This window comes from Streptomyces sp. NPDC023527 (genome assembly GCF_055560115.1).
In genome coordinates, this window is record NZ_JBVHJJ010000013.1 from 1 (window position 1) to 115,343 (window position 115,343).

At 72.3% G+C, this 115,343-nt stretch carries 83 protein-coding genes; 41 read left to right on the top strand and 42 right to left on the bottom strand.

Annotation, left to right across the window (positions count from 1 at the left end):
- Window positions 1-372: adenylyl-sulfate kinase (locus ACZ303_RS24360; RefSeq protein WP_467342334.1), on the bottom strand; the 372-nt coding region annotated here is incomplete at its 3' end.
- Window positions 369-1,127, bottom strand: a complete 759-nt coding sequence (locus tag ACZ303_RS24365) for a sulfotransferase-like domain-containing protein (protein ID WP_467342336.1) — start codon at window positions 1,125-1,127, stop codon at window positions 369-371. The genes ACZ303_RS24360 and ACZ303_RS24365, both read right to left, overlap by 4 nt.
- A 356-nt stretch (window positions 1,128-1,483) precedes the next feature.
- Here ACZ303_RS24365 and ACZ303_RS24370 point away from each other — a divergent pair, with 356 nt between their 5' ends.
- The 11 genes from ACZ303_RS24370 (at window position 1,484) to ACZ303_RS24420 (ending at window position 13,631) form a co-directional block, all read left to right on the top strand.
- Window positions 1,484-1,648 (top strand): lysine biosynthesis protein LysW, encoded by a 165-nt coding sequence (locus tag ACZ303_RS24370; protein ID WP_087929928.1) that lies wholly within the window; start codon window positions 1,484-1,486, stop codon window positions 1,646-1,648.
- Window positions 1,645-2,532, top strand: a complete 888-nt coding sequence (gene lysX, locus ACZ303_RS24375; RefSeq protein WP_467342341.1) for a lysine biosynthesis protein LysX — start codon at window positions 1,645-1,647, stop codon at window positions 2,530-2,532. The genes ACZ303_RS24370 and lysX overlap by 4 nt, the downstream gene beginning before the upstream one ends.
- Window positions 2,520-3,557 (top strand): N-acetyl-gamma-glutamyl-phosphate reductase, encoded by a 1,038-nt coding sequence (gene argC, locus ACZ303_RS24380; RefSeq protein WP_467342343.1) that lies wholly within the window; start codon window positions 2,520-2,522, stop codon window positions 3,555-3,557. The genes lysX and argC overlap by 13 nt, the downstream gene beginning before the upstream one ends.
- Window positions 3,558-3,602: 45 nt before the next feature.
- Window positions 3,603-4,466 carry a [LysW]-aminoadipate kinase gene (locus tag ACZ303_RS24385; RefSeq protein ID WP_467342345.1) on the top strand — a complete coding sequence of 288 codons (864 nt, stop codon included), beginning with the start codon at window positions 3,603-3,605 and terminating at the stop codon, window positions 4,464-4,466.
- Window positions 4,463-5,620 carry a M20/M25/M40 family metallo-hydrolase gene (locus ACZ303_RS24390; protein WP_467342346.1) on the top strand — a complete coding sequence of 386 codons (1,158 nt, stop codon included), beginning with the start codon at window positions 4,463-4,465 and terminating at the stop codon, window positions 5,618-5,620. The genes ACZ303_RS24385 and ACZ303_RS24390 overlap by 4 nt, the downstream gene beginning before the upstream one ends.
- A complete protein-coding gene (locus ACZ303_RS24395) occupies window positions 5,617-6,465 on the top strand; it encodes a transketolase (protein ID WP_467342348.1) in 849 nt (282 codons plus the stop codon). Before ACZ303_RS24390 ends, ACZ303_RS24395 begins: the two co-directional genes overlap by 4 nt.
- Window positions 6,462-7,448 (top strand): transketolase family protein, encoded by a 987-nt coding sequence (locus ACZ303_RS24400; protein WP_467342349.1) that lies wholly within the window; start codon window positions 6,462-6,464, stop codon window positions 7,446-7,448. Before ACZ303_RS24395 ends, ACZ303_RS24400 begins: the two co-directional genes overlap by 4 nt.
- 111 nt (window positions 7,449-7,559) lie before the next feature.
- A complete protein-coding gene (locus ACZ303_RS24405; protein WP_467342350.1) occupies window positions 7,560-11,975 on the top strand; it encodes a non-ribosomal peptide synthetase in 4,416 nt (1,471 codons plus the stop codon).
- The gene (locus ACZ303_RS24410) at window positions 11,975-12,244 is read left to right on the top strand and encodes an acyl carrier protein (RefSeq protein ID WP_467342352.1); all 270 of its coding nucleotides are present in this window, start codon (window positions 11,975-11,977) and stop codon (window positions 12,242-12,244) included. The genes ACZ303_RS24405 and ACZ303_RS24410 overlap by 1 nt, the downstream gene beginning before the upstream one ends.
- Window positions 12,245-12,252: 8 nt before the next feature.
- Complete coding sequence (locus ACZ303_RS24415) at window positions 12,253-13,023, top strand: thioesterase II family protein (RefSeq protein WP_467342354.1); 771 nt, start codon at window positions 12,253-12,255, stop codon at window positions 13,021-13,023.
- Complete coding sequence (locus ACZ303_RS24420) at window positions 13,017-13,631, top strand: LysE family translocator (protein ID WP_467342356.1); 615 nt, start codon at window positions 13,017-13,019, stop codon at window positions 13,629-13,631. Before ACZ303_RS24415 ends, ACZ303_RS24420 begins: the two co-directional genes overlap by 7 nt.
- A 69-nt stretch (window positions 13,632-13,700) precedes the next feature.
- Here the strand turns inward: ACZ303_RS24420 and ACZ303_RS24425 are convergent, their stop codons facing one another.
- From ACZ303_RS24425 to ACZ303_RS24510, 18 genes are all read right to left on the bottom strand, one after another.
- The gene (locus ACZ303_RS24425; RefSeq protein ID WP_467342358.1) at window positions 13,701-14,051 is read right to left on the bottom strand and encodes a VOC family protein; all 351 of its coding nucleotides are present in this window, start codon (window positions 14,049-14,051) and stop codon (window positions 13,701-13,703) included.
- 127 nt (window positions 14,052-14,178) lie between these two features.
- Entirely contained in the window at window positions 14,179-15,513 is a 1,335-nt protein-coding gene (locus ACZ303_RS24430) for an MFS transporter (RefSeq protein WP_467342360.1), read from the bottom strand.
- Window positions 15,514-15,526: 13 nt separating this feature from the next.
- Window positions 15,527-22,771, bottom strand: coding sequence for an amino acid adenylation domain-containing protein (locus tag ACZ303_RS24435; protein ID WP_467342362.1), 7,245 nt, complete (start codon window positions 22,769-22,771; stop codon window positions 15,527-15,529).
- Window positions 22,771-26,124 (bottom strand): non-ribosomal peptide synthetase, encoded by a 3,354-nt coding sequence (locus ACZ303_RS24440; protein WP_467342364.1) that lies wholly within the window; start codon window positions 26,122-26,124, stop codon window positions 22,771-22,773. The genes ACZ303_RS24435 and ACZ303_RS24440 overlap by 1 nt, the downstream gene beginning before the upstream one ends.
- Window positions 26,125-26,391: 267 nt before the next feature.
- Complete coding sequence (locus ACZ303_RS24445; RefSeq protein WP_467342366.1) at window positions 26,392-26,679, bottom strand: DUF1876 domain-containing protein; 288 nt, start codon at window positions 26,677-26,679, stop codon at window positions 26,392-26,394.
- A gap of 185 nt (window positions 26,680-26,864) precedes the next feature.
- Complete coding sequence (locus ACZ303_RS24450; RefSeq protein WP_467342368.1) at window positions 26,865-28,109, bottom strand: ATP-grasp domain-containing protein; 1,245 nt, start codon at window positions 28,107-28,109, stop codon at window positions 26,865-26,867.
- Complete coding sequence (locus ACZ303_RS24455; RefSeq protein ID WP_467342370.1) at window positions 28,102-28,422, bottom strand: acyl carrier protein; 321 nt, start codon at window positions 28,420-28,422, stop codon at window positions 28,102-28,104. The genes ACZ303_RS24450 and ACZ303_RS24455 overlap by 8 nt, the downstream gene beginning before the upstream one ends.
- Window positions 28,419-29,825 (bottom strand): DegT/DnrJ/EryC1/StrS family aminotransferase, encoded by a 1,407-nt coding sequence (locus ACZ303_RS24460; RefSeq protein WP_467342372.1) that lies wholly within the window; start codon window positions 29,823-29,825, stop codon window positions 28,419-28,421. The genes ACZ303_RS24455 and ACZ303_RS24460 overlap by 4 nt, the downstream gene beginning before the upstream one ends.
- Window positions 29,822-30,847, bottom strand: coding sequence for a BtrH N-terminal domain-containing protein (locus ACZ303_RS24465; protein ID WP_467342374.1), 1,026 nt, complete (start codon window positions 30,845-30,847; stop codon window positions 29,822-29,824). The genes ACZ303_RS24460 and ACZ303_RS24465 overlap by 4 nt, the downstream gene beginning before the upstream one ends.
- Window positions 30,844-31,452, bottom strand: coding sequence for a hypothetical protein (locus tag ACZ303_RS24470; protein ID WP_467342376.1), 609 nt, complete (start codon window positions 31,450-31,452; stop codon window positions 30,844-30,846). Before ACZ303_RS24470 ends, ACZ303_RS24465 begins: the two co-directional genes overlap by 4 nt.
- Complete coding sequence (locus tag ACZ303_RS24475; protein ID WP_467342377.1) at window positions 31,452-32,357, bottom strand: GNAT family N-acetyltransferase; 906 nt, start codon at window positions 32,355-32,357, stop codon at window positions 31,452-31,454. The genes ACZ303_RS24470 and ACZ303_RS24475 overlap by 1 nt, the downstream gene beginning before the upstream one ends.
- A complete protein-coding gene (locus tag ACZ303_RS24480; RefSeq protein ID WP_467342379.1) occupies window positions 32,350-33,690 on the bottom strand; it encodes a M20/M25/M40 family metallo-hydrolase in 1,341 nt (446 codons plus the stop codon). The genes ACZ303_RS24475 and ACZ303_RS24480 overlap by 8 nt, the downstream gene beginning before the upstream one ends.
- Window positions 33,687-34,976: a cytochrome P450 gene (locus ACZ303_RS24485; RefSeq protein WP_467342380.1), complete on the bottom strand. Its 1,290-nt coding sequence runs from the start codon at window positions 34,974-34,976 to the stop codon at window positions 33,687-33,689. Before ACZ303_RS24485 ends, ACZ303_RS24480 begins: the two co-directional genes overlap by 4 nt.
- Entirely contained in the window at window positions 34,973-36,766 is a 1,794-nt protein-coding gene (locus tag ACZ303_RS24490; RefSeq protein ID WP_467342382.1) for an amino acid adenylation domain-containing protein, read from the bottom strand. The genes ACZ303_RS24485 and ACZ303_RS24490 overlap by 4 nt, the downstream gene beginning before the upstream one ends.
- A 50-nt stretch (window positions 36,767-36,816) precedes the next feature.
- The gene (locus tag ACZ303_RS24495) at window positions 36,817-37,032 is read right to left on the bottom strand and encodes an MbtH family protein (RefSeq protein WP_467342383.1); all 216 of its coding nucleotides are present in this window, start codon (window positions 37,030-37,032) and stop codon (window positions 36,817-36,819) included.
- 114 nt (window positions 37,033-37,146) lie between these two features.
- Window positions 37,147-37,920: a hypothetical protein gene (locus tag ACZ303_RS24500; protein WP_467342385.1), complete on the bottom strand. Its 774-nt coding sequence runs from the start codon at window positions 37,918-37,920 to the stop codon at window positions 37,147-37,149.
- Between the two features lie 33 nt (window positions 37,921-37,953).
- Window positions 37,954-38,625 carry a LuxR C-terminal-related transcriptional regulator gene (locus ACZ303_RS24505; protein ID WP_467342387.1) on the bottom strand — a complete coding sequence of 224 codons (672 nt, stop codon included), beginning with the start codon at window positions 38,623-38,625 and terminating at the stop codon, window positions 37,954-37,956.
- Window positions 38,626-38,989: 364 nt separating this feature from the next.
- On the bottom strand, window positions 38,990-39,202 hold the full coding sequence (locus ACZ303_RS24510; protein ID WP_467342388.1) for a hypothetical protein: 213 nt from the start codon (window positions 39,200-39,202) through the stop codon (window positions 38,990-38,992).
- 359 nt (window positions 39,203-39,561) lie between these two features.
- Between ACZ303_RS24510 and ACZ303_RS24515 the strand changes: the two genes are divergently transcribed.
- A complete protein-coding gene (locus tag ACZ303_RS24515; RefSeq protein WP_467342390.1) occupies window positions 39,562-40,836 on the top strand; it encodes a helix-turn-helix domain-containing protein in 1,275 nt (424 codons plus the stop codon).
- Between the two features lie 4 nt (window positions 40,837-40,840).
- On the opposite strand, the gene ACZ303_RS24520 is transcribed toward ACZ303_RS24515, so the two are convergent.
- Window positions 40,841-42,385 carry an alpha/beta hydrolase gene (locus ACZ303_RS24520; protein WP_467342392.1) on the bottom strand — a complete coding sequence of 515 codons (1,545 nt, stop codon included), beginning with the start codon at window positions 42,383-42,385 and terminating at the stop codon, window positions 40,841-40,843.
- A gap of 448 nt (window positions 42,386-42,833) precedes the next feature.
- On the opposite strand from ACZ303_RS24520, the gene ACZ303_RS24525 reads away from it, so the two are divergent.
- Entirely contained in the window at window positions 42,834-43,979 is a 1,146-nt protein-coding gene (locus ACZ303_RS24525; RefSeq protein ID WP_467342394.1) for a L,D-transpeptidase family protein, read from the top strand.
- Window positions 43,980-44,038: 59 nt separating this feature from the next.
- Here the strand turns inward: ACZ303_RS24525 and ACZ303_RS24530 are convergent, their stop codons facing one another.
- Window positions 44,039-46,279: a HelD family protein gene (locus ACZ303_RS24530; RefSeq protein WP_467342396.1), complete on the bottom strand. Its 2,241-nt coding sequence runs from the start codon at window positions 46,277-46,279 to the stop codon at window positions 44,039-44,041.
- 312 nt (window positions 46,280-46,591) lie between these two features.
- Here ACZ303_RS24530 and ACZ303_RS24535 point away from each other — a divergent pair, with 312 nt between their 5' ends.
- The gene (locus tag ACZ303_RS24535; RefSeq protein ID WP_467342398.1) at window positions 46,592-47,467 is read left to right on the top strand and encodes a universal stress protein; all 876 of its coding nucleotides are present in this window, start codon (window positions 46,592-46,594) and stop codon (window positions 47,465-47,467) included.
- Window positions 47,468-47,486: 19 nt separating this feature from the next.
- Here the strand turns inward: ACZ303_RS24535 and ACZ303_RS24540 are convergent, their stop codons facing one another.
- Window positions 47,487-48,164, bottom strand: a complete 678-nt coding sequence (locus tag ACZ303_RS24540) for a CBS domain-containing protein (RefSeq protein WP_467342400.1) — start codon at window positions 48,162-48,164, stop codon at window positions 47,487-47,489.
- 173 nt (window positions 48,165-48,337) lie between these two features.
- Between ACZ303_RS24540 and ACZ303_RS24545 the strand changes: the two genes are divergently transcribed.
- Window positions 48,338-50,749: a glycoside hydrolase family 65 protein gene (locus ACZ303_RS24545; protein ID WP_467342402.1), complete on the top strand. Its 2,412-nt coding sequence runs from the start codon at window positions 48,338-48,340 to the stop codon at window positions 50,747-50,749.
- A 309-nt stretch (window positions 50,750-51,058) separates the two neighbouring features.
- Window positions 51,059-51,805, top strand: a complete 747-nt coding sequence (locus ACZ303_RS24550) for a lysophospholipid acyltransferase family protein (protein ID WP_467342404.1) — start codon at window positions 51,059-51,061, stop codon at window positions 51,803-51,805.
- A gap of 156 nt (window positions 51,806-51,961) precedes the next feature.
- On the opposite strand, the gene ACZ303_RS24555 is transcribed toward ACZ303_RS24550, so the two are convergent.
- On the bottom strand, window positions 51,962-52,411 hold the full coding sequence (locus tag ACZ303_RS24555) for a hypothetical protein (protein ID WP_467342406.1): 450 nt from the start codon (window positions 52,409-52,411) through the stop codon (window positions 51,962-51,964).
- A gap of 325 nt (window positions 52,412-52,736) precedes the next feature.
- On the opposite strand from ACZ303_RS24555, the gene ACZ303_RS24560 reads away from it, so the two are divergent.
- The 9 genes from ACZ303_RS24560 to ACZ303_RS24600 all read left to right on the top strand — a co-directional run bounded on the left by ACZ303_RS24560 (window position 52,737) and on the right by ACZ303_RS24600 (window position 63,944).
- The gene (locus ACZ303_RS24560; RefSeq protein ID WP_467342408.1) at window positions 52,737-54,149 is read left to right on the top strand and encodes an MFS transporter; all 1,413 of its coding nucleotides are present in this window, start codon (window positions 52,737-52,739) and stop codon (window positions 54,147-54,149) included.
- 35 nt (window positions 54,150-54,184) lie between these two features.
- Entirely contained in the window at window positions 54,185-55,384 is a 1,200-nt protein-coding gene (locus ACZ303_RS24565; protein WP_467342409.1) for a ferritin family protein, read from the top strand.
- Window positions 55,385-55,568: 184 nt separating this feature from the next.
- Window positions 55,569-56,066, top strand: a complete 498-nt coding sequence (locus ACZ303_RS24570) for a PaaI family thioesterase (protein WP_467342410.1) — start codon at window positions 55,569-55,571, stop codon at window positions 56,064-56,066.
- 6 nt (window positions 56,067-56,072) lie between these two features.
- Complete coding sequence (locus ACZ303_RS24575) at window positions 56,073-56,321, top strand: acyl carrier protein (protein ID WP_467342412.1); 249 nt, start codon at window positions 56,073-56,075, stop codon at window positions 56,319-56,321.
- Window positions 56,318-58,030, top strand: coding sequence for an AMP-binding protein (locus tag ACZ303_RS24580; protein WP_467342413.1), 1,713 nt, complete (start codon window positions 56,318-56,320; stop codon window positions 58,028-58,030). The genes ACZ303_RS24575 and ACZ303_RS24580 overlap by 4 nt, the downstream gene beginning before the upstream one ends.
- Before the next feature lie 4 nt (window positions 58,031-58,034).
- Window positions 58,035-58,562: a DUF6125 family protein gene (locus tag ACZ303_RS24585; protein WP_467342414.1), complete on the top strand. Its 528-nt coding sequence runs from the start codon at window positions 58,035-58,037 to the stop codon at window positions 58,560-58,562.
- Window positions 58,563-58,665: 103 nt separating this feature from the next.
- Window positions 58,666-59,904 carry a cytochrome P450 family protein gene (locus tag ACZ303_RS24590; RefSeq protein WP_467342415.1) on the top strand — a complete coding sequence of 413 codons (1,239 nt, stop codon included), beginning with the start codon at window positions 58,666-58,668 and terminating at the stop codon, window positions 59,902-59,904.
- 339 nt (window positions 59,905-60,243) lie between these two features.
- Entirely contained in the window at window positions 60,244-63,153 is a 2,910-nt protein-coding gene (locus ACZ303_RS24595; RefSeq protein WP_467342416.1) for an nSTAND1 domain-containing NTPase, read from the top strand.
- A 257-nt stretch (window positions 63,154-63,410) separates the two neighbouring features.
- Window positions 63,411-63,944 (top strand): GNAT family N-acetyltransferase, encoded by a 534-nt coding sequence (locus tag ACZ303_RS24600; protein ID WP_467342418.1) that lies wholly within the window; start codon window positions 63,411-63,413, stop codon window positions 63,942-63,944.
- A gap of 33 nt (window positions 63,945-63,977) precedes the next feature.
- Here ACZ303_RS24600 and ACZ303_RS24605 read toward each other — a convergent pair whose 3' ends face one another.
- Together ACZ303_RS24605 and ACZ303_RS24610 are read right to left on the bottom strand one after the other, a co-directional pair.
- Window positions 63,978-66,434, bottom strand: coding sequence for a SpoIIE family protein phosphatase (locus ACZ303_RS24605; RefSeq protein ID WP_467342673.1), 2,457 nt, complete (start codon window positions 66,432-66,434; stop codon window positions 63,978-63,980).
- Window positions 66,435-66,575: 141 nt separating this feature from the next.
- Window positions 66,576-66,809, bottom strand: coding sequence for a hypothetical protein (locus tag ACZ303_RS24610; RefSeq protein WP_467342419.1), 234 nt, complete (start codon window positions 66,807-66,809; stop codon window positions 66,576-66,578).
- Window positions 66,810-67,209: 400 nt separating this feature from the next.
- Between ACZ303_RS24610 and ACZ303_RS24615 the strand changes: the two genes are divergently transcribed.
- The 3 genes from ACZ303_RS24615 to ACZ303_RS24625 are packed head-to-tail and all read left to right on the top strand — an operon-like array spanning window position 67,210 to window position 68,380.
- On the top strand, window positions 67,210-67,356 hold the full coding sequence (locus tag ACZ303_RS24615) for a hypothetical protein (protein ID WP_467342421.1): 147 nt from the start codon (window positions 67,210-67,212) through the stop codon (window positions 67,354-67,356).
- Complete coding sequence (locus tag ACZ303_RS24620; RefSeq protein WP_467342423.1) at window positions 67,353-67,955, top strand: PRC-barrel domain-containing protein; 603 nt, start codon at window positions 67,353-67,355, stop codon at window positions 67,953-67,955. Before ACZ303_RS24615 ends, ACZ303_RS24620 begins: the two co-directional genes overlap by 4 nt.
- The gene (locus ACZ303_RS24625) at window positions 67,949-68,380 is read left to right on the top strand and encodes a PRC-barrel domain-containing protein (RefSeq protein WP_467342425.1); all 432 of its coding nucleotides are present in this window, start codon (window positions 67,949-67,951) and stop codon (window positions 68,378-68,380) included. The genes ACZ303_RS24620 and ACZ303_RS24625 overlap by 7 nt, the downstream gene beginning before the upstream one ends.
- A 57-nt stretch (window positions 68,381-68,437) precedes the next feature.
- Here the strand turns inward: ACZ303_RS24625 and ACZ303_RS24630 are convergent, their stop codons facing one another.
- The gene (locus ACZ303_RS24630) at window positions 68,438-69,004 is read right to left on the bottom strand and encodes a nucleoside deaminase (protein ID WP_467342427.1); all 567 of its coding nucleotides are present in this window, start codon (window positions 69,002-69,004) and stop codon (window positions 68,438-68,440) included.
- A gap of 190 nt (window positions 69,005-69,194) precedes the next feature.
- Between ACZ303_RS24630 and ACZ303_RS24635 the strand changes: the two genes are divergently transcribed.
- Together ACZ303_RS24635 and ACZ303_RS24640 are read left to right on the top strand one after the other, a co-directional pair.
- Window positions 69,195-70,124: an antibiotic biosynthesis monooxygenase gene (locus ACZ303_RS24635; protein ID WP_467342429.1), complete on the top strand. Its 930-nt coding sequence runs from the start codon at window positions 69,195-69,197 to the stop codon at window positions 70,122-70,124.
- A gap of 48 nt (window positions 70,125-70,172) precedes the next feature.
- Window positions 70,173-71,552 carry an FAD-binding oxidoreductase gene (locus tag ACZ303_RS24640; protein ID WP_467342431.1) on the top strand — a complete coding sequence of 460 codons (1,380 nt, stop codon included), beginning with the start codon at window positions 70,173-70,175 and terminating at the stop codon, window positions 71,550-71,552.
- A 72-nt stretch (window positions 71,553-71,624) separates the two neighbouring features.
- Here the strand turns inward: ACZ303_RS24640 and ACZ303_RS24645 are convergent, their stop codons facing one another.
- Window positions 71,625-73,229, bottom strand: a complete 1,605-nt coding sequence (locus ACZ303_RS24645; RefSeq protein ID WP_467342433.1) for a trypsin-like peptidase domain-containing protein — start codon at window positions 73,227-73,229, stop codon at window positions 71,625-71,627.
- Window positions 73,230-73,694: 465 nt separating this feature from the next.
- On the opposite strand from ACZ303_RS24645, the gene ACZ303_RS24650 reads away from it, so the two are divergent.
- Entirely contained in the window at window positions 73,695-74,633 is a 939-nt protein-coding gene (locus ACZ303_RS24650) for a hypothetical protein (protein WP_467342435.1), read from the top strand.
- An 84-nt stretch (window positions 74,634-74,717) separates the two neighbouring features.
- Entirely contained in the window at window positions 74,718-75,173 is a 456-nt protein-coding gene (locus tag ACZ303_RS24655) for a peptidase inhibitor family I36 protein (protein WP_467342437.1), read from the top strand.
- A 144-nt stretch (window positions 75,174-75,317) separates the two neighbouring features.
- On the opposite strand, the gene ACZ303_RS24660 is transcribed toward ACZ303_RS24655, so the two are convergent.
- The 4 genes from ACZ303_RS24660 to ACZ303_RS24675 form a co-directional block, all read right to left on the bottom strand.
- Window positions 75,318-76,304, bottom strand: a complete 987-nt coding sequence (locus tag ACZ303_RS24660) for a lytic polysaccharide monooxygenase (RefSeq protein WP_467342439.1) — start codon at window positions 76,302-76,304, stop codon at window positions 75,318-75,320.
- A gap of 113 nt (window positions 76,305-76,417) precedes the next feature.
- Entirely contained in the window at window positions 76,418-77,854 is a 1,437-nt protein-coding gene (locus ACZ303_RS24665) for a glycoside hydrolase family 18 protein (RefSeq protein ID WP_467342441.1), read from the bottom strand.
- A 184-nt stretch (window positions 77,855-78,038) separates the two neighbouring features.
- A complete protein-coding gene (locus tag ACZ303_RS24670) occupies window positions 78,039-79,463 on the bottom strand; it encodes a sensor histidine kinase (protein ID WP_467342443.1) in 1,425 nt (474 codons plus the stop codon).
- Window positions 79,460-80,200, bottom strand: coding sequence for a response regulator transcription factor (locus ACZ303_RS24675; protein ID WP_467342444.1), 741 nt, complete (start codon window positions 80,198-80,200; stop codon window positions 79,460-79,462). Before ACZ303_RS24675 ends, ACZ303_RS24670 begins: the two co-directional genes overlap by 4 nt.
- Before the next feature lie 33 nt (window positions 80,201-80,233).
- On the opposite strand from ACZ303_RS24675, the gene ACZ303_RS24680 reads away from it, so the two are divergent.
- Window positions 80,234-80,752 carry a hypothetical protein gene (locus ACZ303_RS24680; RefSeq protein WP_467342445.1) on the top strand — a complete coding sequence of 173 codons (519 nt, stop codon included), beginning with the start codon at window positions 80,234-80,236 and terminating at the stop codon, window positions 80,750-80,752.
- Window positions 80,753-80,782: 30 nt separating this feature from the next.
- On the opposite strand, the gene ACZ303_RS24685 is transcribed toward ACZ303_RS24680, so the two are convergent.
- Entirely contained in the window at window positions 80,783-81,274 is a 492-nt protein-coding gene (locus ACZ303_RS24685) for a hypothetical protein (protein ID WP_467342447.1), read from the bottom strand.
- 172 nt (window positions 81,275-81,446) lie between these two features.
- Here ACZ303_RS24685 and ACZ303_RS24690 point away from each other — a divergent pair, with 172 nt between their 5' ends.
- Complete coding sequence (locus ACZ303_RS24690; protein ID WP_467342449.1) at window positions 81,447-84,464, top strand: AfsR/SARP family transcriptional regulator; 3,018 nt, start codon at window positions 81,447-81,449, stop codon at window positions 84,462-84,464.
- A gap of 35 nt (window positions 84,465-84,499) precedes the next feature.
- Here ACZ303_RS24690 and ACZ303_RS24695 read toward each other — a convergent pair whose 3' ends face one another.
- From ACZ303_RS24695 to ACZ303_RS24720, 6 genes are all read right to left on the bottom strand, one after another.
- Window positions 84,500-92,227, bottom strand: a complete 7,728-nt coding sequence (locus tag ACZ303_RS24695; protein WP_467342452.1) for an amino acid adenylation domain-containing protein — start codon at window positions 92,225-92,227, stop codon at window positions 84,500-84,502.
- 28 nt (window positions 92,228-92,255) lie between these two features.
- The gene (locus ACZ303_RS24700; protein WP_467342454.1) at window positions 92,256-92,456 is read right to left on the bottom strand and encodes an MbtH family protein; all 201 of its coding nucleotides are present in this window, start codon (window positions 92,454-92,456) and stop codon (window positions 92,256-92,258) included.
- Window positions 92,457-92,512: 56 nt separating this feature from the next.
- On the bottom strand, window positions 92,513-93,289 hold the full coding sequence (locus ACZ303_RS24705) for a thioesterase II family protein (protein ID WP_467342455.1): 777 nt from the start codon (window positions 93,287-93,289) through the stop codon (window positions 92,513-92,515).
- A 114-nt stretch (window positions 93,290-93,403) separates the two neighbouring features.
- Window positions 93,404-95,290 carry a non-ribosomal peptide synthetase gene (locus ACZ303_RS24710; RefSeq protein ID WP_467342456.1) on the bottom strand — a complete coding sequence of 629 codons (1,887 nt, stop codon included), beginning with the start codon at window positions 95,288-95,290 and terminating at the stop codon, window positions 93,404-93,406.
- Window positions 95,287-96,321, bottom strand: a complete 1,035-nt coding sequence (locus ACZ303_RS24715) for a TauD/TfdA family dioxygenase (protein WP_467342458.1) — start codon at window positions 96,319-96,321, stop codon at window positions 95,287-95,289. The genes ACZ303_RS24710 and ACZ303_RS24715 overlap by 4 nt, the downstream gene beginning before the upstream one ends.
- 370 nt (window positions 96,322-96,691) lie before the next feature.
- Window positions 96,692-97,963, bottom strand: coding sequence for an MFS transporter (locus ACZ303_RS24720; protein ID WP_467342674.1), 1,272 nt, complete (start codon window positions 97,961-97,963; stop codon window positions 96,692-96,694).
- Window positions 97,964-98,120: 157 nt separating this feature from the next.
- Between ACZ303_RS24720 and ACZ303_RS24725 the strand changes: the two genes are divergently transcribed.
- The gene (locus ACZ303_RS24725; RefSeq protein WP_467342460.1) at window positions 98,121-99,215 is read left to right on the top strand and encodes a LuxR family transcriptional regulator; all 1,095 of its coding nucleotides are present in this window, start codon (window positions 98,121-98,123) and stop codon (window positions 99,213-99,215) included.
- Here ACZ303_RS24725 and ACZ303_RS24730 read toward each other — a convergent pair.
- Complete coding sequence (locus tag ACZ303_RS24730) at window positions 99,157-100,455, bottom strand: condensation domain-containing protein (protein WP_467342462.1); 1,299 nt, start codon at window positions 100,453-100,455, stop codon at window positions 99,157-99,159. The two genes, ACZ303_RS24725 and ACZ303_RS24730, sit on opposite strands and share 59 nt — an antisense overlap.
- A 302-nt stretch (window positions 100,456-100,757) precedes the next feature.
- Between ACZ303_RS24730 and ACZ303_RS24735 the strand changes: the two genes are divergently transcribed.
- The gene (locus ACZ303_RS24735) at window positions 100,758-108,365 is read left to right on the top strand and encodes an SDR family NAD(P)-dependent oxidoreductase (protein WP_467342464.1); all 7,608 of its coding nucleotides are present in this window, start codon (window positions 100,758-100,760) and stop codon (window positions 108,363-108,365) included.
- Here ACZ303_RS24735 and ACZ303_RS24740 read toward each other — a convergent pair.
- On the bottom strand, window positions 108,301-110,541 hold the full coding sequence (locus tag ACZ303_RS24740; protein WP_467342465.1) for an MMPL family transporter: 2,241 nt from the start codon (window positions 110,539-110,541) through the stop codon (window positions 108,301-108,303). The two genes, ACZ303_RS24735 and ACZ303_RS24740, sit on opposite strands and share 65 nt — an antisense overlap.
- 287 nt (window positions 110,542-110,828) lie before the next feature.
- Between ACZ303_RS24740 and ACZ303_RS24745 the strand changes: the two genes are divergently transcribed.
- The 5 genes from ACZ303_RS24745 (at window position 110,829) to ACZ303_RS24765 (ending at window position 114,928) form a co-directional block, all read left to right on the top strand.
- Window positions 110,829-111,455, top strand: coding sequence for a hypothetical protein (locus ACZ303_RS24745; RefSeq protein WP_467342467.1), 627 nt, complete (start codon window positions 110,829-110,831; stop codon window positions 111,453-111,455).
- 353 nt (window positions 111,456-111,808) lie between these two features.
- Window positions 111,809-112,513: an ArsR/SmtB family transcription factor gene (locus ACZ303_RS24750; RefSeq protein WP_467342468.1), complete on the top strand. Its 705-nt coding sequence runs from the start codon at window positions 111,809-111,811 to the stop codon at window positions 112,511-112,513.
- Between the two features lie 118 nt (window positions 112,514-112,631).
- Complete coding sequence (locus ACZ303_RS24755; RefSeq protein WP_467342470.1) at window positions 112,632-113,066, top strand: peptidase inhibitor family I36 protein; 435 nt, start codon at window positions 112,632-112,634, stop codon at window positions 113,064-113,066.
- A gap of 78 nt (window positions 113,067-113,144) precedes the next feature.
- On the top strand, window positions 113,145-114,122 hold the full coding sequence (locus tag ACZ303_RS24760) for a hypothetical protein (RefSeq protein ID WP_467342472.1): 978 nt from the start codon (window positions 113,145-113,147) through the stop codon (window positions 114,120-114,122).
- 38 nt (window positions 114,123-114,160) lie between these two features.
- Window positions 114,161-114,928 (top strand): hypothetical protein, encoded by a 768-nt coding sequence (locus ACZ303_RS24765; RefSeq protein WP_467342473.1) that lies wholly within the window; start codon window positions 114,161-114,163, stop codon window positions 114,926-114,928.
- A 46-nt stretch (window positions 114,929-114,974) separates the two neighbouring features.
- On the opposite strand, the gene ACZ303_RS24770 is transcribed toward ACZ303_RS24765, so the two are convergent.
- The gene (locus ACZ303_RS24770; RefSeq protein WP_467342475.1) at window positions 114,975-115,292 is read right to left on the bottom strand and encodes a hypothetical protein; all 318 of its coding nucleotides are present in this window, start codon (window positions 115,290-115,292) and stop codon (window positions 114,975-114,977) included.
- Window positions 115,293-115,343 lie beyond the last annotated feature (51 nt).

Below are 115,343 nucleotides of genomic sequence, written 5' to 3' on the forward strand. Positions count from 1 at the left end.
CACATCCCGCACCGAGCACACCTCCACCGGCGTCGCCACATGCACCTCCACATATCCGGTGCCGTGCTGCTGATGGCGCTTGCGCACCGCCTCCCGGGCGTCCGCGTAGGGGGCGATGACGGGGACGAGGACCTTCACTCCGTGCGAGGCCAGCAGTTGGGCGACGAAGCCGATCCGCTGCACGTTCACCGAGCGGTCCTCGCGGGAGAAGCCGAGCCCGGCGGAGAGGAACTCCCGGATCTCGTCCCCGTCGAGCACCTCCACCCGGTGCCCCTCGCCGCGCAGCCGCTCCGCGAGCGCCCGCGCGATCGTCGTCTTGCCGGCGCTGGGCAGGCCGGTGAGCCAAACAGTCGCACCGCTCACCGTGTTCACACGGCCAGCCTGTGGGCGTGGAGCTTCTCGTAGAACGGCAGGTGGTGCTCCAGGTAGCCGCCGAGGACGGGGTGCGTCGCCACGTCCACGCCGTGCTTACGCCGTTCGGCGGAGAAGCCGCTGCTGGTGCTCACGTCGGAGTGCCAGCGCTCGCTGGGCTGCCATTCCTTTCGCGATTCCGGCTGCCAGTTGAGGGCGTTCTCCAGGTAGGGGATGGAGACGGCCCGCGCATACGCCTCGACGACGGCCTGCGGCTTCTCGATGAGGTCGTTCCCGTCGATGACCACCGGCATTCGGCCGGTCGCCTCCCAGGCCGCCTGGAAGATCTCGTACTGGGCCTCGAAGCCGATCTGGTGGCGTCGCACGTCGGGGTTGATGGCGTGGTAGGAGGCGATGGTCTCGGCCGGGTGCCGGATGATGAAGGTGTGCGTGGCGTCCTCGGTGAGGAAGCGCCGGTCGTCGAGTACGCCGGCGTAGCGCTCGTCGGTGGTGTCCTTGAAGAACAGCGGCGACCGTTCGGCCATGTCGCGCATGGCCGCGAGGAGTTCGGGCTCCGTGCGGAGGGTCTCGCCCTCGACCTCGACCTGACCGAATTCGGCGAGGTAGGAGAACGGCTCGTGCAGCACCTGGAAGTCACCGCGCTCGCACATCATGCGGAAGAAGGCGGTGGACCGGCTGCGCGGCGCGCTCCACAGCGCCAGGATCTTCGGCCGGTCTCCGGGCCGGCCCCCAGGTCGGGCTCCGAGGTCGCTCACAAGAATTCCCTCCACAGACTCCACGGATTCCATCGGGCTCCGCAGCTCTCCACGGGCCGGCTCGCGACCGATGGGCCGCTGCGGGGCCAAGCAACGCACGGTCCGCCGATCGGTGTAAAGGCTGGGGCGGCCCGGCGCGGCAAAGAGCGACGGGGTGTCGACGTGGCGTCGATCCGGCGGGGACGCGTGTCGACACAGGATGTGCTCGACGACGGGGGCCGTCAACGGAGTTCGGGAGGGCATTCATCACCGCGATGGACGCAGCCCCGGTGGTCGGGCGGATCTACTGTCCAGCGATCCGGTGGAGGCCGGAGCCCGGGCGACAGGTCCGGGCGGTCTCGGAAAGGAACAGCGGAATGGTCATCTGCCCCGAGTGCGAGAGCTCCGTGGCTCTCGCCGAACCCCCCAAGGTCAATGAGATCATCGAGTGCGGGGACTGCTCCAGCGAGCTGGAGGTCCTCACGGTCGATCCTCTCCAGGTCGCTCTCGCCCCCGACGTCGAAGAGGACTGGGGCGAGTGACCGCCGCCACGCGCCCGGCGCCCGCGGCGCCGTTCGCCGTCGTCGCCTCGCGGCTGCGCGCCGATGAGAAGCGCGTTCTGGAGGCCCTCGAACGCCGCGGGCTGCCGTATGAGTTCGTCGACAGCCGGGCGTTGTGGCGGGTGCTCCAGCAGTCGGGCACGCCCTGGCCGTTCGTGCTGAACCGCGAGATAGGTCAGGCGCGTGCTCTGTACGCGGCCCGGGCGCTGGAGGCGGCCGGCGCGACCGTGGTCAACTCGGCCCGGGCGATCGATGTGTGCGGTGACAAGTACCGCACGTCGGTGGCGCTGCGCGACGCGGGACTCCCCACGCCCCGCACCGCGCTCGCGCTCACCCCCGAGGCCGCTCTGGACGCCCTGGACGCCATCGGCTACCCGGCCGTGGTGAAGCCGCTGACCGGCTCCTGGGGCCGGCTGGTGTCGAAGCTGCCGGACCGGGAGACGGCGGAGACGGTGATGGAGTACATCGCCGCGCTGCCGTCGCCGGTGTCGCACATCGTCTACGTCCAGGAGCTCATCCCCAAGCCGGACCGGGACATCCGGGTCGTCGTCGTGGGTGACGAGGCGCTCGGCGCCACGTACCGGCGCAGCGCCGACTGGCGCACCAATGTGGCCCGCGGGGCCGAGACACAGCGCTGCCCGCTCACGCCCGAGCTGGCCAAGCTGGCGGTCTCGGCCGCTCAGTGTGTGCACGCCGAGATCGCCGGGGTGGACCTGGTGGAGGACACCGACGGTGCCCTCCTCGTCCTGGAGGTCAACCACGGCGTGGAGTTCTCGGGTTTCCAGCGTGCCGTCGGGCCGGACGTTCCGGTGGCCGACCGCATCGTCGATCATCTTTTTGCGAGGTCGCAGTCATGCTTCGAGTAGCGGTCGCGGGTGCTTCGGGATACATCGGCGGTGAGCTGCTGCGCCTGCTGATCGGCCACCCCCGTGTCGAGGTCGTCCTGGCCTCGTCCAACACCTTCGCCGGGCGCCGGGTGGACGGCCCGCATCCGAACCTGCGCGGCCGTACGGACCTGTCGTTCGTCGCCCACGACCGCTTGGCGGAGCGCTCCGGTTCGTACGACGTGCTGTTCCTGGCCATGCCGCACAAGCAGACCATGGGGCGGATGGCGGAGTACCTGGAGCTGGCCGGCACGGTCATCGACCTGTCCGGCGACTTCCGGCTGCGTGATGCCGAGGTCTTCGCCGACTACTACGAGACCGCGCACTCCGCGCCCGGTCTCCTGGACTCCTTCACCACCGGGCTGCCCGAGTGGCACCGCGACGAGCTGCGTACCAGTGACCGGATCTCGGTGCCCGGGTGCATGGCGGCCGCGGGGATCCTGACGGTGCGGCCGCTGGCCGAGGCGGGGCTGATCGACGGGTCGGTGGACATCGACGCGCGGACCGGCTCCAGCGGTTCGGGGGTGTCGGCGGGCTCGTCGAACCTGCACGCCGAGCGCAGTGGCGCGATGCGGCTCTTCGCGCCGACCCGGCACCGGCACGAGGCGGAGATCGCCCAGGCGACGGGGTTGCCGGTGCGGATGACGGCGACCGGTGTGGAAGCGGTGCGCGGCGTGCAGGTGCTGTGCCGGGTGCGGCTGGCCGAGGGCGCGCGGGAGGCGGACCTGCGGTCGGCCTACCGCAAGGCGTACGCGGACGAGCCGTTCGTACGGATCGTGGCGCACAAGCGCGGGGCGTACCGGCTGCCCGAGCCGAAGATCCTCGCCGGTTCGAACTTCTGTGACGTGGGGTTCGCGGTGGACGGCGACGGTACGCGCGCCTCCCTGGTCGGAGCGCTGGACAACCTGGTCAAGGGCGGTTCGGGCAACGCCGTGCAGTGCCTGAACGTGCGCTTCGGGTGGCCCGAGGAGACGGGCCTGGAATTCCTGGGCCTGCACCCGAACTGACCACCCGGACCGATTGGTCGAGACCGAGCGAGGCAGGGGACGAGAATGCGAGAGACCATCGTGGTCAAGTGCGGTGGCAATGCCGCCGTCGACCCGCTGGCGGTGTGCGAGGACATCGCGGGGCTGACGCGCGAACGGCGTCCCGTGGTGCTGGTCCACGGCGGTTCGGCCGACATCGAGGCGCTGGCCGCCCGGATGGGTGTGGTGCCGCGCCGCCTCACCGCCCCCGACGGGGTGTCGGCCCGGTACACCGACGAGGAGACCCTCCAGGTGGTGCACCTGGCGCTGGCCGGGCTGGCGAAGCCCCGGCTGCTGACCGCGCTGGCCTCGGCCGGGGTGTCCGCCGTGGGCCTGACGGGTCTGGACGGCGGGCTGCTGCGGGCGCGGCGCAAGACCGCGCACCGGGCGGTCGTGGACGGGCGCAGGATCGTGATCCGGGACGACCACAGCGGGCGCATCACCGAGGTGAACGCCGCGCTGCTGCGGACCCTGCTGGCCGGCGGCCATGTGCCGGTGGTCTCGCCGCCCGCGATGGCCGAGGACGGCCGCCCGGTGAACACCGACGCGGACCGGGCCGCCGCCGCTGTCGCGGGGGGTCTGGGCGCGGGCACGCTGATCCTGCTCACCGGTGCGCCCGGGGTCCTCGCGGACCCGGCGGACGAGGGTTCGGTGCTGCCGGTGTGCGCGGTGGCGCCCTCGGGGACGCCGCCGTTCACGGGCGGCGGCATGGGGCTGAAGCTCGTGGCCGCGCGGGAAGCGCTGCAGGGCGGGGTGGGCCGGGTGCTGATCGCCGACGGGCGGCGCCGTGACCCGGTGCGGGCCGCGCTCGACGGGCGGGCCACCGAGGTGGTCCTGGACGACGCGCCGGCCGCCCCCGCGCCGGACGCCGCGATCGGAGCCGGGCGATGACGACGGACACTTCCCACGAGAACGCCGGGTGCTCGGGCGCCCGTTCGGAGCCGTACGCGATCGGGCTGCTGCGCAGCATGCTCCAGATCCCCTCGCCGTCCTACGGGGAGGGGAAGCTCGCCGCCCATCTGGTCGGGGTGATGCGGGAGATGGGGTTCTCGGCGTACGTGGACGAGGCGGGCAACGCGGTCGGGGAGATCGTGCGGGGGCCCGGCCCGACGGTGATGCTGCTGGGGCACATGGACACCGTGCCCGGCGACATTCCCGTGCGCATCGACTGCAACCGCCTCTACGGCAGGGGCGCGGTGGACGCCAAGGGACCGCTGGCGGCGATGATCTGCGCGGCCGCCGACGCGGTGGACTTCCGCGGCCGGATCGTGGTGGTCGGGGCGGTGGAGGAGGAGACTCCGCTGTCGCGGGGCGCGGTGCACATCCGCCGTACGCATGCCCGCCCGGACGCGCTGATCATCGGTGAGCCCAGCGGCTGGCAGACGGCCGTGATCGGCTACAAGGGCAAGCTGGACCTGCGCTATCGGGTCGAGTGCGCCTCGACGCACCCGAGCAACCCGGTGCCCAAGGCGTCCGAGCTGGCCTGTGCGGCGTGGCCGGTGCTGCTGGAGCTGCTGGGCCCCGAGGCGGGGCACGGCGGGTTCGACGTGCCGGGGGCCACGCTGGTGTCGATCCGGGGTGATATGACCGAGGCGGAGGCGGAGTTCGACATCCGTACGCCGCCGGGTTACGACGCCCCGGCGCTGGTGGCGCGCCTGGGCGAGCGGCTCCCGGGCCACTTGGAGGTCATCAACTCGGTGGCGGCGTGCCGGGTGAGCCGTACGGACCCGGTGGTGCGGGCGCTGTCCGCCGCCATCCGGGCGCAGCAGGCCCGCCCGGTGATGAAGGTGAAGACCGGCACCTCGGACATGAACACCCTGGCGGCGGAGTGGGACATCCCGATGGCCACCTACGGCCCCGGGGACAGCCGGCTCGATCACGCCGACGACGAGCACATCGCGCTCAGCGACTTCCTGCGCGGCATCGATGTGCTCACCCACGCGCTGCTGGAGCTGGGCGAGCGCCTGGGCCCCCGGCATCAGCTCTCGCTGGTGCCGTCCCTTCCGGGCCGGCCGGCCCCTCGTACGGACGGTAATTCGAGATGACAGCGACGTCGGACGGACGTACGCTCCCCGAACATGCGCGGAGAGTACGGGAATTGATCGTGGACATGTGCGCCAATCCGGAGGGCGGCCACCTCGGCGGCTCGATGTCGGCGGCGGACATTCTCGTGACGCTCTATCACTCGGTGCTGCGGATCGATCCGGAGCGGCCGGAGGCGCCCGACCGGGATCTGCTGGTGCTCAGCAAGGGCCATGGCGCGATCGGGCTCTACGCGGCGCTGGCCGAGCGCGGTTTCTTCCCCGAGGAGCGGCTCGCGACGTACGGCGTGCCGGACAGCGTGCTGACGGCGCACCCGAACCCGGCGGTGCCCGGGGTGGAGATGCCGACGGGTTCGCTGGGGCACGGCCTGTCGCTGGGGGTGGGCTTCGCGCTCGACTTCCGGCTGTCGGGCAGCGACCGGCGGTGCTTCGTGGTGCTGGGCGACGGCGAGCTCCAGGAGGGTTCGGTGTGGGAGGCGGCGATGGCGGCCGCCGCGCACCGGCTGGACCGGCTGGTGGCGGTCGTGGACCGCAACGGCCTGCAGATCACCGGCTCCACCGAGGACGCGGTGGGCCTGGAGCCACTGGTCGACCGTTGGCGGGCCTTCGGCTGGACGGTGCTGGAGGTCGACGGGCACGACACGGAGCAGCTGCGGGTGGCCCTGAGCGGCGCCCCGCAGGTGCCCGGGCGGCCCACGGTCGTCCTGGCGAGCACGGTCAAGGGCAAGGGCCTGCCGTACGTCGAGGGCCAGGCCCGCAGTCATTACGCCCGGCTGGCCGGACGCCAGCACAAGCGCGCGCTCGCGGTGTTGCGGGCCCAGGGCAGGAGAACGGAGACGACCGCATGACGGTGACGATCACCGAGCCGGGGACACCGGCCGCGCCGGCCGAGGCCGCGCCGCGGCCGAACCGGGAGGTCTACCGCGACGTCCTGGCCGGGCTGATGGCCGAGGACGAGCGGCTGGTCTGCCTGGACAGCGACACGGGCCTGTTCTCGGGAGTGGACTGGGGCACCGCGGCCGACCGCTACATCAACCTCGGGATCGCCGAGCAGAACCTGATGGGCGCGGCCGCGGGGCTGGCCCGGTCGGGGCGGGTCCCCTTCGTCAACACGATGGCGACCTTCGCCTCCACCCGGGCGGTGGAGGCGGTGAAGCTGGACATCGCGCTGAACAATCTCCCGGTGCGGATCGCCGCCACGCACGGCGGGCTGTCGGCCGGGCACCTGGGCTCGACGCATCACTCGCTGGAGGACCTGGCGGTGATGCGGATGCTGCCCAACATGACGGTGCTGGTGCCGGCGGACGCGGCGTCCGCCGAGGAGCTCGTACGGGCGTGCGCCGGCATCCCGGGCCCGGTGTACCTGCGGCTGGGCCGCGGGGCGACCGAGGACCTCCCGGCGGGCGGGGAGCCGCTGCGCGTCGGGCGGGCCCAGCGGCTGCGCGAGGGCGGCGACGTCACCCTGGTCGCCACCGGCCCCTATCCGGTGCTCGCGGCCCTGGCGGCCGCCGAGGAGCTGGCCGGGGAGGGCATCGAGGCGGCGGTGCTCAACATGCACACCGTCAAGCCGCTGGACACCGAGGCCGTGACGGTGGCGGCGCGGACGACCCGCGCCGTGGTCACGGTCGAGGAGCACTGGGCCGCCGGCGGTCTCGGCTCGGCCGTCGCCGAGGTGGTCGCCGAGCTGGGCACGGGCTGCCCGGTGCTGCGGGTGGCGGTGGGTGACACCTTCGCCGCCGGTACGGGCGGGCAACGGCACCTGCTGGAGCGCAACGGCATCACCGCCGAGGCGGTGGCCGACCGGGCGCGGCGGGCGCTGAGACGCCGCTGAGGCCGCAGAGGCCGCAGAGGCCGCAGAGTAAGGGCGCGTCGCCGAGCGCGCCGGAGACCGAACACCACGTCGTGGACGGCGTACAGGTCGTAGACGGCGTACAGAGAGAAAATGAAAGAGGAATCCGTGACGGATACCGCGCACGAGGCAGGGCCCTCGGCAGCACGTTTCCAGGAGTTCCCGCTGACGGAGATCCAGTACGCCTATTGGGTGGGCCGGGGTTCCAACTTCGTTCTGGGAAATGTCGCTCCGCACGCCTATTTCGAGTTGGAGGGGCGCCGGGTCGATCCCGACCGGCTGTCGAGCGCCTGGCGCCGGCTGATCGAGCGCCACGACATGCTGCGGGCCGTGGTGGGTCAGGACGGGCAACAGCGGGTGCTGGCCACCGTGCCCGATTTCCACATCCGATGTACCGATGTGCGTTCCGCGTCCGAGGACGAGAGGGAGCGCACGCTGCTGGGCATCCGGGAGGAGATGTCGCACCACGTCTACACGGCCGCCGACTGGCCGCTGTTCGACATCCGCATGACCCGGCTTCCCGAGCACGACCGGATCCACATCAGCCTCGACCTGCTGATGGTGGACCTGGCCAGCATCACCCTGCTGTTCAGCGAGTGGAGCGCGCTGTGCCAGGACCCGGACCTGGAGCTGCCGCCGGTCGACGTGACCTTCCGCGACTACGCGCTGGCGCTGGAGCGGGGCTCCGAGGCGCCGCGGCACAAGAAGGCGCTGGAGTACTGGACGTCCCGGGCCGAGACGCTCGCGCCGCCGCCCGACCTGCCGCTCGCCAAGTCCCCGGTGAGCGTGTACAAACCCCGCTTCACGCACCGCGAGTTCCACCTGCCGGAGGCCGAGTGGAAGCGGCTCCAGGAGCGCTGCGAGGAGCGCGGCCTGACGCCCACCGCGGTGCTGGCGACGGTCTTCTCCGAGGTGCTGGCCGCGTGGAGCGGCACGCGGCGCTTCACGCTCAACCTGACGCTGTTCAACCGGCTGCCGCTGCTGCTGACCGAGGACGGCGCGGGTCACCGGTCGGTCCATCCGCATCTGCGCCGGGTGGTCGGTGACTTCACCTCCATCTGTCTGCTGGAGGTGGACGCGGCCGGTGGCCGGCCGCTCCTGGAGCGGGTCGAGACGACGCAGCTCCAGCTCCAGCGCGACCTGCGCCACCGCCACGTCAGCGCCCTCCAGACGCTGCGCGAGCGCCGCCGCCGGGGTCTGCAGAGCGGCTTCGAGACGATGCCGGTGGTCTTCACCAGCGGTCTGGGCACCGCGTCCGACGTGTCGGGCGCCATGAGCTACTTCGGTGACATCTCCTACCGGGTCAGCCAGACCCCGCAGGTCTGGCTCGACCACCAGGTCGTCGACATCACCGGGTCGCTGGACCTGACCTGGGACTGTGTGGAGGAGCTGTTCCCCGAGGGCCTGCTGGACGACATGTTCGCCACGTACTGCGGCATGGTCCAACAGCTGGCCTCGGACGACGCCATGTGGGGCGAGGAGCTGAGCGTCGCCCTGCCCACGCACCAGCTGACCGGCCGCGAGCAGGCCAACGACACCACCGGCACCCTGCCCGCCGGTCTGCTGCACGAGCCGTTCCTGGACATGGCCGCCCGGCACCCGGACCGGACCGCCGTGGTGACCAGCACGGACAGCGTGACTTACGGCGAGCTCGCCGATCACGCCCGGGCCGTCGCCGGCCTCGTCGGTGAGCACACCGGCGCCGGTGCGAAGGACCGGCTGGTGGGCATCACCCTGCACAAGAGCCCGGCCCAGGTCGCGGCCGCCTACGGCGTCATGATGGCCGGTGGCGCCTACCTGCCCGTCAACGCCGGGCTCCCGGCGCAGCGGCGGGAGCGGATCCTGGCGGACGGCGAGGCGCTGGCCGTCGTCACCGACCGCGAGCTGGACGCCGGCCTGGAGTGGCCGCACGGCGTGCCGCGCGTCCTCGCCGACCGGGAGCGGGAGTCGGCGAGCGGCGTCCGGCACCCCTCCGGCCCGTCGGCGCCCGAGGACCTGGCGTACGTCATCTACACCTCGGGCTCGACCGGCGCCCCCAAGGGCGTGATGATCGAGCACCGGGCGGCGCTCAACACCGTCGTCGACATCAACGAGCGGTTCGCCGTCGGCCCGCAGGACCGTGTGTTCGGCCTCGCCGACCTGGGCTTCGACCTGTCCGTCTACGACCTGTTCGGCACCTTCGCCGCGGGCGCGACGCTGGTGCTGCCCGATCCGGACATGCGCTCGGAGCCCTCGCACTGGGCCAAGATGATGGGCCAGTGCGGGGTGACGGTGTGGAACTCCGTACCGGCGCAGATGCAGATGCTGGTGGAGCACCTGGAGGCCGGTGGCGAGATACCCGAGGCGCTGCGGCTGGTGATGCTCAGCGGCGACTGGATCCCGGTCGACCTGCCCGACCGGATCCGTGCCCTGTGGCCGGAGGCGGAGGTCATCAGCCTGGGCGGTGCCACGGAGGCGTCGATCTGGTCGATCTCCCACACGGTGGGCGAGGTCCCGGCGGGCGCCAAGAGCCTGCCGTACGGCACTCCGCTGCGCAATCAGACGTTCCACGTCCTGGACTCCCGCCTCGACCCGTGCCCGGTGTGGACCGCCGGCGAGCTGCACATCGGCGGCGTGGGGCTGGCCCGGGGCTACTGGGCGGACGAGGAGCGCACGGCCGCGAGCTTCTTCACGCACCCGCGCACCGGCGAGCGGCTCTACCGCACCGGTGACTTCGGCCGCTACCTGCCGGACGGCTCCATCGAGTTCCTGGGCCGGCGGGACGGACAGGTCAAGATCAATGGCCATCGGGTCGAGCTGGGCGAGATCGAGTCCACCCTCGCCCGCCACCCGGGTGTCGACAGCGCGGTGGTGGTGAAGTCCTCCGACGACCGCGGTGCCGCCCGCCTGCTGGGCTATGTGGTGCCGGCGAAGGAGGACGACACGCTCTTCGTGACCGAGCGGGCCGACTCCGAGGTGAGCGGGGGCCAGTGGCGCGCGCTGTGCGGCACGGCCGGCCGGCCCGCGGCGGGTCCGGGCCCCGAGGAGCTGCGGACCGCCTGGGACATGCTCAACGAGGTGTACCTCACCGCAGCGGCCACCGCGTTCCGTTCGTTCGGGCTGCCGCACTCCCCCGGTGAGCCGTTCGACCCGGCGGCCCTGCGCGGCGCCGGTGTCGCGCCCCGCTACGAGCGCTGGCTCGCGCGGGCCGTGGCCGCCCTGGAGAGCGGCGGGTACCTGCGGCGCGTGGAGCCCACGGGCCTGGAGGTGGCGCGCGAGCTGCCCGCGGCGCTCCCCGCCGAGCTGGCGGAGCGCGCCCGCACGGTGCTGCGGGAGGTCCTGGAGATCCCCGAGGACGTCAGCGACTGGATGCTGTCCCTCGCCGGTGACCTGGCCGGGGTGCTCACCCAGAGCATCCACTCCGCCGAGCTGTACGCCTCGGACCGCACCCCCGGCGTCTACGCGCGGCTGTTCGGCCCGACGTACGAGGCCGCCACCGCCGCCGTACGCGCCATGGCGGAGCAGTGGCCGGCCGACCGGCCGCTGAACGTGCTGGAGGTCGGCTCCGGGTACGGTTCGCTGACCCAGCACCTGCTTCCGCTGCTGCCGGCCGAGCGCACCGAGTACGTCTTCACGGACATCTCCCGCTACTTCACCGACCGGGCCCAGACCGCCTTCGCCGACCACCCCTTCGTACGGTACGAGCTGTTCGACCTCGATCTGCCGCCGGAGACCCAGGGGTTCGAGAACCACTCGGCGGACCTGGTGATCGCGGCGAGCGTGCTGCACGACATGCGGCAGATCCGGCGCACCCTGAACAGCCTGCGCTCGGTGCTGGCGCCCGGCGGGGTGCTGCTGCTGGTCGAACAGACCACCTTCCACCCGTGGTTCGACCTGGTCATGGGCCTTCAGCAGGGCTTCGACAACTTCGAGGACACCGATCTGCGCACCGGGCACTGCCTGCTGGACCGCGAGCAGTGGCAGCGGGAGCTCGCGGCCGCCGGGTTCACCGAGGCGGAGGTGCTCACCACCTCCGGCGGGCCGGCCTCGGTGGGCTTCGACGTGATCGTCGCCCAGGGCCCGTCCGTACGCCGCCGGTTCGCGCCCGACGAGCTGCGCTCGTTCGCCGCGCAGCACCTGGCCAAGCACATGCTGCCCGCCCAGCTCTTCGCGCTGGAGGAGATGCCGCTGAGCGGCACCGGCAAGGTGGACCGCGCGGCGCTGGCCAAGGCGGGGGCGCGCAGCTCCATGCGCGGTCGGCCCGCGAAGCCGCCGCGCACCGACCGGCAGCACAAGCTGGTCGAGCTGTGGCGGGAGGTGCTGGGCCTGAACAAGGTCGACCTGGCGGACGACTTCCTGGAGGCGGGCGGCGACTCCCTGCTCGCCGCGCGCCTGGTGGCGGGACTCCAGTCGGCGTTCGGTGTCGCCGTGCCGGTCGGTACGGTCCTTCAGTACACGACCGTGGAAGCGCTCGACGGATACCTGGAGCAACTTCTCGGCCCGTCCGAGCTCATGCCGGAGGACAAGTGATGAACAACGTGATATCCCCGCTGACCCATCAGCGGGTCGTCGACTGGCTCGTGGAGTTCCTGGCGGAGATCCTCGACATCGCCCCGCAGGAGATCGACCCGACGGTCCCCCTGGACCACCTGGGCGTCGACTCGGCGACCACGCTGGTGATCTGCGCACGGCTCCGCGAGGACCTGGGCGTCCAGGCGCGCCCCAAGGACGTCCTGGAGCACTTCACGGCCGACGCGCTGGCCCGGCACCTGACCGGCGCGCTCCCGGCAGGGGTGTGAGGCACCCCATGCACACTGTCACGTCGCCCCGCTGGCTCGTCAGCGGGGCGCCGCGGCCTGCCGCCCCCAAGCTCTACTGCTTCGCGCACGGGGGCGGCTCGGCAGCGGAATATCTGCGTTGGGCCCGCCAGTTGGCGGGCGCCGAGTTCCACGCCGTGCAGCTGCCCGGGCGGGGGGCGCGGGCCGCCGAGCCGCCGTTCACGTCGATGGACGCGCTGGTCGAGGCGTTCCTCGCCGAGGTGCCGCTCGGCGGCGCCCCCTTCGCCTTCTTCGGGCACAGCCTCGGCGCCCTCGTCTCGTACGAGATCACCCGGGGGCTGCGCGCGGCGGGCCGCCCGCTGCCGGCGCGGCTGGTCGTCTCGGGCTTCCCCGCACCTCATCTCCCACGGCGGGTCGAACCGTTGCACCAGCTGCCGGACGACGAGCTCATCGACGCGGTGGCGCGGATCCACGGCGGCATCCCGGAAGAGGTGCTGGTCTCGGCGGAGCTGCGGGCGCTGACGGCCACCGCGCTGCGCGCCGACTACCAGGTGCTGGAGACCTACGCCTGGCGGTCCGAGGAGCCCCTGGACGTGCCGGTCACGGTCTTCGGCGGGCGGGACGACCACGTCACGGCCGAGCAGCTGGAGGCGTGGCGGGAGTTGACCACGGCGGAGGTGAGCGTGCGGCAGTTCCCCGGCGGTCACTTCTATCTGCGCGAGCAGCCCGCCGTCGCGCTGCGGGCGCTGGCCGGGGCGCTCAGGCCGGTCCGTACCGGGGACGGGGGTGTGCCGTGCTGACCTTCGCCGCGGCCTCCCTGGTCCTGATCATGATTCCCGGCCCGGACCAGGCCCTGATCACCCGCAACGCGCTCTCCGGCGGACGGGCGGCCGGGCTGCTCACCATGGTGGGCGGGGTGCTGGGGCTGAGCGTGCACGTCGCGGCCGCGTCGCTGGGCATCTCGGCGCTGCTGATCGCCTCGGCCACGGCGTTCACGGTGCTGAAGATCGTCGGCGCCGGGTATCTGGTGTGGATGGGCATCGCGACGCTCCGCAGCGCCCGGCAGACCCGGTTGCGGGCGGCGGAGGACGGCGAGGAGGAGTCGGCGGTGGACCGCAAGTACCTGCGGCACGGCTTCCTCTCCAACTCGCTCAACCCCAAGGTCGCCCTGTTCTTCGTGACGTTCCTGCCGCAGTTCCTGCCGGCCGGGGAGAGCGTGCTGCCCAACGCCCTGCTGCTGTCGCTGGTGTTCGCGGTGATCTATCTGCTCTGGTTCAGCGCCTACGTGATCCTCGTCGACCGGCTCGGCAAGGTGCTGCGGCGCCCGCGGGTCCGCGCCCGCATCGAGCAGGTCACGGGGCTGCTGCTGATCGGCTTCGCGGCGCGGCTGGCGCTCCAGTCGCCCTGATCGGGCCCGTACGGACACGAAGGGGCCCGGCCGCTCGGCGGCCGGGCCCCTTTTCGTACGCGGCCGGCGTCAGTCGCGTTCGCCCGTCACACAGAATTCGTTGCCCTCCGGGTCCGCGAGCACGGTGTGGCTCTCGTGCTCGGACACCACGCGCGCGCCCAGGCCGGCCAGCCGCTGGATCTCCCGGCTCGCCGAACCGCCGTCGGTGGGGCCGACGTCGAGGTGGACGCGGTTCTTGCCCGCCTTCTCCTCGGGGACGCGCATGAAGTAGAGGTGCGGGCCGCCGTCGGGGTTGCGGACCACGGCCTCCTCCGTACTGGACCAGTCGGCCGCTTCCCATCCGGTGGCCGCCGCCCAGAATCCGGCGAGCTTGCCGGCGTCGGCCGCGTCGATCACGACGTTCTGGAGCTGGATACCCATGGTGTTCCGTTCTCTCGGATTGCCTGCGGCTTCGTCCCCGGGCGCGAACCCCGGGGCCGGGCCGGATATTACGCGCGTGCCGCCCGGCATCTCCCTACCCGGCGCCGCGTCCTTCCCGGTGTCGTTCTCAGTGGGACTCCCCCGCCTCGACCGCGGGTGTCGGGGCCACGGTCCCGGTGTCCTCGCGCCGCCCGTCGTCCGGCACCACCTCGGACAGGTCCCGCAGCCGCGGCAGCGGGGAGCGGGCGAGGAAGAGCAGTGCGGTGAGCGTGCCGAGGCCGACCACGACCAGGGTGGCCCGCAGACCGATGAGGCCGCCGAGCCAGCCGCCGAGCAGCGCGCCGAGGGCGGCGGTGCCGGTGACGAGGAAGCGGTAGCCGGCGTTCGCCCGGCCCAGGATCTCGGACGGCACGACGGTCTGCCGCAGGCTCATCACCTGGATGTTGCTGATGACCACGCCCATGCCGTTGATCATCAGGGCGAGTCCGACGATCACCGCGCTGAGGACCTTGCCGCCGCCCGCCGCCGGGATGAGCAGCGGCGCGGCACAGGCGATCACCATCGTCACCATGATGGTGGGGCCGATGCCGAACCGGCGCCCCAGCCGCCCGGCGACCAGGCTGCCGAGGAACGCGCCGATGCCGGTCATCGCCATCACCACGCCCAGGGTGACCGGGGAGAAGTGCAGCTCACGCGTCAAGTACAGGATGAGGACGGCCCACAGCCCCTGGTTGAACAGGTTGTACGTGGCGGCCTCGCCCGCGATGGCCCGCAGGTACTGGTTGCTGCCGACCAGGCGCAGGCCGGTGGCGATGCGGGAGACCACCGAGCCCTCGGCGGCCGTCGACGCGGGCGCTTCCTCGGCGCGCCGGATGAACAGCAGGGATATCGCGGAGACGAGGTAGGTGCAGGCGTTGATGAGGACCGCGGCGGGCGCGGTGACCAGGCCCACGAGCACACCGCCCAGGCCGGGCCCGCTCGCCTGGGCGAGCGAACGGCTGCCCTCCAGCTTGCCGTTGCCCTCGATCAGGTGGTCCCGGCCGACCAGTGACGGGATGTACGCCTGGTAGGCGAGGTCGAACAGGACGGTGAGGGTGGCGGCGACGAAGACGATGACGCTCAGCAGCCCCACCCCCATCACGTCCAGCGCGGTGAGGAGGGGGATGAGCCCGAGGATCACCGCCCGGCCGAAGTTGGCGCCGATCATGATGGGCCGCCGTCTGCTCTGGTCGATCCACACCCCGGCGAGCAGGGTGAACAGCATGTAGGGGGCGAACTGCGCGGCGTTGATGACGCCCATCTCGAACGGTGTCGCGCTCAGGGTGGTGGCGGCCAGCAGCGGGATCGCCAGCAGTGAGATCTGCGCGCCGAACATCGACAGACTCTCCGCCGACCAGAACTTCAGGAAGTCCGCGTCCCGCCACAGTCCCAGCGGCCGTTTCCCGGCCTGTGCTTCGCCCATGTCGTCCGTGTCCTCACTTCTCGTGGTCCAGGCACCGCCGCAGCGTGCGCGCCAGCGTCGGCAGGTGCGGGTGCTGGAGCATGGTGTGGTGGGTTCCCGGCACCACGTGGTGGTCCAGGCCCCCGCCGGCGAAGGCCCGCCACCGGTCGACCTGATCATCCAGCTCCGCCCCGGCGCTCAGCAAGGTGATGCGACCGTCGTACGGGGTGGGCCGATGCGCGTGGAAGGCCCGGGAGTTGGCGAGGAAGACCGCGACGCGGGCACGGACCTCGTCGCGCATCCCGGCCGGGATCAGCCCGGTGCGCTCCAGGACCGGCAGCAGCGCCTCGATCCGCTCGCCGACCGGGAGACCGGGCCGCGGCGCCGGGTCGAGTACGGGCGGCTCGGCTCCCCTGAGACCGGCCAGGTCGTGGACGAAGGCCGTGAGGAGCTCTTCGTCGCCGGGCGCGGTGGCCGTCTGCGGCGGGAAGCCGGTGTCGAGCAGCGCCACCATGGCCACGTCCTCGCCCGCGGCCCGCAACCGGGCGGCCATCTCCAGGGCCACGGCACCACCCAGCGACCAACCCCCCAAGTAGTACGGGCCGTTGGGCCGCGCCTCCCGCACGGCGGCCAGGTAGGTGTCGGCGAGCGCACCCAGGTCGGGTGCCGTGCCAGGGTCGTCGCCGTTGAGGCCGGGGTGCTCCAGGCCGTACACCGGTGTCCCGGCGTCGAGGAGGCGGGCGAGCGGCACGTAGGGCACGACTGCGCCGCCCACGGCGTGCACGAGGAAGAGCGGCGGCCGGTTGCCGGTGGCTCGCAGGGGCACCAGGGGCGAGGTGGCGGCGGAGGGGGAGGCCACGGCGTGCTCGTCGACAGCTCGCGCCATCGCCTCGACGGTGGGCGCCGCGTACAGCGCCCGTACGTCGAGCAGGACCCCGAAGGACTCGCGGACCGCGAACCGCAGCCTGATCAGGTCCAGGGAGCTGCCGCCCAGGTCGAAGAAGCCGTCGAGCGCGCCGACCCGGGCGGCGCCCAGGGTGCGCGCCCAGAGGGCCGCGAGGGCCCGCTCGGTGGTGGTGCGGGGCGTCACGAACGAGGCCGCGCCGGTGAGTTCGGGGGCCGGCAGCGCCTTGCGGTCGACCTTGCCGTTGACCGTCAGCGGAACGCGCTCCAGGGGCACCACCACCGCCGGGACCATGTAGTCCGGCAGCGCCGTGCCCAGGTGGGCGCGGAGCCTGGCGGGCAGGTCGGGGCCGGCCCCGGGGGCGGGTACGACGTAGCCGACCAGCCGCCGCCCGTCGTCGCTGCCGTGCACGGCGGTGTGCGCGTCGGCGACCTCCGGGTGGGCGGCCAGCGCCGTGTCGATCTCACCGAGTTCGATGCGGAAGCCCCGGATCTTCACCTGGTGGTCGATCCGGCCCAGGTACTCCAGGGTGCCGTCGGGCAGCCACCGGGCCAGGTCGCCGGAGCGGTAGAGGCGGCCCGTACCGCCCGAGAACGGGTCGGGCACGAAGCGCTCGGCGGTCAGGTCGGGGCGGCCGAGATAGCCCCAGGCCACGCCGGGTCCCCCCACCCACATCTCGCCGGGCACACCGGTCGGCGCGGGCTGCCCCGCCCGGTCGACGACCCATACCGACAGGTCGCGGATCGGCACGCCGATCGGGCCGGGCGAGCGGGTGAGGAGTTCCCGGCTGAGCGGGCAGTAGGTGACGTGCACCGTCGTCTCGGTGATCCCGTACATGTTGACCAGCCGGGGCGCGTCCTCGCCGTGCCGGTCGAACCAGCGCAGCACCGAGTCCGTGTCCAGCGCGTCACCGCCGAAGACGACCGTCCGCAGCGCCAGGTCGGCGCCGCGTTCCTCGTCCACGGCGACCAGTTGCCGGAAGGCCGCGGGCGTCTGGTTGAGGACCGTCACCCGCTCCCGGTCCAGCAGGTCGTAGAAGCCCTCGGGCGATCGGCTCTCCCAGTACGGGACGACGACGAGCCTGCCGCCGTGGGCGAGGGCGCCCCACAGTTCCCAGACCGAGAAGTCGAAGGCGAAGGAGTGGAAGAGCGTCCACACGTCGCTCTCGTCGAAGCCGAACCACTCGTGGGTCGAGCGCAGCAGGCGGACGACGTTCCCGTGCGGGATCATCACCGCCTTGGGGCGGCCCGTGGAGCCCGAGGTGTAGATGAGGTAGGCCAGGTCGTCGCCGCCGACCGGCACCGGATCCGGGTCACGGTCCTGGTCGGGGGTGCCCGGGCTCCCGGCATCGAGCGGGACGCGCTCGTACGGGCCGTCCGGCAGTTCCACCCCGTCCTGGGCGAGCACCACGCGGATCCCGGAGTCCTCGACCATGTACGCCAGCCGCTCGGCCGGGTAGCCGGGGTCGAGCGGCACGTACGCGCCGCCCGCCCGCAGGATGGCGAGGATGCCGGCGACGAGGTCGGCGGAGCGCTCGCCGCTCAGACCGACGAGGTCACCGCGGCCGACGCCGCGCGCCCGCAGCCGGGCGGCCAGGCGCCCGGCGCGTACGCGCAGTTCGCGGTAGGTGAGCCGGGTGTCGCCGTCGACGACGGCGACCGCGTCGGGGCGCAGCCGGGCCTGCTCCTCGAAGAGCGCGTAGAGGGAGCCGTCGGCGGCGTACGTGCCTTGTGCCGCGGACCAGGCCGCGACCTCGGCCCTCTCCGGTCCGGTGAGGAGGGTCAGGGTGCCGACGCGCGCGTCGGGGGCCAGTACGGCCTGTTCCAGGACCGTGCGGAAGTGGTCGACCAGCCGCTCCACACGGTCGTGGTCGAACAGTTCGGTGGCGTACTCCAGTTGCAGCGCGATCCCACCGTCCGCCGTCTCGCTCGCGCTGATCGCCAGGTCGAAGCGGGCCCGGGTGCCGGCGGCGGTCTCGACGTACTCGCCGCGCGTGGAGCCGAGCCGGAAGGGCACCTCGGCGACATCGGCGGCCTGGAGGGTGAGGCTGATCTGGAACAGCGGGTTGCGGCCCGGGACACGCTCGGGCTTGAGCGCGTCGACGACCATCGTGAACGGGACGTCCTGGTGATCCAGCGCACCGAGGACCGTCTCCTTGCAGCGCCCCACCAGCTCACGGAACGACGGATCACCGGCCGTACTCGTCCGCAGGACGAGAGTGTTGGCGAAAAGCCCCACAAGGGATTCGACCTCGGAGCGCGTACGACCCGAGAAGACGGACCCCACCGCCAGATCGTCCTGACCCGTATAGCGGGACAGCACCGTCAGCAGACCCGCGTGCAGCACCGCCAGCAACGACGCCTGCTCACCCCGCGCGAGCTCCCGCAGCCCCTCACCCAGGGAGGCGGGGAGCCGGCGGTCGACAAGGGCTCCGGTCTGCCGGGGGGCGGGGGGACGGGGGCGGTCGGTGGGGAAGTCCAGGACCGGCAGATCGGCCAGGGTCCGGCGCCAGTACGCCAGCTGGTTGTCCAGGGCCTCCCCGGTGAGCCGGTCGCGCTGCCACGCCGCGTAGTCGGCGACCTGCACGGGGAGGGCCGTGGGCTCGGCACCCTCGTACAGTGCCGCGAGCTCCTGGCCGATGATCCCGGTCGACCAGCCGTCGGTGACGATGTGGTGGAGGTTCATCAGGAGGACGTGGTCGTCGTCCGCCAGCCGGAGCAGACCCGTCCGCAGTAGGGGCCCGGTGGCCAGGTCGAAGGGGCGTACCGCCTCCGCGTCCGCCAGGTGCCGTGCCCGGGCCTCGCGGTCGGCCTCGGCGAGATGGCGGAGATCGGTCACCGGCAGGGGCCAGCTCTCGGGCGCTTCCGTGACGACGAGGCGCGGTTCCTCGCCCTCGCCCGAGAAACGGGTCCGCAGCGCCTCATGGCGTACGACCAGCCGCCGGAACGCGTCGCTCAGGGCCGCCGCGTCGAGCGGGCCGCGCAGCCGCAGCGCGAACGGCATGTTGTAGACCGGGGACTCGGGGTCGAGCTGGTGCAGGAACCACAGCCCCTCCTGCTGGTAGGAGGGTACGAGCCGCCGTCCGTCGCGGGGAACGGGGACGATGCGGTCGGTGTGGTCCGCCGCGCGGTCCTGGTCGATGCGGGCGGCGAGCTGCCGGAGCACGGGGTGGGTGAAGTAGGTGCGCGGCGAGAGCGTGACGTGGAAGGTGTCGCGTACGCGGGAGGCGAGGCGGGTGGCCTGGAGGGAGTTGCCGCCCAGGTCGAAGAAGCTGTCGTGGATGCCGATGGAGGCCGGGTCCACGTCGAGCAGCCCGTGCCAGATGTCGGCGAGAGCGCGTTCGGTGTCGGTGCTCGGTGGGGTGTGCACCGGCTGGTCCGCGGGCCGTGGTGCGGGGAGCCGGGCCTGGTCGAGCTTGCCGCTGGGGGTCAGGGGCAGCGCGTCGATCACCATCACCTGGGACGGGACCATGTGGAGCGGCAGCCGGTCCATCAGCTCGCCACGGATCCCGTCGGCGTCGGCGGCGCCGGCCCCGGTCGGGACGACGTAGCCGATCAGCCGCGCGGCCGGGGTGCCGGCGTCGCGCACGACGACCGTGCCCTGCCGGACGCCCTCGCAGCCGGCCAGGGCGTGTTCGATCTCGCCGGGTTCGATGCGCAACCCACGGATCTTGATCTGGCGGTCCGCACGCCCCAGGAACTCCAGATTGCCGTCCTCACGCCACCGCACGACGTCACCGGTGCGATACATCCGCTCACCGGAGGCCGAGAACGGGTCCGGGATGAAGCGCTCGGCCGTCAGATCGGGGCGGTTCAGATAACCGCGGGCCAGACCCGCGCCCGCGATGAACAACTCCCCCGGAACACCCACCGGCACAGGCTCGAACGTCCCACCGTCCAGGACATACGCACGGTGATTCGCCATCGCACGACCGATCGGCGGAGACGCGGTCAGACCACCGGGCGGGCACAGGTAGTCCACACAGGCCACCGTCGCCTCGGTCGGACCGTAACCGTTGTGGAACTCCCGCTCCTCATTCGACCACCGGTTGACCAGCTCGGCCGGGAACGCCTCCAAGCCGACGAACAACGCCCGCAGGTCCGTAAGCGGCTCCGGGTCAAGAAGTCGCAACACCGCCGGAGGCACATCCGCCACCGACACCCGCTCATGGGCCATCAGCTCCTGCAACGCATCCGGATCCAGCAACGTCTCCCGGCGCGCACCCACCACCGTGGCACCCGAACCCAACGCACCGTAGAAGTCGAAGATCGACACATCGAAAGCAGGATTGGCGAACTGCAACAGCCGGTCCCCGGGACCGATCCGGAACAGCTCCCGGGCATTGAGGACGAAACTCACCGCCGCCCGGTGCGAGATCATCACACCCTTCGGCGCACCCGTCGAACCAGAGGTGTAGATCAGGTAGGCCAGGTTCTCCGGCCTCGCCGCGCTGTGCGGGCGGGTGTCCGGTGTTCGCGCCAGGCGCTGTACGAGGGCGGGGTCGTCCAGGCACAGTCGCGGCATGTCCGTGGGCAGTGCCGCCGCCAGCGCGCGGGTGGTCACCACCACACGGGCGCCCGCGTCCGTCAATTGGCCGGCCAGGCGGTCGGCCGGGTGCTGGGGATCCAGCGGCAGCCAGGCTCCGCCCGCCTTGAGCACACCCAACTGCGCCACCGGCAGCTCCGCACCACGCTCCAGCAGCACACCGCCCACCACGTCCGGACCGAGCCCGAAGTCCATGACGAGCACATGCGCCAGCCGGTTCGCGGCCGCGTCCAACTCCCCGTACGACAGCTCCGCACCCTCGAACCGCACCGCGGGCGCCGCGGCATCCGACGTCACCCACCGCTCCACCACCTCGTGGAGCAGCAGGTCGCCCTCGTCCCGCGTGACGGGAGCCGGGTTCCACTCCCCCAGCACCTGGTCGCGCTCGCGTGCGTCCAGCAGGTCCAGCGAACCCACCCGCGCGTCCGGCTGCGCCACGGCCTGCTCCAGCACCGTACGGAAGTGACCGACCAACCGCTCCATCCGGCCCCGGTCGAACAGCTCCGTCGAGTACTCGATGACGACGTCCAGCCGGCCCTCCGGCGCCTCGATGACCGTGACGCCGAGGTCGAAGCGGGAGCTGATCTCGTGGGAGGCGAGCGGTTCGGCCTCGACGCCCGGGAGGCCGAAGCCGCGGCCGCTGGTACCGGCGGCCTGGAGGGTGAGGCTGACCTGGAACAGCGGGTTGCGGCCCGGAACACGCTCGGGCTTGAGCGCGTCGACGACCATGGTGAACGGGACGTCCTGGTGATCCAGCGCTCCGAGGACCGTCTCCTTGCAGCGCCCCACCAGCTCACGGAACGTCGGATCACCGGCCGTACTCGTCCGCAGGACGAGAGTGTTGGCGAAAAGCCCCACAAGGGATTCGACCTCGGAGCGCGTACGACCCGAGAAGACAGACCCCACCGCCAGATCGTCCTGACCCGTATAGCGGGACAGCACCGCCAGCAGACCCGCGTGCAGCACCGCCAGCAACGACGCCTGCTCACCCCGCGCGAGCTCCCGCAGCCCCTCACCGAGCGCCGCCGGAAGAGCCGCCTCCAGCGTGGCGCCGGAGGATGTGGGCTCCAGGGGACGCGGGCGGTCGGAGGGGAAGTCCAGGACCGGCAGATCCGCCAGGGTCCGGCGCCAATAGGAGAGCTGACCCTCCAGGGCGTCCCCGGTGAGGCGTTTCCGCTGCCAGGCCGCGAAGTCCGCGGCTTGCAGGTCGAGCGCGGGCAGGTCCCCGCCCCCGTACAGCGTGGCCAGGTCCTGGACGATGATCCCGGTCGACCAGCCGTCGGTGATGATGTGGTGCAGGCTCAGCAGCAGGACGTGGTCGTCGTCCGCCAGCCGCAGCAGGCCCGTCCGCAGCAGGGGTCCGGTGGCCAGGTCGAAGGGGCGTACCGCCTCCTCCTGGGCCATCCGGAGTACGCGCTCCTCCCGTGCTCCGTGCGGCAGCTCCGACAGGTCGGTCACCGGCAGCGGCCAGACGGCGGGCGCGTCGTCGACGACCGCGCGCGGCCCGCCGTCCTCGCCGGGGAAGCGGGTCCGCAGCGCCTCATGGCGTACGACCAGCCGCCGGAACGCCTCGCCCAGAGCCGCCGCGTCGAGCGGGCCGCGCAGCCGCAGCGCGAACGGCACGTTGTAGACCGGGGACTCGGGCTCCAGCTGGTGCAGGAACCACAGCCCCTCCTGCTGGTACGAGGGTGCCGCGGGCCGCCCGTCGCGGGGGGTCGGGGTGACCCGGTCGGCCCCGGCCTCCGCCGCGCGCTTCTGCCGCAGCCGCAGGGCCAGGAGGGCGCGACGCTTCTCCTCGATCGTCGTCTGTCGGGACACGGAGTCGGTCATCAGGCTTCCTCACTCAACAGACGGTCCAGCTCCTCCTCGGACAGCCCGGCGATCTCCGCCTCCAGGTCCGTCTCCTCCGCCGCGGCCGCCGCGAGCTCCTCGTCGATACGGCCGGCGAGGTCCCTGAGCACCGGGTGGACGAAGAGGAGGCGGGGTTCGAGCGTGATGTGGAAGGTGTCGCGGATCCGGGAGATGAGGCGGGTGGCCTGGAGGGAGTTGCCGCCCAGGTCGAAGAAGCTGTCGTGGATGCCGATGGATTCGAGCGGTACGTCCAGCAGTCCGTGCCAGATCGCGGCGAGGTCCCGCTCGGTCGCGTCGCGCGGCGCCACGTGCGTGCGGGCCACTCCCTCCTGGGGTGCGGGGAGCTTGGCGTGGTCGACCTTGCCGCTGGGGGTCAGCGGCAGGGTGTCGAGGGCGATCAGCTGCGCGGGGACCATGTGCTGGGGCAGCCGGTCCATGAGCCCGGTGCGCAACTCATCGGTGTCCAGCGGGCGTCCGGGCTCGGCGACGGCGTAGGCGATGAGCCGGGCCTCGGGGGTGCCGGGGCGGTCGACGGTGACGACGGCCTGGGCGATGCCGGGGCTGGTGGTCAGGGCGTGTTCGATCTCGCCGGGTTCGATGCGCAACCCTCGGATCTTGATCTGGCGATCCGCGCGCCCCAGGAACTCAAGGTTGCCGTCCTCGCGCCACCGCACGACGTCACCGGTGCGATACATCCGCTCACCGGAGGCCGAGAACGGGTCCGGGATGAAGCGCTCGGCCGTCAGATCGGGGCGGTTCAGATAACCGCGGGCCAGACCCGCGCCCGCGATGAACAACTCCCCCGGAACACCCACCGGCACGGGCTCGAACGTGCCACCGTCCAGGACATACGCGCGGTGATTGGCCATCGCACGACCGATCGGCGGGGAAGTGGTCAGACCGCCGGTCGGGCACAGGTAGTCCACACAGGCCACCGTCGCCTCGGTCGGACCGTAACCGTTGTGGAACTCCCGCTTCTCATTCGACCACCGGTTGACCAGCTCGGCCGGGAACGCCTCCAAGCCGACGAACAGGGCTCGTAGATCGGACAGCGGCTCCGGGTCGAGGAGCCGCAGGACCGCCGGAGGCACATCCGCCACCGACACCCGCTCACGGACCAGGAGATCCTGCAACGCATCCGGGTCGAGCAACGTCTCCCGGCGCGCACCCACCACCGTGGCACCCGAACCCAACGCACCGTAGAAGTCGAAGATCGACACATCGAAGGCAGGATTGGCGAACTGCAACAGCCGGTCCCCGGGACCGATGCGGAACAGCTCCCGGGCATTGAGGACGAAACTCACCGCCGCCCGGTGCGAGATCATCACACCCTTCGGCGCACCCGTCGAACCAGAGGTGTAGATGATGTACGCGAGGTCTTCGGGGCGGGTGTCGCTGATCGGCGGGGTGTTCGGGGTGCCGGCCAGACGGTCCCGCAGTTCCGGGTCGTCCAGGCACAGCCGTGGCACCTCCGGCGGCAGTGTCGCCGCCAGGGCACGGGTGGTGACCACCACGCGTGCCCGGGCGTCGGAGAGGTAGGACGCCAGACGTTCGGCCGGGTGCTGGGGATCCAGCGGCAGCCAGGCTCCGCCCGCCTTGAGCACGGCCAACTGCGCCACCGGCAGCTCCGCACCACGCTCCAGCAGTACTCCTGCCACCACGTCCGGGCCGAGACCGGACTCCACGAGCACATGCGCCAGCCGGTTCGCGGCCGCGTCCAACTCCCCGTACGACAGCTCCGCACCCTCGAACCGCACCGCGGGCGCCGCGGCGTCCGACTCGACCCACCGCTTCACCACCTGGTGCAACAGCAGCCCGTCCTCGCCCCGGACCACGGGCGCGGGGTTCCACTCCTCCAGGAGCCGGGCGCGCTCCTCGTCGCGCAGCAGGCCCAGTCGGCCGACCCGCGCGTCCGGCTGCGCCACGGCCTGCTCCAGCACCGTACGGAAGTGACCGACCAACCGCTCCATCCGGCCCCGGTCGAACAGCTCCGTCGAGTACTCGATCCAGACGCGCAGGCGTCCGTCCTCGGCCTCGTTGACCTGGAAGGCGAGGTCGAAGCGGGAGGTGCCGTTCTCGACCGGTACGGGCTCGACGGCGAGGTCGCCGAGGCCGAACTCGCCGACCATGGCGCCGGTGAGCAGGGTGAAGCTGATCTGGAACAGCGGGTTGCGGCCCGGTGTGCGCTCCGGGCGGAGCTCCTCGACGAGGGTGCCGAAGGGGACGTCCTGGTGTTCCATCGCCCCCAGGACGGTTTTCTGGCAGCGGGCGACCAGTTCTCGGAAGGTCGGGTCGCCGGCCGTGCTCGTGCGCAGCACCAGGGTGTTTGCGAAGAAGCCGACCAGCGGCTCGACCTCGCTGCGGGTGCGGCCCGAGAAGACGGAGCCGACCGCCAGGTCGTCCTCGCCGGTGTAGCGGGCCAGCACCGTCAGGAAGGCGGCGTGGAGTACCGCGAGCAGGGAGACCCGTTCGGTCCGTACCCACTCGCGGAGGGCCGTGCCGAGGTCGGCGGGCAGGTCCAGTTCGAGTTCGGCACCCGTCCAGGTGGGACGGGTGGGGCGGGGGCGGTCGGTGGGGAAGTCGATGGCGGGTACGCCGTCAAGGGTGGTGCGCCAGTAGTCGATCTGGGCGCGCAGGCCGTCGCCGGACAGCCTGCGCCGCTGCCAGGCCGCGTGGTCGGCGGGCTGCACGGCCAGTTCGGGCAGGGGCTCGGCTCCGGACCCGTACAGGGCGGCCAGTTCCTGGGTGACGATGCCCACCGACCAGCCGTCGGTGACGATGTGGTGCAGGCAGAGCACGAGGATGTGGTGGTCGGCGGCCAGGCGCAGCAGGTGGGTGCGGAAGAGCGGGCCGGTCTCCAGGTCGAAGGGGGCTCGGGCGTGGTCTTCCACCAGGGCGTGGGCGCGGTCGTCGCGTTCCGCGTGGGGCAGGTCGGCGAGGTCGGTGACCGGCAGGGGCCAGGCGGCGGGCGCGTCGTCGACGATCTGGTAGGGCACGCCGTGTTCGGAGCCGAAACGGGTGCGGAGCGCCTCGTGCCGGGCGACGAGCCCGCGCAGCGCCCCGGCCAGTGCGCCGGTGTCGAGTTCGCCGCGCAGGCGCAGGGCGAAGGGCACGTTGTAGACGGGCTGGTCGGGTGCCAGCTGGTGCAGCAGCCACAGGTGGCGCTGCTGGTCCGAGACCTGGAGTCGGCCCGTGCGGGCGACGGGGGCGATCCGGTTGCGCTCCGCGGCCTCGGCGCGCTGCCGGTTGAGTTTGGCGTCCAGCAGCGCGCGCTTGATGTCGGAAAGACTGGCCGTACCGGTGGTGTTCTCGCCCGGTCCCGTCATGCTCATTCCTCGATCCCTTCGAACCTTGTCCGCCGGATCCTGACGCTAATGAAGTGACCGGTGACGGCGCGTCCACACGGGTGTGGAGGCTGTGTCCCCGCGTGTGGACACCGTGCTGACTGCGGGCTCGGGGGCGATCAGAGCCGAGGAATGACAAGCGTCATCAGCGCACGCTGACGGCTCCTGTCAGTGCGTCGGGCATTCGACGCGCTGACAGGAGCCGTTGAGCTGTGGCGGTACGGGAAAGGTGAGATACAGACGCTGCCGCGCGGGCTAGAGCGGCCATCCGTACATCGTCGACGTCCTGGGCTCCGGGGCGGCGCCCACCGCCTCGACATCGTGTTCCGCGGTGTGTACGAGCTGCTCGCCCAGGTCACGCAGCGCCCTGCCGGCGGCGAGCTCGTCCCCGATCGCCGGGATGTCCTTGTCGTCAGGGGCGCACTTGGCGACGCCCCGGCCGGTGACGGTCGTCTTCCCGGCTTCCAGGGTGGCGTGTGCTTTCGTGGTCCCCTCCTCCTCGGAGAGGTGAAGGCGGACCTGCCAATCCGTGGTGTGCGGCATCGTGTGCTCCCCTCGTGCGCCGAACCGGTGGCTGCCGCTCCTCTTCAGTGTCCGTCACCAGCGCGGTACTCGCCTCCCTCACTGTCCGGGGTCGTTCGCGACCCGCTGTGATTTCCCGGCCTCGCCGGGTGCGCCGTACGGTCCGGGCCCGGGCGCGCGGCGCCGCCACCGGTGAATCGTGGGAGTCAGGCGTCGTACGTGATCCGCAAGGTGTCGTCGAGGGCGGCGAGCGTCTCCGCCAGGGCTTTGTGGTCCGGTGCCTCGCCGTAGACGATGGCGGAGAACGCCTGGGTGCCCTGGCGCCAGTCCACCCGGTCGCCGGGGCGGCGGACGATCTCGACGCGGGCGATGCCGTCGAGGCGGCGGGCTTCCTTGCGGCCGGTCGTGCCGGTCACGGTGGTCGCTCCGACGGGTGGCGGGGCGAACCGCTGGAAGGTGACGCGGGCGGCGGGCGCGTCGGCGCGCTCGGGTACGGGCGTGCCCGTGCCCAGGGCGTTCTCCAGGGCGATGCGGAGCATGCTGACGCCCGTGGCGCGGGCGACGAGGTCGTTGACGAAGCCGCCGAGGCGGCCGTTGACCTCGATGAGCCGTGGGCCATCCGGGGTGAGCTTGAACTCGGTGTGGGCGATGCCGGAGGCGACGCCGAGCGCTCGTAGGGCCTCGTCGGTGCGGGCGAGGACCTCTTCGGCGGTCGGTTCGTCGAGGGTGCTGGGGAAGAACACCCCGCTCTCGCGGAAGGGTTCGACCAGCGGGAGCTTGCCGGTGATGCCGATGTGGGTGATGCGGTCGCCGTCGACCGCGGATTCCACGGAGATGTAGTCGCCCCACCGGGGGCCGGCGACAGCGGGGTCGCCGAGGAGGCGTTCCTCGGCGATGAGCGGCCCGTCGCCGGCCTCCAGCAGGTCCCCGGCGACCCGGCGGAACTCCGGTGCGGAGTCCACCGGGAAGGTGCTGCGGCTGCCCGCGCCCTGCCGGGGCTTGAGGACGGCGGGCAGCCCGACGGCCGCCAGCGCCTCCTCGGTCCCTTCGGTGTCGGACAGTTCGGCGAACCGCACCACCGGTGCCCCGGCCTCGGCCAGCCGCTGCCGCTGGCGCAGTTTGTCGCCCAGCCGGGCGGCGACCTCGGGTGTGTGGAAGCGCAGGCCGAGGGCTTGTGCCAGGGCGGCGGTGAGGTCGAGCCGGGCGTCGGTGAAGGTGGTGATGCCGGTCGTGCCGAGTTCCCGGAGCCGCCGGGCGGTGGCGTCCGGGGGCGTGCCGGGGGTGTGGTGCACCAGGGTGCCGGTCCGCTCCAGTACGGGCAGCGAGGTGATCACCGCCGGCGAGGCCGGGTCCACGACCAGCACGATGTCGCACAGGCCGGTCGCGGCGTGCGCGATCTCCACGGGGCTGACCGCCCCGTTGTCGTAGACGACCGCCAGCAGCTCAGGCATCGCGCGCGGCCCGCTCGTTCTCCTCCTGGAGCATGCGCAGCGCCTCCTCCTCGGACAGCTCGCCGAGGGAGGCGAGCAGCCCCTCCTCGATCAGTTCGACGAGCCGGTCGACACTGCCCTCGGCGAAGACGACGGGCAGCGGGATCTGGACGCCGAAGGACTCCTCGATGCGGGTCATCAGCTGGACGGCCTGGAGGGACGTCCCGCCGGCCTCGAAGAGGCTCTCCTCGCTGTCGAACTCCTCGGCGGGGACGGCGAAGACGTCCAGCCAGATGTCGGTGAGCTCCTGCCGGAGCTGGTCCCCGGTACTCATGCCCGCTCTCCCCCGGCCGCTCCGAACGCGGCGTCCCACTCGGCCTCCGCGGTCTTCGCGGCCTGGTCCCAGGGGTGGGTGTAGGGCAGGGACCGGGCGATCCCGGCGAGCGTGTCGCGGTGCTCCCAGACCTTCTCGAAACCGTCGGCGTACCGCTGGAGCAGCGGGCCGGCCTCCGGGTGCAGGTGGGCCTTCTGGATGGCGAAGGAGTCGTCGATGACGCGGAGGGTGACCGGGAAGTCCTCCTCGCGGTAGGGCCGGTCGGGGACGCCGGGCAGCGCCCAGGGGTACGCGCCGAGGCCGATGCGCTCGCGGAAGACGCGCTGTGCGGGCAGGGGCATGAGCTGGTAGGGCGCGGCGGGGACGCCTTCGGCGCGCAGGGCGCGCTGCACGGTGGCGCGCAGCGGGCCCGCGAGGTCGTCGGGGAGGCCGAAGGCGGCCGGGGCGACGCGGAAGCGCAGGATGTGCCAGGCGTGCGTGCGGTCGTCGGGGACGACGGGCGGCAGGAAGCCGGGCAGGGCGGCGACCCGGTCGAGCAGGGCCCGGACGTTCTCGTCGCGCCGCTTGGACTCCTCGGGCAGGCGCGTCAGCTGGCTGCGGGTGAACGCGGCCTGGAGGGCGCTGGGCTTGTTGTTCCAGCCGAGGAGGTGGGCGACGTAGGAGCGTTCGCCGCGCTCGGGGATGAGCTCGCCGAACTGGCGCAGCATGGTGGCGCGGGTGGCCAGCCGCTCGTCGTCGGTGGTGATCAGGCCGCCTTCGCCGCAGGTGGCGAGGTTCTTGCTGACGTTGAGGCTGAAGGTGTTGATGGCGCCGATGGAGCCGACGCGGCGGCCCCGGTACTCGGCGCCGTGCGCCTGGGCGGCGTCCTCGACGACGGCGATGCCGTGGCGGGCGGCGAGCGCGGTGATCTCGTCCATCTCGGCGGGCAGGCCGTGCAGGTGGACGACGACGATGGCCTTGGTGCGCGGGGTGATCGCCGCTTCGACGGCCGCCGGGGTCATGTTGTACGTGCGGGGGTCGATGTCGACGAAGACCGGTACCGCGAGCAGGTGCAGGGGCGCGGAGGCGGTGGCGATGAAGCTCAGCGCGGGCACGATCACCTCGTCGCCGGGCTCGATGCCCAGGGCGCCGAGGGCGACGGTGATGGCGGCGGTGCCGTTGCTGACGGCGATGGCGTGGCGGGTGCCGGTGTGGCGCGCCCACTCCTCCTCCAGGCCGGGGATCTCCCGTTCGCCGGAGGAGGCGGTGGTGTACCGGCCGGAGGCCAGGGCCAGCCGTACGGCCTCCTCGTCCTGCTCGGTCACCCGCGGCCAGGCGGCGATGCGCAGGTCCTTGGGCACGGCCCGGCCACCGCCGAGCATCGCGAGTCTGCTCGCGGAGTCGGTCGGACGCTGTGCTGTCACAGTTCTGCCCTCTCGTTGTCGAGAGCGGTCAGGACGCTCTCGTGGTCCTTCAGGAGTGCGTGGACGCGGCGGGCCAGGCGTCGGGGGGTGAGCCCGCCGTCCCGGGTGAGCGCCGCCATGATGCGGACGGCCGACCAGTGGTGGGCGACCCGTTCCACCGAGCGGGCCTGCTCCACGAGGCCGGGGAGGTCCAGGGTGCGCCCGGCGAGGGCCAGCCAGTCGGCGTGGACCGCGGTGCAGGCGAGGGTGGCACCGGCGACGACGAACAGTTCGTCGCGGATGTCCTCGCCGGCGTTCAGGCGCTTGACGGCGTCCTCCAGGAACGCCTGCTGGCCGGCGAGGCCGATGTAGGCGTCGCCGTCGGCCGGTGCGGCGAAGTGCGCGAGGTTGAGGTCGAGGATCCGGGCGACCTCTCCCAGGTCCAGGGCGGGGAAGTCCTCGGGGGCGGCGTCGAGTTCGAGGGACAGCCAGCGGTTGTCGATGTGGACGCCGGTGAAGAACATGTCGCGCTCGTGGACCAGCTCGTTGCCCGAGTCGCGGGAGGCGGTGAGCTCGGCGATGGTGATGTCGCCGTGGAAGACGGGCGGCACGGCGTCCAGGACGCGGACGGTGCCGCGCTCCTCGTCGTAGCCGTGGACGATCACCATGTGGTTGGAGTGCACGTCCCGGTAGGCGGGGCGGAACGGCAGGTGGTAGTTGTCGACGGCGACGGCGACGGGGGTGCCCGCGGCGACCGCGTCCCTGACCTGCCGCCAGCCGTCCGCCGCGTCGGCGGGCTCGTGCCAGCGGGAGCGTACGGGGTGGTGGGGGGCGAGCGCGGCCAGCAGCGATTCGCCGCTCGCGCACGGGTAGTAGTACTCCTCGCGGCGGACGCCGCCGGGGAAGTGGCGGAAGGTCCACGCCGCGCCGAGCACGGGGAGCGCGGGGATACCGCGGTGCTCCAGGAGGGTGGCGAGGCAGCCGTGCAGGCAGCCGCCGAGGTCGTGGCGCCAGGGTCGGACCCCGTCCAGCAGGACGCTCATGCCGCCACCTCCAGGGGGGTGGCGGGCAGCAGGGTCATGGCGAACAGGTGGACGGCGGGGTTGTCGGGCAGCCGCAGGGCGCGCAGGTCGCTCTCGCGGGGCACCGGCACCCGGTGGCGCCAGATGACCGGGCCCATCTTGTGCTCGACGTGGCGCGGGTAGTGCAGACGCGTGCAGGTGAAGGCGGGGGTGCCGCCGACCCGGGAGCCGGTCTCCGGCCAGAAGTCGGGGACCCGCAGCCACTCGGGGTCGACCGAGCCGTCGGCGTAGTGCAGCAGCACCTGGTCCTCGGTGCGGCGCTCGGCGGCGGCGAGCAGCTGGATCCAGTCGTAGCGCCCGGTGGGCAGCTCGATGAGCTGGCCGGCGCAGCGTACGTTGTCGGGCCGCCCGGCGGCGACGGCCGGGAACACGAAGGGCACGCCGTCCACGACGACCGGGCCGCCGGCGGGCAGTTCGTCGGCGGGGAAGGTGTTGCCCCAGATGTTGAAGGCGCCCTCGGACAGGGCGTCGGCGCGGGTGATCCCGGTGTTGTCGGCGTGTCCCGCGAGGTCCACCGGGACGGCCTCCGCCTGTCGGCGGTCGGCCCGGGCAGGGAGTCGATCCATCAAGTGCACCTGACTGCGGCAGTAGGGACGGCGGAAAGTGCCCGCAGGGGGAGCTCCGCGCCGGGCCGGAAGCGGCACCGGGCGTGCAGGCGCGGCTCCACGGTGCGGGGCATGAGGTGGGCGCGCGTCGCGAAGCGTGCGGACGGGAAGGCGACGACCGTGTCGCCGACGCGGCGGCCGAGCGCGGCGAGCCGGTCCGTGAGCCCGGCCCGTTCGGCGGCTGTCGCGCCGTGCCACACGTCGACGCCGGCGAGGCGGGCGCCGGGGACGGCGGCCGCGTCGTCGCCGACGACGGCGACGAGGGCGCCCGGCGTCGTCAGCCACAGCACGCACAGGTCGTCCGGTCCCGGCGCCACCCAGGGCCGGGTGTGCGCGGGGACGGGCGCGCCGGGGCGGCGCTCCATGGTGACCTCGGTGAGCGGCTTGTCGCCGCTGGGCCAGTGGCGTACGGGCGTGAAGCCGAGGCGGGCGTAGAGGGAGGGCAGGCAGCGTTCGACCACCGCGTCCAGGCGGAGCACCGGCACGCCGAGCCCGGCGGCGGTGGCCTCGACGGCGCGCAGCAGGGCCCCGGCCACTCCCCGGCCGCCGGCGGCCGGGTCGACGGAGACCCGGCCGATCTCCCAGGCGCCGTCCGGCCGCGCCAGGACGCGCAGCGTCCCGACGGGCTCGCCCGTGGGGTCCTCGGCGAGCCACACGGTGGCGCCCCGGACCACGTCGGCGCGGACCGCCGCCTCGGTCTCCGCGGCCCCGTCGGGGACGGGCAGGCCGGGCAGCGGGTCGGAGTCGCGGTAGGCCGCCCTGGTGAGGGCGGCGACGCGGGCCGCGCGGCCGAGGGCCTCGGCGGTGGTGAGGGCGACGGCGGTCGGGCCGGCCACCGTGGGCGGCCGCAGGGTCCGCTCAGTCATGGCCGATCAGCAATTCGTGGAAGCAGTCCGCCCCGAACTCCAGGGCACCGGCGGCGATCCGCTCGTCCGGGCAGTGCAGCCTGCCCCGGTAGGACGCGTCGAGGTCGTGCAGCAGGGGGAACCACCCGTAGCACTGGATGCCGAGCCGGGGGAAGAGCCGGGCGTCGGTGGACGCGGTGGTCACCATGGGGAACGGGACGCCCTCGGGGTCCTTCGCCTTGAGGATGCCGGCGAGCCGCTCGTAGAAGCCGTCGAGCCGCGGTGCCGGCATCTTGTCGCCCTCGACCAGGACCTCCAGGTCCATGTCGCAGCCGACGCGTTCGCGCAGCTGGGCGAGGAAGTCCTCGCGCCCGAAGTCGCCGGGCAGCAGCCGCCCGTCGAGCTCGACGTCGATGCGGGCGGGCAGGACGTTGGTGGCGGTGCCGCCCTGGATGACGGTGGCGTTGACGGTGTGCTGGACGAGGGACCGCAGGTAGCGGGCGTCGGTCTCGTCGAGCCCGTCGAGCGCGGCGGGGTCGTCGGGGTCGGCCCGGAAGGCGGCGACGCGGCCGCCGAACGGGTCGGGCAGGGCGGCCGACAGGTCGTGGAGCATGCGGTCGACGGCGGGGGTCATGAGGGTGCCGAGGCCGCCGCCGTCGATGGCGGTGAGCAGGCGCTGGAGCTTGTGCGCCGCTCCGGTGGGGCCGGCGGCGCGGGAGGCGTGGCCGGGTATGCCGTGCAGGGTCGCGCGGACCCATACGGCGCGCTTCTCGGCGACCACGATGGGGTGCAGCCGCACCTGTCGGCCCAGACCCAGTTCCGCGCCGCCGTCCTCACCGATGGCGTACCGCACGCCCGCGAACAGCTCGGGGTGCTCCTCCACGAGGAACCGGGCGCCGGTCGCGCTGCCCGCCTCCTCGTCGGCGACGACGGCGAGGATGACGTCCCCGGCCGGCGGGGTGCCGGCGGCGCTCAGCCGCAGGAGGGCGGCCAGCATCATGGCCAGGTGGCCCTTCATGTCGACCGCGCCGCGGCCCCAGAGCTCGCCGTCGACGAGTTCGCCGCCGAAGGGCGGCCTGCTCCACTCCTGTCCGGCCACGGGGACGACGTCCACGTGGGCGTGGAGGAGCAGGGGCGGTACGAGTCCCCGGCCGGGCAGCCGGGCGATCAGGTTGGGCCGGTCGGGGTCCTTGGCGAGCAGCCGGGTGTCGAGGCCGGCGGCGTCGAGCAGGTCGCGTACCCAGTGGACGCAGGCGGCCTCGGCCCCGGGGGGATTGACCGTTTCGAACCGGATGAGCCGCTGGGCGATCGCGACCGGGTCCGAGGGGAAGGTGTCTTTCGGTTGCGTGGTCATGCCTCGACGAGTCCGTCCCGGGCCGCGTCCTTCAGCAGCTCCTCCGCTCCGTCGCGCAGCCGCGCGGTCAGCGGCAGGTGCTTGATGCCGGCCACGAAGTTCGATGTCAGGTGCTCGACCGGGCCCGCGACCTCGAACTCCTCCACGACGCGCACGATCTCCTCGAAGAGCAGGTTGAGGGCGATCTTGGCGAGGGGGGCGCCGATGCAGTAGTGCGGGCCGAAGCCGAACGCCACATGGCGGTTGGGGCGGCGGGTGATGTCGAAGCGGTAGGGGTCGGGGAAGACGTCCTCGTCGCGGTTGGCCGAACCCAGCCAGGTGACGAGCGCGTCGCCCTGCTTGATGGGCACGCCGCGCAGTTCGAGGTCGTGGACGGCGTAGCGCATGAAGTGGTTGGCGGGAGAGGACCAGCGCAGGCCCTCGTCGACCGCGCCGGGCACCAGCGAGGGGTCGGCGAGGAGGCGCCGGTACTCGTCGGGGTGCTCGATCAGGGCGAGGACGGTCGAGGCGATGGCGTGCGGGGTGGTGACATTGGCGCCGAGGAGGAGGCTGTAGCAGTTGTAGACGATCTCGTCGTGGCGCAGCCGCCGGCCGCCGGCCTCCATGCCGATGAGGAAGCCGACGAGGTCGTCGTCCCCGCCGCGGTGCCGTCGGACGAACCGGGAGAAGTAGTCGAAGAGCTCGTGGTGGGCGGCGACCAGGGTGCTGTGGCCGCTGCCCTCCTGGAACTCGGAGTCGGTGGGGGCGACGGCCATGGTGGTGAGCTTGGTCAGCCGCGGCCAGTCGCGTTCGGGCAGGCCCATGAGGGCGCCGGTGAACGCCATCGGGAAGTCGGCGGCCGTGGTGGCGATGTCCCAGACGCCGCCGTCCAGCAGGTGCGCGAGCATGCGCCGGTGCACGATCCGGCGGATCTGCGGCTGCCGGTCCTTCAGGGCCCGGTGGGACATGACCTTCATCAGCGGCTCGCGCATCGCGGTGTGCACGGGCGGGTCGCTGGCGGCCATCATCTTGCCGCCGGCCGGGTCCTGCGAGCCGAGGATGCTGAGCAGGGTGCCCTTGGTGGAGGTGAACCGTGTGTGGTCCCGGAGCACGTCGTTGACGTCGTGGTATTTGGTCACCGACCAGAACGACCGGCCGTCGGGCAGAGTCTGCCGGTGCACGGGCGCCCGGTGCCGCATGGCGTGCCATACGGGATGCGGGTCGCCGGTGGCGTACAGCTGGGGGTCGAAGAGGTCGACGGTGTCCAGGTCGATGTCGGTCCCGTCGGCGGGAACGCTGATTCTCACCGCTTCAGCCCCTCGACGACCTCGGCCAGTTCGGCGACGGTGGGATTCTCGTAGAAGGCGCGCGGCGGGACCTCGACGTCCCACAGCGTGGCGATGTCCGCCGTGATCTGGGTGGCCATCAGGGAGTGGCCGCCCAGCTCGAAGAAGTCGTCGTCGACGCCGATCTCGTCGATCTCCATGAGATCGCCCCACATCAGCGCGAGGGCCCGCTCCACCTCGCTCTCCGGGGCGCGGTAGTCGCTGTCCAGGTCGGGGCGGTCGCGGTTGATGTCCTTGCGGAGCTCGGCGCGGTCCACCTTGCCGTTGACGGTCAGCGGCAGGGCCATGAGCCGGACGAAGGCGGCGGGGACCATGTAGGGCGGCAGCGTCTCGGCCAGGCCGCGGCGCAGCTCGGGGACGGACAGGCCGTGGTCGGCGACGTAGAAGGCGACGAGCCGGCGGCCCATGCGGTCGTGTTCCTGGGTGACCACGGCGGCGTCGCCGATCTCGGGCCGGGCGAGCAGGGCGGCCTCGATCTCGCCCGGTTCGACGCGGAAGCCGCGGATCTTGACCTGGTTGTCGACGCGGCCGAGGAACTCCACGATGCCGTCGGCGCGGCGGCGTACGAGGTCGCCGGTGCGGTAGAGCAGGCCGCCGGCCTCGGGGTCGAACGGGTCGGGGAGGAAGCGCTCGGCGGTCTGCTCGGGGCGGCCGAGGTAACCGAGGGCGACACCGTCGCCGCCCGCGTAGAGCTCGCCGGGCTCCTCGCCGGTGACCGGCCGCCGCCGCTCGTCGAGGATGTGGATCCGGGTGCCGGTGACGGGCACGCCGATCGGCACGGTGTCGGAGTCGAGCTGCTCGGTCATCACGTGGCAGCAGGTGAAGGTGGTGTTCTCGGTGGGCCCGTAGCCGTTGATGATCCGGATGCCGGGGAGCATGGCCAGCGCCTTGTTCACATGGGCGACGGAGAGCACGTCGCCGCCGGCCAGGAGCTGCCGGACGCCGGAGAGCCGGTGCAGGGGGCCTTCGACCATCTGGTGGAACAGACCGGCGGTCAGCCACAGGATGGTGACGCCCTCGCGCTCGACGATCTCGGCGAGCTGGTCGAGGGTCGGCTCGTACGACGGGAAGACCGCGAGGCGAGCGCCGTTGAGGAGCGGGGCCCAGATCTCCAGGGTGGAGGCGTCGAAGGCGACCGGGGCGAACTGCAGGACGGCGTCCTCGGGACCGACGGTGAGGAAGTTGGGCTCCGTGACCAGGCGGAGCACGGCGCGGTGCGGGACCACGACGCCCTTGGGGGTGCCGGTGGAGCCGGAGGTGTAGGCGATGTACGCGGGGCTCTCGGGGTCGCCGGGCAGCCCGGGGTCGGTGGCGGGCAGGTCCTGGAGCCGGGGGTCGGGGCGGTCGAGGAGCACGTGGTGCTCGGCCAGTCCGTCGAGTCCGGGCAGGAGGCGCTCCTGGGTCAGCAGGACGGTGGCGCCGGCGTCGGTGAGGATGGTCCGGTGGCGCTCGTGCGGCTGTTTGGGGTCGAGCGCGACGTAGGCGGCGCCCGCCTTGAGCACGGCGAGCAGCGCGACGATCGTCTCGGGCGACCGCTCGGCGCAGACGGCGACGTTGCCGCCCCGGTCGACGCCGTGCTCGCGCAGGAGGTGGGCGAGGCGGTTGGCCCGGGCGTTGAGTTCGGCGTAGCCGATCCGCTCGGAGCCCGCGCTGACGGCGGTGGCGTCCGGGGTCAGCGCCGCCCGGCGTTCGAAGAGCTCATGGACGGAATGCGCGTTCCCGCTGCGAGCGGGTTCGGCGGTGGTGGTCATCGGGGAATCCTTCTCCGCGGGAATTCGGATACCGGGTGCCGAGTGCCCGGTCAGGCGGCGTCGGCGGACGTCCGGCGCAGGCTCAGGGGACGCATGTCGTGCCAGACCTCGGCGACATGGGCGAGGCATTCGGCCTTGCCGCCCCGGAATCCGGTCGCGCGCCAGCCGGCGGGGACCGGATTTCCGGCGGGCCAAATGGCGTACTGCTCCTCGTCATTGACGACGACGGAACAGGGGGTGGAATCAGCTTCCTCGGCTGCAGTCATCGCGATTCCCTCTCTGCTGCGGGTATCCGCTTTCCACGGCGTCCACGTTTCGCGGAAAAGCTATGCGCCGGGGTGGCGGTCCCGCGTCCACGCGGTGATGGATTCCGGGAGGGTTCAGCTGTGGACGCGCAACGCACCGGGGGTAGTCGTGTCGTTGACGGCGGCCCACACGGCCGAGGCGTGCGCGATCAGCCGCCCGTCCGCGGTGTGGAGGGCGGTGGCGTTGACGGCGGTGCGGCCGGTGCGGCGCTCCCGCCGTCCGACGATGACGTACGGGTGCCCGGTCAGCGGCCGTTCGGCGATCCGCGCGGTCATCCGGCTGAGCACCATGGGCTCCTCGGCGGGGTTCTCCGTCCACCCTCCGGGACAGTCCAGCGCGCCCCAGAGGACGGGGAGTTCGACGATCCCGTCGCCGTCGGTGACGGAGTGGTCCGGGGTCCATACGCAGGCGACGGTCCCGGGCCGGCCGGGCAGCGGTCCGGGCTCCAGGAGCAGCCCGTCCCCTTTCTCCCGGTCGACGCCGCAGACGAAGCAGGTGCGGAAGGGGTGGCCCGCCGCACCTCCGAACCCCCGGGACGCCTCGGCCGCCGCCGCGCGGGAGACCGGTTCGAGGACGGTGAGGCCGCCGGAGGCGGAGGTGACCGTGGCGATCAGGTGGTCACCGTGCCGGATCTGCGAACGGCGCCCCCCGGGGTGGAACTCCAGGGGGGTGTCGAGCGGCGGCGGGGAGAGGAGGGTGACGGCGGCGTCGGACCCGTGCCGCGCCGCGCCCAGCCCGGCGAACAGCCCGCAGGCGTAGCCGCCGTTGGCCGAGTCCGCCGGGCCGTTGAAACGGGAGGGGATGGTGAAGGTGACGACCTCGTCGTCGCCGTCGGGCGGGGCGGGCATGGTCGTGCTCCCTGGGCTGGGTACGGGCGGGGGTCAGGCCGCTTCTCGCATGAGACCCGTCTGGTAGGCGAAGGCGACGAGCTGCGCCCGGTCCTTGAGGTCGAGCTTGTGGCGGATGCGGTGCAGGTGGGTGCGTACGGTGCTGATGCCGATGTACAGCTCCCCCGCCACGTCGTCGATCGACATGCCGCGGCCGATGAGCTGGAGCACCTCGCGCTCACGGCGGGTCAGCCCGCCGACCTCGGGCCGCTCCTCGGCGCGCGGCGCGGTGCCGCGCTCGCGGAACCAGTCGACGAGCCGGTCGACGATCTCGGGGCCGAGCACGGTGCGGCCGCGGGCGGCCGTACGGGTCGCCGCGACCACTTCGTCGCTGGTGGCGTCCCGGTTGACCAGGCCCTTCGCACCGGCGCAGAGCAGGTCGGCGACCATGGCGTCGGTGTAGTCGGAGTGGAAGACCACGGCGTGCGGGGGGTTGTCCCGGAGCCGGTCCTCCGCGCCGAGCCGGCGGATCAGGTCCAGGCCGGGTTCGAGCTCGTCGAAGCCGATCAGCACCACATCGGGGCGGTGGGTGCGGGTCAGCACCACTGTCTGCATGGCGCTGTCGGTCGTCGCCACCACGTCGATGTCGGGAAGGGAGCCGAGCAGGGTGCGCAGTCCGTCGCGCATGAGGGGGAGCTGGTCGCAGATCAGGACTTTGATGGGCACGGGGTTCGATGCTCCTCGCGAATGCCGGCCCGGCTGGGGGCCGGCGAAGAAGGTCAGTCGAAGTCGGGGCAGAAGGACGACGGGCGCGCGCGGCGGGGTCAGTGCCGCTGATGCCGTCGGCGGGGCGGGGTGCCGGCGGGCGAAGGAGCTCGCCCGTCGCCGCACCCCGCCGGTACGGAAGGCCGCGCCCGGGGTCGACTGTCGCGATGGTCCGGCCCCGGAAGGACAGCACGGGACACGGGCGGTACGGGACGGCTCCGCGGGCCGGTCGGATGGACTCGGCCCGCGGAGCCGTCTCGTTCGGGGACCTCTTCCGCCCCGGCCGAGTGGTCAGGTGCGAGGGGCGAAAGGCCGCGGTCGTCGGTCAGCCGGTGACCGGCGGGTGGCTGGCGTGCTGTCCGGAGCCGGCGGCCGGCCAGTCGATGGCGACGGCGGCCCGCTCGGAGACCGGACCCGGAGCCGGCCAGTCGATGCCCGGTCCGACGGGCCCGGTGAGGGCGGCGGCGGCCAGGGCGGCCGCGCCGGCGGCCACGGAGACGGCGACGGACACGCGAGCTTGTCGCAGGAACTTCTTCACTGCTTCCCCCTGAGAATGTGGTGCATCGCGAGGCGACCCCGGGATTGCCAGGCTTCGCCTCCAACCGCCCAGCAAACTAACGGATTCGTTCAGCCGTAGGCAAGATCTTGCCAAGAACTTGGCAAACGTAGTTGAATGCCCCCCACCGCCGACCCGGCGGTCCCCCGCTGGAGCACGCTCCAACCCCCGCGCACACCAGGCGGATCGACCGTTTCGACCGCGCGTCGACCAGGGGTCTAACGCCGCCTCACACCAGGCAACTTTTTGTCAAGTAGTCCACCGTGGGCTAGCCTGCGACCTCAACGATCGCCGTGTGCCGGGGCCGCGGCCGGTCCGGACCACCGCTGGGGATTGATCACATGCTCGAACAGCCGTCCTTCGGACGACGGCTCAGGCGACTGAGAACCGAGCGCGGCCTCTCCCAGGCCGCGCTCGTCGGTGACGGTATGTCCACCGGCTATCTGTCCCGGCTGGAGTCGGGGGCCCGGCAGCCGACCGAACGGGCCGTCGCCTTCCTCGCCGAACGGCTCGGAGTGCAGCCCTCCGACTTCGTGGAGCCCAAGGCCGGCTCCCTGGCCCAGGCGCTCACCGTCGCCACGTCCGCCGAGACGGACGACGCCATCCTCGCGCTGGCCGGCACCCTGGATCACGGCCGGGAGCAGGACCGGGCGCTGCGCTGGCAGGCCCTGTGGCTGCTGGCCAGGACCAAGCGCAAGCACGGCGAACGCGCGGAGGAGCTGGGCCACCTGGAGGAGCTGGTCGAGCTCGGCGACGAGCTCGGCCTCCCCGAACTGCGCGCCCGCGCCTACACCCAGCTCGCCCAGTGCCTCCGCGCCATGGGCGACATCACCCGCGCCGCCGAGGTCGCGGCGTGCGCGTACCGCATCGTGCGCGACAGCGCGCCGTCCGTGCACGACACGGCGGGCGCGCTCCTGGCACTCGTGTCCGTGGAGGCCGAGGCCGGCCGCCTGTCGGACGCCCGCGCCCACGCGGACGAGCTGTGCGCGCTGACGGACGGCCTGCACGGCCCGCTCCCGATCGAGGCCATGTGGTCGGCCTCGACCGTACGCTTCCGGCAGGGTGACCACGCGGCGGCCCGGGAGCTGCTGGAGCGGGCCCTGGAGCGGATGAGCAGCCATGACGGCCTGCTGCTGTGGATGCGGCTGCGGCTGGCCGCCGCCTCCCTCCACCTCCAGCTCACCCCGCCCGCCACCCGGGCCGCCCGCGAGCGGCTGGAGGAGGTCGAGCCCGTCCTCGGCCTGATCGGCACGACCCTGCACTGCCAGGAGCTGACGACGCTCAAGGCGCACCTCGCCTTCCACGAGGGCCGGTTCCAGGACGCTCGCGCCCTGCACGACAGCCTCCTCGGCGACAAGCTGCGGCTGACGTTCCGTGACCAGGTCAGGCTCGATGTCCTCTACAACCGGCTCCTCGCCGAGGAGGGCCGCGTCGACGAGGCGGCCCGCAATCTCCATGAGCTCGGCGACCGGACCCATCTCGGTTCCAACATCGACCTGGCCGCGGAGATCTGGCGCGTCCTGGCCGGAATCCTCTCGGACCACCGGCCGCCGCCCCCGGACACCGCACAGGGGGGCGTCGGCACGCTGACGACCGGATCCGACCAGGGCGCGTAGCGGCTCAGCGCGGTGCCGCGACGGGGCACGTGCGGTCGGTGGCGGGCAGCTTCCCGTCGGCCAGATAGGCGTTGACGGTGTCGTTGACACAGGCGTTGCCGTAGGCGCCGTAGACCGCGTGCCGGAACGACCCCTGGACGGTGATCAGCCGGGAGCTGTGCCACGTGGAGCGCATGGCACGGGCCGTCGCGTAGGGCACCCGGGGGTCGCCGGTGGCGTTGACGAGCAGCGCCGGGACGTCGTTGTCGACGACGGTGGGCCGCTCGCGCGGTGGTGACCAGAAGGCGCACGGAGTGACGTCGTTCAGGAGGGGTCCGAACAGCGGGTGCCGCGCCCGGCCGCGCTCGATGGCCCGCCAGAAGACCTCGAGGTCGCGGGGGCCGGGCGTGTCCGCGCAGAGGTAGGCGGTCTGTGTGCTGCCGTAGGGCGAGCCCTTCCCGGTCAGCAGGTCCGGCAGCAGCTCGGCGAGCAGGTCGTCCGGTTCGGCCCGCCCGGTCTCGGCGGCACCCTTGAGCGTGCGGACCATACCGGCGATGTAGGCGTCGCCTTCGGTGGTGTCGTCGCCGAGGACGGCGAGCATGAGGAGCGGTACGACGTGCTGGTCCAGCCGGTACGCGCCCACGGACAGCGGTCGTTCGGCGGCCGCGGCCCGGATCCGCGCGACGGTGGCCAGCACCGCGTCCGGGGTGGCTCCCAGCCCGTACGTGCCGTCGTGGGCGGCGGCCCAGCCCGCCCAGTCGCGCAGGGCGTCGTCGTGGGCCTGGTCGGTGCCGTACACCGGCCAGGGGGCGAGGCGGCTCGGCTCGTGCACCCCGTCGAGGACGACCCGGTCGGTGCGGCCGGGGAACATCGCGGTGTAGACCTCGCCCAGGTAGGTGCCGTAGGAGATGCCGAGGTACGAGATCCGCCGCTCACCCAGGACGCCGCGGACGATGTCCATGTCGCGGGCCGCGTCGCGGGTCGAGGCGTACGGCAGGAGGTCACCGGCGTGCGCGCGGCAGCGTGCGGCCAGGTCGCGCTCGAAGGCCGTCATGCGGTCGAATCCGGCGCGGTCGGCGCCCGCCGAGCGGAAGTACGCGGCGGTCGTCCAGCCACAGTCCAGCGGTGTGTTGCGGCCGACGAACCGGGGATCGACGCCCACGAGGTCGTAGCGCGCGCCGACGTCCTTCATCGCGGCCCGACGGGCCGGCAGGGAGTCGATCACCGGGTCGGCGGGGCCGCCCTCGTTGACGAGGAGCGCGCCGACGCGGTGGGCGGTGTCCGTGGCCGGGATACGGGCGAGGGCGATGGTCAGGGTGCGGCCGGCGGGGCGGGTGTGGTCCAGCGGGACGGTCACCTCGGCGCAGCGGGCTCCGGCCGCCTCCAGTTCCTTGCCGGGCGCGTCCTCCGGGCCGCGGGCACAACTCGTCCAGCCGGGGCTCTGGTGGTGATAGCGGGCGAGGGCGTCGCCACCGGCGGGTGGCGCGGCGGCTGTGGCCGGCGGGGCGGCCAGGGCCGCGAGAGCGACAAGTGCCGCCGCCCCGGCCCGCGTTCGGAGTGTGATCGCCATGTCACCGAAGGTAGCCCTCGCGTCGGAGGTGCCGCATGGGGGACAGCCCCCGGATCGAAGGTGGGGAACGCCTCCATGGCGCTGCGTCACTTCACGGGAGAATCACCGGAGTGGGGGCGAGAATTCCTACGCCGAACGACCGACCGCCGAACGAGTCGGTGAGCTGACCCGCGGTGCGCGACGGCGCCCCCGGCGGCCCGCCCAGGAACGGGCGCGATCCGCCGGGGGCGTCGGTGCGGCGCGTCCGCGTGCGGCCGGAAAGGATGCAAGCCGCACAAACGTTTCCCTCTTCGCGCAACCGTACAAGCGTGCAGATCATCTCTAGCACTGTGACGGCTTCTTCCGTCGCGTGGAGGGGCGGCAGGGTCGCGGCCCGCCGCTTCTGTTCCGTTTGCTGGAAAGGTCGATGCACGTGTACGTCGGTTCGGGCCGTCGCTCCGTTCTCCTGGTGTCCGCTCTCCTGGGCTCGATGGCCCTCACGTCCTGCGCGGGAGGTTCCGGCGACACCGGCTCCGAAGCCGGGGCCGAGGCGAAGATCACCATCAGCCCGGCCGGCGGCAAGGAGGTCAAGCCCGGCTCGCCGATATCGGTGAAGGCCGACGGCGGGCGGCTCACCGAGGTCGAGGTGAAGGACGACAAGGGGAACAAGGTGACCGGCGCGCTGGCCGGTGACGGTTCCACCTGGACCTCGGACAGCAAGGCCGGCCCGCAGACCACGTACACCGTGCGCTCCACCGCGAAGGGCGGCAAGCAGGGCAAGGGCAAGGTGTCCTCCTCCACCGCCACGTTCAGCACCCAGCAGGTCTCGCAGCTCAACAAGCTCACCAACACCCCGAGCAACGGGCAGACCGTCGGCACGGGCATGCCGGTCTCGATCCTTTTCGACCACCCGGTGGACGCGGGCAAGCGCGCCGAGATAGAGAAGTCCCTGAAGGTCACCTCCCAGCCGCGGGTGGAGGGCGCCTGGGGCTGGGTGAAGGACTGGTCGGGCCAGGACCGCGTCGACTGGCGGCCCAAGGACCCGTGGCCCAGCGGGACCAAGGTCTCCGTCCAGGGCGCGCTGTCCGGCATCGACTCCGGCGAGGGGGGCATGTTCGCGCGGAACTACGCCTTCGGCTTCACCATAGGCGCCGACCACAAGGCCGTCATCGACGTCCCCGCCCACACCCTGACGATGTACGAGAACGGCAAGCCGGTCGGCGACATCAAGGGCTCCGCCGGCTCCCCCGTCGACCCCACCCGCGGCGGAATCCACACCGTGCGCAGCAAGAACGCCGCCGAGACCATGGACTCCGCCACCATCGGTCACGGCAAGGAGTGGATGCTGGACTCGCAGTGGGTCACCCACCTGACCGCCTCCGGCACCTTCCTGCACTCCGCTCCCTGGAACAACTCCCTCGGCGTGGAGAACAACAGCCACGGCTGCTTCGGCATGACCACCAGCGATGCCAAGAAGGTCTACGACTTCCTGCCCATCGGCTCCACGGTGGAGGTCAAGAACACCACCAGCACCAAGCAGACGGACGTCGGCAACGGCCTCGAGGTCTGGCAGGAGAACTGGCAGCAGTGGCAGAAGCGCAGCGCCCTGAAGTGACGCGGTGCCGGCGCTCTTCCCCGGTTCCCGCCTGACGGGGCCGGGGAAGAGCGGGCCGCCTAGGCGCCCCGCGCGGCGGGGGCCGCCGCCGGCAGCGTCTCCAGTCCGGCCGGCAGAGCGCCGGTGTGCACCACACCCAGCCGCTGCGTCGCCCGGGTCAGCGCCACATAGAGGTCGCTCGCCCCGAACTCCGCCGGCTCGGCCACGATCACCGTGTCGAACTCCAGGCCCTTGGCCTGCCGCGGATCCAGCAGCACCACGGGCCCGGTCAGGTCCGGGGCGGGGCCGGCGGAGGCGTCCGGCAGAGCGGCGGCCAGGGCTTCATGGCACCGGCGCGGTGCGATCACGGCGAGCCGGCACTCCGCGTACCGCTCGCGCGCGACGGCCTCGGCGACCGCGCCGGGCAGGTCCGCGGTCCGGTGCGCCCAGGGGCGTACGCCCGTCGAGCGGACCGAGCGCGGCGGTACATGGGAGGGGTCCACGGACCGGAGCACCCGCGCGGCCACCTCCATCAGCTCGGCGGGCGTGCGGTAGTTGACGCCGAGCCTGACGTGGTCCCAGCGGTCGCCGACGTACGGCGCGAGGGCCGTCTCCCACGAGCCGCAGCCGCCCGGCTCGGCGGTCTGCGCCGGGTCGCCGACCAGGGTCATCGAGCGGGTGGGACAGCGGCGCATCAGCAGCCGCCACGCCATCGCGGACAGCTCCTGCGCCTCGTCGACGATGATGTGGCCGAAGGCCCAGGTGCGGTCGGCGGCGGCGCGTTCGGCGGCGCTGCGGTGGTCGGCCTCCTCGTGCCGCTCCGCGAGCCGTTCCGCGTCGACCAGGTCGTGCGCGCCCAGCACCTCCGACTCCTCGTCGTCGCGGTCCTCGAACTCCTGGGTGCGGGAACCGTAGGAGAGGTCGAGCACGCCCTGCGCGTACGCGATCCGCTCCTGGCGCTCGGCCTCGGCGGCGGCGCGGGCCGCCGAGTCGTCCTCGCCGAGGAGTTCGGCGGCCTCGTCGAGCAGCGGAATGTCGGCGGGGGTCCAGTCGCCGCCGATGCGGCGGATGGCGTCCGCGTCGGCGTCGGGCAGGTGGACGGGGTCGGCGAGGAAGTCGGTGACCAGCGCCTCCGGGGTGCGGACCGGCCACAGTTCGTCGATGGCCGCGTGTACGGCGCGGCTGGCCGCGACGGCCTTGGCGAGCTGGGCGATGTCGTCGGGGCCGAGGAAGTTCGGCCCGCCGTACGGGTCCGCGCCGAGCCGGTCGGCCAGTTGCGCGGTCAGCGCGTCGATGACGTGGAACGCGAAGTACGGGCGGGCGAGGTTGTGGGGCAGCGCGGTCTCGCGGGCCCGGCGCCGCGCCTCGTACGCCATGGCGGTGTCCAGCCGCAGCTCGCCGTCCTCGTGGTCGATGGTGATCGCGGGGTCGGGGAGGGTCTGCTGGTCCCGCACGAACCGGGCCAGGGCCTCCGCCATCGTGGCCGCGCCCTTGATCTCGGCCGCCCGCGCGGTGTCGGTTCCGGTCGCGGTCACGCCGGGGAAGAGCTCGCCGGGGGTGGCGAGCAGCACGCCCGTCTCACCGAGCGAGGGCAGCACCTCGGAGATGTAGCCGAGGAAAGCGGGGTTGGGACCGACGATCAGCACGGCGCGGCGGGCCAGTTGTTCGCGGTGCGCGTACAGCAGGTAGGCGGCGCGGTGCAGCGCGACGACGGTCTTCCCGGTGCCGGGGCCGCCCTCGACGACGAGCACGCCGTGGTGCGGGGCGCGGATGACGCGGTCCTGTTCGGCCTGGATCGTCTGCACGATGTCGTGCATCCGGCCGGTGCGCGCCGCGTCGAGCGCGGCGAGCAGCACGGCGTCCGCGTCGGCGCCCTCGTGCCCGGTGCGTTCGGTGTCGGCGAGGTCGAGGATCTCGTCGTGCAGGGCGGTGACCCGTCGGCCGTCGGTGGTGATGTGGCGCCTGCGGCGCAGGCCCATCGGGGTGTGGCCGGTGGCGAGGTAGAACGGGCGCGCGACCTCGGCCCGCCAGTCGATGACCAGCGGGGTGCGGTCGGCGTCGGCGCGCCGGATGCCGATCCGCCCGATGTGGTGGTCACGGCCGTCGCGGAAGGCCAGCCGGCCGAAGCACAGGCCGTTCTCGCCCGCGTCGAAGGCGGCGAGCAGCCCGGACTGCTCGGCGACCAGGACGTCACGCTCCAGCCGTGCCTGGAAAGTGTTCCCGGCCGGCGCCAGGGCCTCCTTCATCGCCGTCTCGGCTCCGGTCCGCAGTTCGGCGAGGCGCTCGTACAGCAGGTCAATGAATTCCTGCTCGTCACGCATTTCCACGTTTGACAATTCAGCTCCCACCCGGGTATTATGGCCTCATAAAGCTTCTCCACGCCTTGAGTTGGACATTCGGGTTGGCAAGACCGAGCTCAAGACATGGAAACCTTCAATATACGCGGATAAACGCCTCGGACGTCAATACGGTCCGGGGTTTTTTCATTTCCGGAGGACGGAGCGCTCCGGACCGCGCCACCCTCCCCTGCTCTCCGGGCGGCACGGGTCCAGACTGGAAGCAGAGCCAGGAAGCAGAGGCCGAAAATCCCTCGCACCCGGAAATCGGCCCCCGAAGGGACGGAGGCGCTGGTCATGGATCCCGTCATCACGGTCGGTCTGGACGGTTCTCCGGAAAGCCGGGCAGCCGCGCTGTGGGCGGCGCAGGAGGCCCGGCTGCGCCGGTGCACGCTGCGGATGCTCCACGCGTGGATCCTGCTCTCCGCCACGGAGAAGGAGGGCACGGCCGAAAGCGACCGTAATTACTGGGCGAAGCGGATCGTCGACGACGCGCAACGCGAGGTCCACCAGCGCTGGCCGGACCTCCCGATCACCGAGGACCTCGTGGCGGAGGACCCCGGGCCGTCACTGCTGGCGGCCGCCGCGGAGTCGGAGATGCTCGTGCTCGGCTCCCGGGGCATGGGCCCCATCAAGGCGTTCTTCCTCGGGGACACCGGTCTGCACGTGGTCGCCCGGGCCGACCGGCCCGTGGTCCTCGTCCGCGCCCTGGAGGACACCGGCGCGGGAGAGGCGCCGCCGGCCGGCGAGGGCCCGGTGGTCCTGTGCCTGGGCCTGCACGGCCCCTGTGAGCGGCTCTTCGCGTTCGCCTTCGACGCCGCCGCGCGGCGCGGTGTCACCCTGCACGCCGTGCACGGCAGGAGCCTTCCCGTGCAGGCGTACGCCCCCTGGGGGGTGGATCCCGACATGGCGGAGGAGCTGGCGGGCGACGCCCGCAAGGAGCTCGCCGACGCCCTGCGTCCATGGCGCGAGAGGTTCCCCGGTGTGGACGTGATGGAGAGCGTCCATCTGGAGAGCCCGCCCCGGGCGATGGCGCAGGCGGCGGCCGGAGCCGGGCTGCTCGTCATCGGCCGCCGGCGCAAGCGGCCCCCTCTGGCGCCGCACATCGGCCCCGTGCTCCAGTCCGCCCTGCATCACGCCCCGTGCCCGGTGGCGGTGGCCCCGCACGAATGAGCACCCGCTGATTGCTCCGTCAACGACCGGGGGCGCCCGGAGCCGGCTGCCCTCCGGTCGCGTCCCGGTTCGTACGGTCGGTGACGGAGACGACGCCGTCGACGGACCGGCACAGACGCAGCACGAGCGGTACGAGCTCGGGCGGCTCGATCGTGCCGCTGAGCACCACCTGCCCCTGCTCCACCTCGACGCCGACCGCGGCGGGACTGACCCCCGTCACGTCGCCGAGGACGTCCTCCACGATCTCGGTGCGGATGGCCTTGTCGTCGCGGAGGAACACCCGCAGCAGGTCGCCGCGGCTGACCATGCCGGCCAGCCGGCCGTCGGCGGCCACCACCGGCAACCGCTTGACGTGGTGGGTGGCCATCAGGCGGGCGGCGGCCACCACGCTCTCGCCGGGCGCGATGCACACGGCCGGGCTGGTCATCAGCTGTCCGGCGGTGACCGCCGCGGGGCCGGTGGACGGCGGCAGGGGGTGGGTGCCGCGCTGGTCGGCCTGAGCGGCCTGGGTGTGGATCAGGTCCGCCTCCGAGACCACCCCGACCGGCCGGTCCTCGCTGTCGACCACCGGGACGGCGGTGATGTCGAACTCGGTCAGCAGGTTGACGATCTCGCGGAAGCCCGTCTCCGGTGCCACGCGGACGACCTCCGGGGTCATCACGTCCCTGACGGCCAGGTGCTGCATGTACGCGCTCATTCCCCGAGGTCACGGCGGCCGGGCGGCCGTCGTCGGTCCCCATCATCGCCGGTCCGGCGCAAGGAGCGCCGCACCGGTCACCCGGCCGGCCGCGGGCGCGGCGGCCCGCGCCGGAGTTCGCCGGCGGCCACTGTCTGATCTCCTGGTACGGAGCGAGGAAGCGAGGCCCCGCCATGTCCGACTGGACCTGGGAGTACTCAGGCTACGACCCGGCCGCCGAGCGGCTGCGGGAAACGCTGTGCACCCTCGGCAACGGCTATTTCGCCACCCGCGGCGCCGCCCCCGAGAGCACGGCGGGGCCGGTGCACTACCCCGGTACGTACGTGGCGGGCTGCTACAACCGTCTGGTGTCCACGGTGGCCGGGCGCGAGGTCCACAACGAGGACATGGTCAATCTGCCGAACTGGCTGCTCCTGCGCTTCCGCCCGCTGTCCGGCGACGGCCGGCCGGGCCCGTGGTTCACGATGGACACCTGTCGGATCCTCGATCACCGGCAGTCCCTGGACCTGCGGGGCGGCACGCTCGGCCGGTGGTCGCGATACCGGATCGCCGACGGCCGGGTACTGCGCGTGGAGCAGCACCGGCTCGTCCATATGGGCGACCCGCACCTCGCCGGGCTGCGGACCGTCTTCACCCCCGAGGGCTGGTCGGGGCGGATCCAGGTGCAGTCCGTCCTCGACGGCCGGGTGCTCAACGGCAATGTGCACCGCTATCGCGAACTGGACCGCACCCACCTGACGCGGGTGGCGACCGGCGTGACGGAGCCGGACACGGTGTGGCTGGGCTGCCGTACGCGCACGTCGGACATCGGCATCGGCATGGCCGCGCGGACGACGGTGTCCGGGCCCGCGCCCGCGTCGTCGCACAGGATCGCCGTCGGCCGGCGCGCCGTCCACCACCTGGAGCTCGTCGTGGCACCGGACCGGCCGACCACCGTGGACAAGGTCGTGGCGCTGCACACGTCCCGCGACCGCGCGATCAGCGACCCGCTGACGGCCGCCCTCGAACGGCTCGCCGTCGCCCCGGACTTCTCCGACCTGCTGCGTTCGCATGTCGGCGCCTGGGAGCGGCTGTGGCGCCGGGCGGACCTGCACGTGCCCGGTGAGGCCGGCCGGATCCTGCGGCTGCACCTCTTCCATGTCCTGCAGACCCTCTCGCCCCACACCGCGGAGCTCGACGCGGGGGCGCCGGCCAGGGGGCTGCACGGCGAGGCGTACCGGGGCCATGTCTTCTGGGACGAGCTGTTCGTCCTGCCGTATCTGAACCTGCATTTCCCCGAGGTCTCGCGGGCCCTGCTGGACTACCGCTACCGGAGGCTGCCGCAAGCGGTGCGCGCCGCTCGCCTGGCGGGCCGGTCGGGGGCGATGTACCCGTGGCAGAGCGGCAGCGACGGGCGCGAGGAGACGCAGCAGATGCACCTCAACCCCCGGTCGGGGCGCTGGCTGCCCGACCATTCACGGCTCCAGCACCATGTGGGCTCGGCCGTGGCGTACAACGTGTGGCAGTACTGCCAGGCCACCGGTGACTCGGAGTACCTGCACACCAGGGGCGCCGAGATGCTCCTCCAGGTCGCCCGCTTCTGGGCGGACCGCGCGGAGTTCGACGCGGTGGAGGGCCGGTACCGGATCCGTGGTGTCGTCGGCCCGGACGAGTACCACGACGCCTATCCGGGTGCGGCGCGGCCGGGCATCGACGACAACACGTACACCAACGTCATGGCCGCGTGGGTGCTGACCCGCGCCCTGGAGCTGACGCGGGAGCTGCCGGCCTGGCGCCGGCAGGAGCTGTTCGAGCGGGTGGGTCCGGACGGCCGGGAGCTGGAGCGGTGGCAGGACGTCTCACGGCGGCTGCGGGTGCCCTTCCACGGGGGTGTCATCAGCCAGTTCGAGGGGTACGGCGAGCTGGCCGAGCTGGACTGGGAGGGCTATCGCGGCCGTTACGGCGACATCCGTCGGCTGGACCGCGTCCTGGAGGCCGAGGGCGACTCCGTCAACCGCTACCAGGCGTCGAAGCAGGCGGATGTGCTGATGCTCGGCCATCTCTTCTCCCCCGCCGAACTCTCCGCCGTCTTCGGGCAGCTGGGCTACGGGCTCACCGACGGGATGTGGCGGCGGACGGTCGACTACTACCTGCGGCGCACCAGCCACGGTTCGACGCTCAGCGGGCTGGTCCACGGCTGGGTGCTGGCCCGGTCGCGGCGGGCCGACGCGTGGCGGTACTGCCAGGAGGCTCTCGAGGGCGATGTCGCCGACATCCAGGGCGGGACGACGGCGGAGGGCATCCACCTCGGGGCGATGGCGGGCACCCTGGATCTCGTACAGCGGGGCCTGACCGGCCTGGAGTGCCGCCGGGACGCGCTGTGGCTGGACCCGGTGGACCTGCCCCAGCTGTCGGAGTTCGGCTTCTCGATCCGCTACCGGGGCCACTGGGGCGTCGGTGTGACGCTGAAGGGCGCGGACCTGACCATCAGCGTCCCGGACTCGGAGGAGTCCGAGATCCGTGTCGTGCTGCCCGGCCACGAGGTCGGTCTCGCGCCGGGCGAGACGAGCACGTTCCGGCTCCGGCGGGGGCGGCGGAAGCGGTGAGATCCTCCGCCGGTGGCCGACCGGCCGGCGGGGCCGGGTCTCGTCGCGGCGTGCGGCGGGGCGGCGCCCACGGGATCCGGCCGCGCCATGGGCGGGCACGCGCCTTGGTCTTGGCGCGCACGGGCCGCTTCCACCGCGGATTCCGCGGCGGGCGGGGGCGATCGACCGAGGAGTGGCGGCACCGCGGCACCGACCGCCCCACCCGGACGGTGATCCTCACGTGGCTCAAGTGGCACTCTCCCGCTGATCGCTTGCGGCGATTAGCGTCCGTCGGCGCGGGGGTCGCTTACGGAGAGAGGGCTCACTGAGTTGTTCTACTACGTGTTCAAGACCGTCGTGATGGTGCCATTGCTGCGGTGCCTCTTCCGGCCGCGGGTCGAGGGGCTGGAGCACGTGCCGACCGAGGGCGCGGCGATCATCGCGGGGAACCATCTGTCGTTCTGCGACAGCTTCCTCATGCCGACGATGGTCAAGCGGCGGATCACCTTCCTGTGCAAGCAGGAGTACTTCACCGGGCGGGGCCTCAAGGGCCGGCTGACCGCGGCGTTCTTCCGGGCCGTCGGAGGGATCCCGGTGGACCGGTCGGGGATGGACGCCGCGCAGGCCGCGGTCAGGGAGGGGCTGTCCGTCCTGGGCAGGAGCGAGCTGCTCGGCATCTACCCCGAGGGGACGCGCTCGCACGACGGCCGGCTGTACAAGGGGAAGATCGGGGTCGCGGCCATGGCGATACGGTCGGGGGCGCCGGTGATCCCGTGCGCGATGATCGGCACCTTCGAGTCCCAGCCCACGGGCCGCCGGCTGCCGCGCGTCATGCCCATCACCATCCGCTTCGGCGAGCCCCTGGACTTCTCCCGCTACGCAGGACTGGACGAACAGCGCGAGGTCCTGCGAGCCGCCACGGACGAGATCATGTACGCGATCCTCAAGCTGTCGGAGCAGGAGTACGTCGACAGGTACGCGGCCGAGGCGAAGGCGGAACAACAGCCGCCGAACCTGTCCGACCGCTCCGTCACCCCCACCGTCACCGCCCTGCCGGTGCGGGACCGGGCGGCGTAGGTCCGTCGCCGGCCGCTCGTGGGGGCGCGGCCATGAGGTGCGGCACGTCGTCCTGCCGGCCGGGACCGGGCAGTGTCCGAAAAGGCGGGGCGGGAGACCACCGGGCACGGCGCGAAGCGCCCCCTCCTGGCCCCGGCCCGCCGAGCGGGCCTTCGCCTACTTCTTCAGCGTGTACTCGCAGAGGCCTTTCCTGCCCTCGTCGTTGTCCGCGACCTGCTTGCCGTCGACCGTGATGACGCACGTGCCGGCCTTGAGCATGCCGTCGGGTCCGCGTACCGATCCGGGCACGATGGACAGCAGGTGACCGACCGTCGGTTGCACTCCTTCGAGGGTGACCTTGGTCGTCTTCTTCCAGGGGAGGGTCACCTGCTCGGCGTGGTTGGTGTCCGAGACGTACATGATCTGCGTCGTTCCGGTGCCCTTCACTTCGAGGGTCACCTCATACGTCGCCTTCCCGCCCTGCGCGGCGGCCGGCGGCTTCGCGGCGGGCCCGGTGGCGTCGTCCTTCTTTCCGCCGCTCTTGTCGTCACCGCCACTGCCGCACCCCGTCAGCAGGGCGGCCAGCACGGCCCCGGCCAGCGGTATTCCGATGACTGACTTACGCATGTTTCCCCTCACGGACCACAACCGGCGCGGGGCCCTTCGCCCCGGCCGACCGCCGATCATAGCCTCGCGGCCGCGCCCGGCACGCGGGAGTCCGGAGGGTAGACGCGCTTCTCCCGGCGCGGGTTGAGCCGATTACCGAGAATTCGGCGCACCCGTACGGCGCGCGGGGGCGTGACGTCCCGGTTCCCCGATTTCCGGAATGCTTCCGGCCGCCCTCTCATGATTTATCGCGGCGGCGGGTGAATATACCCCTCCACGCGTCCCGAAGTGCCGGACGAAATAAAAAAGTTGTGATCTTACCACCCAGTCAACTAGCATCCAAGCCATGCTGACGTCGGGTCAATCCCGCCTCCTTTTATCGATCCTTTCGATCGCCGCGTTCATGGCCGGCCTGGATCTTTTCATCGTCAACGTGGCATTTGATGACATCGGGCGCGACTTCCAGGGCGAGTCGCTGTCGAATCTCTCCTGGATTCTCAACGGATACGCGATCATTTTCGCCGCGTTGCTGGTGCCGCTGGGGCGGCTCGCCGATCGGTACGGGCGCAAGGAGGGGTTCCTGCTCGGCGTCGCGCTCTTCACGATCGCCTCGGGGCTGTGCGCCGCCTCGAACTCCCTGTGGATGCTGGTGGCCTGCCGGGTCCTGCAGGCCGTGGGGGCCGCGGCCCTGACGCCGGCCAGCCTCGGGTTGCTGCTGTCGGTCTTCCCGCCCGAGCGGCGCTCGGGCGCGGTCCGGATCTGGTCGGCCAGCGCGGCGCTCGCCGCGGCCGCGGGCCCGGTCTTCGGCGGTCTGCTGGTCAGCGCGTCATGGCGCTGGGTCTTCCTGGTGAACCTGCCGATCGGCTTGCTGACCCTGCTCGTGGCGGCCCGTCGGCTGCCGTCCTCCCGCGACGAGACGCCGTCGCGGATGCCGGACCTGGCCGGCGCGGGCGTGCTGACCCTCTCCGTGGGGCTGCTGGCACTGGGCCTGGTGAAGATCGACGACTGGCCCGCGGTGCGGGTGGTGCTCGTCGTGGCGGTCGCCGTTCTGGGCGTCGCGGCCTTCTGGCTGCGCTCCAGGCGCCACCCGTCACCGGTGATCGAACCGGCGTTGCTGCGGGTGCCGGTGTTCGCCTGGTCCAACGCGACGGCGATCGTCTTCAGCGCCGCGTTCGCCGCGAACCTGCTGTGCGCGATCCTGTGGATGCAGAACGTCTGGGACTATTCCGCGCTGCGTACGGGTCTGGGCGTCGCCCCCGGCCCGCTCATGGTGCCCCTGGGCGCGATCGTGGCGGGCAAGCTGGCCCACCGGGTCCCGGCCGGGCGGCTCGTCGCCGTGGGCTGCCTGCTGTGCGCCGTCGGGGTGACGATGATGTGGCAGCAGCTGGCCCGGCAGCCCGACTACGCGGCAACCCTCCTGCCCGGCTGGCTCGTCGGCGGGCTGGGCGTCGGGCTCGCTCTTCCGACCATCCTGTCCACGGCCACCTCCGATCTGCCGCAGGAGCGCTTCTCCACCGGCAGCGCGGTGGTCAACATGAGCCGGCAGATCGGCAGCGTCCTGGGCATCAGCCTGCTGGTGGCGCTGCTGGGCACTCCGAGAACGTACGACGAGACCCATCAGGCCTTCGGGCATGCCTGGATCGCCATCGGCGTGTTCATGCTCCTGGGCGCATTGACGGCCATGGGAATGTCTCCCGTTCCGCGCCGGCGGAACGTGCCGTCCCGCACTCCGAACTCCGCACAAGGAAAATCCGCGTAAGGAAAAGCTGTACCAGAGGTCAAGGGGGAAGCCTCATGAACCGTAACTCCACCCGAATAGCCTACGTCGACTGCCTGCCCGGAATCCGGCCGGAGGGACAGCTGTCCCTGGCCAGGTTCGGCGAGATCACTCTCGACCGTCCGCGGCCGGACGCCTTCGAGCGCTATCTGCACGAGCTCGGCGAGGGCGACGTCCTCGCGGCGGTCTTCGTCGGCGGCAGCGGGGCCTCCGCCCCGGACGCCGTACGGAAACTGCGCAATCACCGGGCATTCGCCAAGACACGGGTGTACGTCGTCGGTGAGGGCGCGGGCGGCCGTGTACCCGGCTGGGCCGAGACGCTGGACGTCGAGGACATCCTCGCCCTGTCGGACTTCGACGGCTACGGATTCTCCGACAAGGCCGAGATCGGTATGCGCGCCTACCACTCGCTGGTCCAGGACGAGAACTACACCGACTACTACCTGGACATGACGTACAACAAGATCTTCGACTGGTTCGAGACCACCCGGTGGGACTGGAAGGAGCTCGACCTCGACCGGATGCGGCCGGAGATGCTCGACGAAGAGGAGATCGACTTCCTCACCGAGGCGGCGATCATCGAATTCGGCACCCTGCCCGGTGCCCACAACTTCCTGCGGGAGTGGGAGGGCGAGACCAGCTTCTCCTCCTGGGCGCTGATGTGGGGGGCCGAGGAGGCCCGGCACTCGCTCGTACAGGCCCGCTGCCTCGACCGGCTGGGCGTGAAGGTGCGCTCCAAGCACGCGCTGTACAAGCGGGAGCCGTATCCCATCGGCGACACCCGCGCCGGCACGCTCATGATGAACATCATCTCCGAGTGCCGGGCGGCCGAGCTGTACAAGGCGCTCGCGACCGACACCACCGAGCCGGTCATCAAGCGCGTGTGGAAGCTCCTCGGCCGTGACGAGTCCCGGCACGCCAGGGCGTTCTACGTCTTCACGCAGGAGCTGTGCGACGGCAGCAAGGAGAGCCAGGTCGCGGCCCTGAAGATGGCGTATGTCTGGCTGGCCGACCGCAGCCAGGGCATCAAGCACCCGGCCGGCCACTTCTATCCGCACTCGACCTCCGCCGGCGGCATCCGGCGGATCGAGACGGTCGAGGCGGGCGCGACGGACGCCGCCGACGAGAAGGTCCTGTCGATGGTGCGCCGGCTGGCGGAGGACGACAGCATCGAGTCGTCGACGGACATCAAGAGGAAGCTGCGCACGCTCATCTGACGGCCCCGGCCCGGACGGGGCCGGAGCCGCCGGGGATCCCTCGGCGGCTCCGGTCCGGCGGGCGGGCGCCGATGTGCCGGAAAGGTCCGACGGGGGAAATGAACAGCGGATACCAGTACGTTCCGAGCCGGTTCTTCTCGTCGATCCACAGCACGACCAACGGAACCGACGTGAGGAGCCCGGCGTGCCCGAGCCCATGACAGCAGAGACCGAATCCCATTGCTTCGGATGCGCCCCGAGGAACCCCATCGGGCTGCGCCTGGATTTCGAACGCCACGGTGACGTCTTCACCACGCGCGTCAAACTCGGGGTGGATTACGAGTCGTTCCCCGGGGTCGTCCACGGCGGCATCGTCGCGTCGATCCTGGACGAGACGCTGGCCCAGGCCGTGTACCGCTCGGGCCGCGTCTCCGCCTTCACCACCGGCCTGCGGATCCGTTACGCGCGGCCGATGGAGACCGACACCGAGCACACCGCCTACGCCGAGATCGTCAAACGTGACGAGATCTCGGTGCGGGCCACCGGCCGGGTGGAGACGGGCGACGGACAGACGGTCGCCGTGGCGGACGGCACGTTCTACCTACTGACCGACGACGCGCTCGGGCAGAACTCCGAGCGCATTCCCAGGGAACTCATCAAGGTGCTGCGTGCCGCCAACGGTCCGGCACCACAGGGGGATTGATCACACATGGACACCCGTGCGCGCGTCCGCGCCATCATCAGCAAGCAGTTGTCCGTGCCGGAGTCGGAGCTCACTTCGGACCGGCACTTCCGCGCCCTTCCGAACGTCGACTCGATGCGCATCCTGCAGATCATCCTGGAGACGGAGAAGGCGTTCGACATCGAGATCGACGACGACGCCACCTTCCGGCTGCAGACCGTCGGCGAATTCCAGGACCTGGTCGAGCGGCTGTGCCGGCAGGGAGCCGCCACGTGACCCTGACAGCGGCGCTCAGGGATGTGGCGGAGCGCGGCACCGGGCACGGCATACGCCTGTTCCGCGGGGACCGGGAACGGGAGCGTGTCGGTTTCGACGAGCTCTACGACCAGGCGGGCCGGCTGGCGTGCGGTCTGCTGGAACGCGGGGTCCGGCCGGGTGAACGGGTGGCCATCGCGCTGCCCACCTCGATCGACTTCGCCCGCGCCCTGTTCGGTGTGCTCGCGGCGGGGGCGGTGCCGGTACCGGTGCCGCCCCCGGCCCGGTTCGCGTCACTGGAGATCCACATGCGGCGCATCGTCATCGCGATGCGCCAGTCGAAGGTGCGGGTCGTGCTGTCCGACGCGGCGCTGGGCAGCCTGCTGGGGCCGGTGCTGGACGGTGCGAGCGGGGGTGACGGCGCGGAGTTCCGCGTCCTGGACATCGCGACCGTTCCCGCCTCGGCCGCGGTCCACGCCGAGGTGGCCCCGGACGCGCCGGCGCTGGTGCAGTACACCTCCGGCACCAGCGAGGACCCCAAGGGCGTGGTGCTCAGCCATGCCAATCTGCTGGCGAACGTGGAGGCGATCACCAAGGGGATCGGCCTCACCGACGCGGACGTCGGCTGCTGCTGGCTGCCGCTGTTCCACGACATGGGCCTGATCGGTGCGCTGCTGTCGGCGGTGCTGGCCGGCGCGGACACCCTCCTGATGCCGCCGGAGGACTTCCTGCGCGACCCCGGGCGGTGGCTGCGCGTCATCAGCCGCCACCGGGTGACGCTCAGCGCCGCGCCCAACTCCGGTTATCTCCACGCCCTCCGCAAGGTCCCCGCGGAGGCCGTACGCGAACTCGACCTCTCCTCCTGGCGGCTGACGCTCAACGGCGCCGAACCGGTGGACGCCGAGTTGATGCGGCGGTTCGCCGCGCACTTCGCCCCGGCCGGCTTCCGCCCCACGGCGTTCCTGCCGGTCTACGGGCTCGCGGAGGGCACGCTCGCGGTCACCATCCCGCCCACCGGACGGGAGGTGAGGACCGTCTGGGTGCGGCGCGACATGCTCGGCGAGGGCATCGTGGAGTTCGGCGACCGGGACAGCGGTCTCTGCCGGGAGATCGCCTCGGTGGGGGTGCCGGTCACCGGCACGGAGGTCCGGCTCGTGGGCGAGGGCGGCGGTGTGCTGCACTCGGAGGCCGCGGTGGGCGAGATCCACATCCGCGGCGCCTCGGTGATGCGCGGGTACGAGGCCAATGAGCCGGCCACCCGGGCCACCGTCCACGACGGTGGCTGGGTGTCCACCGGTGACCTCGCCTTCCGGAAGGACGGCGAGTTGTTCATCGCCGGCCGGAAGAAGGAAATGATCATTGTCTTCGGCCAGAACCACTACGCCAGTGACATCGAATCGGTCGTCGGCCGGCTGCCGGGGGTGACGAATCACGGCGTTCTCGCGGCGGGCGTGCCGTTCGCGGACGGTGACGGTCTGGTCGTCATGGTGGAAACCAGGGAAACCGAGCCGTACGCTCGGTCCGAGCTCGTCGCACGCGTACGGTACGCCGTCTCCAGCGAGCTGGGCATCACACCCCGGGAGGTCGTCCTCGTGCGCAAGGGCCGGCTGCCGCGTACGTCGAGCGGGAAGCTGCTGCGGCACGGAGCCCAGGCCCTCTATCAGCAGTGGGCCTCCGCCCCGCCCGGCACGGACCCGCCTTCCACCACCGATCGAGCCACCGTGGAGTAGGACGATGACCGCAGATCCCCATGGCCCGGCCCCGCTGACCGCCACGGAGAGAGAGGAGCTCCTGCGGCGGTCGTGGATGGCCACCGACGGCCTCTGGTACTACCAGACCGCCCAGGCCCGAGGCATCGACGGCGCCAACGAGGCCAATATCCAGGTCGTCCGCGAGTTCGGCCGCCAGGAGATGCGGCGGCTCATGCGCGGCCTCGGCATCACCAAGGTCGAGACCGTCGAGCAGTACCGGACGCTCTTCGCCACCGCCGTGGACCTCTACCTCGGCTCGCTGTTCGAGGCGGAGGAGTCCATCGACGGTGACACGCACACCATGGACGTGAACGTGTGCTTCGCGTACAAGGGCGTGAAGAAGGCCGGCATCGACAAGGTCTACCACTGCGGTCCCGGCGAACGCCTCACCGGCTGGCTGCAGGCCATGGACATGCCCACCGCGCTCGATCCGGCGGTGGGGCTGTGCCAGATGGCCCACACCGGACGCTGCTCGTACCGGCTCAAAGTCGTCCTGCCGTCCGGAGATTGACGTCCGTCCCGGGGTGCGCCGCGGCTACTCGGAGCCGGTCGCGCGGACCCCGGGCGGCCTCCCGGCCGGACCTCGCCCCGACCGGCTCCACCTGGGAGTTCTCATGGGTGAGTCCCGGCACGTATCCGCCCGGCGCGTTCCCGTGCGCCTCTCGCCGGAAGGTATCGACCAGCACGGCGAGAACGCCCGGCTGAGGGCGCTCGGAGCGGCGGTGGAGGTGGAGCTGCCGGACGGCGTCACGGCATGGGCGATCACCCGTCACGAGGAGCTGCAACGCCTCCTGGGCGACCCGCGCGTCGTCAAGGACCTCGGTCACTGGGCCGCGTGGGAGCGCGGCGAGGTGCCCGACAGCTGGCCGATGCTGAGCTTCGTGTCGGTCCGGGCCATGACCGCCACCGACGGTGCGGCCCACCGCCGCCTGCGCGGCCTGGTGTCCCAGGGCTTCACGGCCCGCCGCATCGAAGCGCTGCGGCCGCGCGTCCGGCATATCGTCGGGGAGCTGCTCGACGGCCTCGCCCCGGACGCCCCCGGCCCGGTGGATCTGCGCGAGCGGTTCTCCTATCCCCTGCCGATCGGCGTGATTTGCGAGCTGCTCGGCATACCCGAGGAGCGCCGCGAGGAGCTCCACGCGCTGTCCGCCGTCATGACCGACACCACCATGGACCGGGAAGGGGTCCTGTCGGTGCAGCGCTCGATGTACGCCGGGCTCGGTGCCCTGATAGCCGCCAAGCGCGAGAAGCCGGGCGACGACCTGACGAGTGATCTGATCGCCGCCCGGGAGGCGGGCGACCGGCTCACCGAGGAGGAGCTCGTCGGGACCCTGCTGCTGATGTTCGTCGCGGGCCACAACACCACCCTCAATCTGATCACCAATGCCGTACGCGCCCTGCTCACCCACCCCGACCAGCTGGCCCTGGCCGTCAGCGGCGCGCGGCCGTGGAGCGCGGTGACCGAGGAGACCCTCCGCTGGGACGCCCCGGTGGGCCGGTTCCCGCTCCGCTTCGCCGTGGAGGACATCGAGGTCGACGGCACGGTGATCCCGAAGGGCGACGCCATCCTCGCCGCCTACGGCGCCACCGGACGCGACGAGACCCTGCACGGCCCGGACGCCGGGGAGTTCGACATCACCCGGGCCTCCTCCCGGCACCTGGCCTTCGGCCACGGTCCGCACTTCTGCCTCGGCGCCTCGCTGGGCCGTCTGGAGGTCGAGGTCGCGCTGCCCGCCCTCTTCGGCCGCTTCCCCGACCTGGCTCTCGCCGTGCCCGCCGGGGAGCTGCCCCCGCTGCCGTCCATCGTCAGCAACAGCCCGCGCGCCCTGCCGGTGCTGCTCACCCGGGACTGACGGGAGACGGGTTCCGCGCCGCATGGCACTGGTGGCATCAAGTCGGCCGCGTCACCGTGTTGTTCGGTGTTTTCTGTTCGGTGCCGCTCCCCCGACACCGAACAACCGCCTCGCGGTAGACATGGGGTATCCGGCCGTTCCGCCGGGAGGAGCCGACGGGAGGAAGCCATGCCGCGGAACCACCGGCGGGACACCGGAGACCATGTGCCGCCCGGTCCGGGTGCGGGGGCCCGGATGTGAGCGTCACGGGGTGGCCCCGGGGCGCCGGTCGTCCCGGGGCGCACTGGTGCGGTTACGAGGCTTGAGGAAACATGGCGGCGGTCGGGGAGGTGGCCGCCAGTGCCTCGTGGGGAGCGTCCGCTGGACGCGGGAGACAGCCCGCTGCTGCGGTTCGCCGCCGACCTGCGCCGACTGCGGCAGAAGGCGGGGAACCCGACCTACCGTGCCCTGAGCGACCGCGCCCACTACTCCATCGCCACGCTGTCGAGCGCCGCGGCCGGGCGGAGCCTGCCCACCCTGGCCGTGACCCTCGCCTATGTGCGCGCCTGCGACGGCGACCCGCGGGAGTGGGAGCGCACCTGGCACGCGGTGGCCGGCGAGCTGGCCGCCGCGGCCCCGGCCGCCGAGGAGGGAGGCGTCGCCGTGCGGGGTGACGACCGCCCGCCGTACGCGGGACTGGCGCCCTTCCAGGCCGAGGACGCCGACTGGTTCTTCGGCCGTGAGCGGCTCGTGGACGATCTGGTGGCCCGGCTGGCGGCCCGGCGGTTCGTGGCGGTCTTCGGCGCCTCGGGGTCCGGCAAGTCCTCCGTGCTGCGGGCCGGTCTGCTGCCCCGGCTACGGACCGGCGGGCCCCCGCGGACCGCTCTGGTGTTCACCCCCGGATCCCGGCCGCTGTACGAGTGCGCGAGCCGGCTCGCCGGCCTCACCGGCGACGCCGTCGAGGAGCCGGCCCGCGAGCCGGCCGCCGACCCGCTCGGCCTGCGCCGCGCGGCGTCGCGGGCCCTGGCCGGGCAGCCGGACGAGGCCGAAATGGTCCTGGTCGTCGACCAGTTCGAGGAGCTCTTCACCCAATGCTCGCGGCAGGACGAGCGCGTGGCCTTCATCGGCGCCCTCCTGGCGGCCACCCGGAACCCGGACAGCCGCTGCCGTGTGGTGATCGGCGTACGCGCCGACTTCTACGCCCACTGCGTCCGCCACCGGGACCTCAGTGACGCCCTGAGCGACGCGCAGGTGTCCGTCGGCCCGATGAGCGCCGAGGAGCTGCGCGGCGCGATCCTGCGGCCCGCCGCGCGTGCGCGGCTCAGCGTGGAGGGCGCGCTGCTCGCGACGCTGATGACGGACGCCCACGGCCGGCCGGGCACGCTGCCGCTGCTCTCGCACGCCCTGCTGGAGACCTGGCGCCGGCGGCGCGGCCACGCCCTGACCCTGACCGCGTTCCAGGCCGCCGGTGGGGTCGAGGGCGCGCTGGCCCAGACGGCGGAGGAGGTGTACGCCTCCTTCGACGCCGCGCAGCGGGCGGCGGCCCGGCAGGTCTTCCTGCGGCTCACCGCCCTCGGTGAGGGCACGGAGGACACCAAGCGGCGCCTGGCCCGTGACGAGCTGGACTCCCTGGCCCACGACCCGCCGGCCGTCGCCGTCGTCCTGGAGCGGGCCGCCCGCGCACGACTGGTCACGCTGGACCGGGAGCGGGCCGAGATCACGCATGAGGCGCTGATCCGCTGCTGGCCCCGGCTGCGCGGCTGGCTCACCGAGGACCGGGACCGGCTGCGGCTGCACCGCCGGCTCACCGAGGCCGCCCAGCAATGGCGTTCGCTGGGCGAGGACCCCGGCGCCCTGTACCGGGGGGTGCGCCTGTCGATGGCCCGGGAGCTCGCGGAGTCGGACGACGGCTCCCTGGCCGAGCCGGAGCGTGCCTTCCTCGACACCAGTCTGGCGGTGGAGGCCGCCGAGACGGCGCGGTCCCGGCGGGCCGCCAGGCGGCTGCGGCATCTGGCGACGCTGCTGACGGTACTGCTGCTGGTGGCCGTCGCGGCGGCGGCGTACGCCGTCCGGGCCGAGGACACGATGGCGCGGCAGCGCAACAACGCCCTGTCCCGGGACGTCTCCGGCGAGGCGGTCGCGCTGCGCCACGCCAACCCCGCGCTGGCCGCGCAGCTCGCCCTCGCCGCGTACCGGCTCGACCCCACCGCGCAGGCGCGCGACGGCCTGGTGTCGACGATGACCACCGAGCTGACGGGACACACCCAGTGGCTGAGCTCGGTGGCGCTGGCGCCGGACGGCCGCACCCTCGCCACCGGGAGCTTCGACCGGACGGTACGGCTGTGGGAGCTGGGCGACCGCGGTCGCCCCGACGCGCTGACCACGATCACCGGGCACACGGACACCGTGACCTCGGTGGCCTTCAGCCCGGACGGCCGGCTGCTGGCGACCGCCGGCCGCGACCGTGCCGTACGCCTGTGGAACGTCACCGACCGGCGCCGACCGGCGTTGGTGCGTACGCTCACCGGTCACCGGGACACGGTGTTCTCCGTGGTCTTCGCGCCGGACGGCCGCAGTCTCGCGACGGGCGGCTACGACCACACGGTCCGGCTGTGGGACGTCACCGACCCGGCCACCGCCGCCGAGGCGGCGACGCTGAAGGGCCATGACCTCAACGTCAAGCCCGTGGCGTTCAGCCCGGACGGGCGGACGCTGGCGTCCGGCAGCGACGACCGGACCGTACGGCTGTGGGACGTCACCGACCGGCGGCGCCCCGTCGAACTGGCCGTCCTCACCGGTCACCGGGACTTCGTCGATGCCGTGACGTTCGGACCGGACGGGCGGACGCTGGCCTCCGGCAGCGACGACCGCACCGTACGGCTGTGGGACGTCCGCGACCGGCGGCGCCCCGCCCAGCTGGCCGTGCTCACCGGCCACGCCGACGTGGTCACCTCCGTGGCCTTCGCCCCGGACGGGCGGACCCTGGTCTCCGCCAGCGACGACCGCACCGCCCGCCTGTGGGACGTGGAGGACGTGCGCCGCCCGGAGTTGCGGACCACCTTCACCGGCCATGTGGGTGCGGTCAACGCCGTTCTCGTCCTCCCCGAAGGGCGCCGGATCGTCACGGCCAGCGCGGACCACACCGCGCAGATCTGGGAGACCGACCCCCGGCGCGCGATGCGGCGCGCCTGCCGAAGGGCCCGGCCGGCCATCACCCGCACGGAGTGGTCGCACTATTTCCCCGGCATCGCCTACCGGCCACCGTGCTGACGGCCTCCGCCACGGCGTCCGCCCTCGTGGTCGGTGAGGACGCGGCCCTCGACCATGGCGCGCCGCTCACCGCTTCGCCCTTCCGGCGAGGGCCCGCGGCGCGGCCCCCACCCGACGTCGCGGCCGTGATGTGCGCCACACCGCCGACCGGTCGGTGCGCCGCGTTCCCGTACGGCGCTTCCGCGCCCGGCCCGAGGGGGACGGCGGCGGCAGGCGCCGATTACCCCCAGGGGCGCCTCTTCGGCAGGATGGGCGCCATGACCGAGATCCTCACCCCCCGTCTCCTCCTCCGCCGCTGGCACGACGACGACCTCGCCCCCATGGCGGACATCCAGGCGGACCCGCAGGTCATGCACTGGATCGGCGACGGCTCGCCGCGCGACCTGGAGCAGACCGCGGAGGACATCGAGCGGTGGGAGGAGGAGTGGGACGAGGAGGGTTTCGGCGTCTTCGCCGTCGAACTGCTGGGCTCGGGCGAACTGGCCGGCGCGGTGGGTCTGTCCGTACCGGAGTACCTGCCGGAGGTCATGCCCGCGGTGGAGATCGGCTGGCGGCTCGGGAGCCAGTTCTGGGGCCAGGGTTACGCCTCGGAGGCCGCCCAGGCCACGCTGGAGTTCGCGCTCCAGGACCGCGGCCTCGACCGCGTCATCGCCATCGACCGGCTGGGCAACGACGCCTCCGAGAACATCATGCGCAAGCTCGGGATGACACCGGAGCGCGAGGTGACGCACCCGGTGTACGGTTTCCCGCTGCACATCCAGGCCATCGACCTCACGGAGTACCAGGGCTGAGCCTCCGGCGGCCGGCCGGGGCCGGTACGCCCCTCAGAGCAGCCCGACGATGTCGAATCCCCCACCGGGCACGGCGGGGGCCAGTGGCTGTTCGGTCCACACCGTCTTCCCCTCTCCCCCGTAGCGGGTGCCCCACCGCTCCGTGAGCTGGGCCACCAGGAACAGGCCGCGGCCGCCCTCGTCCATGCTGCGGGCGCGGCGCAGGTGCGGCGCGGTGCTGCTGGCGTCGGAGACCTCGCAGATGAGGCGGGGGCCGAGGATGAGCCGCAAGGTCACCGGACCGGAGCCGTAGCGGTAGGCGTTGGTGACCAGTTCGCTGACGATCAGCTCGGTGGTGAAGGCCATCTCCTCCAGGTGCCAGGCGCTGAGCTGGTCGTTCATCAGGGCCCGGGCCCGTGCGGCCGCTTGCGCCTCGGCCGGCAGGGTCCAGGTGGCGACCCGGTCCTCCGCCAGCACATGGGTACGGGCGATGAGCAGGGCCACATCGTCGGCGGGCCGGTCGGGCAGCAGGGCCTCCACCACGGCCTTGGACATCTCCGCCAGGGGACGGGCGGGGTCGGAGAGTTCCCCCGCCAGGGCCGCGAGCGCCTCGTCGACGTCGCTCGCGCGCGTGTCGAGGAGGCCGTTGGTGTAGAGGGCCAGCAGGCTTCCCTCCGGCATCTCCACCTCCGCGCTCTCGAACGGCAGGCCGCCCAGGCCCAGCGGCGGCCCGGCGGGCAGGTCGGGGAAGCTCACCCGGCCGTCCGGGGTCACCACGGCGGGGGGCGGATGGCCGGCGCGCGCCAGGGAGCAGCACCCGGTCACCGGGTCGTACACCGCGTACAGGCAGCTGGCCCCGGTCACCTGGTCGTTGGGGAAGTCCCGGCTGTTGATCTCCTGTTCGGCGGCCAGCCGGTGCACGAGGTCGTCCAGGTGCGAGAGGACGTCCTCGGGGTCGAGGTCGAGTTCGGCCAGGGTGTGCACGGCGGTGCGCAGGCGGCCCATGGTGGCCGCCGCGTCGATGCCGTGCCCGATCACGTCGCCGACGACGAGGGCGACGCGGGCACCGGAGAGGGCGATGACGTCGAACCAGTCGCCGCCCACGCCCTCCACGGCGCCGGCGGGAATGTACTGGTGGGCGACGTCGACGGCCGGCAGCTCCGGCAGCTCGCCCGGCAGGAGACGGCACTGCAGGGACAGCGCGGCCTGGTGCTGGCGGGTGTAGCGGCGGGCGTTGTCGATGCAGACGGCGGCGCGGGCGGCGAACTCCCCGGCCAGGGTGAGGTCGTCGTTCTCGAACGGCTCGGGGGCGCGGGCCCGCCACAGGGTGACGAACCCGAGGACCAGACCCCGGGCGGCCAGCGGCACCATCATGACGGAGTGGACGCCCAGGGCCCGCGCACCCTCGGCGCGTTCCTGCGCCACGGCGGCCAGGCCGGAGGGGCCGTCCACGTGCCGTACGAGGATGGGGCGCCGCTCGTCCAGGCAGCGGGCCTGGGGTGTCTCGGGCGCGAAGTGGATGAGCCCGCCCAGGGGATGGAGGACCTCTTCCGCGCCGGCGACGACGGACTTGATGGCCTCCCGGCGCACCGGCCCGTAGCCGTCCAGGGACGGCTCCTCGCCCCGGCTCACGGGTTCGAGGAGGTCGACGGTGACGCAGTCGGCGAGCTCGGGCACGAGCACGTCGGCGAGCTCGCGGGCGGTCGTGTCCACGTCCAGTGTGGTGCCGATGCGGGCGCCGGCCTCGTTGAGCAGCGCGAGCCGGAGCCGGGCCCGGTGGCGTTCGGTGACGTCTTCCACCAGTTGGGTGACGCCCAGCACCCGTCCGGCGGAGTCCACCGTACGGAACGCCGAGACCGAGACGTACCGCTCGTGCGCCGGGTCGGAGCGCAGCCGGCAGGACTGCTCGGTGAAGATCATCGGGCGCCCGGTCTCCAGGACCGGCCGCAGCCGGCCCTCGATCGTCTCCGCGTCCTCCGCCACCAGGAAGTCGCCGATGCGGCGGCCACGCGTCTTCTCGGCCGGAATGCCGCCGATGTGGGAGATGGCCTGGTTGACGCGCAGGATGGTGAGGTCCGGCGCGTGGACGGCGAGCCCGATGGGCGATCGCCGGAAGAGCCCGTCCAGGACCGACCGGTCGGTCTCCCACTGGACGACGTCCTCGGCGGGGGCGCCGACCAGGAACCACTCGCAGTCCGGGCCGTCCCGCGTCACACAGCGGGCCCGGACGCCCAGCGGCACCGGGCGGCCGTCGCGGTGGAGGACGGGGACGACGCCGAACCAGCCCCGGTCCCGCCGGCAGGCGGCCGCCGCCTCCGCGACCTGGCCCGCGTCTCCGGGGGCCACCAGGGCCTCGACCGCCGCCCGGCCCAGCACGTCGCCGGCCGGGTATCCCAGCAGCTCCTCGGCGCGCCGTCCCCAGCCGACGATCACCCCTTGGTGGTCCAGCACCGCGGAGGCGGCGCGGTCGATCGAGAACGGATCCTCCGGACTCTCGCTGAACAGCGTCATCGGTTCGTCCGTCACCACCGTCCTCCTTCCGCGAGCCGGCCGGCCGCCGCCGGACACAGTCCTTCCCCCTCCACAGTGACGGGTGTCCGGCATCGGCGCTTCTCACACGCCGGGCGCAAGGGCGGGGGTTCCCCGAGGGGCTCAGGCGGCGGGCCGGGCACTGCCGTCACCCTCGGGAGAGGCGACCCGCGCGGCGCCGACCGGCGGGGACGGCCGACGGGAGGGCAGGCCGGGCACGAGCCGCAGATGGCGCCGGCCGTGACGTGGAGCCGCCGGCCGGGGCTCGGGCTCGCCGAGCAGTCGCTCCTCGTAGCGGCCCAGCGCGAGAACCCCGCACAGCAGCAGAGGAGGAAGGAGAAGGGCGACGACGACCATGTGGTGCTCCTTCCGGGAGGGCGGAGGTCACCCATCACGCGTTGCCTCACTCGGCCGGGGCAAACCCCGGCAGGAACCTTCGACCGCGATTCGAACCCACATGCACACCGATGGCGTGCGACCGAGGCGGATCGACGCGGGCCCCGGCCGCGGCACCGATCCATGGGGCGGGAAAGCGCCGTCTTCGCCGAGGTCCGGCACGCCCGTCGGTGCGCCGGGCCCCGGCGCCGGCGTGGTCGGCCCGCCACCGACCGGGGGCGCCCGCGCGCCCAAGTGCGCTCGCCCCAAGGACATTTGACAGCGGCGACGCGCGGGCATCGAAGCGGACTGCCAGGGGCATACGGGGAAGGGGAGACCCGGCCGGGGCGGCCGGTGACCCGACAGGACCGGGAGGTGGACGATGGTCTGGTGGGGGTGGCTGGTCATCGTGGTGGTGTGCCTGCTCGCGGTGGCCGTCGTGGTGCTCGGCATACAGGCCCGCAGGCGGGCCGGCACGGTGATCGCGGTGCGACGCGGGCACCGGGCGGGCAAGGGGGGAAGGCGATGAAGGCGTTGATGATGGCCTCCGAGCTGACCAAACGGCCGGTGGTCACCCTTGGCGGGGAAGCCGTCGCGCAGGTCAAGGACACGGTGTTCGACGGCCGGGCCGGACGGATCACCGGTTTCACGCTCAGCGGCCGCGGGCTGCTGGCCGGCCCTTTGAAGCAGAGCCTGCCCTGGTCGTCGGTCCACGCGCTGGGCCGGCACGCCGTGATGATCCCCGGCCGGGAGGCGCTGGTGGAGCCCGCCGTGGTCGTCGCCTCCGGTGAGGCCGCGCGCGGCGCGGTGCCGGGGGCGAGGGTGATGACGGACGAGGGGGTGGAGGCGGGCACCGTCCTCGACGTCGTCGTCGAGAGCGGCGGCCGGGTGGCAGGGTTCCGGATCTCCGCCACAGAGGCCTTCGAGCGCCGCAAGGGCAGCGTCTTCGTGCCGCGCGGGGAGGTGCTGGCCGTCTCGGGCCAGGCCCTGGTGATCCCCGCCGGTGCCTGTCATTTCGTCGCGGAGGACCTGCCGAGCTTCACCGCCCAGGTGGAGATCTTCCGCGCCCGGCAGGCGGACGAGCCGCCCCGGGCCACCGCCCCGGAGGGGAAGGAACGCGCATGGTGATGCTGCTCTCCCAGGTCAGGGGCCTGCGGGTGATCACCGTCGACGAGGCGGCCGAACTGGGCACGGTCGACGCCCTGACCCTCGACGCCCCGGCGGGCCGCGTCGGCCACCTCCGCCTCTCCGGCACGTCGGCCAAGGGCCACCGCGTCCTGGCCTGGGAGCTGGTGCGCGCGGTCGGTCCCGGCGGAGTCATGGTCCACTCCGCCCCCGAGGACGGGACGGCGGCCGCCGGTGCGCCGGAACACCGGGAGGCGCTGGGCAGCCGCGTGCTGACCGACCTCGGCGACGAGCACGGAACCGTCGAGGACGTCGCCTTCGACCCCGTGACCGGTGACGTCCGGACCATCCACACCACCCTGGGGGCCGTGCCGGGCGAACGCCTGACCGGACTCGGTGACTACGCCCTGGTGGTCAGGGCCGATTGAGCGTACCGGGGTCTCTCCCCGAGGGGGCCCATACGAGACCGGACCGGCCGTCCCGCCTCAATACGGGTGCCGGTTCGGCTTGTTCGTCCACGCGTCGTAGGCATGGGCGCCGATTTCGGGGTGGAGCTGCTCGATCCTGATCCTCCGCTCGTCGAGCGGCTTCCCGAAGTCCTCGTACTGGAACGAGTCGTCGAAGCCGATGCGCCGGGTGTCGTCCAGGGCGCAGCTGAAGTACACGGCGTCGATCCGGGACCAGTAGATGGCGCTCATGCACATCGGGCACGGGGCGCCACTGATGTAGATGGAGCAGCCCTGGAGCATCCGGGCCCGCTCGGGCACGGGGTCCGGTGAGCCTTCGGGGCGGGGTATCAGTTCCAGGTTGCTCTCGTTCTGGTGGTCCTCGGAGATCGACGGCGCCTCGGGGTTGAGGTACTGCACGGCCTTGCGGATGGTCTCGACCTCGGCGTGGGCCGTGGGGTCGCCGGTCAGGAGGACCCTGTTCTGTCCGCGAGCGATGATCTCCCCGTCGCGGGTGATGACCGCGCCGAAGGGGCCGCCCCAGCCGTTCTCCACGGACTCGGTGGCGAGGCGTACCGCCTCGGTGATGAGCTCTTTGTGTTCCATCACAGAGTCTCCGATCGGCGTCGACGCCCTCTGTGGGATGTGGGAATGGATGCCTCTGCGGAGGAAGTCGCGGAGCGGGTGATCGATCACAATCAAATGCCCGGTTTGCCGCATAACTACCTTATGAACTAGGCTACTCCAGGTGAGTCCACGTGCAAGCCGTGACTCCGCGGCAGAGAACGCCACCGTTGTGACCTCGCAGAAAGTGCGCGCCGGTCGCGTGGACGAGTACCGCCGCTGGCAGAACAGGACGAATGACGCGGCCCGCGCGTTCGACGGGTTCGAGGGCTCCGAGGTGTATCCGCCCGGCACCGATTCCGAGAACGAATGGGTGGCGGTCTTCCGCTTCTCCGGGATCGACCAGCTGACCGCCTGGCTGGAATCGGACCGCCGACGGGAACTGCTCGACGAAGGCCTGCCGCTCTTCGAGGGGGCTCCGACACAGGAGGTGCTCCGTGGCGGCGCCCCGGCCGAACAGGCCCCCGAAACCGTCACCGCCGTCGTCTCCCACGAGGTGCGACCCGGATGCGAAGAGGGCTTCCTGCGCTGGCAGGAGAAGATCCTCGAAGCGCAGGAGAGATCACCCGGATTCATGGGTTCCGAGTTGTTCGAACCGGTCGAGGGGGTCCAGGAACACTGGGTCGTCGTCTTCCGGTTCGACTCCCGGGCGCACCTGGAGGACTGGCTCGCGTCCGACGCCCGCGGCAGGCTCCTGGAGGAAGGGCGCGCCTACTTCGTCTCGTACGACGTGCGCAAGGTGGGGTCCGCGTTCAGCGGCTGGTTCCGCTTCGACACGGGCGGCCAGGGCGCCGCTCCGCCCAACTGGAAGCAGGCCATGTCGGTGGTCCTCGCGCTCTATCCGACCGTCATGGTGCTGAACCTGACCGTGGGGTCCGAGCTGGACGAGCTCGACGTCCCGGGATACGCCGCCCTGTTCATCGGCAATGTGCTGAGCGTCAGCGCGCTGACCTGGCTGCTGATGCCCCTGGTGAACAGGGCGCTCGCCTTCTGGCTCGTCCCGAGCCGCGCGCGCGGCTACCGCGTCCACGTGGCGGGTGCCGTGGCGGTGGTGCTCTGCTATCTGCTGCTCATTACGATCTTCGGCCTGACCACTCACTGACACCGCCCACCTGCCGCTCCTGCCCCTCCGTCCTCCGAGGAGGTCACGATGCCCGGACCCTCACCCGCGGCACGCTTCGAGGGAAGCCTGCTGAGACGCGGCGACCGTGACTACGACGGCGCCAGGGCCGACGCGGTGTGGAACGGTCTCACACCGGAGCGCTTCCCCGAGGTGATCGTGCGGGCGGCCGCCGAGAAGGACGTGCCGGAGGCCGTCTCCTACGCACGCGCCGAGGGGCTCCGCGTCTCGACGCGTTCCGGCGGCCACAACTGGTCCGGCTCACAGCTCCGCGACGGGAGCCTGCTGATCGACCTCTCCGGGCTCCGGCGGTGCGATGTCGATCGCGCGTCGGCGACGGCCACGGTGGGGCCCGCCGTCACCGGACAGGACCTGGTCGAGGCGCTGACCCCGCGGGGGCTGGCCTTTCCCGTGGGCCACTGCCCTTCCGTCGCGGTGGGCGGCTTTCTGCTCAGTGGCGGGCTCGGCTGGAACTCCCGTGCCTGGGGGCCTTCCTGCGCCGATGTCCTGGAGATCCAGGTCGTCACCGCCGACGGGCGGACGGCCACGTGCGGCGAGACGGAGAACCCCGACCTCTTCTGGGCCGCCCGCGGCGCGGGGCCCGGCTTCTTCGCCGTCGTCACCCGCTTCCGGCTCGGCCTGCACCCCCACCCGGGGGCCGTCCTGACCGCCGGTCTCACCTTCCCGCTGGCGGCGGCCGGCCCCGTGGCGGCCTGGGCGGAAGGGGTCGCGCGCGAGCTGCCGGTGAACGTCGAGACGGCCCTCGTCCTCACGGCCTCCGGTGAAGCGACGGCCCTCGCCCCGCCGGGCCCGCGCGTCACGGTCGGCATGACCGCGTTCGCCGCCTCCCACGAGGAGGCGCTCGCCGCTCTCGCGCCGGTGGAGACCTGCCCGTTCGCCGACAGCGCCGTCTCCTGGCAGCCGCCGGAGCCGACGTCGTTCGCCCGCCTCCACGAGGGCGCCGGCGCGGCCTGGCCGCCGGCGCACCGGTACGCGGCGGACACCCTGTGGTCCGGGGAGTCGTACGAGACACAGCTGTCCCGGATCGCCGAAGCGGTGGCCCACTCCCCCTCCGGCAAGTCCCTGGTCCTCGCGCCGGTGCGGCCGGTCTCCGAAGCCCCCGCCCTGCTGCGGAACATGGCCTTCTCCCCGCTCGGCGACTCCTACCTCGTGTGTTACGCGATCTGGGACGACCCCGCCGCGGACGCGGCCAACGCGCGGTGGTTGCGGGAGGCCATGGCCTCGGTCGATCCGTCGGGGCAGGGCGGCCATTACATCGCCGAGACGGACCTGGAGGCGGACGCGGCCCGGGCCCGGCGTTCGTACGCGCCCGCCGACTGGGACCGTCTGCAGGAGCTCAAGGCCGCGTGGGACCCGGACAACCGCTTCCACTCCTACCTCGCCCCGTGACCGGGGGACGTCACCGGCCGCGCTCCCCCGCGAGGGAAGGAGCGCGGCCGGCGGTCGTTCGGGGCGCGTGCGTCAGCGGTTTCCCGGTGAGAGCACGAAGGTGGCCGGTGCGGTGGCGTTGCCGGCGTTGTCGTAGCCGATGGCGCAGTACGTCCAGGGGCCCTCATCGGCCTTCAGGGACGCGGCGATGCCCAGGAAGTCGCGGTATCCGGCGGTGTCGGCGCAGTCCGTCGTGGCGCGCGGGCCGTACTTGACCTTGTAGCCGCTGAGCTCCCAGGGCGCGTACACCGGGGTGACCCAGTAGACGGCGTCCTTGCCCTCGCCGAAGAACGGGCTGTCGATCTTCGGGGAGACGGTGGGCGCGGTGTTGTCGACGCGGGCGTACGCGTACGCCGGGTGTTCGAGGGAGGCCGTCCAACCGGCGCCCTTGAAGGTGCCGTCCGGGCCACCGGCCACGCACAGGACGTAGAGGTTGTCCTTCGCCGGCAGGACCTCCTTGTACTCCAGGCCCGTGCCGGACAGCCGCCGGGGCTTGCCGTAACCCTCGGGCCTGGCGCAGTCGACAACGCCGAAGGGGCCGCTCTTGAAGGCGACGTAGGGGTGGCGCCCGGCCGTGCCGGGCGTGACGCGGGCGTCCCAGCGGGCCGGGCCGGTAGCGGTCTCGCTCCGCGTGTGCGGGCTGGAGGAAGTGACCTGTGCCTGCTCGCCGCGGTCCAGACGGCAGCCCTTCTTGCGCAGTTGGAGACCCTTCGCGTCGAGGCAGGAGGCCACCGCGTCGACGGGGGTGAGGTAGGCGGCGTTGTCCTCGGGCACGATCAGGCCCTTGGCCCCTCCCTCGCAGGGGCGGCCCGGACCGCAGCCGAGGTAGCCGGGGGTGGCGATGGTGTTGAGCATCGCGACGAGCCGGCCCGGGTCCGTGGCCGTGGTGACGGCGCCACCGGAGGAGCCGCCGCTGATGCCGAGGCAGTCGGTGCGGGTGGCGCCCTTCCACAGCCAGGTGTTCTCGTGCAGGGCGATGCCCGAGGCGGTGGCCTCGCAGGTGGACAGGCGCAGGAACTTCTGCCCCTCCTCGATGCCGTCGGTCGGGGCGTGGCCGACTCGCAGCTTGGTGCCGGGCGCGGGGCGGTCGGCCGCGAGCGTCCGCGGGGTGACGTCCAGTGCGGCGAGGTCCCGGTAGGTGGCCGAGAGCTGGAGCACCGATACGTCGATGTCCTTCATCGTCGCGTAGACGACGCGTTCGACGGAGAACTTCTTGTGCTCGGCGACGTTGTCGTGGAAGTAGGCGGGGGTGTAGCTCCACTCGGCCGGCGCGGGCTTGCCGACGACGACGTCGTTGGTCCCCATGGTGTCGTCGACGCAGTGCCCGTTGCTCAGGACGAGGGCCTTGGCACCGGGGTCCGGCTTGCCGGTCGCGTGGACGAGCGTGGCGGTGCAGGTCGTGCCGCCACCGCCGACCAGGCGTCCGGAGGCCCGGAAGCGCTTTCCCTCGGGGGAACCGGCGTCCAGCAGCGGCGCGGCGTCCCCGACCGCCGCGGTGACGGGCGCCGAGGCGCCCTCGGCGAGTGGCGGTCGCACCGCTTGGGCCGGCGAGGCTCCCCATATCAGCCCCGCGGCGAGGCCCCCGGACGCGCATGCCGTCAGCGCGGCGCGTATCCGGATCCGGACGGCACTCTTCACAGCACATCTCTCCTTGTCGGTGGACGGTCGTGGGTATGCGTTCGTGGGTATGCGTTCGTGGCCCACGACGCGTGGGCGACGCGGGGTCCGACCCTGGCAGAAGCCCGGAGGACGCCGCGACGCCGCCGAGCTCGATCCGGACGATCACATTCGGTGAGGGGCGGGGGTCGGTGTCGCGGAAAACCGTGGCCCTACGCGGAGTTGGTGACGCCATGTCCCCCGGAGACCGGCCCCAGCGGCCTTCAATATCGTCCTGAAGTCCTCACCCACCGGCCTGATCATGGTGGTGCTGCCCCCCTGCTCGTGGCGGTGTGCTGGGTGGCGATGGGCTGCGTGATCATCGCCATGCGATGTGCCGTTGTTCGGTCGTTGTTTGTTTGACTCCCTCGCGCGACACCGAACAATCTTTTCCCGCTAGACAAGCTGCGTGAAGTCGCACCGTGGCTCGTCCGGGAGGGCAGGAAGATGCCGAACAACGCGGCAGGTCGTAGAAGCTCGACGACCGTGGGTGCGTGTGCCTTGTCGGCCGCGCTGCTCGCTCTCGCCGGATGCGGCGGCCAAGGCGGACAGGGCGGAGAAGGCGGCGGGGACCAGGGCCGGAAGAGCGCCACGAGCGGGCCGACGTACCGCGACGACGCGGTGCGGGGCATGGAGCGGATGCTGGACCTGGCCAGGCAACTGCTCGAACGGGACTGCATGAAGCGGCACGGGTTCCGGTTCTGGGTCGCGCCGAAGGAGACCGCACACCGCGACTTTCCCTATGCCGTCACCGACACCGCCTGGGCGAAGGAGCACGGATACGGCTCCGATCTGCGCGCCGGCATGGCGAAGGAAGCGGCGGCCGACCCCAACAAGAAGTACTTCGACTCCCTGCCGGCGAACCGCCGGTCCGCCCTGGTGGCGGCGCTCAACGGTCGGCGCCCCGAGGGGCTCCGGGTCACGCTGCCCAGCGGGGCCGTGGTCAGCCACAGCGACGAGGGCTGCACCGCCGAGGCCGAGCGGTACCTCTACGGCGATCTGGCGGCGTGGTTCCGCGCCACCCGGGTCACCGGGAACCTCCGGGGCGAGCGCATGGCGATGGTCTTCAAGGACCCGCGCTACGGCGAGGTCGTCGTGCGCTGGAGCCTGTGCATGAAGGACAAGGGACATTCCTTTGAAAGCCCGGCGGAAACGGCCGCCGCCGTCGCCGATCCGCATCGCGGCTTCACCCGGGAGGCGGAGAAGGAGCTGGCGGTCGCGGAGGCGGTCTGCGCGCGCACGTCCCGATTGTCCACCGTCGCCGCGTCGCTCGACAGCGAGTGCCAGAGCCGCCTGCGGGCGCGCTACGCCAAAGAATTCACCGACCGCGACCGGCTGTCGCGCGCCGCGCTGCCACGCGCGCGGGCCGTCGTCGCCCGCGGCTGACAAGCCGCACCCCCTGGATCACCGTGGCGGCCCACGCCACGACCTGCCCGAAACGCACGAAATACTCAACGTGAGGGACACAGCATGAACATCAAGAAGCTCACTCTCGCCGGCGCCGCGACTGTCGGCCTGGCGTTCGCATTCGTACCCATGGCGACCGCCCAAGGGACCGCTCCGGCGGGAACGAGCGAGACGCGTTCCACCCAAATGTCGGACGGCCTCCTGCACGCGTGGAACGAACCCTTCGGGCAAGGCACACACTGCTCCTGGGGCGGCAACTCGGACAACTGGGGCGCCTGCCGCAACAAGGCGTCCGATCTGTGGAACAACGGACATCCCACGAAGTTCGACGCCGTCGACCTGTACACCGCGCCGAACGCCGGCGGTGCGCACGCGTGCATCAGCCGCGGTGACTCGTGGAACAACCTGCCCTCGGGCAAGTGGAAGTTCACCTACGGCGCCGGGCTGGAACAGTTCGGCAAATCCGTCAACGACAACATCTCGTCCCACCGTTGGGTCGACTACTGCTCCCAGGGCTGAGGCCCTACCGCGGCCGAGGTGAGTCGGACACGATTCCCTGAGCACCAACCGCTCCGCCCGCCGACCTCAGGGTGCTCCACCCCGAGGTCGGCGCCAGTGGGCCGGGCCTTGACATCACGAGCGTACGAGCCGGTGCCGGCGGTGTCAGGCGGCGTTCCGGGCGGAGCGTCGTCGCATGGCCAGGAACACGGTGGCGGAACCGGCTGCCAGGATCCCGGCGCCGCCGACGGCCAGCACGGTCGTACGGCTGTCGCCGCCGGTCTCGGCGAGGCGCCCGCCCTGGGCCACGGGGGCGTTGGCGGCCTTCGCCGCGGAGTGGGGCTCCTGCCCGTTCCCGGCGTGATCCTCGCCCTTGCCGTGCCCCGCCTCGCCGGGGCTGTCACCGCCGTGTCCACCGTGGTCCACCGTCGACTTGCCGGCCTCCTCGGCGATCTGCGCCTCGCTGGGAGCGGACGCGGCCGGCGCCGGCGCCGGTGCCGCCTTCGTGACCGGCGCCTTCCCGCCGAGGTCGACGTCCGAACAGGTGTAGAACGCCTCGGGGCTGTCCGAGCGCTGCCAGACGCTGTAGATCAGATGGCGGCCGGACCTCTTCGGGACGGTGCCGTCGAAGACGTAGCTCCCCTCCTTGAGCTTGGGGTCGGTGACCTTGGCGAACGGCTTCGCCTCCAGGTCCGCCCACTTCAGCGGCTTCTTCGGGTCGTAACCGTCCTTCGTGATGTACAGCTCGAACGTGCCGCGGTGCGGAGCGGTGGCCCGGTAGCGGAAGGTGTGCTTGCCCGCGGCCAGCTTCGTCCCCGGCCAGTCGGCGCGCGGCAGGTCCAGTCCCTTGTACTTGTCGCGTCCGGCGCTGCACAGCTTGCCGTCCGGGATGATCTGCCGGTGGCGTCCGGCGGCGTCGCCGATGTTCACCTCGTTCCAGTCGTAGAGCGGCTGGGTGCCGCCGGCCGCGACCATCGCCTTGCAGGCCGCCGAGCGCGGGTGCTCCGGCCCCTCCGCGAAACAGGCGGACACCCGGCTGACCGGGTCCGTCATGGAGCCGTGCGCCCGGGCCGGGCCGGCGGCCAGCGCGGTGAGCGCGAGGGGGGTGATGCCGAGCAGGGATATCCGTACGACCTTGTCACGCATGCGCATGAGGGGTGTCTCCTTGTGGGTGAGGGGGTGCCCCGCACGCCGACCGTGAGGTGGGGGTGCCGTGCGTGCGGGGCGGTGTGGGGGGGTGTGGGGGGAAGCCGGGAGGGAGGACGTCAGCCCTGGAAGGCGGCGAACGCCTTCGTGAAGGCGAGTTCACCTTGCGGGATCGAGCTGCAGGTCGCGGAGGCGGAGTTCTGCGCGCCGCCCGGGCACTGCTTGTCGCGGGTGGCGGACCACATCGACAGCCGGCCGATCCCCTTGGCGCGGGCGAACTGCACCAGCTGGTCCGCGTCGTCGACCTTGAAGACCTCGGCCGCCACGTCGTTGACGCCGATCATCGGGGTGACCGCCACGGCCTTCCAGGCGGCCTTGTCGCTCAGTCCCAGGACACCCTTGACCTGCGCCTGGGTCGCGGTGGCCGCGTCGATCGCGTACTGCCCCATGTCGCCGCCGAAGGAGGGTCCGTAATCCATCGCCATGATGTTGACCGTGGAGACGGACACGCCGTTCTTCTTGGCGTTCTCGACCAGGTTCACGCCGTCCTGCGTGAGACCCGTGGGCATCACCGGCAGGGTGAAGGAGACGTCGAGGCCGGGGTGCTTCTTCTGGAGCGTGGCGACGGCTTGGGCGCGGCGGGTGTTGGCGGCCGTGTCGGGCAGCGCGCTCCCTTCGATGTCGAAGTCGACCTTGGTGAGCTTGTACGCGTCCACGACCTTGCCGTACGCGGCGGCGAGCTCGTCGGCGGAGGAGCAGGCTAGCCCCAGCTCGGAACCGGCGGCACCGCCGAACGAGACCCGTACGTCGCCGCCCGCCTCGCGCAGCGCGCCGATCCGCTGCGCCACGGGGTTGTCGCCGAGCTCGCTCACGCCGCCCCACTTGGGGGTACACCCGCCACCGGAGGTGATGAAGGCGAGGGTGAAGTCCTTGACGCCGGTCTTCTTCGCGGTGTCCAGGAGGTCGTACGGGGGGTTGAGGAGGGTGTCGACGTACGGGGAGAAGGCGGCGCTCTTGCCGCCGTCCGGAGCCTGCGAGGTCGCGGTCGGATCGGGCTGCGGCCGCGACGGATCGGAGGTGGGGTCGGACGTCGGGGCGGTGGGCTTCGCATCGGGCGAACCGTCCAGCGAGCACGTGCCGTTGTCGATCCGGCACGCGGCCGGGGCGCCGGCCGCTCCGTCACCGGCGGCGACGAATCCGACGGTCACGGACTTGCCGGGGGCGATGGTGCCGTTCCAGCTCTCCGGTTCGACGGTGACGCTCCGGCCGTTGACGGTGTGCTTGCCGTTCCACAGCGAGGTGATCTTCGTGCCTTCCGGGAGCTCGAACGTGAGCTTCCAGCCCGGCAGTTCCTCGGCCGTGTCGTTGGTGACCACGAACTGCCCGGTGTAGCCGCCCGTCCAGGAACCGGTGCGGGAGAAGGCCGCGCCGACCGTCGCGGCGCTCGCCGTGCCGGTGAGCGTGAACGCGGCGCCCGTCGCGAGCGCCACGGCGATGCCGATGCCGGTCAACTTCGCCTTGCGGCTCACTCGTCGACGATGTGCGGAGGAACTCATCGCGTACCTGCCTGTCATGTCGGGGGGTGACGCGGCAGCACGCTAGCGGGAACGAATCGGACCAATCGCCGAATCATCAGCTCGGGCCCGCTATTTATGGCGGGCTTAAGAAACGCATGGGTGACGGTTAAAGAAAGCGGGGCCCGTCAGCGAAGGGCGGGCGGGGGTCGGTGGGCGAGCCGGCTCAGGAGGTCCGCCGGCTCGTCCCCCGTCCCGCGCCGACGCGACGGATCCGGCGTATCCGGCGGCGCCGGTCGCCGCGTCGGGGCCGGCCTCCGCCGTCCAGCGAGAGCCACACCCGCACCTCGGTTCCGCCGAGCACCGACCGCCCGATCCGTACGTCACCCCCCGTGGACTCCGCGACCCGGCGCACGATGTCCAGGCCGAGACCGGTGGAGCCGGGGCCGCCGTCGCCGTGGCCGCGGCGCAGCGCGGCGTCCGGGTCCGCGATGCCGGGGCCCGCGTCGGAGACGAGCACGATCACGGCGTCCTCGCTGTGGTGCACGTCCACCGCGAAGGCGGTGCCCTCGGGGGTGTGCCGGAAGACGTTGCCGAGCATCGCGTCCAGGGCGGCGACGAGTTCGGGGCGGGCGACGGGGACCCGTACGGTCGCGTCGACGCCCGCGAGCCGCACGGTGCGCCCCTCGTCCTCGGCGAGCGCGGACCAGAAGGCCATCCGGTCACGGATCACCTCGCAGACGTCGCAGCCGAGCGTGGGCCGCTCCGTCCGCTCGTCCTGTTCGCGGGCGGTACGGATCAGCTGGTCGACCTCGCGTTCCAGCTGCGCGACGGCGGCGCGGGTCTGGTCGGCGGCCGGGCCGTCGCCGAGCGAGGCGGCGTTGAGGCGAAGGACGGTGAGCGGGGTGCGCAGCCGGTGCGAGAGGTCGGCGGCGAGCTCGCGTTCGTTGGAGAGGAGCTGCACGATCTTGTCGGCCATGGAGTTGAACGCGACGGCGGCGGCGCGCAGTTCCGCCGGGCCGTCCTCGCGCACGCGCACGCCCAGCTTCCCCTCCCCCAGTTCGGCGGCGGCTCTGGCGAGCCGCTCCGCCGGGCGGACGAGCCGCAGCCCGAGGCGGTCCGCGGTGACGAGGGAGCCGGCGATCAGCCCGAGGCCCACGCCGGCGAGGATCACCCAGGAGGTGGTGACGCCGTTGCCGACCGCGCGGTGCGGCACATAGACCTCGACCACCGCGAACTCGCCGGTGCTCAGGGCCGTCGGCTGGAGCAGGGCGTAGCCGCCGGGCACGGAGGTGACGGCGGAGCGGCCGCGGCGGGCCGTCTCCACATCGCGCGGGTCGGCCCGGCGGTGGCCGATGTCGTACGCCTCGTGCGTGTCGGGGCTCGTCCCCTTGCGTGTGCCGTCGTTGCCGGGCACATGGACGGCCATCCGCCCGTCCCCGCCGGCCTGTGAGCTGGCGACCGCCCGTTCCAGCTGGTCGCGGTCGGTGGTGATGGCGAGGGCGGGCCGTATCTGGGCCGCCTGCCGTTCGGCGTCGGCGAAGGCGCGGTCCCGGGCCAGCTCCCTGACCACCAGCCCGAGCGGCACGGCGAAGGCCAGCACCACCATCACCGTGACGGCCAGCGAAACCCTGATGAGGGCCCATCTCACGCCTGCTCCAAGGGTGCCTCCGGCGGTATCGGGGGCGGGCCCTGCGGGGGCTCCAGCTTCACCCCGACTCCGCGGACGGTGTGCAGGTAGCGCGGGCTGGCGGCGGTCTCGCCCAGTTTGCGGCGCAACCAGGACAAGTGCACATCGATGGTCTGGTCGTCACCGTAGGACTGCTGCCAGACCTCGGCGAGGAGTTCCTTGCGGGGTACGACGACGCCCGGGCGGCCGGCCAGATAGGCGAGCAGATCGAACTCACGCCGCGTCAGGTCGAGGGCGGTGCCGTCCAATTCCGCCAGCCGCCGCAACGGGTCGACCGACAGGCCGCCGACCCGCAGCGTCCCGGACGGCACCGGCTCGCCCGCCGCGCCGCCGCCCCGGCCCGTGCGGCGCAGCACGGCTGCCATGCGCGCGGTCAGGTGCGCCACGGAGAAGGGCTTGACCAGATAGTCGTCGGCGCCGTCGGTGAGCAGCCGGATGATCTCCGCCTCGTCGTCCCGCGCGGTGGCCACGATGACCGGCACATCGGTGATGCCGCGCAGCATCTTCAGCGCCTGTGCCCCGTCGAGATCCGGCAGGCCCAGGTCGAGGATGACCAGGTCGAAGCCGACCTGTGCCACTTCGCGTAACGCCTCCAGGGCGGTTCCGACGCTACGTACGCTGTGCGAAGCCTCGGTCAGCTGCCGGATGAGGGCGGAGCGCACGAACGGGTCGTCCTCGACTACGAGCAGTCTTGCCATGGGCCGCACCGTACGCCATACGAGTGAGGCACTATGAGCCAGGTGAGGCGAGGAATCATGCAGGCCCTGGCGTGGGCGCTGGCGACCGCGGCGGCCACGGCGGTGTCCTGGTACGGCGTGCGGACCGTGCTGGCGGGCACGGCGTACGAGCCGCCGCGCGCGCTGCCGATCTCCGGCACCGCGTCGCCCGCGGCGGGCGGGCCGGCCTCCTCGACCCGCGCCCCGGAGCCGTCGGCCTCCCCCTCGTCGCCGGGTTCGCCGTCGGCGCGGCGCGGCACGCCCGCGCCCGAGGCCGCGCGGAGCCCCGATGCCGCACCGTCGCCCGGCACCGGTGAGGTGAAGAGCTATGCGGTCCGGGGCGGCCGCGTGGTCTTCGATCTCGGTGCGAGCTCGGCCACGCTGGTCTCGGCGACGCCGGAGGAGGGTTGGCAGATGCGGGTGTGGAAGCAGAGCGCCTGGATCCGGGTGGACTTCGTGGCGGCCACGAGGACCACCTCGGTGTTCGTCACATGGAACGGCCATCCGCCGCGGGTCGAGACGGTGGAGGGGTGACCCTGCGCTGCCGACGGCAGGAGGACGCGCTCAACGGGCGGCAGGGCGGCGAAGCGGCTTCGTGTGGGGGCAGGTGCGGGCCTGGGCCGTGCGGGGGATGCGCATGCGGCGCAGGAGGTCGCGGGTCAGGCGGCGGTGCAGCGTGGTGCGCCAGGTGACGTCGGGGTAGCGGGCCCGTAGGTGCGACAGTGAGCGCGTGCCGAGTCCGCTGTGGTGGAAGCGTTCGTCGAGTACGACATCGGTGATCAGACCGTCGCCGCATTCGCCGCAGACCTGATAGGTGACCTGTCCGACCACCTTGCGGATGTGCACCAGGAGCAGGCACTGCCCCTCGTCGTGTCCGGGCGCGAGGGACTGGACGAACTCGACGTCGCGGTAGGCGACGATTCTACGGTGCCACCGGCCTTTGCCCCGGCCTGAGCGGCGGTGCCTGCCGGCACCGTGGGGATCGTGGGCGGCGGACATCCGGGCACGCAGTCGGCCGACCACAGCGGGCATGAGATGCGCTGGGTGTACCTGCATGGCGGCCGCCTGCCCCCTCTGCCCGGAAACAATCCCGCCTTCCCCCGGTCGCCGTTCCGGAGCCGGGGACGGAGCCCGCGTACGGCCCGTCGAGTACGGCGGCGGTGATGCCCGCGGACCGGGCGCCCCATATGATCACCAACATCCATGGGGACAAGGGGAGACGCCGCAATTGGCCACGCCGCACGAGGTGACGCGCATCCGTCTGCTCGGTCCTGTCCAGTACGTCTCGGCCCGGGGGGCGGACACCCGTCCCGGAGCTCCGGGGCCGCAGGCCGTACTGGCGGCCCTGGCGCTGCGCGCCGGGACCCTGGTGACCATCGACGAGCTGATCGACGAGCTGTACGACGACCGTCCGCCGTCCTCCGCCCGGCGGGTGATCGTGAACTATGTGCACCGGCTGCGGACGCACTTCGACCGTGTGGACGCGGACGGCGACGAGCGCCCGCCGGCGGTCATCGGCACCACGGACGACGGTTACATACTGCTGCTGCCCGAGGAGTGCGTGGACGCGCTGCGGTTCGGCCGGCTCACCGCGCGGGCCAGGCGCCGGGCCCGGGACGGTGACCCCTTGTCCGCCGTGGCCTGCCTGGAGGAGGCGCTCGGGATGTGGCGGGGCGCCGCTCTGGCGGGGCTGCCCGGGCCCGGTGCCGAGGACCAGCGTCGCGCGCTGACCGAGCAGCGCGCGTCCGCGGTGGAGCACCGTCTGGAGCTGCTGCTGGAGTGCGGGCGAAGCGCGGAGCTGGTGCCGGACATCCTGCGCGCCCTGGAGGCGTACCCGTACCGGGAGCGGTTGCACGGTGCCCTGATGCTGGCGCTCTACCGTTCCGGGCGCGGCGCCGAGGCGCTGCTGGCCTACGACGACGCCCGCCGGGTGCTCGCGGACGAGCTGGGCATCGACGCGGGCCCCGACCTCCGGGAGTTGCACGCCGCCATCCTGGCGGAGGACCGGGGGCTCCTCGCGGCCCCCTCCGCGGTGGACGAGGGGGCGCCGGCGCGGGCCGACCGGGTGCGGCCGGACGCTCGGGGCCCGCGAACGCCCGCTCAGCTGCCGCCCGTGCCCAGCGACTTCACCGGCCGTCACGAGCAGATATCCGCGCTGGTCTCCTCGCTCACCGGCGGTGCCGAGCACGCCGTCGCGGTCATCACGGGGATGGGCGGCGTCGGCAAGACCGCGCTGGCCCTTCGTACGGCGCACGCCGTCGCCGGCACCTATCCCGACGGACAGCTGTACGCGAATCTGCGCGGGCCCGACGGGGCTCCGTGCGACCCGGCCGGGATCCTGACGAGCTTTCTGACGTCACTGGGCGTTCCGCACGAGCGCTTCCCGGTGTCGCTCGCCGACCGCACGGCGCTGTTCCGTACCCTGCTGTCGCGGCGCGCCGTACTGGTCGTACTGGACAACGCCACCAGCGTGGCGCAGGTCGAACCGTTGCTGCCGGGCGCGGCCCAGTGCGCTGTGCTGATCACGGCCCGGGCGCTGGCGGCGATGCCCGTCACCCGCACCGTGCCCCTGGTGGGCCTGGGGCCCGACGAGGCCGTGGAGCTGATCGGCAAGGTCGCCGGGGCGCGGCGGCTGGAGGAGGAGCCGAGGGCCGTCGCGGCGCTGGCGGCGGCCTGCGGGTACCTGCCGCTGGCGCTGCGTGCGGCCGGGGCTCGCCTGGCGGCCCGCCCGGCGTGGACCGTCGACACGCTGCTGGCACGTGTGTCGGACCAGGCGCGGCTGCTCGGCGAGCTCCGGGTGGGAGAGCTGACGGTCGAGGCGGTCTTCGAGTTGTCGTTCTCCCAGCTGGCTCCCCGGCAGGCCCGTGCGTTCATGGCGCTGTCCATCCCGCACTGCACGCAGTTCGACGTCAAGGGCGCGGCCGCCGTTCTCGAACTGCCGGAACGGGACGCCGAGACGGTGCTGGAGGCGCTGGTCGACGCCGTGCTCCTGGAGACCCGCGCACCGGGCCGCTACCACTTCCACGACCTGGTCGGCGCGTACGCCCGGGCCAAGGCACAGGCGGAGCTGACCGAGCTGGAGCGCCGCGCGGTGGTGCTCCGGGCGGCCGACTACATGTGTGCCAGTGTCGTGGCCGCCGTACGGGCCTCGCAGCCTTTGGCCGGCCCGTTGACCGCGGAGATCCACCCCCGGCGGTCGGCGGGCGCGGACGTGGGCACCGGGCGCGAGGCGATGGTGTGGATGCGGGGCGCCATGCCCACGGTGGCCGCGGTCGTCGAGCAGGCCGCGGCCTGTGGTGACCCCGACGCGGTGGCGCTGGCCGTGGACATCATGACGCTCGTGCCCTGCTTCGAGGAGATCGTGCCGCTGGGGTCGCTCGCGCACGCCGCCATCGCGCTGGTCCCCGCCGCCCAGAAGCACTGCGGCGGGGTCATCGCGGGCACCGCCCACTACGCGGCGGGAGTGATCCTCAAGAAGCACTCCTCCCCCGAGTCCCTCCACCGCTCACGGGCGCACCTGTTGAAGGTCCTTGACCTCTTCGACGACGCCCCCGACCCGCGCGACGGCCACCGGCCGTTCCTGCTGGTCCTGTTCACCCTGTCGATGCTGGCCCAGCTGGAGCTCCAGTTCGGGAACTTCGCGTCGGCCCGCGCCTTCGCGGAGCGGTCGGTGGCCCTCGCGGCGGCCAGCGGCGATCGGGAGCTGGTGGCGCGCCGGCGCACCATCCTGCTCCAGATAGAGGTCGAGGATCCGGACCGGCGGATGGATCTGGACCGGATCGGGGCGGAGTGCCGGGAGTTGGCGGGAATCTTCACCCGGACCAACGACGAGAAGTGGCTCATCAGGATGATGATGACGGAGGCGGACAGCGTCCTGCGCGGCGGCGAGCACGCGGCGGCGGCCCGGCTGTACCACCGGGTGCTGGAACGGGCCCGGGACAGTGCCCACGCCCGCAACGAGACGGAGTGTCTGTTCCGGCTCTCCGAGGCGCTCCTGGCGACCGGGGACACCGGGGGTGCCGTCGACACGGCGCGGGAGGCCCTGGCCGGCGCGCAGCTGGCCCAGGAACCGCTGCTGATGGCGCACAGCCATCAGGCTCTCGGCCGGGCCCTGCGGGCGGTGCGCGAGGAGGCGACGGCCGACGCGCACCTGGCGCAGGCCGAGGAGCTGTACCGGGGGCTGCGAGGGGCGGCGGAGATGGCGGCGGGAGCCATGGCGGGATCCCGTCCGGGTGCGGTGTCGTAGCACCCGGACGGGACGCGGTCACCTCGGTGCGGGCCTCACCGCCCGTGTCGCCGCAACCAGTCGGCCAGTACGGGGCCGATCTCGGCGAGGCGGTCCGGCCGGGTCAGCTCGCCGTGCGCTCCCCGTACGGGCGTGACCTCGATCCGGCCCGTCACATGCGGGCGCCAGTCGTGCGGGCGGGCCGAGCCCGGGGCCTTGTCCTCGGTCGCCTCGAAGACCAGCACATCGCCCCGGAACGTCCTCGGTACGAAGCCGTCCTGCAAGCGGGCGTTGTGGGCGAACACGCGGACCATGGCCGCGAGGCCCCGGTCCCCGAGCAGCGCGAGCGGGTCGGTGAGGTCGGCGGACGAGTCCGGCCGGTGTCCCAGTGACCGGTGTCCCAGTGACCGGTGTCCCAGTGAGGCGAACAGGGCCTGCCTGAGCTCCGCCTCATCCGCCGACTCCGCTCCCGGTCCGCCCGGCTCGCCCGCGGTCCGCTCCGCCGGAACGCCACTGGCGGGCGGGTAGCTGTCGAGCAGTACGAGGGAGTCGACCCGCTGCCCCTCCTCCTGGAGCCGCACGGCCATCTCGTGGGCCACGACACCGCCGAAGGACCAGCCGAGCAGGGAGTACGGGCCCTCCGGCCGCACGGACCGGAGCTGTGCCAGGTATGCCTCCACCATCTCGGCCATGCTCTTGGGAGCGGCGTCCGGTCGCGTGAGCCCGTGCGCCTGGAGACCGTACAAGGGCTGGTCGGACGGCAGGTGCCGGAGCAGCCCGGAGTACACCCAGCTGACGCCCGCCGCCGGGTGGACGCAGAAGAGCGGCGGGGCGGCGGCGTCCGGGAGAGGCGCACGGGCCGGCCGGCGCACCGTGCGCAGCGGCAGCAGAACGGCGAGCGAGTCCTCCCGCCGGCCCTCGGCGGTGGTGAGCCGCTCGGCGAGGTCGGCGACGGTGGGGGCGTCGAACAGGGTCCGGATGTCCAGCTCGGCCCCCAGCACCGAACGCACCCGGCCGATCAGCCGCATCGCGAGCATCGAGTGGCCGCCGAGTGCGAAGAAGTCGTCGTCGACCCCCACCGCGGGCACCTCGAGCACCTGCGCGAACAGCCCGCACAGCAGTTCCTCGCGTACCGTCCGCGGACCGCGCCGGCCCACCGCCGCCCCGTCGTCCGGCGCGGGCAGGGCCCGCCGGTCCAGCTTTCCCCGTGAGGTCAGCGGCAGGGCGTCCAGGAAGACGAACGCCGACGGCACCATGTGGCGCGGCAGTCTCTCCGCCGCGAACCGGCGCAGCGCGCCCGGGTCCAGGACCCCGCCCGCCTCACCGTCGGGGCCGGCGACCACGTACGCCACCAGGCGGCGGTCGCCCGGGCGGTCCTCGCGGACGCTCACGGCCACGTGGCCGACCGCCGCGTGCCCGGCGAGGACCTCCTCCACCTCGCCCGGCTCGATCCGGAACCCCCGGACCTTCACCTGGTCGTCGGCGCGGCCCACGTACTCCAGCACCCCGTCGGCGTGCCATCTGACCAGATCCCCGGTGCGGTACATCCGCTCGCCGGGCCGACCGAACGGGCAGGCCACGAACCGCCGCGCCGACAGGGCCGGGCGGCCCACGTAACCGCGTGCCACGCCCGTACCCGCCAGATACAGCTCGCCGACCACCCCGACCGGGACCGGCCGGAGCCGCTCGTCGAGCACGTACACGCGGTTGTTGCCCATGGGGCGGCCGATCGTCGGCCGCTCGTGGTCCGCGGCGGTCGCGTAGGAGACGTACACCGTTCCCTCCGTCGGGCCGTAGCCGTTGACGGTGACCGTGCCGGGTACGGCCCGCAGGTCGGTCCACAGGGCCTGGTCGCAGCCCTCGCCCCCGAGCTCGATGACGCGCGGGCGCGACGCCTGCCCGTCGGACAGCAGGCCCGCCGCCAGCAACTGACGGCAGTAGGTGGGCGACACCTCCAGGTAGTCGATGGCCTCGGAGGCGACGTACTCGACCAGCGCCCGCGGGTCGCGGCGGGTCTCGTCGTCGATGAGGTGCAGCTCGTGGCCGCCCATCATCCACAGCAGCGGGCACCAGGAGGAGTCGAACGTCAACGGCCCGGTCAGCGCGGCCCGGATCCTCCGGCCGTCCGCCGTCTGGGGTGCGTGGACCTCGCCGAGGTGGCCGTGGAACAGGTTGGCCAGGCTGTGGTGTTCGACCGCCACGCCCTTCGGTCGCCCGGTCGAACCGGATGTGTAGATCACGTACGCGAGGTGGTCCGCGCTCAGCCGGGTCCGCCGGTCGCCGGGGCCGGGGTCGACGGGCGCGTGCCGCGCGAGGGTGGCGCGCACGGTGGGGTCGTCGAGGGGCAGCAGCGGCGGTGTCGTCCCACAGTGCGGCCGGAGCCGGGCGGCCTGATCCATGTCCGTCAGCAGGACCGCCGGTGCGGCGTCGTCCAGCATGAGGGCCAGCCGGTCCAGCGGGTACTCCGGATCCAGCGGCACATAGCAGGCGCCCGCCTTGAGGACGGCGAGCAGGGCGACGATGTGCTCGCCGGTGCGTGGCAGCAGGGTGGCCACATGCTGCTCCGGCCCCACGCCCTGGCCTATCAGCAGCCGGGCCAGCTGGTTGGCCCTGTTGTTCAGCTCCTGGAACGTCAGCGTGCCCCGCGCGTCGACGAGCGCCGTGGCGTCGGGGGCACGCCGCACCTGCTCCTCGAAGGTCTCGTGCAGCAGACGGTCGTCGGGCAGGGTGCGATCGGTGTCGTTCCACCGCACCAGGAGGCGGTCCCGCTCCAGCGGCGAGAGCAGCTCCAGCGCCCCGATGGGGGCATCGGGGTTCGCGACGGCGGCATCGAGGACGCGGATGAGGTGCCGGGTCAGGGATTCGGCGGTGGAGCGGTCGAACAGGTCGGTGGAGTAGTGCAGCAGACCGTCGACGCCACAGGGCGCCCTCTCCTCGTCGCGGCTCTCCGCGAAGGTGAAGTCCAGATCGAATTTGGTGGGTGCGGCGTCGAATTGCCGGGGGGTGACGGTGGTGCCGGGGAGGTCGAGGGTCCCTTCGGCGTTGTTCTGGAGGACCAGCATGGTCTGGAACAGCGGATGCCGGGCGGCGGTACGGTCCGGGTTGAGCTCCTTCACCAACCGCTCGAAGGGCAGATCCTGGTGCGCGAAGGCCGCCAAGTCGCCCTCCCGCACCCGCTGGAGGAGCTGCGAGAACGTCGGATCACCCGAGGTGTCCGTACGCAGCACCAGAGTGTTCACGAAGAACCCGACGAGATCGTCCAGCGCTTCGTCGCCACGGCCGGCCGTGGCCGTGCCGAGGGGAATGTCGTCGCCCGCGCCGAGGCGCGTCAGCAGTGCGGCCAGCGCGGCCTGAAGGGTCATGAAGAGGGTGGCGCCGTGGCTGCGGGAGAGGGTGTCGAGCCGCGCGTGGAGGTCGGCGGGGAGGTGGAAGCGGACCAGTCCGCCGGTGTGGGTCGGTTGCGCGGGGCGGGGGCGGTCGGCGGGGAGGGCGAGCTCCTGAGGGAGCTCGGCCAGGGCATGGGCCCAGAACTCGGCCTGCTCCGCCCCTGTGTCCTCGAGGAGGTCGCGCTGCCACAGCGCGTAGTCGGCGTACTGCGCCGGCAGCGGCTGCCACCCAGGTTCCCCACCGTTCAGGCGGGCCCGGTAGGCGGTGGAAAGATCCCGCAGCAGCGGCGCCTCCGACCAACCGTCGCTGGCGATGTGATGCAACGTCAGCAGCAGCACGTGCTCGTCATGGCCGGTCGAGAACAAGGCCACGCGGAACGGCAGCTCGGCGGCGAGGTCGAACGAGGTGAAAGCCGAAGCATGGACCATGGAAGGCAGGTCCTCGGCGGCACACCGCACCACCGTCACCTTCACCGAGGCGTCCTCGGGCGCCGCGATCACCTGCCGGGCCTCGCCCTCGGCAGCGGGAAACGTCGTACGCAGCGCCTCGTGGCGGGCCACTACGTCGTCGACCGCCGCCTGCAGGGCTTGGACATCGACCGGGCCCTGGATCCGGAAGGCGAAGGGGGCGTTGTAGGTCGGGCTCTGCTCCAGACGGTCCAGGAACCACAACCGCTGCTGAGCGAACGACAACGGCAACACCTCCGGCCGTGAGCCGGGCGTGAGCGCGGGACGAGCAGCAGCCCCCTCCGCCAGCCGCCCCGCCAGACCTGCCACCGTCGGCGCCGAGAACAGCTCTCGGACCCCCAGCTCCACACCCAGCACCGACCGGATACGGCCCAGCAGCCGAGTGGCGAGCAGCGAGTGGCCCCCCAGGGCGAAGAAGTTGTCGTGGACGCCTACGCCCGGGACCTCGAGGACCTGCGCGAACAGCACGCACAGCAACTCCTCCTGCACAGAACGTGGACCACGCCCCTCACCACCACTCCGCTCCACGGCCGATGCCTCAAGGGCTCGCCTGCGCTCTCCCGTCCGCCCCAGAAGCGCCCGCTCCTGCTCCGCCGACTCGAAAACCTCCAGCGAGCCGACAGCGACATCCGGATCCGTGGTGACGGAATCGAAGAGACGCAGCAGGCGCTGAGTGAGGGCCTTCGCCGTGGAGTGGTCGAAGAGGTCGGCGGAGTAGTGCAGCAGGCCGTCCATGCCGTACGGCGTCCCGTCCTCGCCGTGATGCTCCGCGAAGCCCCAGCTGAGGTCGAATTTGGTCGGCGCGTTGTCGAGTGGCCGGGGGGTGACGGTGGCGCCGGGGAGGTCGAGGGTTCCCTCGGCGTTGTTCTGGAGGACCAGCATGGTCTGGAACAACGGGTGCCGGGCGGCGGTACGGTCCGGGTTGAGCTCCTTCACCAACCGCTCGAAGGGCAGATCCTGGTGGGCGAACGCCGCCAGATCGCCCTCCCGCACCCGTCGCAGCAGCTCCGAGAACGTCGGATCACCCGAGGTGTCCGTACGCAGCACCAGAGTGTTCACGAAGAAGCCGACGAGGTCATCGAGCGCCTCATCGCCGCGGCCGGCCGTCGCCGTACCCAGCGGCACATCCGTCCCCGCACCCACACGCGTCAGCAGAGTCGCCAGAGCGGCCTGGAGAACCATGAAGATCGTCGCATCGTGGTCGCGGGCCAGCGACACGAGACGGGTGTGCAGCGGTGCCGGAACGCTGAAGGGGATGAGTCCGCCCGTGTGGGTCGGTTGGGCGGGGCGGGGGCGGTCGGTGGGGAGGGCGAGCTCCTGGGGGAGATCGGCCAGAGCGCGGGTCCAGAACTCCTTCTGTTCCGTCCCCACGGTGTTCAAAAGCTCTCGCTGCCACAGCGCGTAGTCGGCGTACTGCACGGGCAGCGGCTGCCACCCCGGTTCCCCACCGTTCAGGCGGGCCCGGTAGGCGGCGGACAGATCCCGTAGCAACGGCGCCTCGGACCAACCGTCGCTGGCGATGTGATGCAACGTCAGCAGCAGTACGTTCTCGTCAGGGCCGGTCGAGAACAAGGTCACGCGGAACGGCAGCTCGGCGGCAAGGTCGAAGGGCCTGAAGGCCGTGGCATGGAACCGCGCGGACATCTCTTCGTCGGAACACCGCACCACATCGATGCCCACGCTCGCCCGGTCGGCCCCCAGCACGCGCTGGAACGGTTCGCCGTCAGCCATGGGGTAGACCGTGCGCAGTGCCTCATGGCGGGCGACCACATCGCCGACGGCCGCCTGCAACGCTTCCACGTCGACAGCACCCTGGATCCGGAAGGCGAAGGGGGCGTTGTAGGTCGGGCTCTGCTCCAGACGGTCCAGGAACCACAACCGCTGCTGAGCGAACGACAAGGGCAACACCTCCGGCCGTGAGCCGGCTGTGAGCGCGGGACGAGGAGGCGCCCCCTCCGCCAGCCGCCCCGCCAGACCCGCCACCGTCGGCGCCGAGAACAACGCGCGAACACCCAGCTCCACACCCAGCACCGACCGGATACGGCCCAGCAGCCGAGTGGCGAGCAGCGAGTGCCCTCCCAGGGCGAAGAAGTTGTCGTCCACCCCTACGACGGAAACGTTGAGCACCTGGGCGAACAGCCCGCACAGCAGCTCCTCCTGAACAGAGCGTGGACCACGCCCATCACCCCCGCTCCGTACCACCGTCGACGACTCAATGGCTCGTCGGCGCTCCCCCGCCCGCTCCAGGAGCGCCCGCTCCTGCTCCGCCGACTCGAAAACCTCCAGCGAGCCGACAGCGACATCCGGATCCGTGGTGACGGAATCGAGGAGGCGTACGAGGAGACGCGACAGGGATGTCGCGGTGGAGTGGTCGAACAGGTCCGTGGCGAACTGGAGGACTCCCGCGATCCCCGCAGGGCGTCCTTCCGCGTCCCGCTGTTCCGTGAGGCTCCAGCCGAGGTCGAATTTGGTGGGTGCGGTGTCGAACTGCCGGGGGGTGACGGCGGCGCCGGGGAGGTCGAGGGTTCCTTCCGCGTTGTTCTGGAGGACCAGCATGGTCTGGAACAGCGGGTGCCGGGCGGCGGTACGGTCCGGGTTGAGCTCCTTCACCAACCGCTCGAAGGGCAGATCCTGGTGCGCGAAGGCCGCCAGGTCGCCCTCCCGCACCCGCTGGAGGAGCTGCGAGAACGTCGGATCACCCGAGGTGTCCGTACGCAGCACCAAAGTGTTCACGAAGAAGCCGACGAGATCGTCCAGCGCCTCATCGCCGCGGCCGGCCGTCGCCGTACCCAGCGGCACATCCGTCCCCGCACCCACACGCGTCAGCAGAGTCGCCAGAGCGGCCTGAAGAACCATGAAGAGGGTCGCGCCATGGTTGAGGGCCAGGCACTCCAGGCGAGCGTGGAGTTCGGCGGGAATGGGGAAGTGGATGAGTCCACCGGTGTGCGTGGGTTGCGTGGGGCGGGGGCGGTCGGTGGGGAGGGCGAGTTCCTGAGGGAGGTCGGCCAGGGTGCGGGTCCAGAACTCCGCCTGCTCCTCCCCTATGCCGTCAAGCAGCTCGCGCTGCCACAGCGCGTAGTCGGCGTACTGCACCGGCAGCGGCAGCCACCCCGGTGCCCTGCCATCCTGACGCGCCCGGTAGGCGGTGGACAGATCCCGCAGCAGCGGTGCCTCCGACCAACCGTCGCTGGCAATGTGATGCAGCGCCAACAACAGCACGTGCTCGTCACAGCCGGCTGAGAACAAGGTCACACGGAACGGCAGTTCGGCAGCGAGATCGAAAGAGGCGAACGCGGACGCCTGGACCATGGAAGGCAGGTCCTCGGCAGCGCATTCCACGGTCCCCACCTTCACCGTGGCGTGCTCGGGCGCCGTGATCACCTGGCGCGCCTCACCGCCCGCGGCGGGGAACGTCGTACGCAGTGCCTCGTGGCGGGCCACCACATCGTCGACAGCCGCTTGCAGCGCGACCGTGTCGACCGGGCCCTGGATCCGGAAGGCGAAGGGGGCGTTGTAGGTCGGGCTCTGCTCCAGACGGTCCAGGAACCACAACCGCTGCTGAGCGAACGACAAGGGCAGCACCTCCGGCCGCACCCCCGCCACCACCGCGGGACGAGCGGCCGCACCTTCGTCCAGCCGTCCCGCCAGACCCGCCACCGTCGGCGCCGAGAACAGCTCTCGGACCCCCAGCTCCACACCCAGCACCGAGCGGATACGGCTCAGCAGCTGAGCCGCTCTCAACGAGTGGCCTCCCAGGGCGAAGAAGTTGTCGTCCACCCCTACGACGGGAACGTTGAGCACCTGGGCGAACAGCCCGCACAGCAGCTCCTCCCGCACCGACCGCGGTCCTCGGCCGCCGCGTCCGGAGTCACCGCCGCCATAACCTCGCTCGTCCGTCTGTTCCGCCGACAGGTTCCGCACTTCAGTCACGACACTTCCTTGGAGATCCGGGAACGGTTCACTGACCCACGACGGTCTTCGGCGACAGGTCGCGCCAGTTCGCCTCGATGTGGTCGAGGCACGCCTGGTAGCCGGCCGCGCCGTGCGTCACGGTCCAGCCCATGGGGGGCGCGATGTGCGAGGGCCACAGGGAGTGCTGGTCGCGGTCGTTGACCAGGACCAGGTAGGTGCCGTCGGGGTTCTCGAAGGGGTTCGTCACGAGGGGGGCCTTTCTGGCCGGGAGGAGGTGGGAGAGGGGGCGGAGGAGCGGCCGGCTCAGGCGGGCGTCGGGGCCATGGGAGTGGTGAGCGCGGTGATGTGGGCGGGCAGCCCCCGCCAGATGTCCGGGGTGTAGAAGTGCCCGCCGGGCAGCACGTCGTGGCGGTAGGGGCCGCGCGCGACCCCGCGCCACTGGTCTCCGGCGTCCTGCTCGATGACGTCGTCATCGGTCGCGGAGAGCATCTGCACCGGGACGCCCACGGTGGTCCCGGGTCGGTAGGTGAAGGTGTCGCGCACGCGGATGTCCTCGCGCATGAGCTCGACCGCCATGTCCTGGAGGTCGGGGTCCTCCAGGACGTGCGCGGGCATCAGACCGTTGCTCAGCATCCAGTCCAGCAGCTGGGCGTCGCTGTCCTGGCGCGCGGGAAACATGTCGCGGGGTGTCAGGCCGCGGTCGGGGGCGTTGCACGAGGAGACGACCAGCGCCTCGGGCAGCGGCCCGCCGGCGCTCTCGATGCGGGCCGTCACGTCGAACGCCATCCATCCGCCCATGCTGTGGCCGAAGAGCACGTACGGGCCGTCGACGGCCGAGAGCACGGCCGCCGCGGTGTCGGCCGCGAGCTCCTCCCAGTCGGCCGCGCACGGCTCCAGGAAACGGCCCTCCCTGCCGGGGTAGCAGATGGCGGAGAGGGCCACGTCCGCGGGGACCTGCTCGCTCCACGCGTGGTAGGGCCCGGTGCCTCCGCCGCAGAAGCCCAGGCAGAGGAGGGTGCGCCGGGTGGTGTGGTCCGGCTGTTTGATCCGGATGACGGTGGTGTCCTGTCGTGCGGCCATCGTGGCCCTCTCTCTTCTCGAACTCTTCTCGAACGGATCCCGCCCGGGGCGTCGCCGCCACGGTCATCGGCCAGGGACTACGGGTCTGCGGCCCGCAGGTCTACGGTCCGCAGCTCAGCGACCGGCGCGGACGGTCTCGACGTGCCGCGCCAGGTCCCTGAGCCGGGGGTGCCGGTAGACCTCGCGGGTGGCCAGGGCGACCCCGAGGTGTTTCTTCAGCCGGGCGACGACGCGCAGGGCGATCAGCGAATGGCCACCCATGGCGAAGAAGTCGTCGTCGGCCCGGATGTGCGGACGGCCCAGTACCTCGGACCACACATCCGCTATGAGCGTCTCGACCTCGCCTTCCGGGGCGTGGTGCCGCCCCGGCTCCTCGTCCGGCTGTGCGACCGGCGTCCCGTCCGTGGCCTGTCCGGGGGCGGGCAGGGCGGCGAAATCGACCTTGCCGTTCACCGTCAACGGCAGGGCGTCGAGGGCGACGTACGAGGTCGGGAGCATGTACCGCGGCAGGATTCCGGCCAGGTGGTCCCGCAGGGCGTCCGGGGCCGGGGCGGCGGCCGCCGCTGTACCTTCGGTGCCGTCCGCGGTCCCCTCGGCCCCGTCCACGGCGACGAAGTACGCGGCCAGTTGCTCCCCGGCGGTCGCGCTGCTGTGCAGTGTGACCACCGCGGTCGCCACCGCGGGGTGGGTGGCCAGCGCCGCCTCGATCTCACCCAGCTCGACGCGGTATCCGCGGAGCTTCACCTGCCGGTCGATGCGCCCCAGGTATTCCAGGGCTCTGTCGGCGCGGCGGCGCACCTTGTCCCCGGTGCGGTACATCCGGCTGCCGTCGTCCGCGAAGGGGTCGGCGACGAACCGGGTCGCGGTGAGCGCGGGCCGGTTCACGTACCCCGCCGCCACTCCGGCGCCCGCCAGGTACAGTTCGCCCTCCTCGCCGTCGGTCACCGGTCGCAGTGCGGCGTCCAGGACGTGGGCGCGTACGTCCGGCAAGGGGTGACCGATGTGCGGGGAGTCGCCCTCGATCCAGGTGACGGTGGCGTCCACGGTGCACTCGGTGGGGCCGTACAGGTTGAGCGCTTCGAGCCGTCCCCCGGCGCGTTCGGCCGCGAGCTCCCGCCAGGTGTGCTCGGGCACCGGCTCGCCGCCCATGAACAGTCTCAGCCGTCGTCCCTCGGCGGCGCGCACGAGCAGGTCGGCGCGGAGCAGGTGCCAGTGCGAGGGGGTCAGGTCGAGGTCGTGCACGCCGTGCCGGTCCAGGGCCTCGCTCAGCCGGCCGGGGTCGGTGCGCTCGTCGTCCCCGAGCATGACCAGGGTGTCGCCCCGGCACACCCGCGCCCACTGCTGGACGGAGGCGTCGAAGGAGACGCTGGCGTTCCAGGCGACGACGCGGGGTCGCTCGGCGTACATGCCGGCCGCTTCCAGCCCGGACACCAGGGACGCCACACCGCCGCGGGTGGTCTGGACGCCCTTCGGGGTGCCCGTCGAGCCGGAGGTGTAGATCACGTACGCCGGGGCGTGCGCGGGGGTCGGGACCGGTGGCGCGGGGTGCCGGTCCGCCGGGGCGGGGAGCCCCTTGACGGACAGGGGGTGCACGCCCGTCGGCCACGTCCGGTCGTCGCCGGCCGTCAGCAGGGTCCGGATGCCCGCGTCACGCACCATCGTGTGGAGGCGCTCCGACGGATACGCGGGGTCGAGCGGAACGTACGCGGCGCCCGCCCGCCATACGGCGAGCAGTGCGACGACGAGGTCGGTGCCGCGGGGAAGGCTGACCCCGACCCGCTCACCGGGGGCGGCGCCTCGTGCGGTCAGCGCCTGGGCCACCTGGGCCGTGCGCCGGTCGAGTCCGGCGAAGGTCAGGCTGCCGGCCTCGTCGTGGACCGCCGTCCGGTCCGGGGCGGCCGCCACCGCCTGCTGGAAGCGGGTCAGCAGGTCGACGGGGTGGTCCCGGTGAGGGCCCGGGGCCGGCGCGCTGTCGTACGAGCCTTGGGGAAGGGCGGTCATACGGCCTGCTCCTCTCGCGCCGCGGGGGCCACCGTGGGCCGGCAGTCCGCGAGCTCCACGGGGTCGCCCATGGCGACGACGATGCGCCGGTCGCCCCGGAAGGGGTCACGGCCGTGGGTGCACAGGACGTTGTCGACGAGCAGCACGTCACCCGGCCGCCAGGTCTCCCGTACGGTCGCGGCCTCGTAGGCGGCGTTGATGGTGTCGATGTCCTCCCGTGTCAGGGGCGGGCCGTCGCCGAGGGCCGTCTCGAAGGGCAGGCCGTCGGGCCCGAACTCGTCGAGCAGCGCCTCGCGGAGCTCCTCGTCCAGGGACCAGGAGTTCCAGAAGGCCATGTGGTTGAACCAGACCTCCTCGCCCGTCTCCGGGTGCCGGATGATGCCGGGCCGGAGCTGCCGTGTGCGCAGGCCGTCCGACGCGTCCCACTCACAGGAGATGAGGTTGTCCGCGCAGTACTCCTCGACGGCCTCCCGGCTGTCGGCCGCGAAGGCGGTCCGCCAGTCCAGGGAGATGTGCTCCGAGTAGGTGCGCGTCAGCAGCCAGCCGGCGGACCGCATCCGGGCGACCAGGTCGGCGGGGATGCGGCGCAGCACCTCGCGGCAGTCGGCGACCGGCGTCGCCCCGCCCTCCTCCGGTGCGGTCAGGCAGGAGAACAGCAGCAGGCCCGGGAAGGTGAGGGTGTAGCTGTTCTCGTTGTGCATCCGGATGGGCTGGTTCGGCGGGAGGTCGGTGGAGGAGTAGACGTCGTTGCCGTAGCTGCTGCGGGGGGTGGCCTTCTCCCGGTAGGGGGTGCGCCGGGGTACCAGGGCGTCCCGTACCTTCGCGAAGTCGTCGACGTCGTCGACCGGGAGGCCGCGCAGGTACAGCGCGCCGTACCGGTGGAGTGCCGCGCGCAGCTCCGAGTGGTTCGAGGTGAGCCACTGGCACGCCTCGTCGGTGTGCGCGAACCGGGGGACGTGTGTCGTCGCCGGTTTTCCGGGCTCGACGATCCAGGCGGGTATGCCGACGGTGTCGGACTGGGAAGAACTCATCGTGGTGCGCGTCCTTTCATGCCGTTGCCGGCGGATTTCCTCATGCGCTGTTCCGGAAAGGTCATCCCCATCCGGTGTCGCACCGCCTCGACGGGCGGGTCGTCTTCCGCGCAGGGCCCGGGGAATGCTTCACGGCGTACTTCCTCCCGCATCGGGATGTGCTGGGGATTTCTCGGCCGGTCGCGTCGATCAGCCGCATCGCTCAGCCGCATCGATCGGTGGCATCGACCGGTCGCATCGACCGGTCCGAGGGGATTCACGTTGTCAGCAGGAAGTGCCGAATCCCAGGGAGTTCGGGGCTGGTGTTCGCGCCTGTCGCATATATGAGAGGGGGGAAGCGGGAGGTCCGGAAGGATGGCGTGCGGCCCGCTCAGTCCGTCCCGGCCGCCCGCACCGGCAGGTCCCGGCGGGCACGGATCGGTGAGCAGCACAGGATCAGCGCGGCCAGCGGCATGCCCGCGGTCAGCAGCCACATCGTCGGGCGCACCCCCAGCCAGGTGCCCAGTCCCCCGGCGGCCAGCGCGCCGAGCGGCAGCGTCCCGTAGTTGAGGAACGCCGAGCAGGCGGTGACCCGGCCGAGCACCCCCGAGGCGCAGTAGCCCTGGATGAAGCCCGCCTTGATGATGTTGCCCGCCACCACGCCCAGCGAGACCGCCGCGTAGCCCACGACGAAGAACACCAGTCCCCCGCCCGGCGTCGTGAGCGCGGTGAGCGGGGCGAGCGCGGGGACGCCGAGCTCGAACAACAGCAGGGCGCGGGCGGTTCCGAAGCGGGCCACGCACCGCCGCACCAACAGCGCACCCAGGACCCCGCCGGCTCCGCCGACCGCCGCCAGGACCCCCACCACACCGGAGGAGAGGCCGACGTCGCGCACCAGGAACACCACGAGCAGCGAGTTGGACCCGCCCAGGACGAGGTTGGAGGTGGCCCCGAAGAGCGTGAGGCTGCGCAGATACGGGTCGCGGGCGACCAGCTCCACGCCCTCCGCCACTTCTCCGAACAGCGCGCCGCGTGACCGTTCGGCCGCGGCGGGGGGAGGTGGCTCCCGGTGCCGGATGCGGGCCACGCACATCAGGGAGACGAGGAACGTCGCCGCGTTGGTCAGCATCCCGTTGACCGCCCCGGCGGTCTGGGCGATCAGTCCGCCGGACCCGAATCCGACGATCTGCGCGGCGGAGGCGCTGCCGTGCAGCTTCGCGTTGCCCTCGGCCTGGTCGGCGGGGCCGACGACCGTGGGGAGGTAGGCGGTGTAGGCGGTCTGGAAGAAGACGGCCGCCGTCCCGGCCAGCAGGGCGACCAGCAGGAGTTGACCGAAGCCGAGCACGCCGAGCCAGGCGGCGACGGGTACGCTCAGGAACAGGGCGCCGGAGACGGCGTCGCTGACGAGCATGACCGTTCTGCGGCGCAGCCGGTCCACCCAGACTCCGGCGGGGAGCCCGATCACCAGCCAGGGCACCCAGGTGGCGGCGTTGAGCAGGCTCACCTCGAAGGTGCCGGCGTGCAGGACGGAGACAGCGGCCAGCGGCAGCAGCACACTCGTGACCGAGGCGCCGAACTTCCCGGCCGACTCACCGCACCACAGCATGCGGAAGTCCCGGTGCCGGCGCAGCAGTCCGCCGCCGCGGGCCGACGGTGCCGCCACCGGCCCGGTGCCGTCGGCGCCTTGTCCGTCCTGCTTTCCCGCCCGGCCTTTCACTTTCACGTGGACATTCCCGTCTGCTCGTCGTTGACTCGCTGTTGATCAGTCATGCCTAGGCTTCCTCCTGATTCGTGGACAGTGCTGGTGCGACAGGAGGGTCATGAATACCTCGGGGCCGTTCGGCGGGATCGAGCTGAGCCAGGAAGCTCTGCGCGTCTTCGAATTCGCGACGCGGCGAGCCGTGTGCGGCCCGGAAGACCTCGGTGTTCTCGGACTTGACGACGACACCGCGGAAAGGGCGCTCAAGGAACTCCTGGGGTTGCGGTTGTTGTCCCGCGCCGAGACGGAGCCCGGCCATTTCGCCGTGGTGCCGCCGCGGACCGCCGCCAATCGGTTGCTGCGCCCGATGGAGCGGTACCTCCGGGAACAGCACGAGGAGATCGAGCGGTTCCGTTGGATGTTCGAGTCACTGCTCCCGGCCTACGAGTCGGGGTGGGCACACCGCTCCGACGCGGCACCGGTCGAGCTGGTCACCGACCTCTCCGTCGTGCGGGAGACCATCGAGGAATTGACGCTCTCCTGTCGTGAGGAGCTGCTCGCCGCGCAGCCGGGTGGCCCTCGCTCGCCCCTGGTCCTGGAGGAGGCCGCGGGGCGGGACGACCGGGCGCTGGCGCGCGGTGTCGCCATGCGCACGCTCTACCAGCACACCGCGCGCTATCACCGGCCGACCGTGGAGCACGTGCGGCGCATGACGGGTCTGGGGGCGGAGGTCCGTACCCAGTCCGAGGGCCTGTGCCGCATGCTGATCTTCGACCGGCGGGTGGCCCTGCTGGGGCTGCCGGACGATCCGCAAGCGGCGCTGGTGGTGCGCGAGCCCCATCTCGTCCATTGCCTGCGGGCCTTCTTCAACTGCTGCTGGCGCGGTGCCTCGCCGTTCCCCGTCACCTTCGACTCGGCGTCGGCCCTGCGGATCTCCGGTGAGATCCAGGAGTCGATCGCCGCCATGCTCTCCGAGGGCCTGGAGGACAAGTCCATCGCCCGGCGGCTGGGCATGTCGGTGCGCAGCTGCCAGCGCCATGTCGCGGAGATCATGAAGGCCGTCGGCGCCACGAGCCGCTTCCAGGCCGGCTATCTCCTCGGGCAGCTCCGGGCCGGCGGGGCCGTCCGGGGCCGGGCGAGACCCGGCCCGGGTCGGCTCAGCCCCGACCCAGCGTGCGTACGGCCGTCGTCGGCCCCGCCGCGGCCAGCTCCCTGATGAGGAGGCCGAGGCCGTCGGCCTGGCGCTGCGTCTCCTGCGCCGAGTAGTTGGCGGGGTTGGCCTCCACGCCGATGGCGACGCCCTCGCTCCCGGCGCGGGTGTCGAAGAAGAAGCCGAGGTCCGGGATGGGGCCGGTGACCAGGGTGCGCACCACGCCCTCGGCCGCTCCGAAGCGCAGTTCGCGGTCGAAGTTCAGGATGTTGACCAGCGGCCCGACACCGTGCCCCGCCGCGGGGCCCGGTCGGGCGGACAGCGCCCGCCGGAATTCCTCGTAGCGGTACCGGTGGTGGCGCAGCGCCTGCCGGATCCGTCCGTCCGCCCGCTGGAAGGTCTCCCGGAGGGACAGGTCCGGCTCCACGGCGACCCGCATCGGCAGGATGTTCGACATGGGTGCGACGACGTCACGCAGCTTGCGGGTGGTGCGGCCCGCCACGGAGCACCCGAAGGTCACCTCTTCCGCTTCGGTGGCCCGCCACAGGTGCAGGGCGGTCGCCGTGATCTGGAAGTGCGCCGGGGACACCCCGAGCCGCTCGCTCTGCTCGTGGATCGCGTCGACCACGGGCCGTGGCAGGTGGTGGCCGGCGTGCCGGGCCACGGGTGCGGGTGGCGCGGCCGCCTTCAGGCGCCCGGTGACCGGCCATTCGGCCAGCTCCTTCTCCCAGAAGTCCCGGTCGGCCCGGCACAGGCGGCCCTCCGTGTAGGCCCGTTCGTGCTCGATCGCGACCGTCACGGGCCGGAAGGGGTTCGGGGTCGGAGGCTCCCCGTTCTGCGAGGCGGTGTACAGCTCCGCCGTCCTGTGGGCGAGGGCGGCGAAGCTGTGGGCGTCGATCAGGATGTGGTGGAAGCGCCGGTACCAGAAGTGGCGGTCGGCCGACACCTTGATGAGGGCCGCTGTGAGCAAGGGGCCGCGGGTGAGGTCGACCGGCCGGTCGAATTGCGCACGCATCCAGGCCAGGGCCGCCGCCTCGGGATCGGGGGTGCCGCTCAGGTCGAGGATGTCGAAGTCCCACTCCGCCGGTGCCGGCTCCTGGGCCGGCGTCCCGTCGGGCGCGGTGACGAACCGCGCGCCCAGCGACCCGGCTTCGTCCACGGCGGTACGCGCCGCGCGTTCCAGGAGTGCCGCGTCGACGGTGCCGGTGATCTCGTAGTAGTCGCCGACGTTGTAGACCGTGCTGCTCGGTTCCAGGATCTGGGATATCCAGATCTCCAGTTGGAATGCGGTCAGGGGAATGCGCACGCTCGTCGCTCCAGACGTCTCGGGGCCCGCGGTGAGCCCACCCTGGCAGCCCTGCGGGGCGGGGCACAGGCCGGTGCGGGGGTGGTGTTCGCGTCTGTCGTGCACCCGAGGGGTGGCAGTGGCCGCGGTGACCGCGGCGCGAAGGGCCAGGAGGCTCCCGCGCTTGCTACCCGAACGCCACAGCGAATGAACGTGGTCGATATATCTGAATGGGCTAGGTTCTCGCGCACGTGCTGTGCCGCACGAACCGCCCGGCCCGTCGGGCGCTCCCATCCTTCTGCTTCAAAGGAAAGCCGTTCGTCATGCGTGATAATAGAACTGCGATTGTGGACCCGGCGATCGCAGTGGTCGGTGCGTCATGCCGCTTCCCCGGGGGAGTCAAGGATCTCGACGGGCTCTGGGAGGTGTTGGAGCAAGGCCGCGATGTGGTCGGCGAGGTGCCTGCGGACCGCTTCGACCCACGCCGCTTCGTGGACACCTCGATGCCCCGCACCGGCAAGAGCTACACGGCCGCGGGCGGCTTCCTCGACGACGTCGCGGCGTTCGACGCCGGGTACTTCGGCATCGCGCCGAAGGAAGCGGCCCGGATGGACCCCCAGCACCGGTTGCTGATGGAACTGGCCGTCGAGGCGCTGGACGACGCCGGCATCGCTCCCGACCGGCTCGCGGGGTCGGACACGGCCGTGTACGTGGGGGTTTCGGACACCTCGTACGGCGGCCTGCAGATGATGGCGCCGGAGTCGGTCAACGCCTACACGATGTCGGGGGCCGCCTCGTCGATCGCCGCGAACCGGCTGTCCCACTTCTTCGACCTGCGCGGCCCGAGCATGGCGGTGGACACCGCCTGCTCCTCGTCCCTGGTGGCGCTGGACAGGGCCTGCCGAACCCTGCTGGACGGCACCAGCCGCGCCGTGCTCTCGGCCGGCGTCAACGTGCTGCTCAGCCCTTACCACTATGTGGGGTTCTCCCAGGCGGCCATGCTCTCGCCCAGCGGCCGGTGCGCCTCCTTCTCGGCCCACGCCGACGGGTTCGTACGCGCGGAGGGCGGCGGCCTGGTGGTGCTCAAGCGGCTCGCGGACGCCATGGCGGACGGCGACCGGATCCACGGGGTGATCCTGGGCAGCGCGTCCAACAGCGACGGCAGGACGATGGGCCTGGCGCTGCCCAACGCGGAGGCGCAGGAGGACCTGTTGCGCGCCGTGTACGCCGAGGCGGGTGTCGGCCCCGACGAACTGGTCTACCTCGAGGCGCACGGCACCGGCACCCTGGTCGGGGACCCGCTGGAGTGCCGGGCCATCGGCCGGGCCATCGGCCGGCACCGCACCGGCGGAGTGCTGCCGATCGGATCGGTCAAGACCAACATCGGGCACCTGGAGCCCGCTTCCGGCATGGCGGGCCTCCTCAAGGCCCTGCTGGTGCTCCGGCACAAGGTGATCCCGCGCTCCCTGCACGCCTCCCCGCCGAACCCGGACATCGACTTCGCGGCGCTCAACCTCGCACCGGCCGACGAGCCCAGGTCGCTGTGCGGCGCCGGCCGACCCGTCGTGGGAGTGAACTCCTTCGGCTTCGGGGGCTCCAACGCCCACGTCATCGTCACCGCTCCCCCGACGCTGCCCTCCCCGCCGCGGGAGAGCGCCCCCGCCGAGCACCCCGTGACACCGGGCGAGACGCTCCCGTTGATCGTCTCCGCGCGCACTCCGCGGGCGCTGGAGGAGGCGGCGGCCCGGCTGGCCGACCGGCTGTCGGACGCGACGCCGCAGGAGTTCTACGACATCGCGTACACCACGTGCCTGCGGCGCGGGAAGCACCCGCACCGTGCGGCGGTCCTGGCCACCGCCGGCACCGCGGCGCAGCGGCTGCGCCGGTTCGCCGGTTCGCCCGTACCCGCCGCCGACGGGGAGACCACCGCGCCGGAAGCCCCGGTCATCCCCTCCCCGCGGGACGACGAGGCCATCGGCACCACCGCACAGGCGGTCGACCACGGACGCGTCGCCTTCGTCTTCTCCGGCAACGGCTCGCAATGGGCGGGCATGGGCGCCGAACTACTGGCGCACAGCCAGGCGTTCGAGGCAGCGGTCGCGGCCGTCGACGCGGCCCTCGCTCCCCACCTGGGCTGGTCGGTCAGGGAGGAACTCACCGTGCCCGCGGACCGGGCACGACTGGAGCTCACGGAGATCGCCCAGCCGTTGCTGTTCGCCGTGCAGGTCGGTGTGGCGCGGATGCTGGAGGAGCAGGGCGTCGTCGCGCACACCGTGCTGGGCCACAGCGTCGGGGAGGTCGCCGCCGCCCACGTCGCCGGCGCCCTCGACCTGGAGCAGGCCGCGCGGGTCGTCGCCGCCCGCAGCCGGACCCAGGCGGCCACCGCCCGCATGGGCCGCATGGCCGCCGTCGGCCTGCCGGCCTCCCGCGCCGAGAAGCTCCTCCCGACCCACCCCGGGCTGGAGGTGGCGGCGGTGAACAGCGCGCGGGACGTGACCGTCGCCGGGCCGGCGCCTCAACTGAACGACTTCGCCGAGGAGATGTCGCGGCAAGGAGTGGCCTGTACGGAACTCGACCTCGACTACGCCTTCCACAGCGCCGCGATGGACCCGATCCGGGAGCCCCTGCGCGAGGCGCTGAGCGGACTGCGGCCCGGCCCGACGCGCGTCGCGATGGTCTCCTCCGTCACCGGCGCACCGGTCGACGGCACGAGCCTGGACGCCGAGTACTGGTGGCGCAACGTCCGTGAGCCCGTCCTGTTCGCCGACGCCGTCGAGCAAGCCCTCGACGCGGGCGCGGACGTCCTCGTGGAGATCGGGCCGCACCCCGTCCTGCGCTCCTACCTGCGACGGATCGCCGCCGCACGGCCCCGTACGCCGATCGCGGTGACGGCCACCCTGCGGCGGGGCGTCGACGCACGCGCCGCGATGCGCCTGGCGGTGACGGCGCTCATGGCCCAGGGCGCCCGGATCGACTGGGGTGTGCACTTCCCCCGGCGGGGCCGGGTGGCGGAGCTGCCGGCGTACCCGTGGCAGCGGGAGCGCCACTGGAACGGCACCCCGCAGACGTGGGTGCGCACCAGCGGCTCCGGTCTCCTGGACCATCCGCTCCTGGGCGAGCGGCTGCCGTCCCCGCTGCCGACCTGGCAGGGCGCGATCGAACCGGCGCTGGCGCCCTGGCTGGTCGACCACAAACTCGCCGGCTCGGTCGTCGTCCCGGCCACGGCCTACGTCGAGATGGCCCTGTCGGCCGGGCGCCTCACCCTCGGCGCCGCCGCCGAAGTGGACTGCCTGGAGATCACCCGCCCGCTGGTCGTGCCCTGGGCGGACGCCGGCGGCGTACGGGTCCAGCTGGCCCTGACCCCGGACGACGGGCTGGTCGAGATCACCAGCACCGACCCACAGGCCCGGCAACCACGCCCCCACGTACGGGCGAGGGTCCGCACCCGCCTCGGCCGGGCACCCGCGCCCCTGGAAGTCCCGGCCGTCCACGCACGCTGCGCGCGCGTGGTGAGCGCCGAGGAGCACTACGCCGCGGTCGGGCGCGCGGGCCTCCAGTACGGCCCCACCTTCCAGGTACTGCGGGAACTGCGCGCGGGGGACGGCGAGGTGCTGGCCGCCTACCGGCACGACGCCCCGGCCGAGGAGTACGAGGCCCATCCGGCCCTGCTGGACGGAGCCCTGCAGGCGGGCGCACCGCTGATCGCCGAGGCGGTGACCGACGGCGAGGTGTATCTGCCGGCCGCCGTCGGAGCCGCCCGGGTGTGGCGCACTCCGGCCACCTCCGGATGGGTCCATGTGCGGCAGCGGTCGCTCTCGGCGGCCGAGGCGTGCTGGGACATCGTCGTCACCGACGAGGACGGAACGGTCAGTGTCGAACTGGAGCGATGCCGGCTGCGGCGCCTGGCCGGGGCCCACCGCACACCGCTGACCTCCCACCACACCGTGCTGCGCGCGGCGCCACACGCCCAGGAGCCGGTGCCGGTGCCGGACGAACCGCCCGTCACCCCCTCGGCCATCGCGGCGGCCGCCGCCGATCACGTGGCGGCGCTCCGCGCGGACTGGCACGACCACCCCTACGAGCGGTTCGTGGCCATGCTCAAGGAGGCGGCCGCCCACCGGCACGCGGCGGCCGTCGCGGCGCTCCTCCCCGACCCCTCCGCGCCCTTCGACGTCACCGCCCTCCTCGCGGCGGGCATGGACCCGCGCCGCACCCCCTGCTTCGAAGCGATGATCCCGGAACTGCTCCGCCACGGCCTGCTGGAACGGGAGGAGAGCGGCCTGCTGAGACTGACCCGGACGACCTTCGCCGACCGGGAACTGCTGCGCCGGCTGGTACTGGAATTCCCGCGCTGCTCGACCGAGACCCGACTGGCCGTCCGCGGCCTGCGCGACGTCCTCACCGGCGACGGCACCGACCCCGTGGACCTCCTGCTGTCGGACGGCAGCCTCACCGACTTCGAGCAGCTCTACGACACCGCCGCCACCAGCCGCTTCCACAACCGCCTCGCGCAAGCGCTCCTGCGCGAGACGGTACGGGCCTGGCCCGCCGACCGGCCGCTGCGCGTCCTGGAGGTGGGCGCCGGCACCGGTGGTGCGGCGGCCGCCCTGCTCCCGCTGCTCCCGGCCGAGCGCACCCGGTACGTCTACACCGACATCTCACCGGTGTTCCTGGCCCGTGCCGAACGGCGCTTCGCCGCGTACGACTTCGTGACCTACCGCACCTTCGACCTGGATGCCGACGCGGACGCCCAGGGACTGCCCGAGGCCGGCTTCGACATCGTCATCGCCTCCAACGCCCTGCACACGGCCAAGGACCTCGGCGCCGCGCTGCGCCGCGTCGCCACGCTGCTGGCCCCCGGCGGGCTGCTCCTGGCCGTCGAGTCCCACGATCCGTACGTCCTCGCGCCGTACTTCGGCACCCTGGACAGCTTCTGGAACCGCACCGACCACGACGAACGGCCGGATTCGCTGCTGCTGCCCGCCGACCGGTGGCCGGACCTGCTCACCCGGTGCGGATTCACCGACATCGTGCGGACCGGTGACGACGCCCTGCCCTGCCGCGAGGACTTCTCCGTCCTCCTCGCCGCCGCCCCCGATCGCACCGTCGCCCTACCGCCGCCGACCGACACGCCGCCCGTCCGCTGGGTCGTCGCCGCGGAGACCCCCGGCGAACTGGAGCTCGCCGAGGCGGTGGCCGGGCTCCTCCCGCGAGCCGACGGCGTGGAGTCCCGGGCGCGCCTGGTGGGCGAGGACCCGGCCGACTGGTTGCCCGAGGAGTTCGCGGACGGCGCGGCCCTCTGCGTCGTCCTGGGCGACACGCCCCCGCTCGACCCCGGTGACCTGGTGGCACTCACCACCCGGCGGGCGGCCTTCCTGCGCACCGTCTCGTTGGCCTGCGAGCACCTGCGGGAGAACTCGCGGGCGCCGCTGGCCGTCGTGACCCGGCCCAGCGGCGCCCTCCCGGCCCCCGAGCGGCCCGCCGCCACCCAGGACGCCGCGGTCTGGGGGATCGCCCGCAGCCTGGCCAACGAGGAGCCGCGGCTGGCCGTCCGGGCCATCTCGCTCGATCGCGGCGAGGAGGTGGCCACCGACGCGCACCGGCTGGCCCGGGAACTCCTCGCGGACCCCGCGGAGACCGAGGTCGTCCTCACCGCGGGCGGCGGCAGGTTCGTACCCCGCGAGACGGCCCTGCCCGCCGATCACCGCATGGTGACGCCCACCGCACCGGAGGCGTTCGCGCTCGACGTACGCTCGCCCGGCCTGTCCTACCGACTGATCTGGTCCGAGCGGGACCCGGTCACGGCCGGCCCCGGCCAGGTCGCGATCGCCGTACGAGCGGCCGCCCTGAACTACCGCGACATGATGCAGGCCGTCGGGCTGCTGCCGACCGAGGCGATCGAAGGCACCTACACCGAGGTCGGTCTCGGTCTGGAATGCGCGGGGGTCGTCACCTCCGTCGGCCCGGACGTGACCGGATTCCGCCCCGGGGACCGGGTGTTCGGGCTGGCACCCGCCTCCCTCGCCTCGCACACCCTCACCGCCGCCCAGGCCGTCGGACACATCCCCGACGGGATGAGCTTCACCGAAGCCGCGACCCTGCCCGTCGTCTTCTCCACCGTCCACTACAGCCTCGACCACCTGGCCCGGCTCTCCGCCGGGGAGACGGTCCTGGTGCACGGCGGGGCGGGTGGCATCGGGCTCGCGGTCCTGCAGTACGCCCGCCTGCACGGTGCCCGGGTGATCGCGACCGCGGGCACCCCCGCCAAGCGGGAACTGCTGCGCCACCTGGGGGTCGAGCACGTACTCGACTCACGGAGCCTGGACTTCGCCACCCAGGTCATGGACGTCACCGGCGGGGCCGGCGTGGACGTCGTCGTCAACTCCCTCGCCGGAGAGGCCATCACCCGCAGCCTGGAACTCCTGCGCCCCGGCGGCCGCTTCATCGAGCTGGGCAAGAGGGACATCTACGAGAACAAGCCGCTCCTCCTGCGCCCTTTCCGCAACAACATCGCCTTCTTCGGCGTCGACCTCACCACACTGGCCTTCGACCCCCGTGCCGGCGCCAAACTGTTCGCCGACGTCACCGCACACGTACGGAGCGGGTCCTACCGCCCGCTGCCGCACCACGTGTTCCCCGCCGCCCGGGTGACCGAGGCGTTCCAGCTCATGCAGCACTCCCGTCACGTCGGCAAGGTCGTCGTCGCCCTCGACCCGCTGGACGAACCCGTACGGGTGGAGCGGCGCGGCCATGCACCGGACCTCGACCCCGACGGCACCTACCTCGTCACCGGCGGCCTCAGCGGCTTCGGCGCCGCCACGGCCGTACGGCTCGCCGAGCGGGGCGCACGGCACCTGGCCCTGGTCGGCCGCCGCGGCGAGGAGACCCCCGGCGCCGGAGAGCTGCTGGCCCGGCTCGCCGAGCACGGCGTGCGGGCCACCGCGTACGCGGCCGACGTCTCCGACCTCTCCGCGATGCGCGGCGTCATCGACGGGATCGACACCGGCGGCCATCCCCTGCGGGGTGTCGTCCACTGCGCGATGCACCTGGAGGACGACCTGCTGTCCCAGCTCACCGACGAGCGGTTCGCCGCCGCTCTGGGCGCCAAGATGGCCGGCGCCGCGGTGCTGGACCGCATCCTCGGGGAACGCGAGCTGGACCTGTTCGTCCTGTACTCCTCCGGCACGACCCTCCTGGGCAACATCCGGCAGTCCAACTACGTGGCCGCCAACCTCTGGCTGGAGGCCCTCGCCCGCCGTCGCCGCGGCGCCGGAGCGGCCGGACAGGCGATCGCGTGGGGCGCCATCGGCGAGACGGGCTATGTCGCCCGCAACGAGCTCACCCAGACCCTGGCCTCGGTCGGCATCGAACCCCTCGCGCTCCACGAGGCGTTCGCCGCGGCCGAGCGGCTGCTCGGCGGCGATTTCGTCGTGGCGGGCGTCGGCCGCTACAACTGGGCCCGCCTGCGCGGCTTCCTCCCGGCCACCGAAGCTCCCCGCTGCTCGTTGCTCCTCCCCGAGCGGATGGACGAAGCGGACCACACGCGGGAGGAGATCCTGCGGGCCCTGGCGGCCATGGCCCCCGAGGAGGCGGTACGGGCCGTAGCCGACAATCTCGCGCACCTGCTGGCCGAGGTCCTGCACATGGAGGAGAAGGACCTCGACCACAACCGGCGGCTCGACGAGTACGGACTCGACTCGCTCATGCTCGCCGAGATGCTGGTCTCGCTGCGCAGGCGGTTCGACATCGAGATCCCACCGCTGGAACTCCTGCGCAGCGGCGGCACGATCACCGACATCTCCCACCTGGTGCTGCTGCGCCTCGGACTCGCGGGCAGCCCCGACGGCGCCGGGACGGGCGACGCGGCTACCGCCGAGGGGGCCGCGGCGGTAGGTGCCCAGCCCGGGGGCCGGGAGCCGTCACCGGTGTGAGCGGGGTGTCCCGGGGGCTCGGCACCCCCTCGGGACCCCTGGCCCCGGAGCCGTGCCACCGCTCCGGGGCCAGGCGCCGGTGGAGCGCGGCGAGCGGGCGGGGCGCCCACCAGTTGGCACGACCGGTCAGCCGCATGAAGGCGGGTACGAGCACGCCCCGGACGACGGTGGCGTCGACCAGGACCGCCAAGGCCAGCCCGCAGCCGAAGAGTTTCAGCAGGGTGATGTCGGAGAGGACCAGGGGGAACAGCGCGGCCGCGAAGATGGTCGCGGCGACGGTGACCGTCCTGCCCGTGCGGGCGATGCCGGCGACCACGGAGGCCCGGTGGTCGCCCGAGATCCGGTACTCCTCCTGGATGCGCGAGAGGAGGAACATCTCGTAGTCGACCGACAGGGCGAAGGCGGCACCGAAGATCAGCACCGGCATGGCGGTGTCCAGCTCGCCCGTGACGGTGAAGTGCCCGAACAGGTCGCGGAGATGGCCGTCCTGGAAGACGTGGACCATGGCCCCGAAACTCGCGCTCAGGCTCAGGGCCCCCATGAGTACCGCCTTGAACGGGATGAGCACCGAGCCCGTGAAGAGGAACAGCAGGAGCAGGACGCTGCCGACGACGATGGCCGCCGCCCCCGGGAGGGCGTCGAGGACGGCGTTCTTGGTGTCCAGGACCCGGGCCGGCCTCCCCGAGACCAGGTGCGGGCCGGGCGAGGGCAGCGCGCGCAGTTCCTCGACCAGTCGCTCGTCCCGGGCCGGCGGTCCGCTGCCGATCACGGCCAGCCATGTGGCGCCACGGGTGATGTAGAGGAGTGAGCCGATGGTGGGGCCGGCCGTGGGCCGGCCCCTCTCGTAGACACCGCCCGCGGCGGAGACCGCGCCCACTCCGGGGAGGACGGAGACGCGGCGCGCGTAGGCGTCCAGCTTCTCCTGCTGGTCCACGGCGTCGACGCCGGGCAGCAGCACGGCCAGGGTCCGGTTCCACGGCAGGTCGAATTCCCGCTCGATCCTGGCGGCCGTCGCGTGCGACTCCACTCTTGCCGGCAGGACGCGCTCGTCGGTGACGCCGAAGCGCACATGGGCGAAGGGGAGTGCCAGCGTCGCCAGGAAGAGCACCGCGCAGCCGCCCGCCAGTACCGGCCGTGCCGTCGCGGCGCGGGCCGCGCGGTGCCAGAGCGACGCGTCGTCCTCCCGCCGCGTCCGGCGCAGCGGCGCGAACAGGTCGCCCCGGTCGATACGGGTGCCGACGACGGCCAGCAGGGCGGGCAGCACGAGCACGGTGGTCGCCGCCGCCAGCACCACCACGCTCATCCCGGCGACGGCCAGGGAGCGCAGGAATCCCAGGGGGAAGAGGAGCAGTGTGCTCAGGCAGACGACGACCGTGGCCGCGGAGTACGTCACGGTGCGGCCGGCCGTGCGCATGGTGCGGGCGATGGCCTCGGCGGGGTCGGCGGCCGCTTCCTCCCGGTAGCGGGTGACGACGAAGAGGCCGTAGTCGATGGCCAGGCCGAAGCCGAGCGCGGTGGTGATGTTCGACGCGAACGCCGAGACGGGCATGACCGCCGTCAGCAGCCGCAGCACCGCGAAGGTGCCCGCCACGGCCAGCCCCCCGACGGCCGCGGGCAGCAGAGCGGCCGTCAGCGAGCCGAAGGCGAACAGCAGGACGAGTACGGCCAAGGGCGCACCGATCAGCTCGGCCCGCATCAGTTCCTGTCCGCTGACCTCGGTGGCCTGTGCCATCACCCAGGCCGGGCCGGTCGCGGTGACCCGGAGCGGACCGTGTTCGCCGGTCAGCCGGGGCACCAGCGTCGCGGCGCGGCGCGCGGCCGCGTGCTCGTCTCCCTGGAGGTCGACGGTGAGGAGGGCGGCGCGCTTGTCCCGGCTCAGCAGCCGGGGCTCCCCCACGGTCCAGTAGGACAGCACTCGGCGCACCCCCGGCTGTGCCGCGGCCTTCCGGGCGAACGCGCGGCCCGCGCGGTCCACGGCGGGGTCGGTGACGGGCGCGTCGGCCCGTACGTGCAGGACGAGGTCGGGAATGCCGGCGTCGAACCGCTCCTTGAGTACGCTCTCGGCGCGCGCCGCCTCGGTGCCGCCCGCGATGTATCCGCCGTTGGACAGACGGGCGGGGGAGCCGATCGCGGCGAGGGCCAGCAGCGCTCCGAGCCCCAGCGCCGTCACCAGCACCCACCACGGATGCCGTACGGCCCATCGGGTGGCCCCGCCCCGTCCCGCACCGTTCTTTCGTGGACGGGCTGTTGGACCGGGGACGGAACGGCGCCATCGCATGAGGGGGTCCTTTCGTCGGCGTGGCGATCCTGGCGAAAAGCGGACCACTGGGGCAAATTTCCTGTAGACCATGTGGTCTATGAAAGCCGGTCAAATCCGGCAAGCAGGAAGTGGTTCGGCCGGCTTGCGACACACAGGCTGGGCCGAGCGACCTCATGAACCTTCAGCGGCAAGGAAGAAGTCATATGCCCGACAGGGCCCACACCGTTCATCTCGTCGGAGCCGCCCGGGCGCGTTCCGGCACCAAGGCGCTGGCCGCGGCCGGGGCGGCGCTCGTGCTGCTCGTGACCGGCGCCACCACCGCCCACACCGAGCCGCGGACACGGGCTTCCGCACGGGCGGCCAGCACGCTCAAGTGCTCCCTGCGGACCGCGCCGGGCGACCGGATCACCTTCTCGCCCGCCGTCTCCAACTTCCCCCGGCGCATCTCCGCCCGCGGCACCGTGGACCTGGACGACTGCACCTCACCCGACGGCAGCCGGCGGCAGATCAAGTCCGGGCGGATGGTACTCAGCGGCAGCGGCCTGGCGACCTGTTCCGGGGCGACCGGCGTCCAGGGCACCGGCACGGTCACCTGGTACTCCGGCGCGAACCGCACGGGCCGCGTCCTCGGGCGGACCACGGTCCGTCCGGCCTCCCACGGCGGCCGGGGCTATTCGCCGGTCGACTCCTTCCTCGGCGGCGAGGCTGTCTCCGGTCCCATGGCGGGCCGCACCTTCTCGGGCACCGCGGTACCCACCAACGACGTCAGGAGGTGTTTCACCGGCGGCCTCGGGTACATCGAGGGCCGCGGCAGGCTCACCGTCGGGTGACGCCGCGAAAGCCTCCATCCAGCCGACGTCGGGCGGCACACCGTGGCCGAATCGGCGCCGCCCGAAGAACCCGCGCCGAATCCGGCCAGATTGGGCCGACTGCCGCATAGCCCCTAGCCACTGCTCCCACCGCTTGGCATCGTGCCGCACGGCCTACCGCCCGTAGGCCAATCAGTGGCCTTCTACGCTCGGAGACGGTGGGGGAAGTGCTGCGCATTCATTTCACGGATGCCGATCTGCTCCGTACCCGTGTCGCCCCGGCGCCCGACCCCTCCTGGGAATTGGCGCTCAGCGTTCACCGATTACGGAGACGAACTCCGACAGCCCGCTACGAACCCTGGTACCAGCATGTCGTGACCCGGGCCGGCCGCACCGGCCTCGCACCCCGCATACGGCACATTCTGATGCCGCTGTTCCCCTGCGACGGGAACGTCCCGGAGGGGATCCAGGCCCTCGACGGCCTCTCCTCGCTCCGCCGCGACTATCACGAATGCGCCCTCGCCCCGTACTGGGAAGTGGTCCGCGCCAGTGTCGAGAACGACCGGGCACTGCGCGCCCGGGCGCTCCTCGACGACGGGATCCACGGCCTGTTGCGCAGTTACGCGCCCTGTATGCGCTGGACACCGCCCGTCCTGCATGTGCAGCACAAGGACGACCGGGACCTGCATCTGCGCGGCGTGGGACTGTTGTTGCAGCCCTCGCACTTCTGCCACGGCACGACGCACGTGTCCGACGGGGAGCCCACAGCCCCGGGTGCCCCGCCCGTCCTGGTCCACGCGGCCGTCCACGCCCAGACCGACACGGCCCCGCAGGGACAGGTGCTGGCCAGGCTGATGGGAACGACCCGGGCCGCCATCCTGCTCGCCGCCGGGACCGCGTCCACCTCCGGAGAGCTGGCCCGCAGGGTGGGGGTGTCCGGGCCCACGGTCAGCCATCACCTCTCGGCGCTCCGGGACGCCGGCCTGCTCAGAACGCTGCCGCACGGCGGAAGCGCCCTCCACGTCCGCAGCCGTGCGGGGTCCGCCCTGGTGAGAACCGTCCTTCAGCCCGCCCACTGACCATCACCTGTGGGTTTCGACGTGGTTCGAAGGAGCTGTCCCTCCCCCACCGGCCCTCGACAGGATGAGGCCCGCAAGGCCAACCCATCCTGCACGGGACATACAGGAGGGCACTCGTATGAGCATCAAGCGTCTGGCCATCGCCGGAGCGGTCGCCGTAGCCGCCCTCGGCACCGGCTTCGCCACCACGACCACCGCCGCGGCCACGCCGACGGCGTCGTCGGAGCAGCGGCTCGCCCAGAACTGCTCCACCGGTTATGCCTGCCTGTTCTACCACCAGAACTACACGGGTGCGATCTACAAGCAGAACAACAACGACGCCAATTACGGCAACAACACCTTCGTCCCCAGCACCTCGTCACTCGGTAACTCGGGCAGCGGGCAGACCGTACGGAACAACGCCGAATCGGTCGACAACTGGGACTTCGACAAGGCCATCACGGTCTACTACAGCACGAATTACCGGGGCGACAGCCAGCGGATCGGCAAGGGCGCCCAGGCGAACCTCAAGCCTTCGCTGCGCAACAACAACGCCTCGGGCCGCTTCAGCTGATTCCCGGTGCGGCATCAGCGCCCCGCTCGCCTCTCGGGCGGGGCACGTCCATGTCCACGAGCGGAGGAGGCCCGGCCCATGACCGGTTCCGTTGTCCACGGCATTCACGGCGGTCGTCCGGCACAGGGGGCCGTGCTGCTGGGAACGGCCATTCTCCTGCTGTCCACGGGGTGTTCCTCCGACCCGCCGACCCGCGATGCCGCCATCCCGTCGATCCCTTCCGTGGTCGAACTCACCACGGCGGTCTCGCACCCGCTGCCCATCGACTCGTATCTCCTGTCGAACGAGCAGTGGGAACGGCTGGACAAGGCGCGGGACACCCTCGTCGAACGCTGTATGGCCCGTTTCGGATTCCGCTATCGCCCCGCCCCCGCCCCCGCCGAATTCCGGCCGAGGACCCGGACCGAGTTCCGATACGGCACCACGGACGCGGCCGCTGCCGCCCGCTACGGATTCGCCCCGCCCGGCAGCCCCCGCAGCGGCACCCCGCCGACCGCCCCCGCCCCCTCCCCCGGCCCCCTTTCCGGCCGGACGACCCTGGTTCTCGGCGGTACGGACGACCCCGGGGTCAAGCCCGGCTCCACGGGCGCCAGGGGCGGCCAACACGTCAACGGCCGCACGGTCCCGGCCGGCGGGTGCATCGGGGAGTCGCTGCGCGGCCTCCACGCCGACAACGCCGAGACCGGCGGCGACGCGCCGCTCGCCAACCGCATCAACTCCGACGGCTACGACCGCTCCCGGCGGGACCCGCGTGTCACCGCCGCCTTCGCGAAGTGGTCACGCTGCATGAAGGACCGCGGCTTCGCCTACCCCGACCCGATCAGCGCCGGTGACGACCCGGCCTGGCGCACCCCCACCGCGAGCGGACGGGAGAAGGCCGTGGCCACCGCCGACGCGGTCTGCAAGAAGGAGCACAATGTGGTGGGCGTCTGGTATTCCGTCGACGCCGCTTACCAGCGGCAGGAGATCGAACGGAACGCCGGGGCGCTCGCCGGGATCAAGGCGGCCCTCGCCGAGCGGCAGCGCCTGGCCCTCGCGGCCCTCGAATCCTCCTGAGGGATGCGGGCCGGGTATCCCCATGCGATAAAGGAAATATGGCGGATGCACTGAAGAACGCCGACGTCGAGGTCAAGGTGATCCTGTCCGACGAGGCGGCCGAGTCCGCGTGCCGGCAGCTCGGGCTGGAGGCCGACGACGGCAAGGGCCTCACGATCTACTTCTGGGACGCCCCGCGGGCGAATGGCGACGACATCCGTCTTCCGCTGTCGGAGGCGGGAGTCACGGTCCGGCTGCGAAAGGCCGTGAAGGGCGATGCGGACGACCTGACCGTGAAACTGCGGCCGTGTGTCCCAGAACTCCTGCCTGCCGACTGGCGGGAGAATCGTGACGGGAAGGACTGGGAGTTCAAGATCGAGGAGGACTGGACCGGCCGCAACCGCGTCTGGGCGGCCTCGCTGAAGGTGGAGGACGACTTCGAGCGGCCCACCGGCGACGGAGAAAACGGGGACGGGGACTCGCGTCGGCCGCCGCTGACCCGGGACCAGCGGGAGCTGCTGGCGAGCACCGAGGTCACCGACGACGACCTGGACGAGCTCGTGCCGCTCGGCCCGGTCGAGGCCATCAAGTGGAAGCCCTCCCGACGCGACCTGATCCACCCGCTCGCCGCGGAATTCTGGAGCGTCGACGACTCCGGACCGCGATTCCTGGAGCTGTCGCTCCGGGCGCGTCCCGCGGAAGCCTCCGGTGCACAGGACTTGCTGGAGCGGACCCTCCTCGACCTGGGTCTCCAGCCTCCCTCACCCCAGACGTCCAAGACCCGCAGCGTCCTCACCGCCCTGGCCCGCGCGCACCTGACCCGATAGCGGAAGCGGGACCGGGCAGGGCGGGGGCCCTGTTCGTGCGGTCGGTTCAGGAAGTACGCGCCTTCAACAATTCACCGTCGCACCACAGGATCTCGAGTCGGCGGTCGGGCCGGTCCGTACCGGGAAAGCTGATGGTGAGCGACCGTCCGTCCGCCGTCGACCAGCGGCCCAGGACGGTGCCCGGCACATCGGCACCGCCGATGGGGTGGTCGATATAGGCGCCGTCCGCGACGATCTCCATTCCCCTGCGGCCGCGAGCGGGCGGGAGCGGGTGGCCGGCCGGACGGTAGACGGTCACGCCCTCGGCGTCCTCCTCGTAGGAGTGGGTCCACTGCTGGAACAGTTCGGCGGGCAGCTCGCTCATCGTCCCGGCCCTTCCCTCCGATGCATCTTTTGCCCGGATTTGCAAGAGATG

Bases quoted from the DNA above. Each gene is read 5' to 3' on its own strand.
- ACZ303_RS24370 (WP_087929928.1), top strand. From the start codon at position 1,484: ATGGTCATCTGCCCCGAGTGCGAGAGCTCCGTGGCTCTCGCCGAACCC.
- argC (WP_467342343.1), top strand. From the start codon at position 2,520: ATGCTTCGAGTAGCGGTCGCGGGTGCTTCGGGATACATCGGCGGTGAG.
- ACZ303_RS24385 (WP_467342345.1), top strand. From the start codon at position 3,603: ATGCGAGAGACCATCGTGGTCAAGTGCGGTGGCAATGCCGCCGTCGAC.
- ACZ303_RS24390 (WP_467342346.1), top strand. From the start codon at position 4,463: ATGACGACGGACACTTCCCACGAGAACGCCGGGTGCTCGGGCGCCCGT.
- ACZ303_RS24395 (WP_467342348.1), top strand. From the start codon at position 5,617: ATGACAGCGACGTCGGACGGACGTACGCTCCCCGAACATGCGCGGAGA.
- ACZ303_RS24400 (WP_467342349.1), top strand. From the start codon at position 6,462: ATGACGGTGACGATCACCGAGCCGGGGACACCGGCCGCGCCGGCCGAG.
- ACZ303_RS24405 (WP_467342350.1), top strand. From the start codon at position 7,560: ATGAAAGAGGAATCCGTGACGGATACCGCGCACGAGGCAGGGCCCTCG.
- ACZ303_RS24410 (WP_467342352.1), top strand. From the start codon at position 11,975: ATGAACAACGTGATATCCCCGCTGACCCATCAGCGGGTCGTCGACTGG.
- ACZ303_RS24415 (WP_467342354.1), top strand. From the start codon at position 12,253: ATGCACACTGTCACGTCGCCCCGCTGGCTCGTCAGCGGGGCGCCGCGG.
- ACZ303_RS24425 (WP_467342358.1), bottom strand. From the start codon at position 14,051: ATGGGTATCCAGCTCCAGAACGTCGTGATCGACGCGGCCGACGCCGGC.
- ACZ303_RS24430 (WP_467342360.1), bottom strand. From the start codon at position 15,513: ATGGGCGAAGCACAGGCCGGGAAACGGCCGCTGGGACTGTGGCGGGAC.
- ACZ303_RS24435 (WP_467342362.1), bottom strand. From the start codon at position 22,771: ATGACCGACTCCGTGTCCCGACAGACGACGATCGAGGAGAAGCGTCGC.
- ACZ303_RS24440 (WP_467342364.1), bottom strand. From the start codon at position 26,124: ATGAGCATGACGGGACCGGGCGAGAACACCACCGGTACGGCCAGTCTT.
- ACZ303_RS24445 (WP_467342366.1), bottom strand. From the start codon at position 26,679: ATGCCGCACACCACGGATTGGCAGGTCCGCCTTCACCTCTCCGAGGAG.
- ACZ303_RS24450 (WP_467342368.1), bottom strand. From the start codon at position 28,109: ATGCCTGAGCTGCTGGCGGTCGTCTACGACAACGGGGCGGTCAGCCCC.
- ACZ303_RS24455 (WP_467342370.1), bottom strand. From the start codon at position 28,422: ATGAGTACCGGGGACCAGCTCCGGCAGGAGCTCACCGACATCTGGCTG.
- ACZ303_RS24465 (WP_467342374.1), bottom strand. From the start codon at position 30,847: ATGAGCGTCCTGCTGGACGGGGTCCGACCCTGGCGCCACGACCTCGGC.
- ACZ303_RS24470 (WP_467342376.1), bottom strand. From the start codon at position 31,452: ATGGATCGACTCCCTGCCCGGGCCGACCGCCGACAGGCGGAGGCCGTC.
- ACZ303_RS24475 (WP_467342377.1), bottom strand. From the start codon at position 32,357: ATGACTGAGCGGACCCTGCGGCCGCCCACGGTGGCCGGCCCGACCGCC.
- ACZ303_RS24480 (WP_467342379.1), bottom strand. From the start codon at position 33,690: ATGACCACGCAACCGAAAGACACCTTCCCCTCGGACCCGGTCGCGATC.
- ACZ303_RS24490 (WP_467342382.1), bottom strand. From the start codon at position 36,766: ATGACCACCACCGCCGAACCCGCTCGCAGCGGGAACGCGCATTCCGTC.
- ACZ303_RS24495 (WP_467342383.1), bottom strand. From the start codon at position 37,032: ATGACTGCAGCCGAGGAAGCTGATTCCACCCCCTGTTCCGTCGTCGTC.
- ACZ303_RS24500 (WP_467342385.1), bottom strand. From the start codon at position 37,920: ATGCCCGCCCCGCCCGACGGCGACGACGAGGTCGTCACCTTCACCATC.
- ACZ303_RS24515 (WP_467342390.1), top strand. From the start codon at position 39,562: ATGCTCGAACAGCCGTCCTTCGGACGACGGCTCAGGCGACTGAGAACC.
- ACZ303_RS24520 (WP_467342392.1), bottom strand. From the start codon at position 42,385: ATGGCGATCACACTCCGAACGCGGGCCGGGGCGGCGGCACTTGTCGCT.
- ACZ303_RS24530 (WP_467342396.1), bottom strand. From the start codon at position 46,279: ATGCGTGACGAGCAGGAATTCATTGACCTGCTGTACGAGCGCCTCGCC.
- ACZ303_RS24535 (WP_467342398.1), top strand. From the start codon at position 46,592: ATGGATCCCGTCATCACGGTCGGTCTGGACGGTTCTCCGGAAAGCCGG.
- ACZ303_RS24540 (WP_467342400.1), bottom strand. From the start codon at position 48,164: ATGAGCGCGTACATGCAGCACCTGGCCGTCAGGGACGTGATGACCCCG.
- ACZ303_RS24545 (WP_467342402.1), top strand. From the start codon at position 48,338: ATGTCCGACTGGACCTGGGAGTACTCAGGCTACGACCCGGCCGCCGAG.
- ACZ303_RS24555 (WP_467342406.1), bottom strand. From the start codon at position 52,411: ATGCGTAAGTCAGTCATCGGAATACCGCTGGCCGGGGCCGTGCTGGCC.
- ACZ303_RS24560 (WP_467342408.1), top strand. From the start codon at position 52,737: ATGCTGACGTCGGGTCAATCCCGCCTCCTTTTATCGATCCTTTCGATC.
- ACZ303_RS24565 (WP_467342409.1), top strand. From the start codon at position 54,185: ATGAACCGTAACTCCACCCGAATAGCCTACGTCGACTGCCTGCCCGGA.
- ACZ303_RS24575 (WP_467342412.1), top strand. From the start codon at position 56,073: ATGGACACCCGTGCGCGCGTCCGCGCCATCATCAGCAAGCAGTTGTCC.
- ACZ303_RS24585 (WP_467342414.1), top strand. From the start codon at position 58,035: ATGACCGCAGATCCCCATGGCCCGGCCCCGCTGACCGCCACGGAGAGA.
- ACZ303_RS24590 (WP_467342415.1), top strand. From the start codon at position 58,666: ATGGGTGAGTCCCGGCACGTATCCGCCCGGCGCGTTCCCGTGCGCCTC.
- ACZ303_RS24600 (WP_467342418.1), top strand. From the start codon at position 63,411: ATGACCGAGATCCTCACCCCCCGTCTCCTCCTCCGCCGCTGGCACGAC.
- ACZ303_RS24605 (WP_467342673.1), bottom strand. From the start codon at position 66,434: ATGACGCTGTTCAGCGAGAGTCCGGAGGATCCGTTCTCGATCGACCGC.
- ACZ303_RS24610 (WP_467342419.1), bottom strand. From the start codon at position 66,809: ATGGTCGTCGTCGCCCTTCTCCTTCCTCCTCTGCTGCTGTGCGGGGTT.
- ACZ303_RS24615 (WP_467342421.1), top strand. From the start codon at position 67,210: ATGGTCTGGTGGGGGTGGCTGGTCATCGTGGTGGTGTGCCTGCTCGCG.
- ACZ303_RS24620 (WP_467342423.1), top strand. From the start codon at position 67,353: ATGAAGGCGTTGATGATGGCCTCCGAGCTGACCAAACGGCCGGTGGTC.
- ACZ303_RS24625 (WP_467342425.1), top strand. From the start codon at position 67,949: ATGGTGATGCTGCTCTCCCAGGTCAGGGGCCTGCGGGTGATCACCGTC.
- ACZ303_RS24630 (WP_467342427.1), bottom strand. From the start codon at position 69,004: ATGGAACACAAAGAGCTCATCACCGAGGCGGTACGCCTCGCCACCGAG.
- ACZ303_RS24640 (WP_467342431.1), top strand. From the start codon at position 70,173: ATGCCCGGACCCTCACCCGCGGCACGCTTCGAGGGAAGCCTGCTGAGA.
- ACZ303_RS24650 (WP_467342435.1), top strand. From the start codon at position 73,695: ATGCCGAACAACGCGGCAGGTCGTAGAAGCTCGACGACCGTGGGTGCG.
- ACZ303_RS24655 (WP_467342437.1), top strand. From the start codon at position 74,718: ATGAACATCAAGAAGCTCACTCTCGCCGGCGCCGCGACTGTCGGCCTG.
- ACZ303_RS24660 (WP_467342439.1), bottom strand. From the start codon at position 76,304: ATGCGCATGCGTGACAAGGTCGTACGGATATCCCTGCTCGGCATCACC.
- ACZ303_RS24665 (WP_467342441.1), bottom strand. From the start codon at position 77,854: ATGAGTTCCTCCGCACATCGTCGACGAGTGAGCCGCAAGGCGAAGTTG.
- ACZ303_RS24675 (WP_467342444.1), bottom strand. From the start codon at position 80,200: ATGGCAAGACTGCTCGTAGTCGAGGACGACCCGTTCGTGCGCTCCGCC.
- ACZ303_RS24680 (WP_467342445.1), top strand. From the start codon at position 80,234: ATGAGCCAGGTGAGGCGAGGAATCATGCAGGCCCTGGCGTGGGCGCTG.
- ACZ303_RS24685 (WP_467342447.1), bottom strand. From the start codon at position 81,274: ATGCAGGTACACCCAGCGCATCTCATGCCCGCTGTGGTCGGCCGACTG.
- ACZ303_RS24705 (WP_467342455.1), bottom strand. From the start codon at position 93,289: ATGGCCGCACGACAGGACACCACCGTCATCCGGATCAAACAGCCGGAC.
- ACZ303_RS24710 (WP_467342456.1), bottom strand. From the start codon at position 95,290: ATGACCGCCCTTCCCCAAGGCTCGTACGACAGCGCGCCGGCCCCGGGC.
- ACZ303_RS24715 (WP_467342458.1), bottom strand. From the start codon at position 96,321: ATGAGTTCTTCCCAGTCCGACACCGTCGGCATACCCGCCTGGATCGTC.
- ACZ303_RS24725 (WP_467342460.1), top strand. From the start codon at position 98,121: ATGAATACCTCGGGGCCGTTCGGCGGGATCGAGCTGAGCCAGGAAGCT.
- ACZ303_RS24735 (WP_467342464.1), top strand. From the start codon at position 100,758: ATGCGTGATAATAGAACTGCGATTGTGGACCCGGCGATCGCAGTGGTC.
- ACZ303_RS24745 (WP_467342467.1), top strand. From the start codon at position 110,829: ATGCCCGACAGGGCCCACACCGTTCATCTCGTCGGAGCCGCCCGGGCG.
- ACZ303_RS24755 (WP_467342470.1), top strand. From the start codon at position 112,632: ATGAGCATCAAGCGTCTGGCCATCGCCGGAGCGGTCGCCGTAGCCGCC.
- ACZ303_RS24760 (WP_467342472.1), top strand. From the start codon at position 113,145: ATGACCGGTTCCGTTGTCCACGGCATTCACGGCGGTCGTCCGGCACAG.
- ACZ303_RS24765 (WP_467342473.1), top strand. From the start codon at position 114,161: ATGGCGGATGCACTGAAGAACGCCGACGTCGAGGTCAAGGTGATCCTG.
- ACZ303_RS24770 (WP_467342475.1), bottom strand. From the start codon at position 115,292: ATGAGCGAGCTGCCCGCCGAACTGTTCCAGCAGTGGACCCACTCCTAC.